Origin of the sequence: Polynucleobacter hirudinilacicola, from assembly GCF_002192535.1 — a bacterium.
Classification (GTDB): domain Bacteria; phylum Pseudomonadota; class Gammaproteobacteria; order Burkholderiales; family Burkholderiaceae; genus Polynucleobacter; species Polynucleobacter hirudinilacicola.
Map to the genome: position 1 here is coordinate 1 of NZ_NAIA01000002.1, position 112,345 is coordinate 112,345.

At 44.6% G+C, this 112,345-nt stretch carries 122 protein-coding genes and 3 pseudogenes (1 of these 125 cut by a window edge); 84 read left to right on the top strand and 41 right to left on the bottom strand.

All coding sequences use genetic code 11. The features are described 5' to 3' along the window. Positions 1–347: 347 nt before the first annotated feature. The 3 genes and pseudogenes from B6A14_RS02625 to B6A14_RS02635 form a co-directional block, all read left to right on the top strand. Positions 348–3,275 carry a ribonucleoside-diphosphate reductase subunit alpha gene (locus B6A14_RS02625; RefSeq protein ID WP_407947031.1) on the top strand — a complete coding sequence of 976 codons (2,928 nt, stop codon included), beginning with the start codon at positions 348–350 and terminating at the stop codon, positions 3,273–3,275. Positions 3,276–3,320: 45 nt separating this feature from the next. Continuing rightward, entirely contained in the window at positions 3,321–4,493 is a 1,173-nt protein-coding gene (locus tag B6A14_RS02630) for a ribonucleotide-diphosphate reductase subunit beta (RefSeq protein WP_087908916.1), read from the top strand. Between the two features lie 335 nt (positions 4,494–4,828). Next, positions 4,829–5,231 (top strand): annotated as a pseudogene (locus B6A14_RS02635) (histone); the annotation flags it as partial. Between the two features lie 71 nt (positions 5,232–5,302). Here the strand turns inward: B6A14_RS02635 and B6A14_RS02640 are convergent. From B6A14_RS02640 to B6A14_RS02670, 7 genes and pseudogenes are all read right to left on the bottom strand, one after another. Next, positions 5,303–6,262 (bottom strand): carbohydrate kinase family protein, encoded by a 960-nt coding sequence (locus B6A14_RS02640; protein WP_087908918.1) that lies wholly within the window; start codon positions 6,260–6,262, stop codon positions 5,303–5,305. A 64-nt stretch (positions 6,263–6,326) separates the two neighbouring features. Beyond that, positions 6,327–6,947 (bottom strand): DUF3426 domain-containing protein, encoded by a 621-nt coding sequence (locus B6A14_RS10365; RefSeq protein WP_236635654.1) that lies wholly within the window; start codon positions 6,945–6,947, stop codon positions 6,327–6,329. Further along, a pseudogene (gene prmA, locus B6A14_RS10370) lies at positions 6,936–7,856 on the bottom strand (50S ribosomal protein L11 methyltransferase); the annotation flags it as partial. The pseudogene prmA and the gene B6A14_RS10365, both read right to left, overlap by 12 nt. A 16-nt stretch (positions 7,857–7,872) precedes the next feature. Beyond that, positions 7,873–9,237 (bottom strand): acetyl-CoA carboxylase biotin carboxylase subunit, encoded by a 1,365-nt coding sequence (gene accC, locus B6A14_RS02650; RefSeq protein ID WP_087908920.1) that lies wholly within the window; start codon positions 9,235–9,237, stop codon positions 7,873–7,875. Between the two features lie 44 nt (positions 9,238–9,281). After that, the gene (gene accB / locus B6A14_RS02655; RefSeq protein WP_087908921.1) at positions 9,282–9,746 is read right to left on the bottom strand and encodes an acetyl-CoA carboxylase biotin carboxyl carrier protein; all 465 of its coding nucleotides are present in this window, start codon (positions 9,744–9,746) and stop codon (positions 9,282–9,284) included. 36 nt (positions 9,747–9,782) lie between these two features. After that, entirely contained in the window at positions 9,783–10,232 is a 450-nt protein-coding gene (gene aroQ, locus B6A14_RS02660; protein ID WP_087908922.1) for a type II 3-dehydroquinate dehydratase, read from the bottom strand. A 192-nt stretch (positions 10,233–10,424) separates the two neighbouring features. Further along, complete coding sequence (locus B6A14_RS02670; RefSeq protein ID WP_087908924.1) at positions 10,425–10,952, bottom strand: TlpA family protein disulfide reductase; 528 nt, start codon at positions 10,950–10,952, stop codon at positions 10,425–10,427. 26 nt (positions 10,953–10,978) lie between these two features. On the opposite strand from B6A14_RS02670, the gene mpl reads away from it, so the two are divergent. The 6 genes from mpl to mtgA are packed head-to-tail and all read left to right on the top strand — an operon-like array spanning position 10,979 to position 17,717. Further along, positions 10,979–12,376, top strand: coding sequence for a UDP-N-acetylmuramate:L-alanyl-gamma-D-glutamyl-meso-diaminopimelate ligase (mpl, locus tag B6A14_RS02675; protein WP_087908925.1), 1,398 nt, complete (start codon positions 10,979–10,981; stop codon positions 12,374–12,376). A 40-nt stretch (positions 12,377–12,416) separates the two neighbouring features. Further along, on the top strand, positions 12,417–13,151 hold the full coding sequence (gene fabG, locus B6A14_RS02680; protein ID WP_087908926.1) for a 3-oxoacyl-ACP reductase FabG: 735 nt from the start codon (positions 12,417–12,419) through the stop codon (positions 13,149–13,151). Between the two features lie 2 nt (positions 13,152–13,153). Next, positions 13,154–15,157 (top strand): ribonuclease catalytic domain-containing protein, encoded by a 2,004-nt coding sequence (locus B6A14_RS02685; protein WP_087908927.1) that lies wholly within the window; start codon positions 13,154–13,156, stop codon positions 15,155–15,157. Next, the gene (locus B6A14_RS02690; protein WP_201721458.1) at positions 15,135–16,001 is read left to right on the top strand and encodes an energy transducer TonB family protein; all 867 of its coding nucleotides are present in this window, start codon (positions 15,135–15,137) and stop codon (positions 15,999–16,001) included. The genes B6A14_RS02685 and B6A14_RS02690 overlap by 23 nt, the downstream gene beginning before the upstream one ends. 42 nt (positions 16,002–16,043) lie before the next feature. Continuing rightward, positions 16,044–16,949, top strand: coding sequence for a shikimate dehydrogenase (gene aroE, locus B6A14_RS02695; RefSeq protein WP_087908928.1), 906 nt, complete (start codon positions 16,044–16,046; stop codon positions 16,947–16,949). 24 nt (positions 16,950–16,973) lie between these two features. Further along, a complete protein-coding gene (gene mtgA / locus B6A14_RS02700) occupies positions 16,974–17,717 on the top strand; it encodes a monofunctional biosynthetic peptidoglycan transglycosylase (protein WP_087908929.1) in 744 nt (247 codons plus the stop codon). Between the two features lie 26 nt (positions 17,718–17,743). Here mtgA and pyrF read toward each other — a convergent pair whose 3' ends face one another. Then, complete coding sequence (gene pyrF, locus B6A14_RS02705; protein ID WP_087908930.1) at positions 17,744–18,586, bottom strand: orotidine-5'-phosphate decarboxylase; 843 nt, start codon at positions 18,584–18,586, stop codon at positions 17,744–17,746. A 73-nt stretch (positions 18,587–18,659) separates the two neighbouring features. Here pyrF and corA point away from each other — a divergent pair, with 73 nt between their 5' ends. Beyond that, positions 18,660–19,625 carry a magnesium/cobalt transporter CorA gene (gene corA / locus B6A14_RS02710; protein WP_087908931.1) on the top strand — a complete coding sequence of 322 codons (966 nt, stop codon included), beginning with the start codon at positions 18,660–18,662 and terminating at the stop codon, positions 19,623–19,625. On the opposite strand, the gene B6A14_RS02715 is transcribed toward corA, so the two are convergent. From B6A14_RS02715 to thiL, 4 genes are read right to left on the bottom strand one after another with little or no spacing between them, the layout of a single operon-like run. Further along, positions 19,626–20,120, bottom strand: coding sequence for a CinA family protein (locus B6A14_RS02715; RefSeq protein WP_087908932.1), 495 nt, complete (start codon positions 20,118–20,120; stop codon positions 19,626–19,628). Next, entirely contained in the window at positions 20,117–20,278 is a 162-nt protein-coding gene (locus tag B6A14_RS10500; protein ID WP_330831787.1) for a hypothetical protein, read from the bottom strand. The genes B6A14_RS02715 and B6A14_RS10500 overlap by 4 nt, the downstream gene beginning before the upstream one ends. Further along, positions 20,271–20,681: a phosphatidylglycerophosphatase A family protein gene (locus B6A14_RS02720; protein ID WP_330831788.1), complete on the bottom strand. Its 411-nt coding sequence runs from the start codon at positions 20,679–20,681 to the stop codon at positions 20,271–20,273. Before B6A14_RS02720 ends, B6A14_RS10500 begins: the two co-directional genes overlap by 8 nt. Then, a complete protein-coding gene (thiL, locus tag B6A14_RS02725) occupies positions 20,678–21,700 on the bottom strand; it encodes a thiamine-phosphate kinase (protein ID WP_087908933.1) in 1,023 nt (340 codons plus the stop codon). The genes B6A14_RS02720 and thiL overlap by 4 nt, the downstream gene beginning before the upstream one ends. An 84-nt stretch (positions 21,701–21,784) precedes the next feature. Between thiL and B6A14_RS02730 the strand changes: the two genes are divergently transcribed. Then, on the top strand, positions 21,785–24,106 hold the full coding sequence (locus B6A14_RS02730) for an NADP-dependent malic enzyme (RefSeq protein WP_087908934.1): 2,322 nt from the start codon (positions 21,785–21,787) through the stop codon (positions 24,104–24,106). 128 nt (positions 24,107–24,234) lie between these two features. Continuing rightward, positions 24,235–24,855 carry a barstar family protein gene (locus tag B6A14_RS02735; protein ID WP_087908935.1) on the top strand — a complete coding sequence of 207 codons (621 nt, stop codon included), beginning with the start codon at positions 24,235–24,237 and terminating at the stop codon, positions 24,853–24,855. Between the two features lie 32 nt (positions 24,856–24,887). Here the strand turns inward: B6A14_RS02735 and B6A14_RS02740 are convergent, their stop codons facing one another. After that, entirely contained in the window at positions 24,888–25,649 is a 762-nt protein-coding gene (locus B6A14_RS02740; RefSeq protein WP_087908936.1) for a 16S rRNA (uracil(1498)-N(3))-methyltransferase, read from the bottom strand. A gap of 44 nt (positions 25,650–25,693) precedes the next feature. Between B6A14_RS02740 and tkt the strand changes: the two genes are divergently transcribed. Beyond that, positions 25,694–27,688, top strand: coding sequence for a transketolase (gene tkt / locus B6A14_RS02745; protein WP_087908937.1), 1,995 nt, complete (start codon positions 25,694–25,696; stop codon positions 27,686–27,688). Between the two features lie 39 nt (positions 27,689–27,727). Next, the gene (gap, locus tag B6A14_RS02750; RefSeq protein ID WP_087908938.1) at positions 27,728–28,756 is read left to right on the top strand and encodes a type I glyceraldehyde-3-phosphate dehydrogenase; all 1,029 of its coding nucleotides are present in this window, start codon (positions 27,728–27,730) and stop codon (positions 28,754–28,756) included. 92 nt (positions 28,757–28,848) lie between these two features. Here the strand turns inward: gap and fur are convergent, their stop codons facing one another. Beyond that, a complete protein-coding gene (gene fur, locus B6A14_RS02755; RefSeq protein WP_087909190.1) occupies positions 28,849–29,304 on the bottom strand; it encodes a ferric iron uptake transcriptional regulator in 456 nt (151 codons plus the stop codon). 136 nt (positions 29,305–29,440) lie between these two features. On the opposite strand from fur, the gene B6A14_RS02760 reads away from it, so the two are divergent. The 10 genes from B6A14_RS02760 (at position 29,441) to hemL (ending at position 40,084) form a co-directional block, all read left to right on the top strand. Continuing rightward, complete coding sequence (locus B6A14_RS02760; protein ID WP_236635637.1) at positions 29,441–30,082, top strand: outer membrane protein assembly factor BamE; 642 nt, start codon at positions 29,441–29,443, stop codon at positions 30,080–30,082. 68 nt (positions 30,083–30,150) lie between these two features. Next, positions 30,151–30,951 carry a 4-hydroxy-tetrahydrodipicolinate reductase gene (gene dapB, locus B6A14_RS02765; RefSeq protein WP_087909191.1) on the top strand — a complete coding sequence of 267 codons (801 nt, stop codon included), beginning with the start codon at positions 30,151–30,153 and terminating at the stop codon, positions 30,949–30,951. Between the two features lie 49 nt (positions 30,952–31,000). Then, positions 31,001–33,673: a leucine--tRNA ligase gene (gene leuS, locus B6A14_RS02770; RefSeq protein WP_087908940.1), complete on the top strand. Its 2,673-nt coding sequence runs from the start codon at positions 31,001–31,003 to the stop codon at positions 33,671–33,673. Between the two features lie 15 nt (positions 33,674–33,688). Further along, positions 33,689–34,216, top strand: a complete 528-nt coding sequence (locus tag B6A14_RS02775) for an LPS-assembly lipoprotein LptE (protein ID WP_087908941.1) — start codon at positions 33,689–33,691, stop codon at positions 34,214–34,216. Between the two features lie 19 nt (positions 34,217–34,235). After that, the gene (gene holA, locus B6A14_RS02780; RefSeq protein WP_087908942.1) at positions 34,236–35,297 is read left to right on the top strand and encodes a DNA polymerase III subunit delta; all 1,062 of its coding nucleotides are present in this window, start codon (positions 34,236–34,238) and stop codon (positions 35,295–35,297) included. A 32-nt stretch (positions 35,298–35,329) separates the two neighbouring features. Then, positions 35,330–36,607 carry a glutamate-5-semialdehyde dehydrogenase gene (locus B6A14_RS02785; protein ID WP_087908943.1) on the top strand — a complete coding sequence of 426 codons (1,278 nt, stop codon included), beginning with the start codon at positions 35,330–35,332 and terminating at the stop codon, positions 36,605–36,607. A 5-nt stretch (positions 36,608–36,612) separates the two neighbouring features. Then, a complete protein-coding gene (locus tag B6A14_RS02790) occupies positions 36,613–37,038 on the top strand; it encodes a CopD family protein (protein WP_087908944.1) in 426 nt (141 codons plus the stop codon). 47 nt (positions 37,039–37,085) lie between these two features. Continuing rightward, positions 37,086–38,537: a THUMP domain-containing class I SAM-dependent RNA methyltransferase gene (locus tag B6A14_RS02795; protein ID WP_087908945.1), complete on the top strand. Its 1,452-nt coding sequence runs from the start codon at positions 37,086–37,088 to the stop codon at positions 38,535–38,537. Positions 38,538–38,598: 61 nt separating this feature from the next. Then, on the top strand, positions 38,599–38,769 hold the full coding sequence (locus B6A14_RS02800) for a rubredoxin (protein ID WP_068947854.1): 171 nt from the start codon (positions 38,599–38,601) through the stop codon (positions 38,767–38,769). Positions 38,770–38,782: 13 nt separating this feature from the next. Continuing rightward, positions 38,783–40,084 carry a glutamate-1-semialdehyde 2,1-aminomutase gene (hemL, locus tag B6A14_RS02805; RefSeq protein ID WP_087908946.1) on the top strand — a complete coding sequence of 434 codons (1,302 nt, stop codon included), beginning with the start codon at positions 38,783–38,785 and terminating at the stop codon, positions 40,082–40,084. Positions 40,085–40,091: 7 nt separating this feature from the next. On the opposite strand, the gene B6A14_RS02810 is transcribed toward hemL, so the two are convergent. Beyond that, entirely contained in the window at positions 40,092–40,931 is an 840-nt protein-coding gene (locus B6A14_RS02810; protein ID WP_087908947.1) for a symmetrical bis(5'-nucleosyl)-tetraphosphatase, read from the bottom strand. A gap of 34 nt (positions 40,932–40,965) precedes the next feature. Then, positions 40,966–42,441 carry a cryptochrome/photolyase family protein gene (locus tag B6A14_RS02815; RefSeq protein ID WP_087908948.1) on the bottom strand — a complete coding sequence of 492 codons (1,476 nt, stop codon included), beginning with the start codon at positions 42,439–42,441 and terminating at the stop codon, positions 40,966–40,968. A gap of 75 nt (positions 42,442–42,516) precedes the next feature. Between B6A14_RS02815 and B6A14_RS02820 the strand changes: the two genes are divergently transcribed. The 8 genes from B6A14_RS02820 to B6A14_RS02855 all read left to right on the top strand — a co-directional run bounded on the left by B6A14_RS02820 (position 42,517) and on the right by B6A14_RS02855 (position 49,058). Further along, positions 42,517–43,317: a YdcF family protein gene (locus tag B6A14_RS02820; protein ID WP_087908949.1), complete on the top strand. Its 801-nt coding sequence runs from the start codon at positions 42,517–42,519 to the stop codon at positions 43,315–43,317. A 127-nt stretch (positions 43,318–43,444) separates the two neighbouring features. Further along, positions 43,445–43,984: a YqgE/AlgH family protein gene (locus tag B6A14_RS02825; protein WP_236635655.1), complete on the top strand. Its 540-nt coding sequence runs from the start codon at positions 43,445–43,447 to the stop codon at positions 43,982–43,984. Further along, a complete protein-coding gene (gene ruvX / locus B6A14_RS02830; protein WP_201721459.1) occupies positions 43,977–44,387 on the top strand; it encodes a Holliday junction resolvase RuvX in 411 nt (136 codons plus the stop codon). Before B6A14_RS02825 ends, ruvX begins: the two co-directional genes overlap by 8 nt. A gap of 15 nt (positions 44,388–44,402) precedes the next feature. Continuing rightward, complete coding sequence (gene pyrR, locus B6A14_RS02835; RefSeq protein WP_087908951.1) at positions 44,403–44,903, top strand: bifunctional pyr operon transcriptional regulator/uracil phosphoribosyltransferase PyrR; 501 nt, start codon at positions 44,403–44,405, stop codon at positions 44,901–44,903. Then, entirely contained in the window at positions 44,903–45,859 is a 957-nt protein-coding gene (locus B6A14_RS02840) for an aspartate carbamoyltransferase catalytic subunit (protein WP_087908952.1), read from the top strand. The genes pyrR and B6A14_RS02840 overlap by 1 nt, the downstream gene beginning before the upstream one ends. A gap of 21 nt (positions 45,860–45,880) precedes the next feature. Next, complete coding sequence (locus B6A14_RS02845) at positions 45,881–47,242, top strand: glycosyltransferase family protein (RefSeq protein ID WP_236635638.1); 1,362 nt, start codon at positions 45,881–45,883, stop codon at positions 47,240–47,242. Next, entirely contained in the window at positions 47,239–48,138 is a 900-nt protein-coding gene (locus B6A14_RS02850; RefSeq protein ID WP_087908953.1) for a DUF6492 family protein, read from the top strand. The genes B6A14_RS02845 and B6A14_RS02850 overlap by 4 nt, the downstream gene beginning before the upstream one ends. A 29-nt stretch (positions 48,139–48,167) precedes the next feature. Then, a complete protein-coding gene (locus tag B6A14_RS02855; RefSeq protein WP_161491101.1) occupies positions 48,168–49,058 on the top strand; it encodes a glycosyltransferase family 2 protein in 891 nt (296 codons plus the stop codon). Here B6A14_RS02855 and B6A14_RS02860 read toward each other — a convergent pair. The 3 genes from B6A14_RS02860 to B6A14_RS02870 all read right to left on the bottom strand — a co-directional run bounded on the left by B6A14_RS02860 (position 49,055) and on the right by B6A14_RS02870 (position 52,082). Next, positions 49,055–49,918 (bottom strand): hypothetical protein, encoded by an 864-nt coding sequence (locus tag B6A14_RS02860; protein WP_145954949.1) that lies wholly within the window; start codon positions 49,916–49,918, stop codon positions 49,055–49,057. The genes B6A14_RS02855 and B6A14_RS02860 overlap by 4 nt on opposite strands. Before the next feature lie 154 nt (positions 49,919–50,072). Further along, on the bottom strand, positions 50,073–51,101 hold the full coding sequence (locus tag B6A14_RS02865) for a glycosyltransferase family 10 domain-containing protein (protein ID WP_087908956.1): 1,029 nt from the start codon (positions 51,099–51,101) through the stop codon (positions 50,073–50,075). A gap of 75 nt (positions 51,102–51,176) precedes the next feature. Then, positions 51,177–52,082, bottom strand: a complete 906-nt coding sequence (locus B6A14_RS02870) for a DUF5672 family protein (RefSeq protein ID WP_087908957.1) — start codon at positions 52,080–52,082, stop codon at positions 51,177–51,179. Here B6A14_RS02870 and rfbB point away from each other — a divergent pair. Genes rfbB through waaC form a run of 5 tightly spaced genes read left to right on the top strand, consistent with a single transcriptional unit; the run spans position 52,081 to position 56,648 of the window. Beyond that, the gene (gene rfbB / locus B6A14_RS02875; RefSeq protein ID WP_087908958.1) at positions 52,081–53,139 is read left to right on the top strand and encodes a dTDP-glucose 4,6-dehydratase; all 1,059 of its coding nucleotides are present in this window, start codon (positions 52,081–52,083) and stop codon (positions 53,137–53,139) included. The genes B6A14_RS02870 and rfbB overlap by 2 nt on opposite strands. A gap of 17 nt (positions 53,140–53,156) precedes the next feature. Next, positions 53,157–54,110 carry a dTDP-4-dehydrorhamnose reductase gene (rfbD, locus tag B6A14_RS02880; RefSeq protein ID WP_087908959.1) on the top strand — a complete coding sequence of 318 codons (954 nt, stop codon included), beginning with the start codon at positions 53,157–53,159 and terminating at the stop codon, positions 54,108–54,110. An 11-nt stretch (positions 54,111–54,121) separates the two neighbouring features. Beyond that, on the top strand, positions 54,122–55,051 hold the full coding sequence (rfbA, locus tag B6A14_RS02885; RefSeq protein ID WP_087908960.1) for a glucose-1-phosphate thymidylyltransferase RfbA: 930 nt from the start codon (positions 54,122–54,124) through the stop codon (positions 55,049–55,051). Continuing rightward, a complete protein-coding gene (rfbC, locus tag B6A14_RS02890) occupies positions 55,048–55,614 on the top strand; it encodes a dTDP-4-dehydrorhamnose 3,5-epimerase (protein WP_201721460.1) in 567 nt (188 codons plus the stop codon). The genes rfbA and rfbC overlap by 4 nt, the downstream gene beginning before the upstream one ends. A 32-nt stretch (positions 55,615–55,646) precedes the next feature. Next, complete coding sequence (gene waaC / locus B6A14_RS02895) at positions 55,647–56,648, top strand: lipopolysaccharide heptosyltransferase I (protein ID WP_236635639.1); 1,002 nt, start codon at positions 55,647–55,649, stop codon at positions 56,646–56,648. On the opposite strand, the gene B6A14_RS02900 is transcribed toward waaC, so the two are convergent. Beyond that, positions 56,640–58,265 carry a TolC family protein gene (locus B6A14_RS02900; RefSeq protein ID WP_087908962.1) on the bottom strand — a complete coding sequence of 542 codons (1,626 nt, stop codon included), beginning with the start codon at positions 58,263–58,265 and terminating at the stop codon, positions 56,640–56,642. The two genes, waaC and B6A14_RS02900, sit on opposite strands and share 9 nt — an antisense overlap. A 119-nt stretch (positions 58,266–58,384) precedes the next feature. Here B6A14_RS02900 and B6A14_RS02905 point away from each other — a divergent pair, with 119 nt between their 5' ends. The 4 genes from B6A14_RS02905 to trmB are packed head-to-tail and all read left to right on the top strand — an operon-like array spanning position 58,385 to position 61,502. Further along, positions 58,385–59,230 carry an undecaprenyl-diphosphate phosphatase gene (locus B6A14_RS02905; RefSeq protein WP_087908963.1) on the top strand — a complete coding sequence of 282 codons (846 nt, stop codon included), beginning with the start codon at positions 58,385–58,387 and terminating at the stop codon, positions 59,228–59,230. Between the two features lie 34 nt (positions 59,231–59,264). Beyond that, positions 59,265–59,723 (top strand): DUF2721 domain-containing protein, encoded by a 459-nt coding sequence (locus B6A14_RS02910; protein WP_087908964.1) that lies wholly within the window; start codon positions 59,265–59,267, stop codon positions 59,721–59,723. 35 nt (positions 59,724–59,758) lie between these two features. Further along, entirely contained in the window at positions 59,759–60,694 is a 936-nt protein-coding gene (locus B6A14_RS02915; protein WP_087908965.1) for a UDP-glucuronic acid decarboxylase family protein, read from the top strand. Between the two features lies 1 nt (position 60,695). Further along, a complete protein-coding gene (trmB, locus tag B6A14_RS02920; protein ID WP_087908966.1) occupies positions 60,696–61,502 on the top strand; it encodes a tRNA (guanosine(46)-N7)-methyltransferase TrmB in 807 nt (268 codons plus the stop codon). Positions 61,503–61,531: 29 nt separating this feature from the next. Here trmB and nusB read toward each other — a convergent pair whose 3' ends face one another. From nusB to ribBA, 3 genes are read right to left on the bottom strand one after another with little or no spacing between them, the layout of a single operon-like run. Further along, positions 61,532–62,044: a transcription antitermination factor NusB gene (gene nusB, locus B6A14_RS02925; RefSeq protein WP_087908967.1), complete on the bottom strand. Its 513-nt coding sequence runs from the start codon at positions 62,042–62,044 to the stop codon at positions 61,532–61,534. Between the two features lie 8 nt (positions 62,045–62,052). Then, entirely contained in the window at positions 62,053–62,568 is a 516-nt protein-coding gene (gene ribH / locus B6A14_RS02930) for a 6,7-dimethyl-8-ribityllumazine synthase (RefSeq protein ID WP_087908968.1), read from the bottom strand. 30 nt (positions 62,569–62,598) lie between these two features. Next, on the bottom strand, positions 62,599–63,738 hold the full coding sequence (gene ribBA, locus B6A14_RS02935; protein ID WP_087908969.1) for a bifunctional 3,4-dihydroxy-2-butanone-4-phosphate synthase/GTP cyclohydrolase II: 1,140 nt from the start codon (positions 63,736–63,738) through the stop codon (positions 62,599–62,601). Positions 63,739–63,861: 123 nt separating this feature from the next. Here ribBA and B6A14_RS10190 point away from each other — a divergent pair, with 123 nt between their 5' ends. Genes B6A14_RS10190 through B6A14_RS02960 form a run of 6 tightly spaced genes read left to right on the top strand, consistent with a single transcriptional unit; the run spans position 63,862 to position 67,414 of the window. Continuing rightward, a complete protein-coding gene (locus B6A14_RS10190) occupies positions 63,862–64,203 on the top strand; it encodes a type IV pilus modification PilV family protein (RefSeq protein WP_129560402.1) in 342 nt (113 codons plus the stop codon). Further along, positions 64,166–64,753, top strand: coding sequence for a hypothetical protein (locus B6A14_RS02940; protein ID WP_201721461.1), 588 nt, complete (start codon positions 64,166–64,168; stop codon positions 64,751–64,753). The genes B6A14_RS10190 and B6A14_RS02940 overlap by 38 nt, the downstream gene beginning before the upstream one ends. Beyond that, positions 64,750–65,082, top strand: coding sequence for a hypothetical protein (locus B6A14_RS02945; RefSeq protein WP_087908971.1), 333 nt, complete (start codon positions 64,750–64,752; stop codon positions 65,080–65,082). Before B6A14_RS02940 ends, B6A14_RS02945 begins: the two co-directional genes overlap by 4 nt. Then, complete coding sequence (locus B6A14_RS02950; RefSeq protein WP_236635640.1) at positions 65,075–65,629, top strand: pilus assembly FimT family protein; 555 nt, start codon at positions 65,075–65,077, stop codon at positions 65,627–65,629. The genes B6A14_RS02945 and B6A14_RS02950 overlap by 8 nt, the downstream gene beginning before the upstream one ends. A 25-nt stretch (positions 65,630–65,654) precedes the next feature. Continuing rightward, on the top strand, positions 65,655–66,770 hold the full coding sequence (ribD, locus tag B6A14_RS02955; protein WP_087909196.1) for a bifunctional diaminohydroxyphosphoribosylaminopyrimidine deaminase/5-amino-6-(5-phosphoribosylamino)uracil reductase RibD: 1,116 nt from the start codon (positions 65,655–65,657) through the stop codon (positions 66,768–66,770). A 32-nt stretch (positions 66,771–66,802) separates the two neighbouring features. Beyond that, positions 66,803–67,414 carry a riboflavin synthase gene (locus B6A14_RS02960; RefSeq protein WP_087908972.1) on the top strand — a complete coding sequence of 204 codons (612 nt, stop codon included), beginning with the start codon at positions 66,803–66,805 and terminating at the stop codon, positions 67,412–67,414. 2 nt (positions 67,415–67,416) lie between these two features. Here B6A14_RS02960 and B6A14_RS02965 read toward each other — a convergent pair whose 3' ends face one another. From B6A14_RS02965 to tolQ, 9 genes are all read right to left on the bottom strand, one after another. After that, on the bottom strand, positions 67,417–67,707 hold the full coding sequence (locus B6A14_RS02965) for a type II toxin-antitoxin system RelE family toxin (RefSeq protein WP_087908973.1): 291 nt from the start codon (positions 67,705–67,707) through the stop codon (positions 67,417–67,419). After that, a complete protein-coding gene (locus B6A14_RS02970) occupies positions 67,694–67,948 on the bottom strand; it encodes a type II toxin-antitoxin system prevent-host-death family antitoxin (protein ID WP_087908974.1) in 255 nt (84 codons plus the stop codon). The genes B6A14_RS02965 and B6A14_RS02970 overlap by 14 nt, the downstream gene beginning before the upstream one ends. 109 nt (positions 67,949–68,057) lie before the next feature. Continuing rightward, on the bottom strand, positions 68,058–68,801 hold the full coding sequence (queC, locus tag B6A14_RS02975; RefSeq protein ID WP_087908975.1) for a 7-cyano-7-deazaguanine synthase QueC: 744 nt from the start codon (positions 68,799–68,801) through the stop codon (positions 68,058–68,060). A gap of 3 nt (positions 68,802–68,804) precedes the next feature. Then, positions 68,805–69,536, bottom strand: coding sequence for a tol-pal system protein YbgF (gene ybgF / locus B6A14_RS02980; RefSeq protein ID WP_087908976.1), 732 nt, complete (start codon positions 69,534–69,536; stop codon positions 68,805–68,807). Then, positions 69,537–70,046, bottom strand: coding sequence for a peptidoglycan-associated lipoprotein Pal (gene pal, locus B6A14_RS02985; RefSeq protein WP_087908977.1), 510 nt, complete (start codon positions 70,044–70,046; stop codon positions 69,537–69,539). Between the two features lie 157 nt (positions 70,047–70,203). Next, positions 70,204–71,514: a Tol-Pal system beta propeller repeat protein TolB gene (gene tolB / locus B6A14_RS02990; protein WP_201721462.1), complete on the bottom strand. Its 1,311-nt coding sequence runs from the start codon at positions 71,512–71,514 to the stop codon at positions 70,204–70,206. Positions 71,515–71,517: 3 nt separating this feature from the next. Continuing rightward, complete coding sequence (locus B6A14_RS02995) at positions 71,518–72,321, bottom strand: energy transducer TonB (RefSeq protein WP_087908978.1); 804 nt, start codon at positions 72,319–72,321, stop codon at positions 71,518–71,520. Between the two features lie 29 nt (positions 72,322–72,350). Then, positions 72,351–72,773 (bottom strand): ExbD/TolR family protein, encoded by a 423-nt coding sequence (locus tag B6A14_RS03000; RefSeq protein ID WP_087908979.1) that lies wholly within the window; start codon positions 72,771–72,773, stop codon positions 72,351–72,353. Positions 72,774–72,775: 2 nt separating this feature from the next. Next, on the bottom strand, positions 72,776–73,432 hold the full coding sequence (tolQ, locus tag B6A14_RS03005) for a protein TolQ (RefSeq protein WP_087908980.1): 657 nt from the start codon (positions 73,430–73,432) through the stop codon (positions 72,776–72,778). Positions 73,433–73,508: 76 nt separating this feature from the next. On the opposite strand from tolQ, the gene glyA reads away from it, so the two are divergent. The 4 genes from glyA to B6A14_RS03025 all read left to right on the top strand — a co-directional run bounded on the left by glyA (position 73,509) and on the right by B6A14_RS03025 (position 75,942). Next, positions 73,509–74,753 (top strand): serine hydroxymethyltransferase, encoded by a 1,245-nt coding sequence (gene glyA, locus B6A14_RS03010; protein WP_087908981.1) that lies wholly within the window; start codon positions 73,509–73,511, stop codon positions 74,751–74,753. Between the two features lie 28 nt (positions 74,754–74,781). Beyond that, entirely contained in the window at positions 74,782–75,228 is a 447-nt protein-coding gene (gene nrdR, locus B6A14_RS03015; protein ID WP_087908982.1) for a transcriptional regulator NrdR, read from the top strand. A gap of 114 nt (positions 75,229–75,342) precedes the next feature. After that, positions 75,343–75,639 carry a type II toxin-antitoxin system RelE/ParE family toxin gene (locus tag B6A14_RS03020; RefSeq protein ID WP_087908983.1) on the top strand — a complete coding sequence of 99 codons (297 nt, stop codon included), beginning with the start codon at positions 75,343–75,345 and terminating at the stop codon, positions 75,637–75,639. Next, positions 75,640–75,942, top strand: coding sequence for an addiction module antidote protein (locus B6A14_RS03025; RefSeq protein ID WP_087908984.1), 303 nt, complete (start codon positions 75,640–75,642; stop codon positions 75,940–75,942). It abuts the gene before it with no gap. On the opposite strand, the gene B6A14_RS03030 is transcribed toward B6A14_RS03025, so the two are convergent. The 7 genes from B6A14_RS03030 to B6A14_RS03060 all read right to left on the bottom strand — a co-directional run bounded on the left by B6A14_RS03030 (position 75,943) and on the right by B6A14_RS03060 (position 80,918). Further along, on the bottom strand, positions 75,943–76,914 hold the full coding sequence (locus tag B6A14_RS03030; RefSeq protein WP_087908985.1) for a GDP-mannose 4,6-dehydratase: 972 nt from the start codon (positions 76,912–76,914) through the stop codon (positions 75,943–75,945). 10 nt (positions 76,915–76,924) lie between these two features. After that, positions 76,925–77,590 carry an adenylate kinase gene (gene adk / locus B6A14_RS03035; protein WP_087908986.1) on the bottom strand — a complete coding sequence of 222 codons (666 nt, stop codon included), beginning with the start codon at positions 77,588–77,590 and terminating at the stop codon, positions 76,925–76,927. Between the two features lie 113 nt (positions 77,591–77,703). Then, the gene (kdsB, locus tag B6A14_RS03040) at positions 77,704–78,465 is read right to left on the bottom strand and encodes a 3-deoxy-manno-octulosonate cytidylyltransferase (RefSeq protein WP_087908987.1); all 762 of its coding nucleotides are present in this window, start codon (positions 78,463–78,465) and stop codon (positions 77,704–77,706) included. 23 nt (positions 78,466–78,488) lie between these two features. Beyond that, positions 78,489–78,668: a Trm112 family protein gene (locus B6A14_RS03045; RefSeq protein ID WP_087908988.1), complete on the bottom strand. Its 180-nt coding sequence runs from the start codon at positions 78,666–78,668 to the stop codon at positions 78,489–78,491. A 47-nt stretch (positions 78,669–78,715) separates the two neighbouring features. Further along, on the bottom strand, positions 78,716–79,801 hold the full coding sequence (lpxK, locus tag B6A14_RS03050; protein ID WP_087908989.1) for a tetraacyldisaccharide 4'-kinase: 1,086 nt from the start codon (positions 79,799–79,801) through the stop codon (positions 78,716–78,718). Positions 79,802–79,824: 23 nt separating this feature from the next. Beyond that, positions 79,825–80,292 carry an ExbD/TolR family protein gene (locus B6A14_RS03055; protein ID WP_087908990.1) on the bottom strand — a complete coding sequence of 156 codons (468 nt, stop codon included), beginning with the start codon at positions 80,290–80,292 and terminating at the stop codon, positions 79,825–79,827. Continuing rightward, positions 80,292–80,918 carry a MotA/TolQ/ExbB proton channel family protein gene (locus B6A14_RS03060; RefSeq protein WP_087908991.1) on the bottom strand — a complete coding sequence of 209 codons (627 nt, stop codon included), beginning with the start codon at positions 80,916–80,918 and terminating at the stop codon, positions 80,292–80,294. The genes B6A14_RS03055 and B6A14_RS03060 overlap by 1 nt, the downstream gene beginning before the upstream one ends. Positions 80,919–81,232: 314 nt before the next feature. Between B6A14_RS03060 and xseA the strand changes: the two genes are divergently transcribed. Both xseA and B6A14_RS03070 read left to right on the top strand, forming a co-directional pair. Further along, complete coding sequence (gene xseA, locus B6A14_RS03065) at positions 81,233–82,447, top strand: exodeoxyribonuclease VII large subunit (RefSeq protein WP_087908992.1); 1,215 nt, start codon at positions 81,233–81,235, stop codon at positions 82,445–82,447. Position 82,448: 1 nt separating this feature from the next. Next, on the top strand, positions 82,449–82,667 hold the full coding sequence (locus B6A14_RS03070; protein ID WP_087908993.1) for a type II toxin-antitoxin system Phd/YefM family antitoxin: 219 nt from the start codon (positions 82,449–82,451) through the stop codon (positions 82,665–82,667). Positions 82,668–82,712: 45 nt separating this feature from the next. Here B6A14_RS03070 and murB read toward each other — a convergent pair whose 3' ends face one another. After that, a complete protein-coding gene (murB, locus tag B6A14_RS03075) occupies positions 82,713–83,750 on the bottom strand; it encodes a UDP-N-acetylmuramate dehydrogenase (RefSeq protein WP_087908994.1) in 1,038 nt (345 codons plus the stop codon). A 98-nt stretch (positions 83,751–83,848) separates the two neighbouring features. Here murB and B6A14_RS03080 point away from each other — a divergent pair, with 98 nt between their 5' ends. The 9 genes from B6A14_RS03080 (at position 83,849) to B6A14_RS03120 (ending at position 88,517) form a co-directional block, all read left to right on the top strand. Then, a complete protein-coding gene (locus tag B6A14_RS03080; RefSeq protein ID WP_087908995.1) occupies positions 83,849–84,334 on the top strand; it encodes a YajQ family cyclic di-GMP-binding protein in 486 nt (161 codons plus the stop codon). Positions 84,335–84,401: 67 nt separating this feature from the next. Continuing rightward, positions 84,402–84,704: a BrnT family toxin gene (locus B6A14_RS03085; RefSeq protein ID WP_087908996.1), complete on the top strand. Its 303-nt coding sequence runs from the start codon at positions 84,402–84,404 to the stop codon at positions 84,702–84,704. After that, entirely contained in the window at positions 84,688–84,960 is a 273-nt protein-coding gene (locus B6A14_RS03090; RefSeq protein ID WP_087908997.1) for a BrnA antitoxin family protein, read from the top strand. Before B6A14_RS03085 ends, B6A14_RS03090 begins: the two co-directional genes overlap by 17 nt. 30 nt (positions 84,961–84,990) lie before the next feature. Then, on the top strand, positions 84,991–85,923 hold the full coding sequence (gene xerD, locus B6A14_RS03095; protein WP_087908998.1) for a site-specific tyrosine recombinase XerD: 933 nt from the start codon (positions 84,991–84,993) through the stop codon (positions 85,921–85,923). A 17-nt stretch (positions 85,924–85,940) separates the two neighbouring features. Next, complete coding sequence (gene plsY, locus B6A14_RS03100; RefSeq protein ID WP_087908999.1) at positions 85,941–86,570, top strand: glycerol-3-phosphate 1-O-acyltransferase PlsY; 630 nt, start codon at positions 85,941–85,943, stop codon at positions 86,568–86,570. Between the two features lie 9 nt (positions 86,571–86,579). Further along, positions 86,580–86,951 carry an MAPEG family protein gene (locus B6A14_RS03105; protein ID WP_087909000.1) on the top strand — a complete coding sequence of 124 codons (372 nt, stop codon included), beginning with the start codon at positions 86,580–86,582 and terminating at the stop codon, positions 86,949–86,951. A 49-nt stretch (positions 86,952–87,000) separates the two neighbouring features. Further along, complete coding sequence (gene folE / locus B6A14_RS03110; RefSeq protein ID WP_087909001.1) at positions 87,001–87,798, top strand: GTP cyclohydrolase I; 798 nt, start codon at positions 87,001–87,003, stop codon at positions 87,796–87,798. A gap of 19 nt (positions 87,799–87,817) precedes the next feature. Further along, positions 87,818–88,048 carry a hypothetical protein gene (locus tag B6A14_RS03115; protein ID WP_087909002.1) on the top strand — a complete coding sequence of 77 codons (231 nt, stop codon included), beginning with the start codon at positions 87,818–87,820 and terminating at the stop codon, positions 88,046–88,048. A 160-nt stretch (positions 88,049–88,208) separates the two neighbouring features. Further along, the gene (locus tag B6A14_RS03120; RefSeq protein WP_087909003.1) at positions 88,209–88,517 is read left to right on the top strand and encodes a high-potential iron-sulfur protein; all 309 of its coding nucleotides are present in this window, start codon (positions 88,209–88,211) and stop codon (positions 88,515–88,517) included. Positions 88,518–88,671: 154 nt separating this feature from the next. Here B6A14_RS03120 and B6A14_RS10375 read toward each other — a convergent pair. Further along, a pseudogene (locus B6A14_RS10375) lies at positions 88,672–89,610 on the bottom strand (DUF5672 family protein). Between the two features lie 100 nt (positions 89,611–89,710). Here B6A14_RS10375 and B6A14_RS03135 point away from each other — a divergent pair. The 22 genes from B6A14_RS03135 to wbjC all read left to right on the top strand — a co-directional run. Beyond that, positions 89,711–91,249, top strand: coding sequence for a mannose-1-phosphate guanylyltransferase/mannose-6-phosphate isomerase (locus B6A14_RS03135; protein WP_087909006.1), 1,539 nt, complete (start codon positions 89,711–89,713; stop codon positions 91,247–91,249). Between the two features lie 62 nt (positions 91,250–91,311). Then, positions 91,312–92,439 carry a GDP-mannose 4,6-dehydratase gene (gmd, locus tag B6A14_RS03140; protein ID WP_087909007.1) on the top strand — a complete coding sequence of 376 codons (1,128 nt, stop codon included), beginning with the start codon at positions 91,312–91,314 and terminating at the stop codon, positions 92,437–92,439. 29 nt (positions 92,440–92,468) lie between these two features. Continuing rightward, entirely contained in the window at positions 92,469–93,458 is a 990-nt protein-coding gene (gene fcl, locus B6A14_RS03145) for a GDP-L-fucose synthase (RefSeq protein ID WP_087909008.1), read from the top strand. 402 nt (positions 93,459–93,860) lie between these two features. After that, the gene (locus tag B6A14_RS03150) at positions 93,861–94,952 is read left to right on the top strand and encodes a hypothetical protein (protein ID WP_129560403.1); all 1,092 of its coding nucleotides are present in this window, start codon (positions 93,861–93,863) and stop codon (positions 94,950–94,952) included. 235 nt (positions 94,953–95,187) lie between these two features. Then, the gene (locus B6A14_RS03155; RefSeq protein ID WP_087909010.1) at positions 95,188–96,051 is read left to right on the top strand and encodes a Wzz/FepE/Etk N-terminal domain-containing protein; all 864 of its coding nucleotides are present in this window, start codon (positions 95,188–95,190) and stop codon (positions 96,049–96,051) included. 85 nt (positions 96,052–96,136) lie between these two features. Then, complete coding sequence (locus B6A14_RS03160; RefSeq protein WP_087909011.1) at positions 96,137–96,700, top strand: GNAT family N-acetyltransferase; 564 nt, start codon at positions 96,137–96,139, stop codon at positions 96,698–96,700. A gap of 22 nt (positions 96,701–96,722) precedes the next feature. Then, positions 96,723–97,025 carry a hypothetical protein gene (locus tag B6A14_RS03165; protein ID WP_087909012.1) on the top strand — a complete coding sequence of 101 codons (303 nt, stop codon included), beginning with the start codon at positions 96,723–96,725 and terminating at the stop codon, positions 97,023–97,025. After that, the gene (locus B6A14_RS03170) at positions 97,022–97,741 is read left to right on the top strand and encodes an SDR family NAD(P)-dependent oxidoreductase (protein ID WP_236635642.1); all 720 of its coding nucleotides are present in this window, start codon (positions 97,022–97,024) and stop codon (positions 97,739–97,741) included. Before B6A14_RS03165 ends, B6A14_RS03170 begins: the two co-directional genes overlap by 4 nt. Then, positions 97,742–98,413 carry an MBL fold metallo-hydrolase gene (locus B6A14_RS03175; RefSeq protein WP_087909013.1) on the top strand — a complete coding sequence of 224 codons (672 nt, stop codon included), beginning with the start codon at positions 97,742–97,744 and terminating at the stop codon, positions 98,411–98,413. Beyond that, the gene (locus tag B6A14_RS03180; protein ID WP_087909014.1) at positions 98,410–99,447 is read left to right on the top strand and encodes a 3-oxoacyl-ACP synthase III family protein; all 1,038 of its coding nucleotides are present in this window, start codon (positions 98,410–98,412) and stop codon (positions 99,445–99,447) included. Before B6A14_RS03175 ends, B6A14_RS03180 begins: the two co-directional genes overlap by 4 nt. Then, positions 99,440–100,630, top strand: a complete 1,191-nt coding sequence (locus B6A14_RS03185) for an SDR family oxidoreductase (RefSeq protein WP_087909015.1) — start codon at positions 99,440–99,442, stop codon at positions 100,628–100,630. Before B6A14_RS03180 ends, B6A14_RS03185 begins: the two co-directional genes overlap by 8 nt. Beyond that, complete coding sequence (locus B6A14_RS03190; protein WP_087909016.1) at positions 100,627–102,408, top strand: HAD-IIIC family phosphatase; 1,782 nt, start codon at positions 100,627–100,629, stop codon at positions 102,406–102,408. Before B6A14_RS03185 ends, B6A14_RS03190 begins: the two co-directional genes overlap by 4 nt. After that, positions 102,398–102,640, top strand: coding sequence for a phosphopantetheine-binding protein (locus B6A14_RS03195; RefSeq protein WP_087909017.1), 243 nt, complete (start codon positions 102,398–102,400; stop codon positions 102,638–102,640). Before B6A14_RS03190 ends, B6A14_RS03195 begins: the two co-directional genes overlap by 11 nt. 3 nt (positions 102,641–102,643) lie before the next feature. Beyond that, complete coding sequence (locus B6A14_RS03200; RefSeq protein ID WP_087909018.1) at positions 102,644–103,978, top strand: class I adenylate-forming enzyme family protein; 1,335 nt, start codon at positions 102,644–102,646, stop codon at positions 103,976–103,978. Between the two features lie 36 nt (positions 103,979–104,014). Beyond that, positions 104,015–104,443, top strand: coding sequence for a sugar 3,4-ketoisomerase (locus tag B6A14_RS03205; RefSeq protein ID WP_087909019.1), 429 nt, complete (start codon positions 104,015–104,017; stop codon positions 104,441–104,443). A 1-nt stretch (position 104,444) separates the two neighbouring features. Next, positions 104,445–105,563, top strand: a complete 1,119-nt coding sequence (locus tag B6A14_RS03210) for a DegT/DnrJ/EryC1/StrS family aminotransferase (RefSeq protein WP_087909020.1) — start codon at positions 104,445–104,447, stop codon at positions 105,561–105,563. A 21-nt stretch (positions 105,564–105,584) separates the two neighbouring features. Continuing rightward, positions 105,585–106,433 carry a hypothetical protein gene (locus tag B6A14_RS03215; protein ID WP_087909021.1) on the top strand — a complete coding sequence of 283 codons (849 nt, stop codon included), beginning with the start codon at positions 105,585–105,587 and terminating at the stop codon, positions 106,431–106,433. Next, positions 106,420–107,442 carry a glycosyltransferase family A protein gene (locus B6A14_RS03220; protein WP_087909022.1) on the top strand — a complete coding sequence of 341 codons (1,023 nt, stop codon included), beginning with the start codon at positions 106,420–106,422 and terminating at the stop codon, positions 107,440–107,442. Before B6A14_RS03215 ends, B6A14_RS03220 begins: the two co-directional genes overlap by 14 nt. Before the next feature lie 186 nt (positions 107,443–107,628). Beyond that, positions 107,629–108,900: a lipopolysaccharide biosynthesis protein gene (locus B6A14_RS03225; RefSeq protein ID WP_087909023.1), complete on the top strand. Its 1,272-nt coding sequence runs from the start codon at positions 107,629–107,631 to the stop codon at positions 108,898–108,900. 317 nt (positions 108,901–109,217) lie between these two features. Beyond that, complete coding sequence (locus tag B6A14_RS03230; RefSeq protein ID WP_087909024.1) at positions 109,218–110,537, top strand: hypothetical protein; 1,320 nt, start codon at positions 109,218–109,220, stop codon at positions 110,535–110,537. Between the two features lie 365 nt (positions 110,538–110,902). Next, positions 110,903–111,925, top strand: coding sequence for a polysaccharide biosynthesis protein (locus tag B6A14_RS03235; protein ID WP_087909025.1), 1,023 nt, complete (start codon positions 110,903–110,905; stop codon positions 111,923–111,925). 2 nt (positions 111,926–111,927) lie between these two features. Next, positions 111,928–112,345, top strand: partial view of a UDP-2-acetamido-2,6-beta-L-arabino-hexul-4-ose reductase gene (gene wbjC, locus B6A14_RS03240; RefSeq protein WP_087909026.1) — the 5' end (the start) only. It continues 689 nt past the right edge of the window; only the first 418 of its 1,107 coding nucleotides appear in the window; it begins with the start codon at positions 111,928–111,930; its stop codon lies beyond the right edge, outside the window.

Sequence of the window (112,345 nt, forward strand, 5' to 3'; positions counted from 1 at the left end):
ATTGATTTCTCGTTAGTTGAATCTTTGTATGTGAGCATACGCTCACTTTTTTAGTCCTTTAGTTAAAAAGGACTAAAAATTACCGCACCAAAATCACCCCTAAATTACTGGAAAACTTAGTAAAAATACTAATAAGTAATTGCCAGAAAAAGCTTACCAAATACTAAATATTTCCCTATACTTAGTGCCTAATGCGCTTCGAGACACTAGATGTAGTGTTTGAATACAGCAATACCCCATTGTTTTTTAACGATATTTTATCCAAATAACTATATATAAGCAGGAGCAACATGACATACGCTAATCCTCAGACAGCAGGCCAGCCAAGTGGTGCCAATAACCCAGGAATGAGTCCTGTTGGAGGGATTAATCAAGCTCCTTCTGCTGGTTTTGTGGCCGGTGGCGTTGGTGGTGGCCAAGCAACTCAGTTGTCTGATTACAAAATTATTCGCCGTAATGGCTCTGTTGTTGCATTTGAGCCATCCAAGATTGCAATTGCGGTAACCAAAGCATTTTTGGCAGTCAATGGTGGCCAAGGCGCAGCATCTGCACGCGTCCGTGAACAAGTTGAGCAATTGACACATTCTGTAGTGCGCGCTTTATTGCGTAGCCGCCCAAATGGTGGCACTTTCCATATTGAAGATATTCAAGATCAAGTTGAACTGGCTTTGATGCGTAGCGGAGAGCACAACGTTGCTCGCGCCTATGTTCTGTATCGTGAAAAACGTAATCAAGAACGTGCAGCTCAGCAAGAAGCTTCCCAAGATACGCAAGTAGCAAACCAGGCTAGTGAGACTGGCATCAAGGTAACTGATGATGGTGTTGAGAAGTGGCTTGATATGGCTGCTTTACGCACTGTGATTGAGGCGGCTTGCGAAGGTTTGGGTAATCATATTGATGCCACACCAATCATCACCGAAACCATTAAGAATTTGTATGACGGCGTACCAATGGCGCAGGTTTATGACTCTGCTATCTTGGCTTCCCGTACCTTGATTGAAAAGGATCCAGCTTACAGCCAAGTAACTGCTCGCATTTTGATGCACACAATCCGTAAAGAGATTTTTGGCAAAGAAGTATTGCAAGGCGATACTCAGGCTGAGTACAGCACTTATTTTGCTAAGTACATCAACGAAGGTATTTCTGCAGAATTGTTAGATCCACGCATGCGTGAATTTGACTTGCCACGTTTGGCATCAGCCTTGAATGCAAGCCGTGACTTGCAGTTCAACTACCTTGGCTTACAAACTTTGTATGACCGTTATTTCTTGCATATTGAAGAGCGTCGTATTGAAATGCCACAAGCATTCTTTATGCGTGTAGCAATGGGCTTGGCCTTGAATGAGATGGATCGGGAGCGTCGTGCGATTGAGTTCTATGAAATCCTCTCTACATTCGATTTCATGTCCAGTACACCAACCCTCTTTAATTCAGCAACAACCCGTCCGCAGCTCTCCAGTTGCTACTTGACTACAGTTGATGATGATCTTGATGGCATCTACGAAGCTTTGAAAGAAAACGCATTGCTGTCTAAGTTTGCAGGCGGCTTGGGTAATGACTGGACAAACGTTCGTGCTCTAGGTAGTCATATCAAAGGAACTAACGGTAAATCACAAGGTGTAGTGCCATTCTTAAAAGTGGTGAATGACACTGCAGTTGCTGTGAACCAAGGTGGTAAGCGTAAGGGTGCAGTTTGCGCCTACTTGGAAACTTGGCACTTAGATATCGAAGAGTTCTTGGAGCTGCGTAAGAACACAGGTGACGACCGTCGTCGTACCCATGATATGAACACCTCGAACTGGATTCCTGACTTGTTCATGAAGCGCGTTATGGAAAACGGCGATTGGACTTTATTCTCCCCATCTAATACTCCTGACTTGCATGACAAGTTTGGTAAAGCGTTTGAAGAAGCTTATGTTGCTTATGAGCAAAAAGCGGATCGCGGCGAATTGAAGCCATTCCGCAGAATTCCTGCCCAACAGTTATGGCGCAAGATGCTTGGCATGTTGTTTGAAACCGGTCACCCATGGATTACTTTCAAAGATCCTTGCAATATCCGTAGCCCACAACAGCATGTTGGTGTGGTCCACTCCTCTAATTTGTGCACAGAGATCACTTTGAACACAAACGAGACCGAGATTGCTGTTTGTAACTTGGGCTCTGTGAACTTAACTGCTCACATGACTACCGATGCCAATGGCAAGATGATTTTGGATCACGAGAAGCTTCAAAAGACTGTCCGTACTGCTATGCGTATGCTTGATAACGTTATCGATATCAACTACTACGCTGTTGCTAAAGCTCGTAATTCCAATTTGAAGCACCGTCCAGTTGGTATGGGCATTATGGGCTTCCAGGATTGCCTACATATGCAGCGTATTCCTTACGCTAGTGATGAGGCTGTGAAGTTTGCTGACTCTTCGATGGAAGCAGTCTGCTATTACGCCTACCAAGCTTCATGCGAATTGGCTGAAGAGCGTGGTGTGTACAGCACTTATAAGGGGTCTTTATGGGATCGCGGCATCCTCCCTCAAGATTCAGTGGCACTTTTGGCCCAAGAGCGTGGCGGTTATGTAGAGGTAGATAACTCCTCTACTATGGATTGGAGTGGTTTGCGTGCTCGTATTAAGCAGCACGGCATGCGTAACTCTAATTGCGTCGCTATTGCACCAACAGCAACGATTTCCAACATCATTGGGGTTTCGGCCTGTATCGAGCCGACATTCCAGAACTTATTCGTGAAATCCAACCTTTCAGGTGAATTCACAGTGGTTAATGAGTACTTGGTGCGTGACTTGAAGGATCGCGGCCTCTGGGATGAAGTCATGATTGCGGATTTGAAGTACTTTGACGGTACTTTGTCTAAGATCGATCGTATTCCACAAGACTTGCGCGATTTATACGCAACTGCCTTTGAAGTTGAGCCAACCTGGTTGGTTGAAGCAGCTTCTCGTCGTCAGAAGTGGATTGACCAAGCTCAGTCATTGAATATTTACATGGGCGGCGCATCTGGTAAGAAATTGGATGATACCTATAAGTTGGCATGGTTACGTGGCTTGAAGACCACTTATTACCTCCGCACTATGGCTGCAACGCACGTTGAGAAATCAACAGTTACTAGTGGCCAATTGAACTCAGTTTCTAGTGGTGGTGGCGTAAATGGTACAGATGCTGCCGCTGCTGCGGGTGCTGGTGGTGCAGTTGAAGCTGACGGCCCAGTTTGCACAATGCGCCCAGGCGATGCTGGCTTTGAAGAATGTGAAGCATGCCAATAAGCGATTTGCTTATTGGTCAGAACTAGAAGAATTTAGGAGAAAGTTATGTTGAATTGGGAAGAGGAAGTTGCTCCAGCACTAGCGAAAGCTGGTCTTGCACCGCAGCCGGTTGCAGTGGAGCCACAACGTCCGCAGCCAGATCAAGTCGCAATGGCGCCACAAGCCGCCGCGCCTGCTGCAAATTTGTCTGGCGGCGCAGCCTTGCGTGTAAATGCTGCTGATAAGCGTGTGATTAATGCCAAGACTGACGTAAATCAGCTAGTACCTTTCAAGTACAAATGGGCTTGGGAGAAGTATTTAGCTGGTTGCGCTAACCATTGGATGCCGCAAGAGATCAATATGAACCGCGATATTGCCCTTTGGAAAGATCCAAATGGTCTGACAGAAGATGAGCGTCGCATTATTAAGCGCAATCTTGGTTTCTTTACGACCGCCGACTCTTTAGCTGCCAACAATATTGTTTTGGGTACTTATCGCCACATTACCGCTCCAGAATGCCGCCAGTACCTATTGCGCCAGGCTTTTGAAGAGGCAATTCATACCCACGCCTACCAATATATTGTGGAATCTTTGGGTCTAGACCAGTCTGAAATCTTCAACGCGTATAACGAGATTGAGTCGATTCGCGCTAAAGATGAGTTCTTGATTCCCTATATTGATGTACTTACCAATCCAAATTTCAAGACTGGCACATTAGAAGCTGATCAAACTTTGCTCCGTTCACTCATTGTTTTTGCTTGTGTGATGGAAGGTTTATTCTTTTATGTTGGTTTTACGCAAATACTTGCGATGGGTCGTCAAAACAAAATGACGGGCGCCGCAGAGCAGTATCAATACATCCTTCGTGACGAGTCAATGCACTGCAATTTTGGTATCGATTTGATTAACCAAATCAAGCTGGAGAACCCGCAGTTATGGACTTCCGCGTTCAAAGATGAGATTAAATCTATCTTCGAAAAAGCAGTCGAATTGGAGTACCGTTATGCCGAAGATACGATGCCTCGAGGAGTGCTCGGATTGAACGCTCCGATGTTCAAAGGCTACCTAAGATACATTTGTAATCGCAGATGTTTGCAAATAGGACTTGACGCGATGTTCCCAAATGAAGAGAATCCATTTCCATGGATGTCAGAAATGATTGATCTTAAGAAAGAACGAAACTTTTTTGAGACACGCGTTATTGAGTATCAAACTGGTGGTGCGCTAAGTTGGGAGTAGTTGGCAGTTAGTAAGCGCACAGCCGGTTAAATTGGAGATTAGACGGTTGGATAGTTTAAGAAGTCAGCAAAAACAGACTCAAATCCGAAAACCCTTGCTCAAGGGTGCTAGGGCTATTCTCTCTATTTTTTCCAGCACATTTAAGAAGCCGTTGTCCTTCGGGGCCACGGCTTTTTTTCCAGGATTCATTAGCGTGCAGCACTTAGCATCAAGCCGCGCGCCGATGAATGGCTCGCTCGTCAGCTCCAAAAGGTTGCAAAACCAGGCGGAATTAGATGGTCGGGTCTTCTTAATGTAGTTTGTACTAATCCTCACGTGAAGGAGTAACACACATGGCAACAAAGAAAAAACCTGCTGCAAAGAAACCAGCTGCTAAGAAAAAAGTAGCTGCTAAGAAACCAGCTGCTAAAAAAGTAGCTAAGAAGAAGCCAGCTGCTAAGAAGCGTCCAGCTGCTAAAAAAGCTGCTGCTAAGAAGCCTGCTGCTAAGAAGCGTCCAGCTGCTAAGAAGCGTCCAGCTGCTAAGAAGAAGCCAGCCGCTAAAAAAGCTGCTGCTAAGAAGCCTGCTGCTAAGAAGCGTCCAGCTGCAAAAAAGCGCGTAGCAAAAAAAAGTAAGTAAGCCTGCTGCGAAGAAAGCGGGCTCTGCTGTAAAAAAGCCCGCGGCTAAGAAAGCTGCATCAGCGACTAGTGCGTTGAATCCTGCCGCTGCTTGGCCCTTCCCAACTGGCACACGTCCTTAATCAGACGGGTGTTATTAGAAGGGGTCTCTAACGAGACCCCTTTTTTATTGCCTAGAATTTATCGATAGCGCTTAGTAGCTAAAGCCGAATGCTGCTTTAAATTGCTCCGCAATCTGAGCTTGGCTTAATTGGTGATTTTGTGGTCCCTGATGGGTAATTTTGATTGAGCCCATCAAACTTGCTAGGCGACCAGTAGTTTCCCAGTCCATACCGCTTTCTAGTCCAAAAAGTAATCCGCCGCGGAATGCGTCCCCGCATCCGGTTGGATCTATTACTTTTGCCGCAGGTACTGGCGGAATAGAAATACATTTACCTGCGGAGTAAATATCTGCACCTTCAGCACCCTTGGTGACAATCAACGCTTTTACCCGTTCGGCCACTTTTGTCAGACTCATTCCGGTTCTTTGGGAAAGCATTTCGCCTTCATAGTCATTAACCGCGAGGTAGCTGGCAATATCAACCAACTCAAGAAGTTCTGGCCCGTTAAACATGGGTAAGCCTTGGCCTGGATCAAAAATAAAAGGGACACTGGCTTCTGCTAGTTGATGGCAGTGCTCCCACATCCCTTGACGACCATCTGGGGCAACGATTCCAAATTTAGCTGCACCTTTAGTATTTTTGCTGCGCTCAGCTATTACTGCGGATACTTGGTTTAAGTGGGATTCACCCATGGCGCCCGGATGAAAGGCGGTAATTTGATTATTGGCTTGATCGGTTGTGATCATCGCTTGGGCTGTGAAAGACTGGTCAATTTGACGAATGTGGCTAGCATCAATCTGCAGCTGCTCAAGACGCTTCATGTAGGGCGCAGCATCGCCGCCAACAGTTGCCATGATGATGGGATCGCCACCTAAAAGCTTCAGGTTGTATGCGATATTTCCTGCGCAACCACCAAATTCTCGGCGCATCGTTGGGACCAAGAAGGCTACATTCAAGATGTGAATCTGTTCCGGCAGGATTTGGTCGGCAAATTTGCCTTCAAAGTTCATGATGGTGTCGTAGGCAATAGAGCCACAGATCAAGCTAGCCATAAGTTACTTTCTGTAAGGGGTAAATATGAATCAGGATCAAGATTAAAGAAAAATGAGAGAGGCATTAGGGGTAAACCACTCTTACTCGATAGCCTGCAGCATTCTGCGGCAATTGAATTGCTAATGAAGTTTGTATTTGCTCCCCTGAGGCAATACCTGTGCGCAACAAATCAGGATGAGAATCTTGCCAAGCAGAGGGTAGCCATTCTTTTGGTGAGAATTGGATTGATTTGATCTCTGCCTCTTCTGCATCGGTGAGAGAAATTTCTAAATTTGGGGCTAAAACAGAGAGTGCAAGACGATTTTGTATTTCAACTTGCAGTATTGATTGATTTGCACCGCTTTTAAGGCCCTCTCGCGCGTTTTCAGGCGATAAGGTGGCAGAAGTTATTTTCCACGCAGCAAAATCGCTTACAGGGCGGTTTACGCATCCTAGTGCGCGACAAATTTTTTCATCAAAGTATTGCAAAACAGAAAATGAATTTACTAAAACAGAATTTGATGTGCCGTCAACGCGCGGCGCCAATGCGGGAAGCAAAGCATTTCTTGAAAGATGCTCACCAAATACCAGCAGCAGAACAAAAAAGCAGATTAGTAGAGTTAACTTAACTCTTTTTTTTTGCGCAGGTGCAGCAAAAATAGTGGTTTTGCTAACACCCTGATCTTTCGATAGGGTCCCGTGCAAGCAAACCCATCCATCATTTTCTTTCCAGACAGAGAGTTTTAGCCATTGACTGTAGGTGGCAATCACTTCGTCTGCTTGGCGTGCAAGTACTCCAGACAGAACAATTTCTCCGCCTGGACGCATTTTGTTGACCAATGCTGGAGCAAGTACTTGAAGCGGGTTGGCCAAGATATTAGCCATTACGATGTCATATTTAGTCTCTGCAGCTAGCTCTGACGCATCTTCATTAGGCAAAACAAACTGAATAACGGTGTTATTAATTTGTGCATTGCTGCGCGCTGCAACCATCGCCTGAGGATCAATATCAGTACCTACAACTGGGTTACAGCCAAGTTTGGCAGCCGCAATAGCAAGAATGCCCGAGCCGCAACCGTAGTCGAGCAAGCTTTGCTTGTTTAGATTGCTATGTTCTTCGAGCCATAACAAGCACAAATGGGTAGTGGGGTGGCTACCAGTACCAAAAGCTAAACCTGGATCAACAGCCAAGCAGATTGCATTTGGATCGGTGGGGGCGTCATGCCAAGAGGGTACGACCCAAATTCGTTTACCAATGGGAATAGGAGCAAATTGGCTTTGGGTAAGTCTTACCCAATCCTGCTCTTCAACGATTTTTTCTTGGGGAGCTGATAACTTAAAGCCAGCCTCTTTTAGGGAGGCAAGCAATTCAGGAATAAAGTTTGCACTAGCTGAAGCATCAATATCGGGATTAAAAAGAGCAGTTACCGAGGATCTATCCCAGGCTTGCACTTCAGGGGATAGGCCGGGCTCTCCGTAAAGCGGGTTCTCATCGTACCCACCAGCAGCATCATCTTCTACCGTAACAGATAGTGCGCCTAATTCCAGTAGCGCATCGCCCAATGGTTCAGCTGTTTCAGCAACTACCGTGAAGACCAGTTCACGATAAGACATAAGGCACTCGCATTAATTAAGGTTTTCCGCGGCTTGCGGCTTGCTCTTCTAAGCGATGCTCCAGATAGTGAATGCTGGTGCCACCTTCCATGAAGTTGGGATCAAGCATTAATTCACGGTGCAAGGGTACGTTAGTTGTAATGCCATCAATCACCATCTCCGATAGGGCAATTTGCATACGGCGGATCGCTTGTTCGCGAGTATTGCCATAAGAAATTAATTTGCCAATCATCGAGTCATAGTTAGAAGGAACCACATAACCGCTATAGGCATGAGAGTCGACACGAATTCCGGGGCCGCCTGGCATATGGAAAGAGCCAATTTTGCCTGGGCTTGGTGTGAACTTGAACGGGTCTTCAGCATTCAGACGGCATTCAATTGCATGACCACGGAACACAATATCTTTTTGGCGGTAGGCTAATTTGAGGCCGGATGCAATGCGAATCTGCTCTTGAACAATATCCACACCAGTAATCATTTCAGTCACTGGGTGCTCAACTTGCACGCGAGTATTCATCTCAATGAAGAAGAATTCATTGTTTTCGTAGAGGAACTCAAACGTACCTGCACCGCGGTAACCAATTTTTCGGCAGGCTTCTGCGCAGCGCTCACCAATTTTAGCGATCAAGCGACGATCAATGCCTGGTGCTGGAGCTTCCTCAATCACTTTTTGGTGGCGACGTTGCATAGAGCAATCACGTTCGCCAAGCCAAATCGCATTGCCATGCGTATCAGCCAGAATTTGAATCTCTACATGGCGAGGTTTTTCTAAAAACTTCTCCATGTACACCTCTGGATTACCAAATGCACGACCAGCCTCTTCTTTTGTCATATTGACAGCATTAATCAGTGCCGCCTCAGTATGAACAACCCGCATGCCTCGTCCACCACCACCGCCAGCAGCTTTAATAATGACTGGGTAACCTACTTTTTTTGCAGTAGCAATAATTTCTTTTGGGTTATCGGGTAAGGCGCCTTCAGATCCAGGGACACATGGAACACCCGCTTTAATCATGGCGCGTTTTGCAGACACTTTGTCACCCATGAGGCGAATCGATGCTGCAGTTGGCCCTATGAAAGCAAAGCCAGATTTCTCAACGCGTTCGGCAAAGTCAGCGTTTTCAGAGAGAAAGCCGTAACCAGGATGAATTGCTTCGGCATCAGTTACTTCAGCCGCAGAGATAATCGCAGGCATATTGAGATAGCTTAGCGGGGAAGGTGCTGGCCCAATACAGACGGCTTCATCAGCTAGCTTCACATACTTTGCTTCTTTGTCTGCAGTGGAATACACCACAACAGTTTTAATTCCCAACTCGCGGCATGCGCGTTGGATGCGGAGAGCAATTTCTCCCCGATTGGCGATCAGAATCTTATCGAACATGTCGGCTTTAAGTTAGGTGGTAATGGATTAGAGGGCTTAATAAATTAAGTGATGATGAACAGCGGCTGATCAAATTCAACACCTTGACCGTTTTCACAAAGAATCTCTTTCACTACACCAGCATGCTCCGACTCAATCTCATTGAGCAATTTCATCGCTTCGATGATGCAAAGTGTTTGACCTACTTTGACAGTGTCACCAATGTTGACGAAGTTTGGAGACTCTGGATTGGGAGCACGGTAGAAGGTACCAACCATTGGGGAGCGAGCAACAAAACCAGCTTCGGCAGCAGGAACTTCAGCTACTGGTGCTACTGGTGCAGGGGCAGTTGCGGGGGCGGCTTGCGCGGCAGAAGCAGGTGCAGGATTTGCATAAACTATTTGTCCAGTAGGGGTCGCAGAGCCAGAGTTAACGATACGAACACGGTCTTCACCTTCGTTAACCTCTAACTCTGAAATGCCTGATTCAGAAACTAGGTCGATCAAGGTTTTTAGTTTTCTCAGATCCATGTGAGTGATTCCTCTCTTGTAATTCTTTAAATAGATTTATTTGTTTAAGCGGGCAACTGCTGCCTGCAGGGCTAATTCATAACCAATCGCACCTAGGCCGCAAATAACCCCGGTTGCAATATCAGATAGGTATGAGTGCTTGCGAAATTCTTCGCGCTGATGAATATTGGATAAATGGATTTCCACAAAAGGGATGGCAACCCCAGCCAAAACGTCACGCAAGGCTACGCTAGTGTGGGTAAACGCACCTGGATTAATGATGATGAAATCAACCCCATCTTGCTTGGCCTTTTGAATGCGGTCGATTAGCTCGCCCTCATGATTACTTTGGTAAGTGTTCAGGTCGACCGATTGGGCTTTAGCTAGATCTTCTAGCTTCTGATGGATGTCTGCCAGGGTGGTTTTCCCATAAACCTCTGGTTCACGTGTACCTAGTAGGTTGAGATTTGGGCCCTGAATTACGAGAATTGAAGCTTTTTTCGACATAGATCCCTGTTTTTAAAGGCAGTTAGATGTTAATTGCTTCACATGCTATGTCAGCAGTATACCCGCTCAAAATAGTGAAAAAGGGAATTTTGGGGATTCTTGAGCCAAGTTTTTTGGAAGAAATGAGGCTTATTACCTCATTTTTATGCATTGAGGGGGTATGTCAGCAGCTTCAAAAATCAATAAAATTACTTATAAAGCAGCTTTAATGGCCTTTCTGAGCTCATCTTCACTTATCTTTCCTAATTTTGTGTAAGTTGATTTACCTTTGGCATCAATAATGACCGTATAAGGCAGGGCACCTTGGGTATTGCCCATTTGCTTGGATAGATTACTGCCTTCAAGTCCGCCAATGAGGATTGGATATGAAACAGGGGTGCTTTTCAGAAATTCACGAATATTAGATGGTGAATCGATGCCGATACCGACAAATAAGACATTTTGCTGCAAGTACTCTTGTGAAAGCAGGTCTAAAGTCGGCATTTCTTCAACGCATGGGGGGCACCAAGAGGCCCAAAAGTTCACTATCAGGACTTTTCCTTGCCATTCGGCTGAATTGGCAGGTTTTCCATCTGGAGTTTGCCAAGGATTAGCAAAAAAGGCTTTTACTGAAGGATCGCTAGCCAGACCGGTTTTAGAAATCCATTGCGAAGTAAAGACGCCACCGAGCAAGGCCATGAGGCTAATTCCGCAGATGGTGAGTAATTGTCTTCGGTTCATTGCAACTCCTTCGCTAAAATTCGTAGATGCATATACATATCTTGGGCATCTGCGGTACTTTCATGGGCGGCATTGCCGCAATTGCTCGGCAAGCCGGGCATCGTGTAACTGGTTGTGATGCTAACGTGTATCCACCAATGAGTACTCAACTCGAGGCTCAAGGCATCGAATTGATTGAAGGATTTTCACCGGATCAATTATTGCAGTTTGAGACAATGCCTGATTTATTTGTAATCGGCAATGTAGTTTCTCGCGGTAATCCACTAATGGAAGCCATCCTTAACCAAGGACTCCCTTATATCTCTGGTCCGCAGTGGCTCGGTGAACAAGTTTTATATGGCAGACATGTTTTGGCGGTGGCCGGCACGCATGGCAAGACAACAACATCTGCCATGCTTACTTGGATTCTGGAATTTAATGATTACAAGCCAGGGTATTTAATTGGCGGAGTGCCGCTCAATTTCACGGTGTCTGCACGTTTGGGCGAGAGCAAATACTTTGTGATCGAGGCTGATGAATATGACACAGCTTTCTTTGATAAGCGGAGTAAGTTTGTCCACTACAGGCCACGCACTGCTTTATTAAATAATTTGGAGTTTGATCATGCCGATATCTTTGCTAATCTGGCGGCCATTGAAACCCAGTTTCACCATTTGGTTCGTACCGTTCCTGGCGATGGGCTACTGGTGGTGAATGGCGAAGAGCCTGCACTCGCAAATGTAATTACCAGGGGCGCTTGGGCACCAGTAGAGCATTTTGGCCATGAGTCTACCAACGAGTGGTCATTCATTTCTCAAGATGGTGATGGATTTATTGTGTGTCAGTCCGGCAAAGAAGTCGCCAAAGTAACTTGGGCGATAGACTCTGGGGTGATGGGTCGACACAATCAACTTAATGCATTAGCAGCCATTGCATCAGCAAATCACATCGGCATTTCACCAGCAGACTCTGCGCGCGCTTTAGCCGAATTTAAAAATGTCAAACGACGTCTTGAAACAATTGGTGTTGCAAATGACATTACTGTCTATGACGATTTTGCACATCATCCAACGGCTATTACAACCACGGTAGATGGTTTACGCCGTCGCGTTGGCAAAGCGCGCATTCTGGCAGTATTGGAGCCTCGTTCCAATACGATGAAACTGGGTGTCATGAAGGCTCAGCTTCCCGGTAGCTTAAGTCAAGCCGATGTTGTTTTTGCTTATAGTGCTAATACGGGCAATGAGTCTCTAGGCTGGGATTTGGCAGAGGTTTTATCTCCACTTAATGCAAAAGAGCCGGCTAAGGCACAAGCTTTTGATGATCTGGATGCTTTAGTCAATGCAGTTACAAAAGAAGCAAGACCTGGCGATCATATTTTGGTTATGAGTAACGGTGGATTTGGTGGCGTGCATCAAAAAATATTAAAAGCGATTGCTGTTTAACAGGCGCGATCAGGATCAATCTAAATACAGAGAGTAAATCATGGGTAATAGATTAAAAGATAAGGTAGCAATCATCACGGGTGCCGCAAAAGGAATTGGCTTTGCTACTGCCCAACGCTTTGCCCAGGAGGGCGCAATTGTGATCATTGCAGATATGAATCTAGAGTCCGCAAAAGGCGCTGCTGCACAAATTCCGAATGCAGAAGCGTATGCCATGAATGTGACCGATCGCGCTAGTATTCGGGCGGTTGTGGATCAAGTGATGCAAAAGCATGGCCATATCGATATCTTGATTAATAACGCCGGTATTACGCAAGATGCTCGTCTAGTGAAGATGACAGAGGCTCAGTTTGATACGGTAATTGATGTCAATTTGAAGGGCGTATTTAACTGCACTCAGTTAGTCGTTCCGCATATGTTAGAAGCTAAGTCTGGTGCAATTGTGAACGCCTCCAGTGTTGTTGGTCTGTATGGCAACTTTGGCCAGACCAATTACTCTGCGACTAAGTTCGGTGTCATTGGCTTTACCAAGACTTGGGCGCGTGAGCTTGGCCCTAAAGGCATTCGTGTAAATGCGGTATGTCCTGGATTTATTGCAACCGAGATGGTGAAAGCAATGCCCGAAAATATTTTACAAGACATTAAAAGGCGCAGCTGGCTTGGGCGTCTTGGTACTCCAGAAGAAATGGCTAATGTGTATCTATTCTTAGCTAGTGATGAGGCCAGCTATGTCAATGGCGTTGCTTTAGAGGCTAGCGGCGGAATCTCTCTCTAAGCATGAATCTTTTATATGAAGAAGGTGGCGATATCAAGATTGCCACAGTGCAGTCTGCATCAGGCGCGGGCGATGCTGAGTCTTGGCAGGCCACTAGCCTTTCTGGAAAAAAAATTAAGCTCAAAGCTAAAGAAGTTTGGTTGCGCTTTGACAAGCCGCAAGCTCAGGCTGTAATGGATGAGGCTACTGTTTTATCGAAAGACATCGACTTACAGTTGCTTTGGGATTGCGCTCCAGAAGAAGAGTTTGGTTTAGTCGATGTTTCTCATGAATACTTTGGCGCGCAAGCGACTATTCCACAGCAAGTTTCTCTGGGGATTGCTTTGCAAGGAGCCCCAGTGTTTTTCCGTCGTAAGGGGCGCGGCCGTTTTCAGCGGGCACCACTTGAACAATTACAGGCTGGTTTAGCTGCGCTTGAGCGTAAACAAAAAGAGCTGGAGCAGCAGTCTGCATGGCAACAAGAATTAGTCGCTGGTAGATTCCCAGAAACACTCAAATCATCTGCTCAGCAGTTATTGTTTTCTCCAGATAAAAATACTACCGCCTATAAAGCATTGACGGCTGCGTGCTCTGAGACTGGGGAGTCTCCTGCGCAGTTAATGATTCGGTGTGGCGCAGTTGATTCACCCCTAGCCTATCACCAAGGAATGTTTCTTAAGACATATTTCCCGAATGGAGCTGCACACAGTCAAAGTGTTGGGGTTGATCAAGCTGCCTATACGGCTGCCATTGCAGAGTTACCGCTTGCGGACGTAAAAGCCTTCTCAATTGATGACTCAGGCACCACCGAGATAGATGATGCGCTCTCGGTGACGGAGTTAGAGGATGGTGGTTATCGCATTGGTATTCATATTGCTGCTCCTGGTTTAGCGATCGCTAAAGATGATCCCTTAGACCAAGTGGCACGGGCTCGTATGTCCACTGTATATTTTCCTGGTGACAAAATCACCATGTTGCCGGACTCAGTGATTGAGCAATTTTCTTTAGATGAGGGCGCGTCAAGACCAGCCCTGTCGATCTATGTGGATATTGATGCCGAAGGACTTGCTAATAGAGATTCTTTGCAAATGCGTGCTGAGATGGTGCCCATGGCGGCCAATTTGCGCTTAGAGGATATCGAGCATCTCGTCAGCGAAGAGAGTTTGCGGGATGAGGGTGCTACCTATCCGTATCGTAAAGAGCTCGCTATTTTATGGATGGCTGCTAAGCATCTGCATGCCGCGCGTCAAGAAAAAAGAGTTACTAATGGCCTTCGCGCCGAACAGTTAGGCCTAATTGATCCTAATGCTTTAGCGAGGGATTTTCATTTCCAGATTCAGGATATCAATGGAGTGCAGCGTGTTGAGATTGTTCCGCGTCAGCGTGGCTCCATTCTCGATACTATTGTTGCTGAGTGGATGATTTTCTGTAATAGCGCTTCGGGTCAGCTCTTGGCCGATCATGGTTTGCCTGGTTTATTTAGAACGCAGAAGGGTTGGGGTCCATTGCGTACTCGGATGCAAACAACCCCAGGACCGCATGAGGGTTTGGGATTAGATTACTACGCATGGTGTACCTCACCATTACGCCGCTACTCTGATTTAGTAAACCAATGGCAACTCATTGCCCTGGCTAAGCACGGTGTGACCGCAAAGATGGTGGCGCCGTTTCCGCCGCGTGATGCCGCTTTAATGGGCATTGCGGCCGACTTTGAATCTTCCTATCAAACCTATGGTGAATACCAGGACAGATTAGAAAAATACTGGTGTCTGCGTTGGGCTACTCAAGATGGTGAGTCAAAGAATGTACATGTGCGTCATTTAAAAGAAGGTATGTCTCGACTGGAGTTGGTGCCGCTGCATCTCCCGATTCCAGAATTGGCAGGTCATCCACGCCTAGCTCGTGCCGAAGTGGTTTTAACGGATGTCGATTTGTTGCAATTAAGTGCCGCTGTCAGGGTATTAGAAATTGAGACCAAGCTTGAGATGCCTGAAGTAAGTGCTGATGAAGATGGTAGTGCTGCCTAAATTGAACAAAGCGGTGTTTTATCTTCAGACTACTTGGCGTCACCACCCTTTTCGTTTGGCACTATGCGTTTCGCTGTTAATTCATATTATTTTTTTATCGGTACGCTGGGGTTTTGGGGGGATTGAGAGTCGTCGCTTGAATACCCCCTTAAGTATTATCTTGGTAAATGCCAGCAATAAAACACCACCTAAAGAGGCTAATAAATTAGCGCAAGCAGATTTACAGGGCGGTGGCAAAACAAGCAATCAAGATGCAACTGCATTACACCGTGCTCGCTTAGGAGCAGAGGCTCGCCTAGAAGTTTTAGAGAAGCAGCAAAAGCAAATGTTGGCAAAGTTAGATGAGCAGCGGAGTCGTTCAGGTGGGCGCAAGAGTGGGGATGATCAGAAAATGACGCCACAACTCAATTCACTTGAAGCTGAGTTAGCCAAGCGTTTGCAGGCTGATGGTCGTGAACCACGCCGTAAAGTCTTAACCGGTACCAGTGCCAAAGCGGTGACATTTGCACATTACTACGATGCGATGCGCCAAAAAATTGAGTCTTATGGGAGCGCATTTTTTCCTCGCGCCAATGGCCGTCCTTTGTATGGCAGTCTAGTGATTGTGGTCAGCGTGGATGCCCAAGGGCGAATTACTACCAATGCTCAGGGTAAGGATGGCTTATCGATCGGTCGTAGCTCAGGCAATCCTGAATTGGATCGGCAGGCGATCGCAATCGTGCGCGCTTCAGCACCCTTTGGGCCATTCCCCTCGGAAATGCGCAATCAGATCGATGTACTGGATTGGATTTCTACCTTTGAGTTCACGCGGGATGGCGCTGATCGCCTAGAGTTGCGCCAGTAATTTTCAAAAATAGTTCTTAAATTCGCTTATTCTGTAGCCATTATGAATTCATCTCACTCAGTCGATCTACACACCGATCCTAGTCTATTTTCTGGGGTGGATGTGTACGCTGTCGCTGGTAATCCAATAGCCCACAGTAAGTCGCCTGTCATTCATCAACGCTTTGCAGAGCAGGCTAAGCAACAAATGCACTATGGCCGCTTACAGCCTGAGATCAATGCATTTTCAATAGCGGTAAAAGCTTTCTTCGCTGCTGGTGGCAAAGGGATGAATGTTACCGTTCCGTTTAAATTGGATGCACAAGCATTTGCTGATGTATTGAGTTCACGCGCTCAGTTGGCTGGAGCCGTTAATACCTTATGGATAAAAGACGGCAAGGTTTATGGTGACAATACTGATGGTGCGGGCCTGGTACGTGATTTATTGGCCCAAGGAATTTCGATTGCGCAATCTAGAATTTTGCTCTTAGGAGCAGGCGGTGCAGCCCGCGGCGTGATTGGGCCTTTATTGGAGCAATCTCCCAAGTGTTTGGTGATTGCTAATCGATCTAGCTCAAAAGCGGAAGAGTTGGTGAAGTTATTTGCCGACCTTGCGGCTGCAAAAGAAGTGGCGCTGGAGTCTAGAGCTTTGGCTCAGCTCGAAGATGCCGCAAGAACTCCATATCCATTTGATTTAGTGATTAATGCAACGGCTGCTGGGTTAGTTGATGAATCCCCATTGACTCTTGCTGCGGCAGCTAATATTTTTGTGCCGAGTTCATTTGCATACGATATGGTTTACGGAAAATCTACCGCCTTTATGCAGCAAGCCTTGCAAAAGGGCGCGCGTGTTAGTGATGGCTTAGGCATGTTGGTTGAGCAGGCTGCCGATGCTTTTTTATTGTGGCGAGGTCAAGCCTTAGCCACGGCTATTGATCCCCGCGCAGTATTGGCTAAGCTTCGTAGCTAACTTACCCGCTGAGCATAATTTTTGATGCGTTGGCTCACTTATTTAGTCAAATGCATGCTCGCTGGTTTTTTGGCTATGCAGATTTACTTTGCGCTTCAGATCGCCGTATGGATTGTGTTTAATCCTTCTAGCACTTCGTTTCAAAGGGCTGAGCGTTGGCGTTTGTGCTCATGGCATTGGTCATGTCCGGTTTATTCAGAGTGGACGCCTTATGAGCAAATTTCTATCAATCTCAAGCGTGCGGTATTGGTTAGCGAGGACGATATCTTTTTTCAGCATAAAGGCTTTCGGATTGAGGATATGAAAAAAGCCTGGGAAAAGAATCAGCAAAAGGCTCAGGCAGGCGCTGGCTCTAAGACTGCATTGCGTGGCGGTTCAACCATTACCCAGCAGTTAGCTAAAAACCTATTTCTTTCTTCTGAACAAAATTATTTGCGCAAAGGACAAGAGTTCATTATTGCCGGACTTCTAGAGCTTACGCTTTCTAAAGAGCGCTTATTTGAGATCTACCTCAATTCAGTAGAGTGGGGCGAGGGTATCTTTGGTATTGGCGCTGCAGCTCATTACTATTACGCAACGACTCCAGCAGCATTGGGGCGAGATCAGGCTGCTGCCTTAGGTTCCGCATTACCTTCACCGAAGTGTTTTGATAAACCTCAGTATTGTCGTAAGTCTAATATTCACTTTCCAACTCGCCAAGACTTCATCTTGGAAAATATGGATCGAGTTGCTTTAGCGCCTTATCCGGCGCCTAAAAATAGCAAATAATGAAATAAATAAATTAAGGTACTAGCTTATTTAGCAGCTGCAGCTCTGAGCGCATCACGCGTGCTTTGTGCTACTACTCTTGCGGCCTGAGCGAAATCATTACCAGTGCTTGCGTACAAAATAGCTCTAGATGAGTTGATGATCATCCCGGTACCAGGAGCGCCCGTAATGCGACCTGCATTCACTGTCGCATCGATATCACCACCTTGAGCACCAATGCCTGGAATCAGCAAGGGCATATCCCCAACGATAGCGCGCACTTTGGCAATTTCTTCAGGGTATGTAGCCCCTACAACGAGACTAATTTGACCCGAGGTATTCCACTTCTGTGCAGCTAGTTTGGCCACATGTAAATAAAGGGGTTCTCCAGAGGCAGTATTCAGAAATTGCAAATCTGAGCCACCAGGATTCGAGGTGCGGCACAACACAATTACGCCTTTGCCTGCATGCTTCAGATAAGGCTCGATGGTGTCAAAGCCCATATAAGGGTTAACGGTGACCGCATCTGCTCCATAGCGCTCAAAGGCCTCAAGAGCATAGTGATCTGCTGTGCTACCAATATCACCGCGCTTGGAATCCAAGATTACTGGGATATGGGGGTATTTATCTTTGAGATGCCTAATGAGCTTTTCTAATTGCGCCTCGGCTCTTTGGGAGGCAAAGTAAGCAAACTGGGGTTTAAATGCGCAGACTAAATCTGCAGTGGCATCGGCAATGTCACGGCAGAACTCAAAGACCCCCTCGGGTTTGCCTTGGAGGGCTAAGGGCAAGCGCTTTGGGTCTGGGTCAAAACCAACACACAGCATGCTGCCTTGCGAAGCCCATGCAGACTGGAGTTGCTGGTTAAAGGTATTTGAGCAAGCGTTCATTGGATTTGGCTTATTTTAGTGAAACTGTCATGTTGTATAGGATAAACTAGCGCACATTCCTTAGGAGTTCACCATGATCAACTTGTTCGTCCTGCAAAATGGCCGCCTCTCTCAAGAGCAAGTCGAAGATCGCAATGAATTGTTGCAATACGCTAATCCTATCTGGATCGACGTCGTTGATCCAGAGGAAGAGGAGCTTATTTGGATTAAAGAGGCATTTGGCGTACTTTTGCCTGAGTTGGATGACTTGGGCGACTTAGAAGCCTCTGCTCGTTATTTTGAGGCCGATGATGGCCATCTCCATATTCGTACTGATTTCTTATTGGATGAAGAAGAAACTTCTCGTAACGTACGAGTCGCGTTTGTCCTGACCAAGCAAGTATTGTTTTCCATTCATGATGAAGATTTACCAGTGTTCCGTTTGGTACGACTGCGTGCCCGTTTGCGCCCTGGTTCAGTGAGTAATGCAAAAGATGTCTTGCTTGATCTGTACTCTACCGATGCTGAGTACTCTGCTGATGCCTTGGAAGAGGTTTATGAAAACCTCGAACAAGCGGGTAAGCGAGTGTTATCTGACAGTATTAATGATGCCGATGCTGCAGAGGTTTTAGAGACAATTGCGAAGGAAGAGGATACCAACGGACGTATTCGCCGTAATGTGATGGATACCCGCAGAGCCTTATCTTTTCTGATGCGCAGCAAGTTGCTATCCGATGAGCAGCAAGAAGAAGCGCGTCAAATTTTGCGCGATATTGATTCTCTTGAGAACCACACTGCATTCTTATTCGATAAGATTAACTTCTTAATGGATGCTACTGTTGGTTTCATTAACTTGAACCAATCTAAGATTATCAAGATCTTCTCGGTGGTATCTGTTGCCTTAATGCCACCTACTTTATTGGCAAGCATTTGGGGCATGAACTACAAATATATGCCGGAATTAGATGCTACTTGGGGCTATCCAATGGCAATTGCTGCAATGATTATTTCAGCTGTTATTCCGCTAGGTTATTTCTATAGCAAAGGCTGGATGAAGTAATCAGTTGTTGAGTAATTGAATTAGGCCGGCTAAAGCATGTTCAGTGGCTTGTTGCCTTATTGATTGCCTATCTCCACTAAATAATTTCGTTTGACAGGTAGTGACATGCTCACCCGAAGCGCTTGGCATGGTCCACCCAAAGCAAACTGTGCCCACGGGCTTTTCTGCTGTACCTCCTGTTGGCCCAGCAATCCCAGTAATGGAAACGCCTACGTTTACGCCGGCATTGCGCTGAGCGCCCTGAGCCATAGCCTTGGCTACCAACTCACTGACTGCCCCGTGTGCCTGTATTAGTGCATCCGGAACTCCTAGACATTCGGTTTTAGCTCGGTTGCTATAAGTAATGTAGCCGCGCTCGAACCACTCGCTTGAGCCAGATACTTCTGTCAAAGTGGCACAAACTAGGCCTCCCGTACAAGATTCAGCAAGCGCTATTTTCCAGCCTCTCGCCAGTAAAAGTGCGGCAAGTATTTTGGCGTGATCAATCAATTTCATAAGGGAATAATTTTTTGGATCAAAGCAACTGCTAATAGTGTGAAGAAAGCTGCAGCAAGATCATCGACCATGATGCCAAACCCACGCCAAATGATTTGTAGCATGGCGGATGTTGTCCCACTATTGCTTTCTAGATTTTTAAAGTGACGATCAATCATGCCGATGGGGCCCGGTTTGACTGCATACAAAAAAACGGAAGAGTCCAAAAGCAATTGCCTGCATCCAAATAGAAGTAGGCATGATCAAAATCAGAATAATCCAAAAGGCAATGATTTCATCCCAAACAATGCCCCCGAAATCTTTCTTGCCTAATTCTTCACTGACATGACCACAGACCCAGCAACCCAGAAGAATGCCGCCGCCAATAATCCAAAGAAAGTCCTCGGTAGATAAAAAGTACTCGCCTATTAGGAAAGCCGCCCAGGCACAGAGGGTGCCCGCAGTCCCAGGTGCAATGGGGCTTAGGCCGCTTCCAAAGCCAAAGGCGATAGTGCGACTAGCGGTTTGTCGTACCCATTTAAATGTGGGGTTAACCTGATGGAGATCTTTAGCAATATTCATTTTGCAAAGTGATCGAAAGACTTGAGCAGTTTGGCCGTTTCGATATCACTCAGCAAGTTTCCATTGTTTAGTAATTGCAATATTTCAGTTGGTCTAGTGTTTGCTGTAATGCGTCCAATTCTAGTAATGGGCAAATGCAATTCTTTGCTGATTACATTGATAGCATTTCTATGCTCAGTGGGGGCGGTGAAACAGATTTCATAATCATCGCCACCACGAGCAGCAAATTGATTTTGAATGACTTCACCTTGTTTTTGTAAGCTTGCAGATTTTGGAAGTTGATCTAAAAATACTTCTGCCCCAACTTGCGATTGATGGAGGATGTGTTTGAGATCACCAAGCAGGCCATCCGATACATCCAGGGCAGCACTCGCAATGCTGCGCAGTTTGATGCCGAGCTCTATACGAGGAACTGGAGCATGCATGCGATGCTCTATTTCTTCTAGCTCGATAGCAGATAAGTTGATTTCATGACGCAGTGCAGCAAGCGTGAGTCTTGCATCACCAACAGTGCCTGATACCCAAATGTCATCACCAGCTTTTGCCCCTGATCTACGAATGGCCTTTCCAGATGGAGTGCTACCAAATGCCGTAATGGAGATGGTGAGGGGCCCAGCAGTGGTATCACCACCAATCAGTGGACAGGAATACTGATTTGCAATCGCAAACATCCCTTTGGAAAAGGCTTCAAGCCATTCTGTGTCTGCCTTCGGTAGAGCAATTGCTAAGGTAAATCCAAGCGGCTTAGCCCCCATTGCTGCAAGGTCAGAAAGGTTGACTGCTAGGGCTTTGCGACCCAATAAGCCAGGATGGGCATCAGCAAAAAAATGTCTGCCTTCAATTAGCATGTCAGTGGTAATGGCAATTTCTTCTCCTGGGTTGGGCTTTAAAAGAGCGCAATCATCACCAATACCCAGGGCAATGGTTTCACCGCTATTTGCACGCATCTCATCCCCACCCGTTTTAAAAAAACGCTGGATCAGATCAAATTCACCGAGAGGGCTGGATTCGGAATTCATACCTCATTTTATGGCTCTTGGGAGGCAAGCGCTCGAGAGGAATAGAATTAGATACTTAAATCCGCCTTACCAAAGAGCACGCTGATGAGCAAAGAAAACAGTAAAGAGCAACAAATTGCAGCCCTAAGAGAGGCTGCCCTCCAGTATCACGAGTTTCCGACTCCGGGAAAGATTGAGATTGCTCCCACTAAGCAACTCACCAACCAGCGCGATTTAGCGCTTGCTTACACCCCAGGTGTTGCTGCACCGTGCGAAGAGATTGTTAAAGATCCAGCTAATGCATTCAAGTACACCGCCCGCGGAAATTTAGTTGGCGTGATTACGAACGGTACTGCTGTTCTAGGTTTGGGCAATATTGGACCATTGGCAAGTAAGCCAGTGATGGAAGGTAAAGCAGTTCTGTTTAAGAAATTTGCTGGCATTGATGTCTTTGATATTGAAGTCAATGAAAATGATCCGGACAAGTTAGTTGAAATCATTGCAGCATTAGAGCCAACCTTTGGCGGCATCAACTTAGAGGATATCAAAGCGCCTGATTGTTTTGTGGTCGAGCGTAAATTACAAGCACGGATGAAGATTCCAGTCTTTCATGATGATCAGCACGGTACTGCGATTGTGGTTGCAGCGGCCATCCTGAATGGCTTGAAGGTTGTTGGTAAGGATGTGAGCAATGTGAAGCTTGTCACATCCGGTGCAGGCGCAGCGGCATTGGCTTGCTTGGATCTCCTGGTTGACCTTGGTATCCCACGTAAAAATATTTGGGTAACTGATTTAGCTGGAGTTGCTTACAAGGGTCGTAAAGAGTTAATGGATCCAGAGAAGGAGCCGTTCTGCCAAGAAACAGAATTGCGTACTTTAGATCAGGCCATTGAAGGCGCCGATATTTTCTTGGGTCTGTCAGCTGGTGGCGTATTAAAGCAAGACATGGTGAAAAAGATGGCACCTAAGCCATTGGTTTATGCCTTAGCAAACCCCACCCCAGAGATCTTGCCCGAAGAAGTGAAAGCGGTTCGTCCAGATGCGGTGATGGCTACCGGCCGAACTGACTACCCAAACCAGGTTAATAACGTACTGTGTTTCCCATTTATCTTCCGTGGTGCCCTAGACGTTGGTGCAACCACGATTACACGCGGCATGGAAGTGGCTGCCGTGAAAGCAGTTGCTGAGCTGGCGCAAGCTGAACAGAGCGAGGTAGTTGCGTCTGTTTATGGCATTGAGAACCTTTCCTTTGGTCCAGAGTATTTGATTCCGAAGCCTTTTGATCCACGTTTGATCACGGTGATTGCTCCCGCAGTAGCAAAGGCTGCTATGGATGATGGCGTTGCCTTGCGTCCGATTAAAGATTTCGATGCTTATCGCAATCAGTTGCAACAGTTTGTGTACCACTCTGGTACTTTGATGAAGCCGCTCTTTAGTATTGCGAAGCGTGTACCGCCAAATCAAAAACGGATCGTATTTGCTGAGGGTGAAGATGAGCGCGTATTGCGTGCAGTTCAAATTATCATTGATGAGCACCTTGCTACTCCGATTTTGATTGGCCGTCCAGCAGTGATCGAGCACCGTATTGATAAGTTTGGTCTGCGCATGAAGATGGGCGACGACTTTGAAGTTGTTAATCCAGAAAATGACGCTCGTTTTCGTGATTTCTGGCAAACCTACCTAGATCTGACCGAGCGCAAAGGCGTTACAGAGTCTTTTGCCAAACTGGAGATGCGTCGTCGTAATACTTTGATTGGCTCAATCATGATCATTAAAGGCATGGCTGATGGCATGATTTGCGGAACGATTGGTAACTCTGCAACACACCTGAAATATGTTGATGAGGTAGTAGGTCGTGAGTCTGGCGCAAATGTCTATGGCGCTATGTCTGGATTAATCCTGCCGGGGCGCCAAGTATTTTTGGTAGACACACACATCAATATCGATCCAACTGCTGAAGAGTTGGCTGAGCTGACTTTGATGGCCGCTAGTGAAATGCGCAAACTGGGCATCGTACCAAAAGTAGCATTGCTATCCCACTCGAACTTTGGCTCTAGTAATGCGCCTTCTGCGGTCAAAATGCGCGAAGTGTTGGCATTGATTCAAAAAGCAGCGCCTGATTTAGAAGTTGATGGTGAAATGCATGGCGATAGCGCTTTAGACGAAACGATTCGCGCTGGTGCTGTAACCTCCTCGCCGCTGAAGGGGGATGCAAATCTTCTCGTTCTGCCAAATATTGACGCTGCCAATATTTCTTACAATTTGTTAAAAACAGCTGCGGGTAACGGTATTGCTATCGGACCATTATTGTTGGGTGTGGCTAAACCAATCCATATTCTGACTCCAGCAGCTACGGTTCGCCGGATCGTCAATGTGACAACTTTGGCAGTAGTAAAGGCTGCCGGCAACGCAAGAGGCATCTCCTAAGTCATTTGGATATATGTAAGTTAGTAATAGCTTACATATATTTATCCTATATAAATCAATGGTTTATATAAAATGCACTGTATTTGGGCTTGATTTGATGGCGTGTTACGGGTAACCTAACAACCATCATGAATAATCGCATTGAAAACACCGATTTAGCCAGCTTCGAAGAACATAGCCGCGCTGAAAGTTGGGACAGTAATGATCGACTAGAAACAGAATCATCTGCTGCCAATGTTTATGCCCAAGGCGGTTTATCTCGTTTACAAACCTATGCAGCAAATCAAGTTTCGGGGAAAAAAGTGACAGCTTCTTGGCGTGCCGCTTTGGCCGTTCGCGATGCCGGACCGCCGGCAATGTTGCGCAGTGTGCGCACTAACATCGTGCAATCAATTCGCGCTTTTCGTACTCCAGATTTACAGGAAGCCGCAACAGAACTCGGTCAACATTTCATCTATGCTAATTGCACAAATGCAATGACTAAGGGTGAGGTTCTCGAGGCAATTGCAATTGCTTACACCTTTACAAAGCAACAAGCAAAAAACTTTGATCCTTTATTGGATGCATTGACTACAACTACAGATAAAGCAGGTCAACAGCCTGGATTTGTAGTGGTTCTCGAAGGCTTGCCATGCACTCAGAAGTTTGACAAAGAAGCGCGCGAAACTCTCTTAGATGTTTTCCGTGATGCTGTTGATTTTTGGGCTGAGCGCCGTACACCATATCGGGTTTTCTACTCTTTTGCTTAATCGCTAAAAGACCGAAAACCCCCGAATCGCCTCTATCTGAGGCGATTTTGCATTTCAGGGTTCCAGATACTGTGGACAGTTGTAATAGCAACGATTCCCGCAGTTTCTGTTCTAAGCACACGCTCTCCAAGAGAAACAATTTGGTAGCCCGCAGCTTGAGCTTGAGCCTCTTCTTCCGGTGAGTGACCACCTTCTGGTCCGATCATCAGAACAATATCTTGAGGAGTGTTTGCCATGAGAACGGAATACATGCTTTTCGTGGCATCAGGACTTAAGAGCAGTTTTAATACCGGTGTTGAATTAGACTTTAAGTAGGCATCAAAAGTTTGAATGGGTTCTATTGAGGCAAATACGGTTCGATCGCATTGTTCGCACGCTGCTTGAACAATTCCTTCCCAATGAGCAAGGCGTTTTTGGGCGCGCTCCTGATCGCTTGAGCGTGTGAGCTTTAAGACAGAGCGCTCACACTGCATGGGGGCAATGATTTGAGCTCCAGTTTCAACAGCCTTCTCGACAATCCAGTCCATTTTGTCGCCGCCAGCAAGTCCTTGGGCCAATGTAATCGCATAAGTAGTTTCGCGATGGGTGTCGGCGTGGATATTGCTGAGTTGAACTTGGCCTGTTTTTCCGGTTAAAGAGAGGAGTTCGGCCTGAGCCACCTGCCCCTTGCCATCAAATACGGGAAAGGATTCCCCGGCTTGGATGCGCCGAACTCGCAAGTGATGGGCGACCTCAGGAGTGAGGGTAGTTGGCTTTTGGGATTCCCAGGGCCCGGGAAGATAAAATTGAGGCATTACTGAAATATAGCCAATTTATTTTCCTCGAGAGCACTTTTACGATGTCAAACCTTCAAATTCGCATGGCCAATGCCATACGTGCTTTATCCATGGATGCTGTTCAACAGGCAAATTCTGGTCACCCTGGCATGCCAATGGGGATGGCTGATATTGCTGTTGGGCTTTGGAATGAACATCTAAAGCACAATCCAACTGATCCACATTGGATTGATCGTGATCGTTTTGTTTTATCCAATGGTCATGGCTCGATGTTGCTTTATTCCTTATTACATCTTTCGGGATATGACTTACCGATTGAAGAGTTAAAAAATTTCCGCCAACTACATAGCAAAACTCCAGGACATCCTGAGTATGGAATTACGCCTGGTGTTGAAACAACTACTGGCCCACTTGGTCAGGGGATTTCCAATGCAGTAGGTATGGCGCTTGCTGAAAAATTATTAGCAGAAGAATTTAATCGTCCCGGTCTCAATATCATTGATCACTACACCTATGTATTTTTAGGTGATGGTTGTTTGATGGAAGGTATTAGCCATGAAGTGTGTTCTTTGGCTGGTACATTAAAACTGAACAAGTTGATTGCACTTTGGGATGACAACGGTATCTCAATTGATGGCAAGGTAGTTTCTTGGTTTAACGAAGATACTCCTAAGCGTTTTGAGGCTTACAACTGGAATGTCATTCGTAATGTTGATGGCCATGATGCAGAAGCAGTTTCTGCTGCAATTATGAAGGCTAAAAAGAGTGACAAACCAACGCTGATTTGCTGCAAGACAGCCATTGGCCAAGGCTCGCCGAATATGGCTGGTAGCGATAAGGTGCATGGTTCACCATTGGGCGCAACAGAAATTGCTGCAACTCGTGTTGCATTGAATTGGCCTTATGCACCGTTTGAAGTTCCAAAAGATATTTATGCTGCTTGGGATTTTAAAAAGCGTGGCCAAGCTGCTGAGCATGAGTGGAATAAAGAATTTCAGAAATATAAAAATAAATTCCCAGAGCTTGCTTCTGAATTACAGCGTCGCATGCAAGGTGATTTATCAAAAGACTTTTCAGCCACGCTAAATGCTTACTTAAAAACTTGTCAATCCAAAGCAGAAACTGTTGCTACTCGTAAGGCCAGTCAAAATGCGATTGAAGCATTATCAGTAGCTTTACCAGAGTTTATGGGAGGCTCTGCCGATTTAACCGGTTCAAACTTAACTAACTGGTCTTCATGCAAACCTGTGCGTGGTGATCAATGGGGTAACCATATTAATTATGGTGTGCGCGAATTTGGTATGAGCGCCATCATGAATGGTATTGCTCTACATGGTGGCTACATTCCGTTCGGTGGCACTTTCTTAACCTTCTCAGATTACAGCCGTAATGCTTTACGGATGGCTGCCCTAATGAAGTTACGGAGTATTTTTGTTTTCACCCATGACTCCATTGGTCTTGGTGAGGACGGCCCAACCCACCAATCTGTGGAGCATGTTGCTAGCTTGCGACTAATCCCGAACCTGATGGTTTGGCGCCCCTGTGACACCACCGAGAGCGCTGTAGCTTGGGGTTCTGCTATTGAACGTAAGAATGGCCCGAGCGCTTTGATTTTCAGTCGTCAGAACTGCCCGTTTGTTTCTCGCAATAGCCAGCAAATCAAGGATATTGCACGTGGTGGGTATGTGTTGCGTGATCCTCAATCTGGAAAGATTGATGCAGTCATCATCGCCACTGGTTCTGAAATCGCACTCGCCTTGCAAACAGCGGAGCTCTTAGCAAAAGACGGTCTAGGTATTCGGGTGGTTTCTATGCCATCAACGACGGTATTTGATCAGCAAGATGCTGCATACAAATCTAAAGTATTGCCAGCCAATATTTCACGCATTGCTGTTGAGGCGGGCGTGACCGACTTCTGGTGGAAGTATGGATGTGCAGCAGTGCACGGCGTAGATACTTTTGGCGAGTCTGCACCTGCAGGTCAGTTGTATGAATACTTTGGCCTGACGGCGGATCAAATTGCCAAAACGGTTAAGCAATGTATCTCGAAGAAGTAAATCGAAATAAATAAATTCAATATTAGTAAGGGGAAATAAATGACAATTCGTGTCGCAATTAATGGTTATGGACGTATTGGGCGCATGGTATTGCGGGCCTTATACGAAGATCAAGTCAACGGCAAGCCACGTCGTGATATCAAGATTGTCGCGATTAACGCCATGGGCGATATCGCTATCAATGCCCACCTTACCCAGTATGACTCTGCGCACGGTCGCTTCCCTGCAGAGGTGAGCGTAGACGGCGATTACATGGTGGTGAATGGTGATCGCATCAAAATGTTCTGTACGCGCAATCCAGCTGAAACTCCATGGGGTGAGTTAGGGGTAGATTTAGTTTTAGAGTGCACTGGTAAGTTCACCTCTAAAGAAAAAGCCATGATTCATATTCAACAGGGTGCGAAAAAGGTATTGATTTCTGCTCCTGGTGAAAAAGATGTGGATGCAACGATTGTTTATGGCGTCAATCAAAATGTATTAAAGCCAAATGATGTAGTGGTTTCTAACGCAAGCTGTACAACCAACTGTCTCGCACCTTTGGTCAAACCATTGTTAGAAAAAATTGGTATTGAATCTGGTTTGATGACAACTATTCATGCGTTTACAAATGATCAAGTGTTGACTGATGTCTATCACAAGGATATGCGTCGAGCACGTTCTGCTGTTACCAGCATGATTCCAACGAAAACTGGCGCTGCCAAAGCAGTTGGTTTGGTATTGCCGGCATTGGCAGGCCGTTTTGATGGTTTTGCAATGCGTGTGCCAGTGATCAACGTATCCGTGGTTGATTTAACCTTTGCGGCAAGTCGCGCTACTAGCGTAGATGAAGTGAATTCCATCTTGAAAGCTGCCAGCGAGGGTGAGCTCAAAGGAATCTTGGGCTTTAATACCTTACCCCTAGTTTCGATCGACTTTAACCATGATCCACGCCCAAGTATTTATGATGCATCCCAGACACGCGTTTCCGCAGATGGAAAGTTAGTGAAAGTATTGGCCTGGTATGACAACGAATGGGGTTATTCAGTGCAGATGCTCAATGCGGCCGAGGCATTAATGGCTGTAAAGTGATTAAAAGAGCTTAAAATTCATTAAAAGTAGTCAAAAAGTAGAAAAGACCTCAATTTGAGGTCTTTTTTCATTAGCAGGCTGCAGAAAAGTGCTTATTTTTGCTTATTTCGGCAGTTTTTCTTCTGACAATGCCCGTACATTGCTAAGGAGTGTTCCTGGAGCTTAAATCCCAGGTTTTTAGCAATATCTCTCTGTCTTTTCTCAATGGCCTCATCCACAAACTCCTCCACATGGCCACAATCAAGGCAAACCAGATGGTCGTGGTGTTGGCCCTCATTAAGCTCATAGATTGCTCTGCTATCACCCTTGCTAGACTCAAAATGGCTACGAAGAAGTAGCCCAGCCTGCTCAAATTGGGTTAAAACCCGATAAACCGTAGCGAGACCAATTTCTTGATCCTCTTTTGCTAGGGCCAAAAAGACGTCTTCAGCGCTAAAGTGGGTGCCACCATTTTGATGAAAAAAATCCAGAATTTTCATGCGTGGACCAGTGGCCTTTAGGCCAATGTCGCGCAAATCTGCAGGAGTAGGGTTTTGGTTCGTATTCATGGCTTTGGGAGCTAAAATCAATGTCTTAATGATACGGCCAGCCATGCAAAATTGCCTTGAACTTTTTAGTCGTTTTTTGAACCCACTTTTTTTTGGGGTTTCCAGCTTTACCCGGTTCGGGTTCGTCGCTTTTGCAATGACTGCTCTTTTAGGGCTGACTGCTTGCACTTCAGCTGTTGATAACACCCAGCGCGACTTTATGAATAAAGTATTTAGACCTTATGTTCCGGACATTGTTCAGGGAAACTTTATTTCAAGCGAGCAATACTCAAAGTTGCAATTAGGGATGAGTCGCGAGCAGGTTCGTCAAATTCTCGGCACACCTTTATTAGCTAGCTATTTCCATGCGAATCGCTGGGATTATGTTTTTGAATTTAAACGTTCTGGACAGCGCATTGCTAAAGAGCGTCGTGTCACTGTCTTTTTTGATGGTGACAAAGTAGTGAGGTTTGAAGGTGATGCCCTTCCAACAGAGATCGAATTGGTTGCTGAGATTGATAACTACGCTAAAACAAAACGCTCTTTCTGGGATGTGATGACTGGCTCTAATAAGCCCCCAGTAACGCCCCCATTACAGCAACCAGAGTTGTTAGTTACAAGTCCAACAAATAATTTACCTAAGGGTGCGGTTGTACCAGCAGCTCCGACTGCAAGTCAGGGTTCATTTTGGGATTTATTTGGTTCCTCGAAGTCATCAGATGGTCAAGCTGTGTCACAACCTGAAACTTTGGGGCCCGGCACGCTGAATGTTCCGCCTGCTACAGAGGTGAAGAAGTAAAAATGATTGCTGTATTAGCACCCAAGTCAAACTGTACTTACCTTTAATTTGAAGTGATGAAATCAATGATGAAGATCGCAATTGCTGGAGCAACTGGTCGCATGGGAAAGATGTTGATTGAGAGCGTGCTAAATACCCCTGATGCCCAATTGGTTGGCGCACTTGAGCACACGTCTTCTCCTCAGTTAGGTGAGGATGCTGGCGCATTCTTAGGTAAAAAAACCGGCGTCATGATTTCAGCTGATGTTGCCCAGGCTTTAGCTGGCGCCCAATTTTTAATTGACTTCACCAGGCCTGAGGGGACGATGGCCCACTTAGCTGTTGCAGAGAAAACTGGTACCAAAATGATTATTGGTACAACGGGTTTGAGTACTGAACAAATTGCTGGCCTCAAAAAGGTGTCTACCAAGTTGGCGATTGTGTTTGCTCCCAATATGAGTGTTGGCGTTAATGCCACATTCAAGTTGCTTGAGATTGCAGCAAAGATGCTTAATCAAGGTTATGACATCGAAATTATTGAAGCTCACCATCGCCATAAAGTTGATGCCCCTTCGGGAACTGCTCTGAAGATGGGTGAGGTTATTGCTGAGGCTTTGGGAGAAAAGTTAGACGATGTCGCTGTCTATGCTCGCGAAGGTCACACTGGTGAGCGTAAAGAAGGATCTATTGGATTTGCAACCATTCGTGGTGGCGATATTGTTGGGGATCACACAGTCCTCTTTGCAGGTGATGGTGAGCGCATTGAAATTAGCCATAAATCCTCTAGCCGTCAATCCTATGCACAAGGCTCCTTGCGTGCCGCACGCTTCTTGCAAACCCAAAATACGGGCCTGTATGACATGCAAGACGTTCTAGGTTTGCGTAAATAGTATCCAGCATTAACGAATAACTAAAAATAGAAGAAAAGAGTTGTCTTGAATGAGTAAGGATTACGACTACCGCAGTATTGAAGCCGCAGCACAGGCTGATTGGGAAGGTGCGCAAGTCTATCAAGTATCTGAAAACGCTGTAGATTTGGCTGGCAAGAAAAAGCCAAAGTATTACGCTTGTTCTATGTTGCCTTACCCATCTGGCAAGTTGCACATGGGACATGTGCGCAACTACACCATCAATGACGTGATGGCTCGTCAGCTCCGTATGCAGGGTTACAACGTTTTAATGCCGATGGGCTGGGATGCTTTTGGTATGCCTGCTGAAAATGCAGCGATTCAGAATAAGGTTCCTCCTGCCAAGTGGACCTACGACAACATTGCTTATATGAAAAAGCAAATGGCTGCGATGGGCCTAGCTATTGATTGGTCACGTGAAGTGGCTACTTGTAGTCCGGATTACTATCGCTGGAACCAATGGCTTTTTCTGAAGATGTTAGAAAAAGGAATTGCGTACCGTAAGACACAGGTAGTGAATTGGGATCCGATTGATCAAACTGTTTTAGCAAATGAACAAGTAATCGATGGTCGCGGCTGGCGCTCTGGCGCTTTAGTTGAAAAACGCGAAATTCCGGGCTATTACTTCAACATTACAGCCTACGCAGAGCAATTGCTTTCTGGTTTAGATGGTTTGGGTTGGCCTGAGCGTGTCAAAACCATGCAGCAAAATTGGATTGGTAAAAGTCGTGGTGTTCGTTTTGCGTTTAAGCATGAGGTTGCTGATGACCATGGCAACTTTATTCAGGATGGCCTGCTATACGTCTTCACAACTCGCGCCGATACCATCATGGGTGTTACTTTTTGTGCGGTTGCTGCAGAGCATCCATTGGCAACAAAAGCGGCTGTTAATAATCCAGCGCTCGCTGCTTTCATTGAGAAATGCAAAACCGGTAGCGTGATTGAGGCTGACCTAGCCACTCAAGAAAAAGAGGGGATGTTTACAGGCCTCTATGTCACCCATCCCTTAACAAATGAGCCGGTGCCTGTTTGGGTCGGCAATTATGTATTGATGTCTTATGGTGATGGCGCCGTAATGGGTGTACCTGCTCACGACGAGCGTGATTTTGCCTTTGCACTCAAGTACGATTTACCGATCAAGCAAGTGATTGCGCTAAAGGGTGAGTCACCAATCTTTAATGCAAGCCACTGGCATGATTGGTATGCCCAAAAAGAAGGGGTCATTTGTTTCAATAGCGGTAAATACGATGGTCTTTCATATGAAGAGGCAGTTAGCACAGTTGCTAAAGATTTAGAAAAGATGGGCATTGGTGAAATCAAGACCACCTATCGTTTGCGTGATTGGGGAATTTCTCGTCAGCGCTATTGGGGCACTCCAATTCCGATTATTCATTGTGGCGATGATGCAAATCCCGGTTGCGGCGCGGTGCCTGTTCCGGAATCGGATCTACCGGTGGTATTGCCGGAAGACTGCGTGCCAGATGGTAGCGGCAATCCACTCAATAAGCGTGAAGATTTTCTCAATGTGAAGTGTCCGAAGTGTGGCAAGCCTGCACGTCGTGAGACTGACACGATGGATACATTTGTAGATTCTTCTTGGTATTTCATGCGCTATACCGGTCCCGATGCAAAAACGATGGTGGATGAGCGCAATGAGTATTGGATGCCGATGGATCAATACATTGGCGGCATTGAGCATGCCATCTTGCACTTACTCTATGCGCGTTTCTGGACCAAGGTCATGCGCGACCTCAAGCTCATTACTTTTGATGAGCCTTTCCAGAACTTATTGACTCAAGGTATGGTGCTCAATGAAACGTATTACTCTGAAGATTTTTCTGGTAAAAAGACTTGGTTAAATCCTTTAGATGTTGAATTAGATCTCGATGAAAAAGGTCGACCTAAGGGCGCGAAACTAAAAGGCGACGCATCAAACACTCCGATCGTGGTTGGCGGTGTTGAAAAGATGTCTAAAAGTAAGAATAATGGCGTTGATCCTCAAGAACTGATTGATGGTTACGGTGCTGATACTGCACGTTTATTTGTGATGTTCGCAGCCCCGCCAGAGCAGCAGTTGGAGTGGTCTGGTGCCGGTGTTGATGGAGCCTCTCGCTTCTTACGTCGGGTTTGGATGTACTCGAGCAGTCAGGCTGAGGCTATTCGTAACGCACAAGATTCTTTACCCAATCATTTAAACGATGCTGAAAAAGAGCTGCGTCGTGAAGTGCACACCATTCTGAAGCAGGCTAACTTTGACTATCAACGTCGCCAATACAACACTGTAGTTTCTGCGGCAATGAAAATGCTGAACGTGCTTGAGCCAATGAAGTTAGGTCAAGATGCCGCTATTTCTGCTCCAGTGCTACGTGAGTGCTTAAGTATCTTGTTGAGAATTCTATATCCGGTAGTTCCACATTTAACCCATGTGCTTTGGAAAGAGATGGGCTACGCCAAGACCTTTGGGCCACTCCTAGATGCATCTTGGCCTGAGGTTGATGAAGCTGCATTGGTTCAAACTGAAATCACCTTGATGCTACAAATTAATGGCAAATTGCGTGGCGATATTCGCGTGCCGGCAGATGCTGGTAAGGAGCAGATCGAAATTTTGGCATTGCAAAGTGAGCCGGCAACGAAAGCGCTTAATGGTGGGTCGCCAAAGAAGGTGATTGTTGTTCCAGGACGTCTAGTCAATATAGTCGCCTAACTAGAAAATAAATACATGAGCGCAAATCATCTTCGACGTACCTTAATTGGCTTCATTGTTACGGCACCCTTAAGTGGCTTGATTGCTTGTGGTTATCGCCTGCGCGGAATGGTTGATGTGCCCTTTAAGGCAATTGCGATTACTGGCAATCCCTCGCCTCCCTTGCGTGCTGATTTGCAAACTGCTATTTTGACTGGGACCGATGTCAAGGTTGCGATTAATCCTAAAGATGCAGATTTAATTTTAGACATCAGCAATGAAATTAACGGCAGAGAAATATTAGCCTATAGCTCCAACGGTCAGGTTTCTGCATATCGCTTAACCATTCGGGTCATGTTTAGAGCCTATGACATTGCTGGTGGAGAAATTGTTCCTGAAAGCGAGATTTATATCACTAGGGATATGGACTTCTCAAATACCACTGTGTTGGCAACCGATGTTCAGCAGCAGCAGTTTTTGACATTAATGCGCAAAGATCTGGCTGTGCAGATTTTACGTCGTATTGCTGCTGCCGCCAAAAATCCACAAGCAAGATCTTTCTAGAGATAGATAGAGAACTGCCATGGTGAAAGTTGATGCCTTACAAACGCATCTCAAATCATTAGGTTCTGGCACTGATATCTTGCCACTTTATGTCTTTAGTGGTGACGAGCCATTGTTAATGATGGAGGCAATGGATCAGTTGCGCGCCGCTGCAAAAAAATTGGGCTTTACTGATCGTGAAGTTTTCGTGCAGGAGCGGGGGTTTGATTGGGGCGCTCTCATGAATGCCGGCCAAACGATGTCTTTGTTTGGTGATAAGCGCTGGGTAGAGCTCCGCATTCCGACTGGTAAGCCGGGTCGAGATGGGGCAGACGCTCTAAAACAATTTGCAGCACAAATCGCTTCACAACAAGATGGAGCCAATGGTCCTGATACGGTGGTTTGTATTGTGCTGCCTAGGTTGGATGGAAAAACGAAAACTTCTGGCTGGTTTAGTGCACTTGATGATGCTGGGATGGCTATTCAGGTGGATACCCTGGATCGCGGTCACTTACCATCATGGATTGCTGGACGACTCAAGAAGCAAAGTCAAGAAGTTGAGGCTGGACCTGAGGGTCAGCGTGCTCTGGAGTTTATTGCGGATCAGGTTGAGGGTAATCTGATTGCTGCCCATCAAGAAATTTTGAAATTAGGATTGCTGTATCCCGAAGGCAAGCTAACCGAAGAGCAAATTCGATCTTCTATTTTGAAGGTGGCGCGTTATAACGTTTTTGAATTAACCGAAGCCATGCTTGCTGGTGATTTGCCAAGATTAAATCGTATGTTAGACGGCTTAAAAGGTGAGGGCGAGCCTTTGGTACTAATTTTGTGGAGCGTAACTGAAGAGCTTAGGCTACTATCTAAATTAAAGGCTGCGAGTGATGCTGGGGAGTCAGTTCAACAGCTCATGCGGGCTAATCGGATTTGGGGCAATAAAGAGCGTTTATACCCGGCTGCTATTAGAAGGGTGCAACCGCTCAAGTTGCGCAGAGCAATGCAGCTTGTAGCAGGCCTAGATCGACAGTCTAAAGGCCTACATGCAGCAGAGTTGCCGGCAGACCCATGGGATGGTTTGCGCTTGCTGGGAAATTTATTGCGGTAATGGTTTAGGAAGCTAGAAATATGAGTACAGGGATGACTTTAAATATTCAAGAGATGATGCAAGACATCGGTAGGCGGGCACGTAGCGCATCGCGTGCGATGGCGCGAGCATCTTCTGAGCAAAAGAATCAGGCTCTACTACATATTGCAAAGCTTATCCGCCAAAAAGCGAGTGATATTGAGAAAGTCAATTTACAAGATGTAGAGCGTGCAAAAGCAAATGGTCAAGATGCCGCATTTGTAGATCGGCTCACGATGACTCTAAAGACTATTGAAACTATGGCTTTAGGTCTTGAGCAAATCGTTTCGCTAGATGATCCGATCGGTAAAATTTCTGCTTTTCAAAAGCAAGCCTCTGGTATTGAAATTGGTCAAATGCGTGTTCCATTGGGCGTTATTGGCATCATCTATGAGTCACGTCCAAACGTTACGATTGATGCAGCTGCACTTTGTTTGAAATCAGGTAATGCCGTGATCTTGCGAGGCGGCTCCGAGGCAATTGATTCTAATACTTTGTTGGCTCACATTATTCAGGAGGGTTTGGCAGCAGCCAATCTCCCTAAAGACGCTGTTCAGGTAGTCGCTACGACTGACCGAAGTGCTGTAGGTGAAATGATCACAATGACTCAATACATTGACGTGATCGTGCCACGGGGCGGTAAGAGTTTGATTGCACGCTTGATGGCTGAAGCACGTGTGCCAATGATCAAGCATTTAGATGGCATCTGCCATACCTATATTGATGCCGATGCAGACATTGCCATGGCAATTAAGGTGTGTGATAACGCTAAAACTCAGCGTTACGCACCATGCAATGCGATGGAAACGCTCCTGGTGAATCAGGCTGTTGGACAAAAAGTGCTACCTACGCTTTGTAAAATTTATCAAGATAAGGGTGTGGAGTTACGTGTTGATGATTTAACACGTAAAACACTTGAAGAAAATGGCTTTCAGAACTTAGTGGATGCCACTGAAGATGATTGGCAAACAGAATATTTAGCCCCTATTTTGTCAATCAAGACTGTGGCCGATATCGATGAAGCCATGAATCATATCGAACGTTATGGCAGCAAGCATACCGATGCAATTATTACCAATAACAAGGCGCAAGCAGATCGTTTCTTGCGCGAAGTCGATAGTGCTAGCGTGATGGTGAATGCCAGCACCCGTTTTGCGGATGGCTTTGAATATGGTTTGGGCGCCGAAATTGGTATCTCGAATGACAAGTTACATGCCCGTGGCCCGGTTGGCCTGGATGGCTTAACCTCAATGAAATATATCGTCATGGGTCATGGCGAGATTCGCACTTAAAAAATATGACGAACTCTTATCTCTGGATTAAAACTTTCCATATTGTCTTAATTACTTCATGGTTTGCCGGCCTGTTTTATCTGCCACGCATCTTTGTGAACTTGGCTGATGAGAAAAATGTAGATACTTATGCACGCCTTTTAGGTATGGCCAATCGCCTCTTTCGATTCATGACTATCTTGGCTGTGCCAGCTATCCTACTTGGCTTAATACTCTGGCTGTATTTTGGTATTGGTGCCGGTGATGTCTGGATGCATGCGAAGTTATTTTTCGTCTTGCTGATCATCGGCTACCACCATGCATGCTTTGGCTTGCTCAAGAAGTTTCGTGCTGGCGTGAATACAAAGTCTGGCATTTGGTATCGCTGGTTTAATGAAGTGCCAGTTATTTTGCTAGTGATTGTTGTTGCGCTGGTGCTATTTAAGCCCTAAGTACGATCCTATCTTTTCCTGATTACCCTTTTTAGATTGTTAGCCCCATGAGATTTTTTGTTGTTTGTCCAGGCGGTTTAGAAGTACCGCTGGCTCAGGAGCTTGCAGAGATTGCGGCGCGTCCGGATTCTAAAGCGTTGGGGGCTTGGGTGATTGATCCAACGCCAACCAGTCCAACCGGGGGGATTGGTCTTGCAGCGCCGATTTCTGGGGCGATGGCTTTGAATTTACATTCCAGAATTGCTAGTCGCGTTTTATTGCAGATGGCACAAGCGCCCTATAGACAAGAGGAAGATCTTTATAAATTGGCTAGCGGTTTAGCCTGGGAAGATTGGTTTACCTCTAAACAAACTTTGCGGGTTGATGTCACTGCCCATCGCTCTCCATTGAAGAGCTTGAACTTTGCGACGCTGAAAATTAAAGATGCCATCGTAGATCGCTTGCGTGATGTTACTGGGGATCGTCCTAGTATTGATACAGCGTTCCCAGATGTGCGTGTTCAGGCGCACTTAACTGCAACCCAAATCACCGTTTACTTAGATACTTCTGGCGAGGCTCTCTTTAAGCGCGGCTGGCGTGATGAGAAGGGCGATGCACCTCTCAAAGAAAACTTAGCTGCTGGCATCTTGTCGATCACGGCTTGGAAGCCTGGCCAGTCTTTATTTGATCCAATGTGCGGTAGTGGTACTTTCTTGATTGAAGCTGCTCAGACGGCGCTCTCTATTCCACCAGGAGCAATTCGGGCGGGGATGTATGGTGATGATGCCAAGCCCAGTAGATTGGCTTATCGCCCACTCGTAACATCTGCAAACGGCTTTGGCTTTCAGAGACTGAAGCCCTTTAATGAAGCTGCTGAGCAAAAGCGCTGGAGTAATTTGAAAGAAGCTGCGCTGGCACAAATGCTAGACAAGCGTCAGCAATATCCAAATGTAGATTCCTTAAAAATTAGTGGTGGAGATATCAATGAAAAATTAGTCTCCATGTTTAGGGGTAATTGGCAGAGAGCACAGTTGCCAGATCAACCGCTGGTACGTCAGGTTGATGCTCTAGCAAGCAAGCCCCCAACGAATGCTCAAGAGGGTGTGATGTTATTAAATCCACCTTATGGTGAACGTCTTGTGATTAAAGGTGGCAGAGGTGGTAGTGCACAGGATCGTGACTCAAGTGATGCAGAGTATGGTGAGCCAGAGAATCGTTTTGAGATGAATTTAGAGACGGGCCGTCAGAGCGCTAAGCGTTCTAGTCGCGAGTCTTTGAAAAAACTTCAGGCCCAAGAGGAGCAGGACCCTAAATTTGTGGAATTTTTACGCCAATTTGGCCAACACCTGAAAGATGCTTTTGGTGGGTGGAATGTTTTTGTATTGACTGCCGATATGGCTTTGCCTGGTCAGTTGCGTATTAAGGAGTCTAAGCGTACCCCATTATTTAATGGTCCACTAGAGTGCCGTTTATTTAAGTTTGAGATGCATTCAAAGCGGTCTTCTTCTAGTGAAGACTAAGCACTTTAAAATAAAGCTACTAGTGATTAAATCCTAAAGAAATAGAGCGGAGAGTAATTCAATGGAATTTAAAACCTATATGTGCCTGATCTGTGGCTGGGTCTATGATGAGGCTGCTGGCTTGCCTGATGAGGGCATTGCCCCAGGAACCCTCTGGAAAGATGTGCCAATGAATTGGACCTGTCCAGAATGTGGTGCCCGCAAGGATGATTTTGAAATGATGGCGATTTAATTAGGAACTCATGATGGCAATGGTAGATCAAAACGAGATTTTATTTGAGCGTGCTCAAAAGACGATACCGGGTGGCGTGAACTCACCGGTGAGGGCTTTTCGTCAGGTTGGTGGTACACCCCGTTTTGTTACTAAAGCCAAAGGCCCCTATTTTTGGGACGCCAACAATAAGCGTTACATCGATTTGATTATGTCTTGGGGCCCAATGATTGTTGGGCATGCAAACCCAGAAGTTATCGAGGCAGTACAAAAGGCTGCAGAAACCAGTTTTAGTTATGGCGCTCCAACCGAGGGCGAGATTGAATTAGCAGAACGTATTTGCGCCGTAATGCCGAGCGTTGAGCAAGTCCGCATGGTATCGAGTGGTACTGAGGCAACAATGAGCGCCCTCCGTCTTGCACGTGGCTATACCGGTCGAGACTTAATTATTAAATTTGAAGGCTGCTATCACGGTCATGCAGACAGCCTCCTGGTCAAGGCGGGCTCTGGTTTATTAACCTTTGCTGACTCTACTCAAAATGCGCCATCCTCTGGCGGTGTTCCGCAAGACTTGGTAAAGCACACCTTGGTATTGCCGTATAACGATGTGGCCGCGATTGAGGAAGTCTTTAAGAAGCAGGGCGACCAAATTGCAGCAGTGATCTTGGAGCCTATTGCGGGCAATATGAATTTAATTAAGCCCTCAAAAGAATTTTTATCTGCGATTCGTAATCTCACAAGCAAGCATGGCAGTGTATTGATTTACGACGAGGTGATGACAGGTTTTAGGGTTGCCTTAGGCGGCGCTCAGTCTTTGCAAGGCATTACCCCTGACCTGACTTGCTTAGGCAAAGTTATGGGTGGAGGTATGCCCATGGCAGCCTTTGGTGGAAAAAAAGAAATCATGTCTAAGCTTGCACCGTTAGGCAGCGTTTACCAAGCAGGTACCTTATCTGGTAATCCAGTGGCTGTGGCGGCAGGTCTGAAGAGTCTAGAGATTATCTCTAGAGATGGTTTTTATGAATGCCTAGGCGGACAAACTCAAAAGCTCATGACAGGTTTGAAGCAGGCGGCAGATAAGGCAAATATTCCGTTTTCAGTCGATAGCGAAGGCGGTATGTTTGGTTTCTATTTTACGAGTCAGATTCCAACTTCCTACGAAGCGGTGACTAAATCAGATGTCGAGGCATTCAAGAAATTTTTTCATCTGATGCTAGATGAGGGTGTGTATCTTGCGCCATCGGCGTATGAAGCTGGGTTCACCTCCATTGCGCATGACAATGAAGTGGTCAATGCCATCATTGCTGCAGCTGAGAACTCCTTTAAGAAGCTCTAAGTAGTAATTACATTCTGAGTGGATGGTCATATCCATCCACCTGAATAATCTCAAGTCTTTTTGAGTCTTTATGAGAGTCTGCAATTTCAAGAGCTGTTAATTTTCCGCCCCAAACACAGCCAGTATCTAAGCCAATCACATTATTGCGTCGTAATAATCCTAAAGTTGACCAATGACCAAAATAGATGAGGGTGTTAGCGGTTTTGCGTTTCGGTACCTTAAACCAGGGAATGTAACCCTTGGGACCATTCTCTAAGCCTTCTTTACTGTCAAACTCCATCTGACCGCTTGGGGTACAAAAACGCATACGGGTGAGTGCATTGGTTATGAGACGCAGACGCTCATAACCCTTTAGCGAGTTACTCCATTGATTGGGGGTGTTGCCATACATATTCGCTAAAAATTGTTTATAGGATTTGCTGCGCAGGGCTTTTTCAACCTCTTGAGCATATTCAATCGTTTGCTGTAAGTCCCATTGCGGGAGAACGCCAGCATGCACGGTAAGCACTTTGCCATTACTGAGCGCCATAGGCCGATTACGCACCCAATTGATGAGTTCTTTGCGATCAGGTGCCTTGAGAATGGCATCCACAGTATCCAAACCCTTGGCTTTGCGAACGCCAGCATCAATCGCCAATAGATGAAGATCGTGGTTGCCGAGAATACATTCAGCACGGCCAGATTCTTGTAAAGATTTGAGTTGCCTTAGGGCGCCAAGCGAGTTCGGCCCGCGATTAACTAAATCCCCTAAAAAAATCATTTTTGATTTTTTGGGAAGACTTTTTACTAGGGCTTTAAGTGAGGGGGCGCATCCTTGGACATCACCCACAGCATAAATTTTGCTCATCCCTTATCTTAGTGGAAAAGCATTCCTTAGACGGTTACGCACTTACTTTTTTTACTACGCTATAGCGCACTAAAGTTTTCTTGCGTGCCTCGTCGTGGTCAACAACGGGTAAAGGATAGTCCCTGCCTAAGATTACGCCCGCTGCCTCAAGTTCAATATGTCCCGCTTTCCAGGGCGCATGAATCGATTTCTTTGAGAGTTTTTCCAGTTGCGGCAAATAGCGTCGAATAAATTTGCCTTCGGGATCAAATTTCTCGGATTGGGTGATGGGATTAAAGATGCGGAAATAGGGTTGGGCATCGCAACCTGACGAAGAGGCCCATTGCCAGCCGCCATTATTGGATGAGAGCTCAAAGTCGTTGAGGTGTTCAGCGAAATAAGCTTCGCCCCAACGCCAGTCAATACCTAAATCTTTGGTCAGAAAGCTGGCCACCACCATACGTAGGCGATTGTGCATATAGCCACTCTGATTGAGTTGATGCATTGCTGCATCAACCAGCGGGTAACCTGTTTTGCCTTCACACCAAGCTGCAAAGAGTTTCTTAGCGTTGGCGCCACTTTCCCAAACAATATTGTCATAGTCTGGTTTAAATGAGGCGCCTTCAGCAAGCCTTGGATGGTTGGCCAAAATCATGAAATAAAAGTCACGCCATATGAGTTCGCTTAACCAAATCGTTGCGCCCATACTTCCGGCCAGCATGCGACGATGCGCTTCGCGCACAAGGCCTCTGATGGAGAGCATGCCAAAGCGTAAATGGGTTGATAAATAACTGACGCCTTTAATAGCGGGAAAGTCTCTACCAATTTGGTACTGATCAATGCGCGAGAGAAACTCTTCTAAAAAGGCTTGCCCACCCTCAGAGCCAGGCATCAAATAGGCTTCAATACCAGTGGGGCAAAAGCCCATCGATTCCAGGGATGGGAGTGGGTAGTCTAGCTTTTTAGGAATAGCGGCAAATTGGCCTGGCTTAGCATTACATTCATGGGCGGCTAAATCTTTTTCTTGCAGCGTCTTGAGCCAATTATTTTTATAAGGAGTAAAGATGGAGAAAACAGTATTAGAGTTGGTAAGAATTTCTTTTTTCTCAAAAATTACTTGATCTTTAAAATCTTCAAACTGAATATCGAGTTTCTGTAATGCAGATTTAACAGACTCATCCCTTGCAATTGCAGATGGCTCGTAGTCATGATTGGTAAAGACGGTATCAATGCCCAGCTCTTTAGCAATCTGCGGAATGCATTCAAGGGGTTTACCAAAGCGAACAATGAGACCCCCGCCCGTGGTGCGGAGCTCTTTATCAATTTGTTTTAGACCTTGCCAAATAAAGTCAACACGGCGCTCGTGTTTTAAACCATTGACATCTAGCTCGCCCTGAATCAGTGGCTTCAGAATGTCAGTATCAAAAATGAAGCCCACCCAGACCTGTTTGGCCTCTTTTAGGGCGCGGGAAAGTGCGGCATTGTCATATAAGCGAAGATCGCGACGGAGCCAAACCAGAGCTTTTTGCATAGCCCCTATATTAGGGCCAATTTGCGGGGGCTGCTGAAGGGTCAATATCTAGAAGGGTTAAGATCGATAGTAATTATGGATACGATCTTTTTTATTCTTTCGAAGGTGGTGCAATTTTGTATTGAGCCGCTGAACTGGGTCATTGTTTTCGTTTGCCTTGGCTTGGTCTTTTTAGGATTGAGAAAACCTCATCTTTGTAAGCGCTTTTTAGTATTTGCTCTTCTAGATCTGCTGGTTGTCGGATGGCTGCCTGCATCTGAGCTATTGCTAAGGCCTCTTGAGGATGCCGTTCCAAGGACGGAGATTGGAAAACTATCGCCAGATGATTTTGGTGGGATCATCATTTTGGGTGGTGCAATAGAAGGGGGGAATATTGCGACCGAGCGTGGCGAGATTTCTATTCATTCTTCTGCTGAGAGGGTAACTAAGGCTTTCGAGCTTATTCGAAAGTACCCAGACTTACCTTTTATCTTTAGTGGATTTTCTGGCCGCGTAACACCAAAAGGTGTATCTGAGGCCGAGGCATTTAAACAGCTCATCAAAGAACAAGGGTTAGCAGATAGACCTGCTTATTACGAAAACCAATCACGCAATACCTATGAAAATGTCATTTTTATGAAACCTATGATTAACGAGATTGGGCAAGGTAAAGCTCGAAAACCATGGCTTTTAATTACCTCAGCAAGTCATATGTATCGGTCTACATTAATTTTCCATCAACAGGGAATTGAGGTCTTTGCTGTTCCGGTCGATTACCAGACTGCCAGGAGTCCTCAGTGGACGGCATTTGATTTGGTGGATGGAGCTCAAAACTGGAATAAGCTCACTCATGAATATATCGGTCTTTTTGCGTATTGGGTTACTGGAAAAATCTAGATATTCTGTAAAATAGACTTATATGACTTCGGCTAAAAAAGCTCCCCCTGCTTCAGACCCAGCGTCTGTGCCAGAGTCATCAATTTCTTTTTCAGCTAGCCATTTGGCAAACCAATTTTTAGTTGCCATGCCTGGTATGGACGATCCTAATTTTGCAGGATCTGTTATCTATCTTTTTGAGCATACTGACAGGGGCGCAATGGGTCTGGTGGTTAATCGACCAACGGAATTAGATTTGGGAACCTTGTTTGACAAGATTGAGCTCAAATTAGAAATTACACCTCTATTAGATCAGCCAGTCTATTTTGGTGGTCCAGTGCAGGTAGAGCGCGGCTTTGTTTTGCATGAATCCATTCCGAGCCCATCTTATAGCTCTTCATTAATCATCCCTGGCGGCCTAACTATGACGACCTCTAAAGATGTTTTGGAGGCTGTTGCCATCGGAAATGGACCCCGCAAGTTTTTGATGACCTTAGGCTATGCCGGATGGAGTGCTGGACAGCTTGAAGAAGAGATCACTTTAAATGGGTGGATGAATGTACCGCTCTCACGCCAACAAATGGTCGATATTATTTTTGATACGCCCTCAAGTCAGCGCTATGAAAAGGCCATGAGTCATTTAGGTTTTGATCCCTCGCATTTATCTGGGGAGGCAGGGCATGCCTGACCCAATCAATAAGCCGATGACGATACTGGCTTTTGATTATGGAACGCGTCGGGTTGGCGTGGCAGTAGGTAATACAGAGACAAAGGCAAGTCAGGCATTGAAGACTATTTCTGCTACAAATGCAGATGGGATGTTTAGAGAAGTCGAAAGCCTTCTAAAAGAGTGGCAACCCGATCAGATCGTCGTGGGGCTTCCCGCCCATCCTGACGGTACTGAACATGAAATGACTGCTCGGGCTAAGCGCTTTGGCAATCAGCTACACGGGCGCTTCAATTTGCCAGTGATTTGGGTGGATGAGCGCTATACATCGGCAGTTTTGGAGGGCGATCCTCGGATGCACGACAATCTAGATGCGCATTCTGCTGCGCTCATTTTGGAGCAGTATTTTGCAGAATATCAATAGCACCGGAATTAAAGAATGAACGCTGAGTCCTTATATAAAAAACTACTAGAAAATCTGCAAAGCAGGATGCAATGCGGGCCTTTTGAGCTGGCTGGCTTAGCTATGGGTGGCGCATGGATTGCGGAGCGTCTAGCAAAAGATTTAAATCTGCCCCACTTTGGCGTGATTAATGTTACCTTTCATCGCGATGATTACGCAGAAAAAGGAATGACCGCTTTGAGAACGGCAGATTGCATGCCCACTCAACTACCTTTTGATGTGAACGGAGCAAATATCATTTTGATTGATGATGTCTTGCTCACGGGTAGAACTGTGAGGGCAGCTTTGAATGAGTTATTTGACTTTGGTCGGCCTGCACAGGTGGAGTTAATGGTCTTAGCTGATCGGGGCAAGCGTGAATTACCTATCACTGCAAATTTTGTAGGGGAAGTGATTGAGGTTCCCCATCAACAAATTTTAGTATTAGAAAAAGATGCGGCTGGCAAGTTCAGCTTTCAGCTTGAGGAGCGTGAATAATGAACGCGGTGAATCAATTTAATGCTGCCGGTGAGTTAACCCATCTTCTGACCTTGGAAGGTTTACCGAAAGAGCAAATTCTCCATATTCTGGATACCGCCAAGCAGTTTGTCAGCGTTACTGACCCCTCTAGAGAGGTTCGTAAAGTTCCTTTGCTGCGCGGTAAGAGCGTTTTCAATCTCTTTTTTGAAAATTCCACACGCACCAGAACCACTTTTGAGATTGCTGCTAAGCGCCTATCTGCTGATGTCATCAATTTAGATATTTCCACTTCATCAACCGCAAAAGGCGAAAGTCTTCTCGATACGATTGATAACTTAGTGGCGATGCAGGCAGATATTTTTGTGGTGCGACACAGCGTGTCTAAGGCGCCGATTGAAATTGGGAACCATGTACCACCGCATGTGCACGTGGTAAATGCAGGAGATGGTAGTAACCAACATCCCACCCAAGGTCTCTTGGATATGTATACGATGCGCCACTTTAAGCAGAATTTCAAAGGCTTAAAGGTAGCAATTGTTGGAGACATTGTCCATAGTCGTGTAGCCAAGTCGAATATTCATGCTCTGACTACATTGGGCTGTGAAGAAATTCGCGCTATTGGCCCTGAAAGCTTGCTGCCAAGGGATCTAGATATGTTAGGTGTCAAGATTTATCACAGCATGGAAGAGGGCCTGAAGGATGTCGATGTGGTGATGACATTGCGTATCCAGAAAGAGCGCATGGAAGCTGGGCAGGTACCCGAAGGAGAAGCCTTCTTTAAGCAATATGGTTTAACGCCTGCGCGCCTGGCCCTGGCTAAATCGGATGCGATAGTTATGCATCCAGGGCCAATGAATCGTGGGGTTGAAATTGATTCAGTTGTTGCAGATGGTCCTCAATCTGTTATTTTGAACCAAGTAACTTTTGGGATTGCTGTGCGTATGGCCGTGATGTCAATTGTTGCTGGTAATTAAAAAATTTAACTAGGATTGCTAGTGATTGTTGATATTCCTGCGGTAACCGAAAAAAAGCGTTGGTTGATTTTGTCCCATGCTTTCAATATGGATGGTCGCGCTGCTAGTCTGACTATTACCGATAAGATCCCCTATTTTTTAGAGGCTGGTATTGAGCCAATAGTATTAAGTGCGATTACCGGACTTAAGGATCAGCGTTTCCAGCATTATCAATATATCGCTTGGGGACCCTCTGGTTTTCGTTTTGACTTTCGCCATTGGGTTGCTAATAAGTATGGACGGGGTTGGTTTTATAAGCTGACGACAGGCATGGTTTCTATTTTGCTTGCGCCACTCATTGCGATTGAAAAGCTCTGCTTAGGTTATTCCAGTCAGTGGTCTTGGTCTATCCCGGCATTTATTCACGGTTATATTTTGATCCGTCGTGGCAAAGTTGATGTTATCTACTCCATCGGTAGCGCATGGTCAGCCCATTTAGCTGGAGTATGGTTAAAGAAGGCTACGGGCCTGCCACTGATATCCGAAGTGCATGATCCCTTGGTGATTCGTAAAGATCCCAATGACCAAGGTTTTGAAAAGCCTAAAAACCGAGATGCACGCTTTCGTCACTATCTAGAGGCTCAGCTTTGTAAGTACTCCGATTATGTATGGTGGTTTACTCAGGGTGCTTTGCATTACGCTAAGGTTCGCAATCCCAACTTAAATACTTCCGGTAGTGCCGTTGGATTTGTGGTGATGCCTGGCGCCAATCCTCCGGGAACGATTGATAAGGCAGATACTCATCAATACAGCGAGTATTTAAACCTCTGCCATTTTGGTTCTTTAGCGAATGACCGCTCACTGTCTATTATTTTGAAGGCAGCAAATAGCCTGTTTTCTAAATACCCAGAGGCCAGTAAGCATCTTCGTATTCATGCATATGGCGCACCATTAGATTCATTATCTCAAGCTGCGATTAAGCAATATGGCTACTCAGATATTTTGTTAGCTCATGGAAGGCTAGAGCGTGATCCCGTAACTGGAATGTCTGGTCGTGAACAGGTTGCACAAAAGATGCAGCAGGCCGACGTATTGATTCTCTTGCATGGCAATGATGAGTGGTGTGCCGAGTACATTCCGTCAAAATTCTATGACTACTTATGGTCTGGTCGTCCAATTTGGGGCATTACCCACCGTAACCCACAGCTTGATCAAATGCTTTTAGATCGCAAGTCTTATGTGAGTGCCGACGGTGATGAGCTTGGCATTGCAATGGCGCTAGAGCGGATTTGGTTGGATTGGCAGCAAAAGCAATTAATTAAGCCAGTCTGGAATCCAATTGGCGTGGACCAAGCAGTTAGCAGTATCCTGTCACATATTGCTTCATTGAAGGCCGTATCTTGAAAGACCTCGTTCTTTACTGCAAATCTTATCGCAAAGATTTTTTGCGCTTAAAGCGCTTGCTTAAATCTATCTCGCAGCACAACCTTGATCAAATTCCTTTTTACATTTCTACTCCATCTGCAGATCAAGAGTTATTGATCGAGCTTGTGGGTAGCCAAGGTTACGAATGGATATCCGATGAGTCGATTATTGGCGCCAATACACTGGCGCCTAGCGGTATTGAAAACACAAAATCTGGCGGTCTATCTCAACAAGTTATTAAGTCTGAATTTTGGCGCCTAGGCTTATGTGCCAATTATGTTTGCCTAGATTCGGATTGTATTTTTATAAAAGACTTTCAGCAGTCAGATTTCTTGGCTGCCGATGGGCATCCCTATACGGTGATTTACCAAAATAAAGAATACTTTCAGTTAGCAGTTGATCGTGGCTACACCAAAGCACCTGCCCACCTAAAGGCAGAGGGCAATCGGGTAAAGGCTCTATTTGGGCGTCAGGGACCAAACTACTATTGTCCTTGCCCTCCATTCATCTGGTCAGCTGCCGTATGGAACTCATTAGATGAGAATCACCTGAGGCCACGCGGAAAGACTTTCTGGGATCTATGTACTCCAGAGCATCCTGAAACCTTGCTGTACTTAGAGGCTCTATTAAACTTTAAGGCGATCCCTTTGCATCCGATTGAGCAGCTCTTCCGGATCTATTACTATGACTGGCACTACTATCTCTTGCGAAGAATAGGTGAAACACCTGCTAAGTTGAAAGAGAATTATTTGGGTTTGATTTACCAATCTAGTTGGGACTTGGGCTTGGACTACGGGGGAAGCCAGAAGTCGATCTTTTCAAGGGTATTGAAAAGAGTCAAGCGATTTGCTAGATATCTACAAAGCTTTATCTGATGAAAAATACACCGCTAGTTAGCGTGATCATGCCCGCCTATAATTCGGAGCTATACATTGCGGAAGCTATTCAGAGCATTCTGAACCAGACCTATGAAAATATTGAGTTAATTATCTTTGAGGATGGCTCCTCAGACAAAACAAGACAGGTGATTGAGGGCTTTGCAGATCTACGCATTATTAAAATACTCTCTGATCAGAATTGCGGAGTAGTGCGAGCTCGTAATGAGATGATTGAGAGGGCCGGCGGCAAGTACATTGCCTTAATGGATGCTGATGATATTGCAGACCCCACGCGCCTGGAGAAGCAGATCAATCTTCTTGAGAGCGGGCAGTATGATGTTTGCGGTAGTGCCCAATGGGTATTGGACGAGGGCACGGGCCTAATCAAAAAATCCAAAGACAAGTTTTCGGATCCAGATCTTCGCGCACTTTTATCTGTATATTGTGGTTTATGTAATTCTGCCATGACAGGTAAGGCAGAAATATTTAAACGCTTTAAATATGACACCTCAATTTTGACATCTGAAGATTATTACTTATGGGTGCAAATGGCTGCCGCGGGATTTTGCTTCTTAAATCTTCCTGAGCGTTTAATTACTTATCGTCGCTACCCTGCGCAAACAAGCGCTATTCATTTAGAAAAACTTAAGATTAATACTATTGAAGTGCAAAAAAAGTACTTAGAGCTATTGGGAATCTCTCAAAGCTACTATCCGCGCCATCTTCCCTTTAAGCAAAGGTTGGTGGATGGTCTTGGCTTGTTGCGTGAGCTCAATCGTAGATTTTCCGGAGTATCACTGAAAGCAAATGCTGAGATCTATGCAAGATTTCAGTATCGAAAAAATGGTATCTATACACCATTTACCCGTCTCGAGCGCCTTCTGGTTGCGCTATGGGCAACTTTCCTAGTTACTTAACCTAGGTGTAGCTTGATGTGATTGGCCAGTGCTTGCCGATCAATTTCAGTTTGTGAGCTCGGTAATTCTAGTAATTTGTTGGCGCCTCTATAAGAGTGCCACATCTCAGGCATGAGTTTTACTTGATTACCCAACATACCTGCAAGATGGCTCATACCACTTTTGGATCCTATCAAGAGATCCGCATGGAGCAGGTGATGAAAGGTACCCATGAAATCACCATCAATATACTCATGTATTTCGTGACCAGAATTCTGAAAGTATTCTTTCCATGAAAATGGTACCCCTGCTTCAGAACAGTACCGACCATCTTTACCTTCGCTGTAAATATGAATTGCTACTAAACCTGGCAAATTACTCAAAATAGTATTGAGTACTTCTAAATACCAGGCGTCGGGCAGCATTCTTGAAGATAGGTCAGAGAACTGTCTACCAGGAAGCAAGTCGCCCCTTCTGATATGCAAGGCAATATTCAATTTATTTGGACTAAACAAGAGCGGAATGGGGTAGGACTCTCTTGCTTTGGAGTAAGCATTCAAAAACCAAGCTTTTGTTGAGGCATATTCATAATCCCCTGATAGATTTTGGCTAATCTTGAAGGCAATATTTGAGTCAGGATTATTTTGGATAAACCGATCAATCTCTTGATAGACTTTATCGTCACATTGCTCGTTTGAGGGGATATCAATTTGAAGCCTAGGTAATTCTAGAACTTTTATTTTTCGTTGAGCAATTTTTTTTTCTAAATCCTCTCGACTTGGCAAAAGATTCTTTAAATCAAGCATTAGATTTAAGGCATTGCCGATATTATGAGTTTCGTATGCTTTTTTACCCCTCAGCCTTCTTAGAAATTGCTTCATATTCCATTTAAGAGATCCACTATGAGATTTATTGAGCTGAGATTCGGAGTAGACAAGTTGTAATTGGTTGCGCGATGCAATTTTGATGGCCCGGTTAATTATCCCCATAGAATGGCCAATGCCAGCATCAGGGTTGTCATAATCAATTAAGAATCTAATGGCCATCACTTAAGTCTTTGAGGATTTTATTGATAATAGTTGAGACATAGGTAGAGGTATCAAACTTCATCGCTTGTGGGCTGAGAAGAAATTGATGAATGTTATCTTGGTACTTTTTGTATTCGTTAGCATCAATGCTAAGTAAATAGCGATGAACTTCCTCAGTATTTTTAAAGTTCCTTCTATCAATGAAACAGGCACTTGGTACATGGTTGCAGATCGTATTTGAACCCCAATAGATAGGTATGCAGCCTCCAAAAAAACAATCAAAGATTTTCTCGCTTATGTAGTCGGGAAGATTGGCAACATTTTCGTAGCAATAAGCAAACTTTGTTTTTCGATAGATTACCTCTTTATCTGCTATCTCTCCTGCATAGCTTGGAAATGGCTTATACCCAAAAGCTTGTGTTGCCAGACGTTTTAGGCGCCTCTGAATCCTGGTAGCCTGCGTGAAGGCTGGACTAGGTTTTCCCCATCCAAGCCCATAAAGCGAAAAATGATCTCGAGCATTTTTTTCATACCAGCGAATAACTTCTATGCGCTCTTTATATAAATCATTCGTCAGGCCCGGCGGGAATGATTTATTTGCATTAATAATGCAAGAAAAGATTGGTCTATCGTCAAAAGATGGTGATTCTGGATTACGAATTTGATTGGGTATAAAAATATGATTTACATTAGGAAGTTGTGAGAAATTTGTATTCCAAGTAAAAATTCCATTAAATGTCTTAAGGTAGTCCTGATTCTGATTGAGCGGGCAGATGAGGGGATTTTCGGTTGCGATCAAATACTTTGGACCAGAAATATTATTATCTAGGGAAATGATTTGACCATCATGAAAAATACTAAATACAATATCAAAACCTTCATTGACATCAGGGTTGTTTAATTCAATTCCCCGTTTTAAAAATTCTGCCTTTAATAATCTATTGGTCCAAGTCGGATTGTAGGTGTGATGTCTATCAACCTCCTCAAACGAGGCGTTTTTTACTCTATCTGATTGATAGTAATTTGCATATAACATAGTTTATTGTCGTAACAGGAATCTTGAAGTGCGATTTTAATACTTATTATCGCAATTAGATCGTTGATAAATCTCCTATGCCGAATGGTAGGCATTGAGTATGATGCCAGACTCCATTAGCAGGGGCTCTAGGAATGTCAAATCATATTTAGGCCACGCATGTATGCCAAACGGCAATTTGCCATTGCAGATCGTTAGACATTTTTTGGGGCTCTGCTCCCAAGAAAAATAAATGGCTTGTTCGGGTGGCGCAATCCTAAGATGGGGTGCTACCTTGGGGGCTACATAACTCCAAAAAATATCACAATGGTCTTTATAAAGATGGTGGGCACCGGCGAGTCTTCCGGAAGACCCCATAGATTTTATTGCCCTACTAAAAGCACCCTTTTGGCCTCTAAGGCCTCTAAGGAGGTCACGAATAATCATACTTGTGCTAAACCAGCGAGGATTATCTGTAAAAAGTGTATTGGCAGTTTTAGTTTTAATCAGTGAGAGTCCAAAATTGCCGGTACCTTTTAATTGAAGATCTTCTGTTGCATCAGAGGTAAACCAAGGTGCGCCAATGTAATCAAAGTCTTGCTCACACCAATAATGCAGATCATTTTTTAAAACAATTGCGTCAGGCTCATGAATTAAGATATGTGAATATGAATTAAGTGCATCAAAGATGAACGGGGAAATCATTAACTTATTGTAGGCCGAGATGCTTGACATCGAATTTGGTGGCGCTGTTAACGTCTGTAGCGTGGGGAAGATTGCCTCATATATTTTGGTCGACATACCCTGTGGATGTAAAAGATAAGTTGGGTAGTCACCTAAAATTTTTTGACATTGAATTAAAGATAGTTTCTCGTGTGGCGATGGTTCCTGCTTATGCATTGGAATTAAAATCACAGGATTTATTTTAGGATTTATTTTTTTCATTAAGGAGAGAGTAAGTTTTAGTATAATCATTCTATAGGCAATAACCGAGGCATACATGATTTTAGTTACTGGTGGCGCTGGATTTATCGGGGCTAACTTTATATTGGATTGGCTGGGTAATCCAAGCGCTGAGGGTATTGTTAATTTAGATAAGTTAACCTATGCAGGTAATTTAGCCACCCTAGACTCTCTGAAAAATGATTCCCGTCATATTTTTGTCCATGGTGATATTGGCGATAAAGAGTTAATTGCTAAATTACTAAAAGAGCATCAACCCCGCGCCATCATCAATTTTGCTGCCGAAAGTCATGTGGACCGCTCTATTCATGGGCCAGCTGAGTTTATGCAAACCAATATTGTCGGTACATTCAATTTATTGGAGTGTGCTTGTAAATATTGGAATAGTCTTGAAGGCGACATAAAAGAAACATTTCGCTTTCATCATGTCTCAACTGATGAAGTTTATGGCTCTCTATCTGCAAGTGATCCCGCATTTACTGAGGCCAATTCATACGAGCCTAATAGCCCATACTCTGCCTCTAAGGCAGCCTCTGATCATCTGGTCCGCGCTTGGTTTCATACCTATCACTTTCCAGTAGTAACAACTAATTGTTCCAATAATTACGGCCCTTATCACTTTCCTGAGAAATTAATTCCCTTGGTGATTCTGAACGCCTTGAGTAGTAAGCCCTTACCTATTTATGGCGATGGTCAGCAGATTCGCGATTGGCTCTATGTGGGCGATCATTGCTCTGCGATTCGCGAGGTCTTGGCCAAAGGAAAATTGGGCGAGACCTATAACATCGGTGGCTGGAATGAAAAGACGAATTTGGATGTTGTGAAAACGATTTGCCGCATTTTGGATGAACTCAAGCCTCGCGCCGATGGAAAGTCTTATAAGGAGCAAATTACTTTTGTAAAAGATCGTCCTGGGCATGATCGCCGTTATGCGATTGATGCGGGCAAAGTAGAGCGTGAGCTTGGTTGGCGTCCTGCTGAAACATTTGATACTGGTATTCGTAAGACGGTGCAATGGTATCTAGATAATCCGGTTTGGATCGAGGGCGTAGTCAGTGGCTCCTATCGCGACTGGTTGCAAAAGCAGTACAACTAGACTTTACTAAAGCGCACATGAATATCCTCGCATTTGGTAAGGATGGACAACTGGGAAAGGCGTTTCAAAACCTTTTTCAGAAAGTGCCTCTAGCTTCAGAGAACAACATTCAATATATTGGCCGCAATCAATGTGACTTAAGTCATGCCATAGCCTTAAACAATCTTCTGAATACGTCCAAGCCAGATCTCATTATTAATGCTGCTGCCTATACGGCTGTGGATAAAGCAGAGACTGAGTATGAGTTAGCATTTGCAATCAACGCTAAGGCACCTGAGATAATGGCGCAATATGCCACAAAGCATGGCAGCACTCTGCTGCACTACTCAACAGATTATGTATTTGATGGCAGCAAAGATGGTCCCTATATTGAGGATGATCATCGCAAACCAATCAATATGTATGGCAAGAGTAAGGCTGCGGGTGAAGAGGCTATCGTAAATGTCTTTACTAATTGCTCTGCTGGTCAATACGCCATCTTTCGAACGAGCTGGGTATATGGTGATGGTGCCAACTTTATTCGGACCATATTACGTCTAGCCAAAGAGCGGGAAGAGCTGAAAGTGATTTGTGATCAATATGGCGTGCCAACGAATGCTGGCTGGCTAGCCCAAGTGAGCTTAGATTTAGTTTTGGATTTACAAGACAATCTCAGAAAATTCACCTCAGGGATTTATCATGCGGTTCCATCTGGTAAAACGAGCTGGCATGAGCTAGCCGCTCTAGTTGTGCAGACAGCACGCGATGCCAATATTGCTCTGAAGCTAAAACCGCATGACATTCAGTCGATTTTAGCCGCGCAATACCCGGTAGTCGCTCCTGGGTCGGCTAATTCATGCCTAGATAACTCTAAATTACGCTTGGCCCTAGAAGAGAGTGGTGATATGTCAAAATTACAGCATTGGAACAAGGCTTGGGAAAAAGAAGTTCAGTCTTATGTTGCTGGACTTTCAAGAGATGGACTTATTTAGGGGTTGAATGTATGGCGGTAAATCGTAAGGGCATTATTTTGGCTGGCGGCTCAGGCACACGTTTATATCCGGTTACCCAAGCCGTTTCTAAGCAGCTGATGCCGGTCTACGACAAGCCCATGATCTATTACCCATTGAGTACTTTGATGCTCGCTGGCATTCGCGATATTTTGCTCATTTCTACGCCTCATGACACGCCTCGTTTTTCTGAATTGCTAGGTGATGGGTCGCAATGGGGTCTAAATATTGAATACTGTGTGCAGCCTTCTCCGGATGGTTTGGCACAAGCATTTACCTTAGGTAAGCGCTTTGTTGGGAACAATCCGAGTGCTTTAGTGCTTGGCGATAATATTTTTTATGGTAATGATTTACTTGACCAACTAAATAGTGCAAACGACAGAAGTTCTGGCGCAACAGTATTTGCCTACCACGTGAATGATCCCGAGCGTTATGGTGTTGTGGAGTTTGATAAAAATTACAGAGTACTTTCGATTGAAGAGAAGCCTAAAAAGCCTAGAAGTAATTACGCAGTAACTGGCTTGTATTTTTATGATAATCAAGTGTGTGATATCGCAGCCTCTATAAAGCCAAGCGCTCGTGGTGAACTCGAAATTACTGATGTCAACCGGGCTTACTTGGATAAGAATGAACTCAGTGTAGAAATTATGGGGCGTGGTTTTGCTTGGCTAGATACCGGCACACATGATTCTTTATTGGATGCTGCTGGATTTATCGCTACACTACAAAAGCGCCAAGGCTTGATGGTGGCTTGTCCTGAGGAGATTGCTTATCGTCAGGGCTGGATTAGTGCTGAAGCAGTACAAAAAGTTGCCGCTCAATTAAGTAAGAATAGTTATGGTCAGTACTTGAAGAAAATTCTGAATGAGCTCAACAGTTCTGCCCAGCCAATATTCTTATCTACAAAGAGGATAATTAAATGAGTGTGCCCGCTAAGCTGCAGGCAACCCCTACGGTAATTCATGATGCATTGGTGATTGAGCCCAAAGTATTTGGTGATGAACGTGGTTGGTTTACAGAATCTTTTAATGCTGCCGATTTTGCAACTGTCACGGGTTTAAATGTAGAGTTTGTACAAGACAATCACTCATTCTCTTATCAATGGACTTTGCGTGGCTTACATTATCAGTTAGAGAAAATTCAGGGTAAGTTGGTGAGAGTAGTAGCAGGAAGTGTTTTTGATGTGGTCGTCGATATTCGTAAAGATTCACCTACGTATGGCAAGTGGGTAGGACTTGAGCTGAGCGCTGAAAATCATCGGCAAATATGGATTCCGCCAAAATTGGCTCATGGCTTTTTAGTACTTTCAGACACCGCTGAGTTTTTATATAAAACAACCAATTACTATCATCCGCAAAGTGAAGCCTGTCTTGCTTGGAATGATCCAAACGTAGCGATAGAGTGGCCCTTGCCAGTTGGTATTGCGCCTAATATGAATGCCAAAGATTTGGCCGGCCTCTCTTGGGAAAAAGCGCCAAAGTTTTAATGGCTATTCAGAGTTCATCCCCGAAAATATTATTGGTAAAGCTATCCTCGCTTGGGGATATTCTGCACAATTTACCGCTGGTTTGGGATTTGCGTGCTCGTTTACCAAATGCGCAAATTGATTGGGTGGTGGAAGAGGGTTATGTGCATCTTCTAGAGCCTCTATTGAGTAGAGAGGGTTTTAAAGGCATTGATCACATCATTCCTTTTGGTTTGCGCCGTTGGAAAAAAAAGATATTTAGCCTTAACTCCTGGAAAGAGTTGTTTTCTTTTAAGAAGAGGCTTCAAGAATCTTCATACGACATTGTGATTGAAACTCAGGGCTTACTAAAATCTGCCTTATTGTGCTTTCTTGCTAAGAAAAATTCTGATACTGTCATTGCAGGCTTAGCAAATGCTACCCAGTACTCCGGCTACGAGCCGCCCGCTAGATTCTTTTATAACCAGTGTGTTCGGGTTCCCATTGATTGCCATGCGGTTGATCGCTCTCGTCGAGTGATGTGCGCTGCATTAGATTGGTCTCTAGTTGAGCGCTCTACTGCCCCTCAGTTTTACCCTCAACAGTTTATTCAGAACTTATCTGAAAAGACTCTTCTAGAATTACAAAAGCCCTATGTGCTTTGCTTTCATTCAACCGCCAGAGAAGCGAAGCGCTGGGCCAATGAGAGCTGGGTTGCTTTAGGAAAAGAGCTTGCTCAGCGGGGATATCAGCCAGTTTTTCCGTGGGGTAGCCCATCTGAAAAATTGATTAGCTTTGAGCTAGCCAGTCAAATTCCTGGGGCAATAGTTCCCGCTGCATTTTCAATCGAAGAAGCATTCTCTGTAATTGCAGGTGCCGCACTTACTGTGGGTGTCGATACTGGCTTGACTCATCTGGCGGCGGTCTTAGGAAAGCCTACGGTAGAGATTTATTGCGATTCACCTCAGTGGAAGACCGAGGGCTATTGGTCAGAAAATATCCGCAATCTGGGGGACATTCAAGCGCCGCCTAGCGTAGCAGAGGTGATCAACGCCTCCTTCGAGTTATTAGCGTAGTAGGCTATTAATCGAAATCAGATCTTCATCCGTTAATGCAGCAGCATGTGCTTTTAGCTTAATTGCATTGAGAATAGTGTTGTAACGTGCTTGCTGAAGCTGTGATCTAGTGGTGATGAGAGTATCTAGTGCAATCAAAACATCAATATTGATTAAGGTGCCAACCTGAAATCCGAGTTTGCTAGATTCAAGAGCAGAACTCGATGAACGCTCAGCGGCTTCAAAAGCTTTAACACTAGCTAGGCCGCCATAAAAGCCTGTAAATGCAGCGCGCGTATTTTGAGCTGCTGTACGCCGGGCATTATCATAGTTTGCTTTTGCTTGATCTACTAGTGCAGCATTTTGACGAATGACTGAAGTGCTAAATCCACCTGATACCAGTGGAATAGTCATTTGCAAAGCGATAGTATTGTTGTAAACATTCGTATTAGTTGGTGTGTAGCTATTCGGCGTTCCATTGGAAGTGTTATAGCCACTTGTACCAACAAAGTTTACTGAGGGGTAATTTAGTCCCTGCGCTGCTCGATAAGTGCTCTCAGCTAAGCTGACAGTGAGCTGCCCAGCTAGCACGCTAAAGTTTGCGGCTTCTGCTTGATTAATCCAATCATCTAAAGTTTGCCCCGGTGGTAATTGCGGATTCACTGATTCGGCAATCGGAATGCCTTTAGCATCTTTATTTTTAGAACGAGGATCCTTCAGTACGCCATCAATTTTGGCTTCCTTCACCAAAGGCTTAAGAGGGCCTACGGGGTGCCCCACTAATTGCTCCAATACTCCGCGCTTCACGATCAAATCGGCTTGTGCAGCAATTTCTTGTGAGTTTGCAAGATCTAGTGCGGCTTGTGCTGTGTTGACATCAACAATAGTCGCCAGTCCTGCATCAAACTTGGCTTGGGCAATATCAAGCTGCTGTTTAATCAAGCCTTTTTTATTGCGATATAGCTCAACATTGTCTTGACTGGTGAGCGCGTCAAAATAGGCCTGAGAAACCCGAATGATTAAATCTTGCTGCGCTAAATAGAAGCGCATGTCTGCAATTTTGGTATTGAGATCACCTTGCTTGAAAGCCTCAAGAGCGCTCACGTTAAATACTGGTTGCGTTAAGGTGACGGTATAGCTCTTCTGATCAAATACGCGCGAGTTACCCGGTAAATTCGATACTGCCGTGTTGCTGGCTCCATGTTGGAAGTAGCGGGTGCCAGTTGGAGTAGCATTTGCTTGGGGAAGTAGCAGAGAAAGACCCTGCCAATAGAGCTCTTTGCTAGCCTGATAGTTAAAGCGTGCAGCATTTAATACTGGATCACTAAAAGCTGCCTCTTGATATAGCTGAATTAAGTCAGCCAACTGTCCTTTTGCATCGCCCGCTTTATTCCCTGTCAAGTTTGAGGGTGCTGAGGTGTTTGGAAGTGCCGCCTTTGTTGGAGGCATTACAAACTGAGGCGGTTGCTCTAAACCAATCAGTGAGGAGGCGCTCATAGGAGTTGGTAGCGCAGGCCTTGCCGCTTCGTTTGCGCTTTGGGCAAAAACGCTTGTAGGGCAAGAAACCAAGCCGAACGCCTGGCTCAGGATTAAACCAATTGTGGTTATCTGAGGGCGTTTAAAGCGGGCTTTGGTCATCTAATTCGGATACTGTTCAATATGCCATGCAGTTTAAGGCTAATTTATCAGGAATGCCTGTTTAGGGGCTATTTTGCCAAATACTCGGGGATTTATAGGGATGCCTATAAAATTTGCTGATGGATCTATATTTGTTACTCAAGGCAGTCATTCTGGGGGTAGTAGAGGGCTTAACAGAATTTTTGCCGATCTCTAGTACTGGCCACCTGATTTTGGTTGGCGACTTATTAAATTTCAATGATGAACGTGGCAAGGCCTTTGAAGTCATTATTCAGTTTGGCGCGATTTTGGCGGTCTGCTGGGAGTTTCGGGAAAAGCTTTTGAAGGTTGCCCTATCCTTTACCAGTAGCTCAAATTCTCGCCGCTTTGTTTTCAATCTTCTGATTGCTTCAATTCCTGCAATGGGCTTGGCATTCTTATTTGGAAAATATATTAAGGCTGTTCTTTTTTCCCCTATGCCGGTAGCGAGCGCCTTCATTGTTGGCGCTCTCATTATTTTTTGGGCAGAGCGTCGTCAAGAAAGAGCGAGCCTGGCAAAGAGTCATATTCATTCTGTGGATGATCTTTCGCCATTCGATGCATTTAAGGTTGGATTAGCGCAGTGCGCTGCATTAATTCCTGGAACTTCACGTTCAGGTGCAACCATTATTGGTGGAATGTTATTTGGTTTGCCACGTACGGTAGCCACCGAATTCTCTTTCTTCTTGGCTATCCCTGTTATTGGCGGTGCAACCGCTTACGAGTTATTTAAGCTTTGGAAAAATCCCGTGGCGATCTCTGGTGAATTTAGCTTAGCAATTGTCATTGGTTTTATAGCCGCATTCATCTCTGCATTTATATGCGTGCGCTGGTTAATTCATTATGTTGCTCACCATAATTTCATTCCATTTGCGTGGTACCGCATTGCCTTTGGACTTTTGGTCTTGTTTACTGCATACACCGGCTTGATTGCTTGGTCATATTAACAATAAAAATAATATCCAGAATACGGAGCTAAAGATGGACTCATCAATTGACGCAATTACCAATAATATTCAGTTAGCACTAGCCCCAGTCTTTTTGCTAACTGCAGTAGCTACCTTAGTAAATTCAATTTCAACACGGCTTGCTCGGTCTGTTGATCGCATGCGAGCCATAAAACAGGCAATTCATCGGGGCGATGTCAAGAATGAAGAAATCATTCAATATATGCACAAGGAGGCGAATGAAGCTAAGACCCGTGGCCGCTTATGCACGGCAGCTATTTTCTTCGTTGTTCTAAGTGGGGTCTTTATTTCCCTGACTGTGCTGGAACTCTTTTTCTTTCAGGCTGGCGCAGTCCACTCTCTACAAACAACGTATGTTATCTGGACCTTTGTATTGGGTCTGATATCCTTTATGACATCCTTATCGATTGTGCTCGCCGAAGTGGTTTATGCATACCGCTCGGCTGGCTGGAATTCTCCTAAACACTATTAATTTCAATACCAACTCTTCATCTAAAAAGATTTACTATGAACAAAATCCTCATCACTGGTGGCGCTGGTTTCTTAGGCTCTCACTTAACCGAGAAACTCTTAAAAGAGGGTAATGATGTTTTGGTGGTAGATAACTACTTCACTGGTACAAAAGAGAACTTAGCGCACTTATTGCCCAATCCAAAATTAGAGCTCATGCGTCATGATGTGACTTTCCCGCTCTATGTAGAGACTAATCAAATCTATAACTTGGCTTGCCCAGCATCACCAGTGCACTACCAATACGATCCTGTACAAACTACCAAGACCAGTGTGCATGGCGCAATTAATATGCTTGGTCTTGCTAAAAGAACGAGAGCCCGCATCTTGCAGGCCTCTACGAGCGAAGTGTATGGTGATCCAGAAGTGCACCCTCAGCCAGAGAGTTATTGGGGTAAGGTAAATCCCATTGGCATTCGCTCTTGCTATGACGAAGGTAAGCGCTGTGCTGAAACCCTTTTTTTTGATTACAACCGTCAGCATAATTTAGATATTAAAGTGGTTCGCATCTTTAATACCTATGGTCCTCGTATGCACCCTAATGATGGCCGTGTAGTGAGCAACTTTATTGTGCAGGCTTTGCAGGGTAAAGACATCACCATCTATGGCGATGGCCAGCAGACCCGCAGCTTTTGCTATGTCGATGACTTAATTGATGCCATGGTCAAAATGATGAACTCGGAGCAAGGTTTTACAGGACCAGTCAATATTGGCAATCCTGGTGAGTTCACCATGTTGCAGCTAGCCCAAACAGTGCTCAAGCTCTCTGGTAGCAAATCCAAAATTATTCATCAACCCTTGCCATCAGACGATCCAAAGCAGCGTCAACCGAATATCGAGCTAGCCAAGGCAAAGTTAGGTTGGCAGCCTAAGGTCAACCTAGAGGATGGCCTGAAAGAGACGATTGCGTACTTTAGGAAAGTCGTAGCTTAAGTTGACGCAATCAGAATCACAAAAATCAGAGAAACGTTTTGAGCACATTCGCTCATTTGTCCTTAGGGCTGGGCGAACAACCGGAGGGCAGCAGCGCGCTCTAGATGAGCTGGGCCCTCAATACCTGATCCCCTTTCAGGAGCAAGCCTTAGATTTAGTCTCAGCATTTCAAGGATCTACCAATCCCAAGATTTTGGAAATTGGATTTGGAATGGGTGAGACGACCGCCAAGATTGCAGCTCTTCGTAGTCAAGATGACTTTCTGGCAATTGAGGTTCATATACCAGGTGTAGGCGCACTCCTCAAGCTCATTGGTGAGAATAATCTCACTAATGTGCGTCTCATGCGTCACGATGCAGTTGAGGTCTTGGAAAAAATGATTGCACCAAACTCTTTGGATGGCATTCATATCTATTTTGCAGACCCTTGGCATAAGAAGCGCCATCACAAGCGTCGCCTGATTCAAGAACCATTCGTGAATTTATTAATTTCGAAATTAAAACCAGGCGCATATCTTCATCTGGCAACCGATTGGCATAACTATGCCGAGCAGATGCTACTGGTCTTGAATGCCCAGGCTGCCTTACAAAATACTTCGACTAATAGAGTCAAGGTAGAAACATTTTCCAGTGAAGACACTGCCAAGCCAGGTGAAACTGCAAATGAATTTAAGCCGTCTCTTGATCAACTGGGTTCAGAGCATCCGGGTTATGTGGAAAGACCGTCTTATCGCCCAATTACCAAGTTTGAAACCCGTGGCATCAAACTAGGCCATGGTGTTTGGGATTTGGTTTACCAAAAAAAGTAAGCCCCGGCAGCTAAATCACGCTACGCGTTTTAACTTGCTTGGATCTCAGCGCTACGTAATGTTTGGGCAAGTAGATCAAGCACACCGTTCACATACTTGTGGCCATCAGTACCGCCAAAAGTTTTGGCAAGCTCTACCGCTTCATTGATCGCAACTTTGTAGGGTACGGAAAGATCTGCGGCCAGTTCATAAGTACCAATTAAGAGTGCAGCATGCTCTACCGGGGAAAGTTCGTTAATTGGACGATCCAGTGCAGGAGTAATGAGCGCTTCTAATTCATCTGCGCGATCTAAGACGCCCTCAAAAATACCTTGAAATAAATCGAGCTGGCAGCGACGAAACGCTGGATCTTCAGCCAATTGTTTGGCAATCGCTGCGCTGTTAGGCAAGCTACCTGCGCGACGTACCACAAGACTTTGATAGACACCTTGCAAAGCATATTCCCGGGCGCGACGACGCGGAGTGAGTGAGCGCTTGGGAGCTACGGACTTAACTTCTTTTGTTGATGCTGGGCTTGAAGAGGTAAGACTGGATTTAGACATGAGAATAATTACTCTTCTTCGCTGGGGTTGATTTCGATATCAATATCGGGGGTGAGTGCTAAAGCCAGGTTAGCCATCTCTACTACTGCTCTAGCGCAATCAGCGCCTTTAACTTGCACGCGCACTTGCGCTTGCTCATCGGTATCGCAGGTCAACACGCCATTGGCGATTGGTAGACCTGAGTCAATCGAGATGCGAGTAATGCCTGCGGCAGATTCATTTGAGACAAGCTCAAAGTGATAGGTTTCACCACGGATCACAGCACCCAAAGCTACTAAGCCATCAAACTCACCAGTCTCAACCAGTTTTTGGAGTGCAAATGGAATCTCCAGTGCACCGGGTACGGTAACCAGCTTGATGTCAGCTTGTGCAACGCCTAAAGCAATGAGTTCTTCAATGCAGGCATTGGTGAGGGCTACACAATGCTCTTCATTAAAGCGTGCTTGCACAATGCCAATGCGAAGGTCTTGACCATTCAGGTCCGCTTCGAGTACGCCTACAAAGTCATTGTGAGAGCTAGTCATAATATTTTTCTAAATAAGTTACTGAAGAGTTTACGTGGTAGCTGGTTTATAAGGCTGGTAGCCTGTTACTTCTAGCTTGTAGCCAGACAAGCTTGGTACTGGGTTTGGATTGGCAAGCAAGCGCATTTTGCCAACACCAATGTCTTTGAGGATCTGAGCGCCGATGCCATAGCTTCTGAAATCCGTTTTACGTGACAAAGGTTTTTTCACTGCGTCTTTAGGTTGATTGAGTTTTTGAAACTGCGCCAACCAATCCTGATCATTCGGGGCTGCGATGCCTGCGGCATTGAGAAGTACTGCAACACCCGCTGGAGCGGCAGCAATTTGTTGCAGTGCTTGCACGAGTGGCCAGGAGTGATTGCTGACCTGCGAGTCTAAGAAATCTAATACTGTTACGGGTTCGTGAACTCGCACTAATGTCTCTTGAGTCTCAGATGGCTTGCCATGCACTAAGGCAATATGTACGCATGAGCTTGGAGTGTCGCGATAGATAATGCCCTCGAACTTGCCCCAGGGAGTAATAAATTCACGGGCACCTTCACGCACCACAATACTTTCGTGTTGGCTGCGGTACTTAATCAAATCAGCGATGCTGCCAATCTTGAGCTGATGCTCTTTAGCAAACTCAAGAAGGTCTGGCAGACGAGCCATGCTGCCATCATCTTTCATGATTTCGCAAATCACGGAAGTTGGTGAGCAGCCAGCCATTGCGGCAAGATCACAACCGGCTTCTGTATGACCAGAGCGAATAAGTACACCACCTGGTTGAGCCATCAAAGGAAAGATATGGCCAGGTTGTACTAAATCACTAGGCTTGGCGTTGGGAGCTACAGCAGTTTTAATCGTTAAAGCACGGTCTGCAGCAGAAATGCCAGTGGTCACTCCAGTGGCAGCTTCAATAGAGACTGTGAAATTAGTGCCCATCGAGGTACCGTTATCACGCACCATGAGTGGCAGGTTTAATTGCTGGCAACGCTCGCGGGTGAGGGTGAGGCAAATCAGGCCGCGGCCATGCTTAGCCATGAAATTGACTGCTTCAGCTGTTACGTGATCGGCTGCCAGAACAAGATCGCCCTCATTTTCACGATCTTCTTCGTCAACGAGAACGACCATCTTGCCGGCGCGCAGGTCGGCAATGATTTCTTCTGTAGAGGCGAGAGTATTTGGCATAGCCCTCTATTTTAAGCTGAGCAGGCAATTGCTGTGATGTCCTACAGGAATATGCCTGCTTTCGGACAGTAAGAGCTTTGGCAGTGCCTTTTAAGAGCCCATAGGGTCCCTGAAAATGGCTTAATGCGCCAGCCATACCAAGTTACCCATAAATACGCGTCAGATCATCAAATCGACAATTCTCAAGGCTTTGTTTTATTGGAGGTCATTGTGGCCATGAGTCTGATTTTGGGTTCGTGGATGGCTTTGCTTGGCTCTTATCAAAACTTAGCCTTACGCACTGCCCAAGTAGAAAGTAAAAGAGCTCAACTCAGAAGAGAGTTTGATGCTTTTGAAGTGAGTGAGCAACTCAGGCTAAGGGTCATCACAAACACCGAAGGCCAAATCCATGAATCTTCTCGAATGTCTCGTCGCCATCGCGCTCAGCATGCTGCTGCTCAACCCACTTCTCAAAACAAGCGCTGATTTAGTGGCCAAACAAATCGAATATGAAAAAAGACAATTACTCACCTCGGAAGCTGAGCGTGCATTTGAACTCATTGGGCGCGCCATCAGAATGGCTGGGTATCGCAAAATCGATTCTACCCAGCTACGCAAACAAAAAGATCAATGGATTTTAGTTCAGAAAAAATCCGGGTTTCGAGGATCTGATTCGGTCATGATTCAGCATGAGATCTCCGATGAAATCGATTTTGATTGCATCGGTAATACGCTCACGAAAGAGCGCACAAAACAAGGCATAGCACGCCAAGCATTTTTGGTCGATAGACAGGCTGGAATTCCAAAAGGTATGAAAGTGAATGGTGGATCCTTAATTTGCCAATCATTGGATCGGCAAGGCCGCTTGCAAAGTACTACCCTAATGAATGGTGTGAATTATTTAGTAATCGAAGAGATTGTGTCCTCAGAAAAATCACCTACACAAAAACTCTATCAGGTGAGTCTCCAAATGACCGATGGGGCCTTATTAAACCTAGACCTAATACGTACCTTTAGCACTAGAAATCTGCCATGATTTTGGCTTGGGTACTCTCATTATTGCTTCTCTGCGCCTCTTTGATAGTTCATCTGGAGCGCTTGACTGCATTGCGCATCATTGAAGTCAAAACAATTGCACTCGCACAGAAAAATTTTATAGCTGCAGAAAAAGCGCTACTAGATTGTGAGCAAAACCCCAGTACGCTTTCAGCATTAACCGAAAATAATTGTTTTATTCAGCCAATCTCGAAAAATATTTGGTTAATTACGAGTAAACAAAAACCAACGATACAGGTTCATATTCTTCTGGATGAAAAGTCTGGTACTACGAAACGATTGAATTGGCGACAGTCATTTGATGAATAATGATCATCAATCCTATGGTGGCAGCTTGCTCGAGTTAATGGTAGTGATCTTGATTGTGGCCATGATTGCTATGAGTACCATGCCAATTTTACAAAATCAAATTGCTGCCCGAGAAATCGATTCAGTTGCAAGGCGATTTATTGTGCACGCCCATTTTGCGAGACAGCAAGCTTTGTATCTAGGCGAACAAGTGTTGTTAGCGCCAGCAACTCAAAGTGGTTGGGATGATGGCTGGCTTATCCAAAGTGGCTGTATTGCTAAAAGAGTGCAATCAAGCTGTACCCCTCAGCATTGGTTTTCTCAGGGCGCAATAGATCCGATTTATTTCAAGGGTGGCGGCAAACAGTTTGTAGATCCCCATTCTCAAAAAAGAGGTATTTTGTTTAATGCTGCTGGGGCTGCTAAAACTGGCCAAGGCGGGTTTGTGGCTAACCGCCTGATCTTGGGTCACTACAGGGCTCCCAGTCTTGAGCGCCAGCTGATTTTGGGCAGCGGGGGCCGCTGGAGAATCTGTGACCCCGCTAGAGATGCAAGGCGATGTCAGTGATTGGATTGAATGGTTTAATAGATACATGTACAGCGCAGTTGACCACCAGTTTATGGGCGAGGCTTTGGCCGAGGCTCAAAAAGCACTTTATTTATCCAACCCAAATCCTCGGGTAGGTTGTGTCATTGTCAAAGATGGCGAAATCATTGGTCGTGGTTTTACCCAAAAAGTGGGCGCAGCCCATGCAGAGGTGCAAGCATTGGCCGATGCGCAATCTAAAGGCAAAGATCCTGCAGGCTCCACTATATATGTGACGCTCGAGCCTTGTAATCACACTGGTAAAACACCGCCCTGTGTTGATGCCTTAATTGCCGTCAAGCCTGCCAAAGTGATTGCTGCGATGAGTGATCCAAACCCTTTGGTAGCTGGTAAGGGATTAGAAAGATTAAAAGCGGCTGGCATTGAAGTGCATTGTGGTCTATTAGAAGCGCAAGCCCAGGAACTGAATCGCGGATTTGTTTCACGGATGACAAGAGGTCTTCCTTGGGTGCGTCTAAAAATCGCGGCTAGCCTCGATGGTAAGACTGCATTACCCAATGGCAAGAGTCAGTGGATTACTGGCCCGTTAGCAAGAGCAGATGGTCATCACTGGCGGGCACAAGCTTGCGCACTCATTACTGGTGTTGGCACTGTCAAAGAAGATGACCCTTCATTAAACGTGAGAGATGTCGTCACTCAGCGTCAACCGATGAGAATCATCATTGACTCTAAATTAGAGACGCCCTCGAACTCCAACATTCTCAATCAACTTGATCAATCGGGCGTTCTAATTGTGTGTGCTGAATTAGAATCGCCTGGTAATCGTGAGAAGGCCAAAGCTTTTACGGAGCGTGGTATTGAAGTGATTGCTATGCCTAATGCATTTGGTAAGGTAGATTTACCAAAACTCTTCTCGTATTTAGCCCAAGAGAGGCAGATGAATGAGATTCATATTGAAGCTGGCTTCAAGCTCAATGGATCAATGCTTCGCGAAGACTGTGTTGATGAGCTGTTGCTTTACTACGCACCATTTTTTATGGGTGAGGGTATTGGTATGGCAAGTGTACCAACCTTGCCCACATTAGATGCGCCCAAGAACTGGAAAGTCATTGATCAGTCCTTGTTTGGTCCTGATTTAAGACTGCGTCTCATTAAAAACTGATTTATCACTTTATTAAGAACTAAAATCATCCCATGTTTACTGGAATTATTACTGCCGTTGGTCACATTACAAGCGCTCAAGCTAAGGGCGATGGTTTGCAATTAGCAGTTGAGGTGCCAGAGGGCTATTTAGAGGATGTTGCCTTAGGCGATAGTATTGCTATTCAAGGTGCTTGCATGACTGCAACGCAATTTAAAGGTAATACGTTTACTTTAGATATCTCTCGCGAGTCACTCAATAAAACAGTTGGCTTAGATAAAGTAGGCCCTGTGAATCTTGAGAAGGCAATGCGTTTGAATGATCGTCTTGGCGGTCACTTGGTTAGTGGGCACGTAGATGGTGTGGGTAAAGTGGCGTATTTTTCACAAGTAGCTAATGATGCCTATGGCTCTTGGCTGTTACGCATTGAGGCGCCAAAAGAATTAGCTCCGTTCTTAGCTTATAAGGGATCGATTGTAGTGAATGGTGTTTCATTGACGGTCAATAAGACAGAAGACAGTTCAAACGCTTGTATTGTGGACATCAATTTGATTCCGCACACCTTACAAAGTACCACCTTGGGTAAGTTACAGCAGGGTGATGCTGTGAATCTTGAGATTGATCTTATTGCGCGTTATGTGGCGCGCATGCTAAATATAAATTAGTGTTACTTTCGACTAGCAGCTTTTTTATAAACTGCTTCTTGATTTCTTTTGCCTACTGCAATCACCATAACCACAAGCTTGTGGTCAATTACCTCATACACTAGTCTGTAACCAACACTTCTCAATTTGATTTTGTAAAAGTTGTCTAGATCTCCATGGAGCTTGGCTGATGCCACTCTTGGATTAGAGAGCCGTTTTTCTAGCTGCTTTTTGAATTGATCTTTTACAGACTGATCTAACTTTTGCCATTCCTTTAAGGCAAGTACATGAAACTCAAGATTAAAGATCGTCAAGCTTAACCTTTACCGTTTTTCCGCCTTTGCGGGATTGAATAGTTTTAATTAGTGAAACGTCATCAATTAATTCTAGTAGAGCCTCGTAGGCCTTAGCTGATAGAAGATAGGCTTCAGGTTTATTGTGGTTTAAAACCGCAACTGGTAGGTCCCCAGCTATCTGCATGATTTTGCTAGGATTTCTCCTTAAGTCTGTCATGCTAACAGTAGTTTTGGCGTGTATTGTTTGTGTAATAGTCATAATAAATTGCCCATAATTTAGTGCATTATTATGTACTTTTTAAAACAAGTCAACCATGACAAAATCAGGCCTCTAGGGCCTATGGATTTAGCGCTTTAGTTTTTTTGGATTATTTATTCTTACGGTAGCGAGTTGGATCGCTTACATTGGCTTGTTTAAAGCCCGCCTGTCTTAGACGACAAGATTCACATTCACCACAAGCTTCACCTAAATCATTCGCTTGATAGCAAGAAACTGTTTGTGAGTAATCCACACCCATAGTGCTACCAAGCTCAATGATTTGTGCTTTCGTCAGATCGATAATGGGCGCATGCACTCTGAAGCGATTCTGATCATTGATGGCTTCTACGCCGGCTTTAGTGGCTAAGTTAGCCATGTGCTCAAAAGAGGCGACATACTCAGGGCGGCAATCGGGATAGCCGGAGTAATCTACGGCATTAGCTCCGTAGAAGACATCTAGGCCTCCTAATGACTCAGCCCAGCCTAAAGCTAGCGATAAAAGAATCGTATTGCGTGCTGGCACATAAGTAATCGGAATCTCTTGATCTTTTCCTGGGGTAGTTGGAACAGCAATAGAGGAATCTGTTAATGCAGAGCCGCCAAAACGCGTGAGATCAAGATTGACTACTTCATGGCGAATGACACCAATTTGTTTTGCAATATGTTTAGCTGCAGCTAATTCAGAAGAGTGGCGCTGGCCATAACCCACTGAAAGTGCATAGGGTGAGTAGCCTAGGTCTTTGGCCAAAGCAAGAACGGTTGTGGAGTCTAGACCACCCGAAAATAAGATAACTGCAGGGGCGCCAGGCTTGCGTGGTGCTAGATTCTGAAATGCTGCCGACAACTTAGACATTGATTACTTGGTTGCAGTCAGAAGTTGTTGGGCATCTTTAGCTGCTTCAGTATCTGGGTACTTAGCTACGACTTCACTAAACGTTTTTTTAGCAGCAGCTTTATTGCTGCTCTCTAGTTGCGCATTGCCTAGGGTGACCATTGCTGCAGGAACGCGCGGGTGATCTGGATAATTTTTGATGAGGCTTTGGAGTTGATTAATGGCGCCAGCATAAGCTTTGTTCGCATATTTACTATTACCACTCCAGTAGAGTGCGAGAGGTATGTAAGGGCTCTTGGGGTACTTTGCTATGAAAGCGGTAAAGCTCTCATCGGCTTTTTTGAGGCTACCTGCCTGAAACGCTTTGAGAGCATCGTCATAGGCTTTTTTCTCATTTGGCTGAACTATGCCACTCACACCTTCAATCGTGGCGGTACGAGGTTCAAAATTACCGAGACGATTATCTAAATCTTGATAGTAGGTTTTCTGACTAGAGTTAATGTCTTCGCTTTGCTTTTCAAGGTTTTCAATTTTGCCACGTAGCTCAGCATTATCTGCTTTGAGCTTTTCAATCTGGCCTTGCAGCTCAAGCTGGGTCGTGGCGAGTGTCTTGCGTAGATCTAAGATGGCCTTACGAGCCTCATCATCAGAAAATAGTGCCCAGGCGCTGTTGGAGGCACCTAAGCAAACTAGAGTAGCACTTAAACAAAACGCTCGTGAGAGCGTTTGTTTTGCAGAAGAGAAAGGCATCTTCATTTAGTTTGTGATGTAAACAATATCAGCACGGCGATTCTCTGCCCAAGCTGCTTCGTTATCACCTTCTGCTTTTGGTTTTTCTTTACCAAAGCTGACAGCTTCCATTTGGTTATCGGATACACCCATTAAGTTCAATGATTTACGCACAGCATCAGAACGACGTTGACCTAGTGCCAAGTTGTATTCAGCAGTGCCGCGTTCGTCAGTGTTACCTTGAATAATAATTTTCTGAGTTGGGTTTGCTTTTAAATAACTTGCGTGGGCAGATAGCATTTTTTGATATTTAGTCTGCACGGTGTATTCGTCAAAACCAAAGTAAACGCTTTTCTCGAAGAGGGGACTCTTTGGGTCATTCCATGGTTGTGAGCCAAAGTTGCCACTACCACCGCTACCGCTGCCACCAGCGCCATTAACGTCATCCAATTTCACGCTAGAGCAAGCTGCCAGCAACAATGCAGTTGCGCTAATGAGGGTAAATGTGGCGGCACGGCGTGCTAAAGAGGTTTTCATGGTCTTTCCTTTTCTTACAAGCTAACTAAACAACCCAGTCAATATCTGAGCCTATTGCCAATATTATGCCTCTAAGAGTATGAAAAGTAACGATTTAGCCTAAAAATGGGATGCCAGAAAGGATTTGTGGATCAAGGCCGAGTAAACCTTAATCCACTTAATCCATAAACGGACCCCAGGAAGGCTGACGGACATCAGAACCTGGAATACTCAGAACCTGTTTGGAATTTCCATCAACAGAGACGGCAGCGAGTACGCGCTTACCATTGACTTTAGTTGAGTACAGCACATACCGACCGTTGGCAGCAAAGGAGGGTGACTCATCACTAGTTCCGTCAGTTAAGGCTTGCGCATCACCAGTCGCTAAATTCAGAATGTAGAGTCGATAGGCACCACCAATGTTGGCGATATAGGCCAAATATTTTCCATCCGGAGAGATGCGTGGTGAAGTTACAAAACCTTGTTTGAAAGTAACTCTCTTAACCCCTTCAGCCTGTTCACCTTCAGCACTCATACGATAAATTTGTGGATTGCCGCCACGATCACTCGTGAAGTAGATGTAGCGACCATCAGTGGAGTACTGTGGCTCGGTATCAATGGTGTAACCACGCGTTAAGCGCTGTAAGCCTGTGCCATCAGCATTAATACTATAGATTTGGGTATTGCCATCTTTAGAAAGTGAGATAGCTAGTTTTCTACCATCGGGTGACCAGGCTGGCGCACTGTTATTACCCTTTTGATTCGAGAGCGCAATGCGACGACCGGTCGCTAGCTCATGAACATAAATGACTGGCTTGCGATCTTCAAAAGAGACGTAAGCCACTTTCTTGCCATCAGGTGACCAGGATGGGGAGATGATGGGCTCGCCACTATTCATGGCATTGCGAATATTTTGACCATCCGCATCCGAAATCACTAAGCGATAGCGCTTACCATCCTTGATGACATAAGACAGGCGGGTCGAGAATATGCCGCGTTCACCTAGCAACTTGAGAATAATGTCGTCAGCAATTTTGTGGGCTACAGCACGTAAATTATCGGCACTTGAATTCAGCTTTAGGCCACCTAAGCTTTCAGACTTACGGATATCAAATAATTTGTATTGAATCTCAAATTGCGAGCCACCAGATTGCACAACAGAACCCACTACTAAAGCATCTGCTCCGCGTGCAGACCAGGATTTGTAATTCGGTGTACCTTCATCACTTTCAACAGCATTACCATTTTCAGTATTCTTAAAGTAACCACTGCGTGCTAAATCTTGGCGAATGATTTCAGTAATACTGATAGGTAATTTTTGTTCATCTTTAAAACGCATCACTGCAATTGGATAAAGCGATTGACCAACACCAGTGATTTCAATATTCATCTGAGCTAATGCTGGAGTCGATACGCCAATCAATACAGCACTGACAACTGCAATCAATAGTTGCGATTTCAAAACAATTCTTTTCATCAACTGCAACATGCATTAGTCCTTAGGTTTAAAGGTCAGCTTTACTTCCCGTTGTGGGATTTTGCCATTGTCATCTTTTGGCAAGCTTTCTGCACGAGACAGAGCTAGTAATACAGCGCGATCCCAGCCGGAATTGCCACTTGATGTCAGGACGCTAGTGCTCAAAATGGCCCCATCAGGAGCTAGGCTTACCTGAATGACTGTTGCAGGGTTGCCGCTTACCGATTCCGCATTAAACACAATCAGCGGCTTTACTTTCTTAATGACTTTATCGGTCCAGCCTGGGGGTGCGTTACCGCCACCACCCACACCGCTACCAACTGTGCCGCCACTGCCACCTTCGGCTCCTGCTGCTGCGCGAAGACGTGCCAATTGATCTGCACGTACTTTTTCAGCGGCAGCGTTTGCTTTTACTTCTGCCGCAGAGGGTTCTTTAGGAGCTTCAGCCTTTTTAGCTTGCTCTTTTTCCTTGGGTGGAGGAGGCTTAACTGTCTTCGGCGTTTCTTTCGCTACTTCTTTTTTAGGGGGCTCTTTTTCCACTTTCTTTTTCTTTACCGCAATGTCAGCAGCCTCTTCCTTAGCTACTGTTTTCATTTCCGGTTCTGGTGTACTTTGTACTTGCGGCACAGAATCCCATAGCTCCACCTCAACTCCAGAAGGCGTGCTGTTATTCCAGCTAATGCCGATTACTAAAAAAGCGACTAGACCTAAATGCGCAATCAATGAAAGACTAAATGCGCGTTTAGTACTTTCCTCTTTTGTAAACCGCTCCCGTTTAAATGGAGAAAGATTGGGTTGTAAGCTTTGGGCGCTATTCATAGGCAAATAAAAAGAGCTCTAGCCTTTCCTTATTGGCTCTTGACTGCAAGGCCAACACGTTTCACACCATTTTCTTTAAGCTTCGACATCACATCCATGACTACTTCGTACTTAATGGATTTATCAGCCGCCAGCACAACCGGTTGCTCTGCAGACTTTTCTGCTTGAGTTCTAGCAAATGCGCCAAGCTCAAAGCGGTTGAGAGTTTGAACAGGTTCACCATCTTTGCGTACGATGACATTTTCATTAGCATCAATCGTTAAAAAGACCGGTGGTAATGCTTGCACCTTGGCGCCACCAACAGTAGGTAAATTCACCACACCAGGATTGACCATTGGCGCTGTAACCATAAAGATCACAAGTAGCACCAACATCACATCGATGTATGGAACGACATTAATGTCAGCCATCACCCTACGTTTAGTACTTCTCCTGAGAGATGATCCAGCCATGCTTATTTTCCTAAGCCTTGACGTTGCAAGATGTTTGTAAATTCTTCAATAAAAGTTTCGAAGCGAATTGCGAGTCGATCGACATCGGTAGCAGCGCGGTTATAAGCAACTACTGCAGGAATCGCCGCAAACAAACCAATCGCTGTTGCGACTAGTGCTTCAGCAATACCAGGTGCCACTGCCGCCAAGGTGGCGTTTTGAACATTGGCCAAACCTCGGAAAGCATGCATGATTCCCCATACAGTCCCAAAGAGACCGATATACGGTGACACAGAGCCAACCGAAGCTAAGAAAGGTAGGTTGGCTTCAAGAGCATCCATTTCACGTTGATAGGTTGCTTTCATGGCGCGACGGGCAGCATCGATTTCACGCACTTTCATGAACTCTTGCATGCCCGCCTCGAAGATATGTTCTAGGACGGCATTACTGCGGGTATTGCGTTGGGCTGACTCTAAAAGGGTGGCAAGATCGCCTCCAGACCAAAAGTCGCGCTCAAAGCGCTCTGTATCGCGTCTAACCCCACGCAAAACCGCTGTTTTCTTAAAAATGATGGTCCAAGAGGCAATGGACATCCCTAGTAATAACAACATTACCAACTGGACTAATAGGCTGGCATTGAGGACTAGAGAGAGAAAGGAGAGGTCTTGTGTAGTGGTCATGATGGATTTTGTATGATGTAGGTTGATTTTACTAAGTTAATTAACTCAACAATCCAACTTCATCAGGATTATCACCATGTTTGACCGTCAGAACAATTTAGCCAAAACCGATCCCCAACTGTGGGAAGCCGTCCAAAAGGAAAATAAGCGCCAAGAAGATCATATTGAGCTTATTGCCTCTGAGAATTACGCCTCTCCAGCAGTGATGGAGGCACAGGGCTCACAATTGACCAATAAATACGCTGAAGGTTATCCAGGTAAGCGTTATTACGGTGGTTGTGAATTTGTCGACGTTGCTGAGCAATTGGCAATTGATCGCGTTAAAGCACTGTATGGTGCTGAAGCTGCTAACGTTCAGCCCCATTGCGGTGCATCTGCGAACCAAGCAGTTTTCTTGGCGTTCCTAAAACCTGGTGACACCTTTATGGGAATGAGTCTGGCAGAAGGTGGTCACTTGACTCACGGTATGGCACTCAATATGAGTGGTAAGTGGTTTAATCCGATTTCCTATGGCCTCGATAAAAACGAAGCGATTGATTATGAGCAAATGGAGCGTTTAGCGCGTGAGCATAAGCCTAAGTTGATTATTGCTGGTGCGTCTGCTTACTCCCTTGTAATTGATTGGGAGCGCATTGGTAAGTTGGCTAAAGAAGTCGGCGCTATTTTCATGGTAGACATGGCCCATTACTCTGGTCTGATTGCCGCTGGTGTGTATCCAAACCCAGTGCCACACGCAGATATCGTCACCTCGACAACACACAAGAGTTTGCGCGGTCCTCGTGGCGGCATCATCTTGATGAAGGCTGAGCATGAAAAAGCCATTAACTCTGCAGTCTTCCCAGGCTTACAGGGTGGTCCTTTGATGCACGTGATTGCTGCTAAAGCAGTGGCGTTCAAAGAAGCACAAGAACCGAGTTTCAAGGATTATCAAAAGCAAGTGATTGCTAATGCCAAAGCCTTGGCAGAGACATTGATCTCTCGTGGTCTGCGCATTGTGTCTGGCGGTACAGATTCACATGTGATGTTGGTAGATTTGCGTGCCAAGAAAATGACCGGCAAAGAAGCTGAGCGCGTTTTGGGTGATGCACACATTACTTGCAATAAGAATGGCATTCCAAATGATCCAGAAAAACCAATGGTGACTAGCGGTATTCGTTTGGGTTCACCAGCAATGACAACCCGTGGCTTTAAAGAAGCTGAAGCAAGACAGGTGGGTAACTTTATTGCCGATGTTTTGGATAACCCGAATGACGAAGCAAACATTGCTAAAGTGCGCGCTCAAGTCTCTGAGCTCACCAAGCGTTTCCCGGTGTACGGTTAATCTAACACTCTAAAGAAAAGAGCCCACATTGCGCTGCCCTTTTTGCCATAACGACGATACTCAGGTACTCGATACTCGGGTATCGGATGAGGGTGATACCATTCGCCGGCGCCGTCGTTGTGCTAAATGCGATAAACGCTTTACAACCTATGAGCGTGTCGAATTAGCCTTGCCGGCTATTGTGAAGAAGAATGGCAGCCGGGTAGAGTACAGCCACGATAAGCTGGCTGGCTCCATCAAACTTGCTCTGAGAAAGCGCCCAGTCTCATCAGACTCTGTAGATGAATCGATTGCTCGGATCGAAGAAAAACTGCTCAGTCTTGGTGAGAAGGAAATCCCTAGCGAGCGCGTAGGAGAGTTAGTTATGCGTGAACTTAAGCGCTTAGATAAAGTGGCCTATATTCGTTTTGCTTCGGTCTACAGAAGCTTTGCAGACATTGAGTCTTTTGAGAGCGCGCTCAAAGAGTTGAAGTAAGTCCAGGGTAGCCTTAATCTAGCGCCCACCACGCATCCACAGTTTTAAATAAAAAAGACTATTTGCATGAAGCGGTTTTTCTGTATACTGTAACCAATTGATTACAATTGATGTATGTATGAAATTAAAAAAACAAATGAATTTGAATCTTGGTTTGTCGCTATTCGCGATCCTTTAACGCGTGGTCGTTTGCTTTCAAGACTTCGTAAAGTATCGCTGGGTAGCATTGGGGATTTAGCTCCAATTGCTAACGGCGTTTGGGAAATGCGTGAGCATTTTGGTGCTGGGTGGAGAATGTATTACGTGCAGCGCAGAAAGACGATCATTTTAATGTTGGGTGGTGGTTGTAAGTCCACCCAAGCAGCTGATATTAAGAGGGTTAAGCAATTACTTTTGACCTTGGAGGATTAAATGAAAAGTACCAAAAAGATAAAAATAAAAGATTTGTCAAAATTTGATGTTGTTGATCATTTGAAAACAGAAAAAGATATTGCAGGATATCTTTCGGCTGTATTGGAGGACGGAGATCCCGCCTTATTTGTTGCAGCAATTGGCGATATTGCTAGAGCAAAAGGCATGACAGAAATCGCCAAAAAGAGCGGCGTTACTCGAGAGTCTTTATATAGAGCCCTCAAGATAGAGGCACAGCCTCGTTTTGAGACAGTAGCAAAAGTAATTCATGCGCTTGGTATGAAGCTAAGCGTGCATGCTTAGTTAAGCTTTAATGGACTTTGCCTTCTCAGCACACATCATCTGAATTACCCCATCAATATCGGTTGGTTTCTTCCAACCCAATACTTTGAGAGCTTTTTCGGGGTTGCCAACGCTTGAGACGATTTCGTTGGGACGAAAGAAGCTGGGTTCAATCTCAACATACTTTTGCCAATCTAAATCAAAGTATTCAAAAGACTTGGCAACAAAATATTTCAGTGATTCTTTTCTACCGGTAGCAATGACAAAGTCATCTGGCTTGTCCAGTTGCATCATGAGCCACATTGCCTCAACATATTCAGGGGCCCAACCCCAGTCACGTGAGATATCTAAATTACCTAATTGCAGCTTATCGAGTTGACCAGCTTTAATCTTGGCTGCACCAGCAATAATTTTTTGCGTTACAAAACGTTCAGGGCGCAAAGGCGACTCATGGTTAAACAGGATTCCAGTGCACGCAAAGAGACCATAAGATTCGCGATAGCTATTAATTAGCCACTTGGCAGTAGATTTAGCTACCGCATAAGGACTTCGTGGTGCAAATGGAGTTTGTTCATTGGCTGGAGTATCTCCGGTATCGCCAAAGCATTCGCTTGAGCCAGCGTTATAAAAACGTACTGGCTTATTGAGAAGGCGAATGACCTCCAAAATATTAAGCGTGCCAATGGCAATACTCTCAATGGCCTCAACCGGCTGATCAAAAGAGAGTCCTACCGAGGTTTGACCTGCTAGGTTATAGATCTCGTCTGGATCAGCTTGCTGAATTGCATTAAAGACGCTTCTAAAGTCATTAATCGAAACAGAAATTAACTTAACTTGATTGCGAATACCAACGGTATTGAGATTGTTAAAAGAAGAGGCCATCACATCGCGTGATGAGCCCGTTACTTCATATCCTTTGGATAAGAGATGCTTTGCTAAGTAAGCACCATCTTGCCCAGTAATGCCGATGATTAATGCTTTTTTGGCTGCCAATTGAGCGGACTTACTTTAAGACTGCAAAGATGGAGGCAGTAATGTCATCGACGTTACCGGTGCCGCTGACTTTACAATATGCAGGAGCTTTTACTTTGTCGCTTGCACTTGCTTGATTGGCCCAAGAGGAGTAATACTTAACCAGTGGGCGAGTCTGATCGTCATATACCTGTAGGCGTTTGCGAACAGTTTCTTCTTTATCGTCATCACGCTGAATCAAATCGTCACCCGTTACATCATCTTTACCTGCTAGTTTGGGTGGGTTGAATTTAATGTGATAAGTACGACCTGAGGCTGGGTGAACGCGACGTCCGCCCATGCGATCGATGATGGCATCAAATGGCACATCGATTTCTAAAACATAGTCGATGGGTACGCCAGCATCTTTCATAGCTTGCGCTTGTGGGATCGTTCTTGGGAAACCATCAAACAAATAACCCTTGCTGCAATCAGGCTGAGTTAAGCGATCTTTGACTAAACCAATGATGATGTCATCAGATACCAAGCCACCAGCATCCATAATTTTTTTGGCAGCAATGCCGAGCTCTGTTCCTGCTTTAACCGCAGCGCGCAACATGTCGCCAGTGGAAATTTGTGGAATAGCAAATTTTTCGCAAATAAACTGAGCTTGTGTGCCTTTACCAGCACCAGGTGCACCGAGCAGAATCAACCGCATGTTTTTCCCCTTAGAAGAGCTGTCATTGTCCCGTATTTTGCTGGGAGGCTTGATAGCTAATGACTAGGATTATCCCCGAGAAACCCTAGCTGCTTAACAAAAGTCTCTTGGGCCTAGATGCTGCCCAATAGTTTTCTGACCCGCTCTAGGTCCTCTGGTGTATCTACACCTGCTGGAGGCGCCTCTGAAGCCGTATGAACCGCAATTCGGTAGCCATTCCAGAGGGCGCGCAGTTGCTCTAAAGCCTCTGCTTGTTCTGGGGGTGCGGGCTCTAAGCGGGTATAGGCCTGTAAAAAGTCAGCTCGGTAGGCATAAATGCCTAAATGGCGAAGATGCTGGGCTGTTTGGGTGTTGTGTGCATCTCTGACAAATGGAATTGGCGCTCTTGAAAAATACAAGGCCTCTCCTAGGCGATTGAGCACCACTTTGACAACGTTAGGGTTCTCAATTTCAGATGTATCGCTAATGGGTACTGCAATAGTTGAGATGGCGCATTGAGCATTGTTGGCCAAAGTTTGGGCAACTTGATTAATCAGTTCTGCTGGAATCAGTGGCTCATCACCTTGTACATTCACAATCAAGGAATTGGCTGGAAGTTTAAGCAACTGCGCAACTTCAGCAAGACGATCGGTACCAGTAGGGTGATCGGGGCTAGTGAGCAAGCAATCAATACGATGCGCAGTGCAAGCTGCCTCAATCTCTGGCGAATCTGTTGCAACTACGACGCTCTGCGCAAGTGATTGCTTGGCACGCTCTGCAACCCTAACCACCATTGGCTTGCCGCCAATATCAGCTAGTGGTTTGCGTGGCAATCTAGTAGATCCCAGTCTTGCGGGTATGACAACCAAAAAGTCGGGAGATTGATGAGTGCTCATGCAAAAGATATTGAATGAATTATTTAGAGTGCTTCATCGGCGCTAAGAGCGCGCGCTTCATCTACCAACATGACAGGTACATCATCGCGAATGGGGTAAGCCAAGCGATCAGCCTTGCAAATGAGTTCATGCTTGGCAGTATCTAAATGCAAAGGGCTTTTGCACAAAGGACATACTAAAATTTCGAGTAAACGTTTATCCATGATTGTTCTCAGTTTAGCGCTTTCATAAATTGAACACCAAAGCGGCTTTACAGGTTATAGCGATGGGGATCAGGTCTTTGCAGGATTGACTGCACCCAGTCTATCAAGTCATTCGGCAGATGTAAGCTCATTGGCACTACCCAAATGCGCTCATCGTTAATGGCAGCACATTTCACGGCATCTTTTTCGGTGATCAGAATGCATTGCGACTGAATGCCATTAAAAAAGTCCTGGGTATAACTCGCATGATCTGGCAATGGGATCCATTTACCTGTGACACCTTGTTTTTGGAGGGCAGCAAAAAAACGCTGGGGGTTACCAAGCGCTGCCACAGCACTGATTTGATCCGGCAAGTACTGCTCAGAAATCTGCGCAAGTGTTTGAATATTTTCTGGGTGATGAAGCTGATAGGGTGTATCTAGAGTACCTACCAAGGCAAAAGTGCGTCGGCCTTCAAAATACTCTTCTGATAAACCACTTTTATTGCTGTTGGAGGACTCGGTCTGTAAGGTAGCATCACGGGCCCGATTGGCAGGTTCGCGCAAAGGTCCGGCTGGTAATAAAAAGCCGTTCCCTTCACCACGCCCATCGCGCACTACAAATTCAATATCGCGACCACCTTCTCGTGCAGGCCAACGGGATAGACTGCTATGTTGCAAGCCATCATCGCTGATGATGACATTCACTTCGGGTGATTGTTTGAGTAGCGCCTTAATACTTTGCTGACGTTTTGGAAATACCCAAATCGGAAATTGTTCATGCGTACGCTTTGCAATCAGCACTGGTTCATCACCCACCTGCATCGGATCTGAATCGCTGCGTACTTGTACAGGTTGAGTTTGTGCTGAAGATCCATAACCGCGACTGATAATGCCTGGCTGCCATCCTAGTTGCGCCAAGCGCTGTGCAAGTGCAATCACAATTGGCGTCTTGCCAGTACCGCCCACCCGAATATTGCCGACGATGATGATGGGAACTGGCACAGCTTGACGATTGATTAGCCCTAAATCTTGAATGAGTTTGCGAATCCGCAAGACCAAACCGTAAACCCAAGACAGCGGCCAAAGCAGGAGAGCAGTGGGTCCGCGCTTTTCCCAAAATTGAGGGGCTTTACGAAAAAAAGAGCGCGCCATGATGAGGATAATTTTTCCTGGACTTACTTTTTGGTTTGACTGCTAAATACAATGTTCGATAGATTGGCATCACGCGCAGCTTCTAGAGCGCTCATCACAGCTTGATGCGGTGCTCTGGCATCAGCATCAATATTGACTTGAATATTACTGACGCCATCTTTTGTGCTGGTACTTTGATTGCTTAGTTGCATTAAGGTTCCACTCAGTCCGCTACGATCAGTCACCTTGCCATTGATAGCAAAGCGACCATCACGACTTACGGCGATATGTACTTGTTTATTGTCTGTCTGGCTTTCGCTACCATTCGCAGTTGGTAAAGTAATCGCCAATTCTTGATAGCGTGTAAAAGTGGTAGAGATCATTAAAAAGATCAGCACTACTAACAAAACATCAATAAAGGGAATGAGGTTTATCTCTGGTTCAGCAGATGCTGGAGTGGTTCCAAGAGAAAAACTTCTCTTGGATGACGAGTGCAGACTTAACCAACTCATTACGATTGAGAATAGAGTTTTTTAAACAGCTGGCGCGTGAACTCTTCACATTCACGTTGACGCTCATTTGCAAGAGCGCGCAATCCTCGCCATGCCGCTAGTGCAGGAATGGCAATAAGCAATCCAAACGCAGTGTTATACAGTGCAACAGAAATTCCGTGAGCTAGTTGTTGCGGGCTGCCAGCGCCATTGATCGCTCCTTGGCTACCAAAGATTTCGATCATGCCAACGACAGTGCCAAATAAACCTAGCAAGGGGGCGATGGTGGCAATCGTTGCCAGAATCCCTAGGTAGCGATCCAATTTGAACCAAGTCATCTGGGCCACCGCTTGGAGCTCTTCAAGTGCTGCTTCAGAGTTGCTGCCATTAAGCTTTTCTTTTAAAACACAGGCTAGCAAGGGGCTTGCTGGGGATAATTGAGTGAGTGCGCTAATTTGAGCGTCTGAGGGCTTATTGTCTTTAAGCATTTGATTGCAAAGACTAAAAGCAGTCTCTAAACAGTCTTTTGGGAAAACATGAATTTGCCGCAAATACCAGCTACGCTCCAATACGATCGCTAAGCCAATAATCGAAATAAGCAAAAGAGGCCAGATGGGCCAGCCAGCGGATAGTAAGATTGAGTACATAAGCTCAGTACTTTAGCTGAATTAAAAAGCCCCTTTCAGAAAGCTAGCCTGTGGATAACTCTGTGCAAAACTTTTTTGGGAAGGTGCTCTAAGTCCTTGATTGATGGTAAAACGAGTAGGAATTGGCCTTAAAGTACTTGTAGGGCCTTGAAATAATACCCATATAAATCAATGACTTAATTTTTAGCTGTTGGATTTATGAGACGTTTTGGGTCAGTAATTACTTACTTTTAGATACTAGACCAAGAGCGAATAGGCTTCTGTGGATATTTATTGCCATCTAAGCCAGATGGTCCTGTGGATAAAGAGAAAAAATGTCGGAAATATCAAGGGAAATTCTCAGTGTTGGCGATCTAAACCGTGCCATTGCAGCGTCTTTGGAAGATCGCTTCGATACTGTTTGGGTTAGCGGGGAGATTTCAAACTTTAAGGCCTATGACAGCGGGCATTGGTATTTCTCGCTCAAAGACGAAGAGGGGCAGATTCGCTGCGTCATGTTTCGAGGCCGCAATGGCCAGGTGGGATTCATGCCCCAGTCCGGGGATTTGGTTGAAGTCAGTGCCAGCATAGGAATGTATGTCCCCAGAGGTGATATTCAACTCACCATTCAAACCTTGCGTCGTGCTGGCATGGGTGGTTTGTACGAGGCCTTCTTAAAGCTCAAAGCCAAATTAGCCAAAGAAGGTTTGTTTGATGAAGAGCGCAAACGCGAGATTCCAACTCACCCACGCTCGATTGGCATCATCACTTCGCCACAAGCTGCGGCATTAAAAGATGTACTCTCAACTTTAGCAAGACGTACGCCACATATTCCGATTGTGCTTTATCCAACCTTAGTACAAGGACCTGATGCACCTGCCGGAATTATTTCGGCACTGAAAGCAGCAGAAAAAGAAAACGCCGTTGATGTGATTTTGTTAGTCAGAGGTGGCGGCAGTATCGAAGATCTGTGGGCCTTTAACGATGAGCAACTTGCATATGCTATTGCTAACTCCAGTATTCCGGTAGTGAGCGGCGTGGGACATGAGACTGATTTCACGATTGCAGATTTTGTGGCAGACCTGCGCGCACCAACCCCAACGGGCGCGGCAGAGCTAGCGGCCCCACGCAAAGATCAACTCTTGCAAGAGTTAGATGCCATTCAGCAGGCATTACTACAGCGCATCAATCAACGCGTAGAGCGTGAAGCACAAACCCTAGATCAACTAGCTTTAAGACTGAACCATGCATTACCAAACCCCGATCGGATGCGTGAGCAAATCACCAGTTGGCAACTACGCTTAAATCAAGCGTGGTCAGTACGCATGGAAAACTGGAAGCGCAATCAATCCCACTACCAATCACAACTAGAAATGCTCAATCCGCAAAGAACGCTCGAGCGAGGCTATGCAGTCATCCTAAGCAAAGAGAGCGAGAAGCTGCATGCCGTTCGCAAGCCAAGTGAGCTCAATACAGAGCAGGGCTATCAGGTGCAATTAGCAGAAGGTCAGGCAGAGGTAAAGTTTTCCGAAGTAGTGCAAGGCCCATGAAATGCGCTTAGTAGACATAGGTAAAGATAAAGTTGACCTCAATCATTTGGTTGATTGGGTCACAAAATTACAACAACCCATCACAATTATTGGGGGAAGTGTTAACGCGGTATTGCTTAGTCTAGAGGATTGGAATGGAATCCAGGAGACCTTGCATTTAATAAAGATACCAAGTGTGCATAGGTCAATAAAACAAGCCATGGCAGAACCACTAGCTTAAAACAAAAAGTTATTGAAGTTTTAAGCAAGTATCTGCGCTAAATTATTAAAAAATATTCGGCTCAATTTCTAGGCTCACACCAAACTCTTTGCGTACTTTGTCCTGAATGCATTTAGCCAAGCCTAAGATATCTTGCGCAGTGCCATTGCCGTGATTAACTAAGACCAGAGCTTGGTTTTCATAAACACCTACTTCACCCATACGCTGTCCTTTAAAGCCACACTGGTCAATCAGCCAGCCTGCAGCGAGCTTACGCTTGCCAGGAGCATCTGGATAAGACACTAGACCCGCATATTTCTTTAGAAGTGTTTCGTACTGCTCATTAGGGATTACGGGGTTCTGAAAAAAGCTACCAGCATTACCAATCACTTTAGGGTCAGGCAATTTATGAGTGCGGATTTTGCAGACTGCCAGGAAAATTTCTTCAGCACTAGGCTTGGGGTTGGTCTCAAAATGTTTTGCTAGATCGGCGTAATGAATCTTAGCTTGCCATACTTTGGAAATTCTAAAAACGACCTTTGTCACGATAAAGCGGTGGGGATTTTGCTTGAAGTAGCTATCGCGATAAGCAAATCGGCATTCTGAATTACTCAGAGTGACAAAGGCTTGCTTTTCTACATCAAATGCTTCGATATGATCAATGTAGTTGGCAATTTCAACGCCATAGGCCCCAATGTTCTGAATCGGTGCAGCGCCAACTGTGCCCGGAATGAGTGCTAAGTTTTCTAGGCCCGGTAAATTATTTTCCAGGGTCCAGGTAACGAACTCATGCCAATTGACTCCAGCACCAACTGTAATCAGAGTGTCCTCATTTTCGGAGGCTGTAATTTCTTGTCCAGTGATATTGATGAGTAAGGTGGCTCCAGGTAAGACTTTGGGCAAAATGACGTTGCTGCCACCCCCTAAGATCCGCCATGGCAGATTCTTACTCGCAATTTGGCTCATTACTCCCGGAATTTGCTCAGCAGAGTCAATTTCGTAGGCAAGCTCAGCTCTTGCATCTAAGCCAAAGGTGTTCCGGTCCTTTAGCCCCAAATTGGTAGTCAATTTTGCTGGTGCAGGCGCATGTTGCGGGGAGTTCATGCCACAATCTTATTCGAATGTCTGCCAAATCCGCAGATAATTGCCAGAATATTAATGAAATTACCCCATAGTTCATAGAAATAGAGAAGGAGTAAAAGATGCCCTCATTTGATGTAGTTTGCGAACCCGATATGGTGGAGCTGAAAAATGCGATTGAGCAGTCCAATAAAGAAATTAGCAATCGTTTTGACTTTAAGGGCTCTGATAGCCGTGTGGAGCAAAAAGATGAAACACTCATTTTGTTCGGTGACGATGACTTTAAATTAGGTCAAGTACGCGATGTACTCTTTGGCAAGATGGCCAAGCGTAATGTGGACGTGCGTTATCTCAAGGATGATAAGAAAGAGACTATCGGTAGTGATAAGCGTAAGCAAACTATGAAGATCCAGAAAGGGATTACGCAAGAGCTTGCTAAAAAAGTAGTCCGTATCATCAAAGATAGTAAGGTCAAGGTGCAGGCCAGCATCCAAGGTGATGCGGTACGCGTCACAGGCGGCAAGCGCGATGATTTGCAAGAAACGATGGCCCTACTGAAAAAAGAAGTAACAGAAGCGCCATTGGGCTTTAATAATTTCCGTGACTAATACTCTAGCGAGTATTGCAATAACCACTTGCGCCTTAGGTGCATGTATATTATGATAATATACATGAATGATAGACTTTGACTATATTGCTGGATTTCAGTGGGACACAGGCAATGCTTATAAAAGTAATGAAAAGCATGCCGTATCTCAAGGCGAGGCTGAAGAGATTTTTTTTAATCAGCCTTTATTGATTGCTGGGGATGAAAAGCATAGTCTGGAAGAGAGACGTTACCTCGCATTAGGTATTACATCGGTTGGCAGACTCTTGTCAGTGGTGTTTACTTTACGCAAGCAAGTGACTCTGATTCGAGTGGTTTCTGCAAGACCAATGAGTAGAAAAGAAAGGGCATTTTATGAAAAAGCCTACTAAAGTGATACCAAAATTTAAGAATGAAAAGGAAGAGCGTTCCTTTTGGGAGGGGAATGACGCTGCCGATTACTTTGACCTATCAAAGGCAGTGCGCGTCACAATGCCAAATCTGAAGCCGACAACTGCCTCTATCTCCTTGCGTCTCTCACAGAGCTTCTTAGAAAATATTAAGTTGCAGGCTAATAAGTTGGATGTCCCTTACCAGTCATTGATGAAAATTTGGCTGGCCGAAAAGTTAGAAGAGGTTACGAAGTAAGTTGGGGAATACTTAGGCCTATAGCTTAATATGTCTGCTTTTAAAGGTGCTGTATTTTCAATAGCCCCAGCAAGCCAAGAAGCCATTGAGCGCTTTTGTGATGCTTGCTGGCTCGAGGATGGCTTGGCCCAGAACAGTCTGGCGGCATATCGCAGAGATTTATTGCTGCTAGCGCAGTGGCTCTATAAAAATTATTCTTCTGATCTGTATGGTGTGACAGAAAAAGAGCTCACCGCATACATTGCACATCGTCGCGCTGATAAAGCTACTACTGCGAATCGACGCCTAACAGTCTTCAAGCGTTTCTATCGTCACGCCTTGCGGATTAATTTGGTGAAGAGTGATCCATGCATTGGTTTGCGTGCTGCAAAACAGGCGCTGCGCTTTCCAAAAACATTAAGCGAAGATCAAATCACAGCACTTCTGAATGCGCCAGATATTGCAACGCCTTTGGGCTTGCGTGATCGCACAATGTTAGAACTGATGTACGCCAGTGGTCTGCGTGTTTCAGAAATTGTTTCTTTAAAAACAGTTGCCTTGGGGTTAAATGAAGGTGTTGTACGCGTAGTCAATGGTAAGGGTGGCAAAGAGCGTCTCGTCCCTTTTGGTGGTGAAGCGGGGCAGTGGCTGCGAAGATACCTTGCTGATGCTAGAACACCATTGCTAGAAGGCAAAACAACTGATGCCGTGTTTGTAGGGCGCCATACTGGTACGGGATTAACTAGACAGGCTTTCTGGGCCTTAATTAAGCGCTATGCAACCCTTGCCAACATCTCAGTAGCTTTATCACCTCATACATTACGCCATGCATTTGCTACCCATTTACTCAATCATGGGGCTGATTTAAGGGTAGTGCAGCTGCTTTTAGGACATGCTGATATCTCTACCACTCAGATCTACACCCATGTGGCTAGAGAGCGCCTCAAATCGATTCATCAGCAGCACCATCCTCGTGGCTCATAAGTGTTTAAGATAGCGTTATGAGCTTTCATCCCAATATCTTGTTAATCCCTATTGCCTATCTCATCGGCTCTATTTCGTTTGCCGTGGTTGTAAGTAAATGCATGCGCTTACCCGACCCCCATACTTATGGCTCTGGCAATCCCGGGGCAACGAATGTGCTGCGCACAGGTAATAAATTGGCAGCAGCGCTCACATTTATTGGTGATGCACTGAAGGGTTACTTTGCAGTGATGCTGGCGCGCATCATTTTAGGTGATCAATCTCTAACATCGACACTGAGCTCTTGGGTTTTATGCGGCGTTGTGCTCGCCGTATTTTTAGGGCACCTCTTTCCGATCTTTCATGGCTTCAAAGGCGGTAAAGGTGTCGCTACGGCCTGCGGAATTCTGTTTGGCGTGAATGTTATTTTAGGAATTGCCACGCTGAGTACTTGGATTATCGTTGCGGTATTTCTACGCTACTCTTCTTTGGCCGCCTTAGCTGCCGCGATCTTTGGTCCAATCTACTTTGTCTTTCTATTTGGCTTTCAGCCTATGGGCATTTCCCTTTTGGCGATTTGTTTATTGCTCATTTGGCGCCACCGCAGCAATATTCACAATCTGATGAATGGGACTGAGAGTCGCCTTGGGTCTAAAAAAAAATTCTAAGGAGTCATCATGACGATTGCTTATGCCTGCGTTCTTTTTATGGGCCTCTTTCCTTACGTAGCTGCTGGTATTGCCAAAAAAGGCTTTGAGAACTATGACAACAGCATGCCAAGACAATGGCTTGCTCAGCAAACAGGATTTAGAGCCAGAGCAAATGCAGCCCAAGCTAATCTTTTTGAATCACTCCCCCTCTTTTTTGCAGCTGTGATTATTGCCAGCATCAATAATGCACCTCAAGCAAGGGTTGATCTGCTTGCCTTAGGTTTTGTGGTGGCGCGTATTGCGTATTTGGTGTGCTATATCGCCAATTGGCCAACTACGAGATCGATTGTTTGGCTTATCGGAATTGCATGTGTAGTGAGTATCTTTTTACAGATTTAATTCATCTTTTAAAAAAAAGATTGAAACAATACGAGACAGTAGACACGATATGCCAAATAAAAAATTACCTATTAAAAAAGTAGCAGCTAAGTCCGTAACTAAGACTGCAGCAAAAACTGCAACTAAAGCAACAGCGGCAACTGCGAAAGTTACTAGCAAAAAAGCAGATACAGGAACCCCTCTATCTGTGATTATTCGTCGTCGTATTGAGGCCCAAAAAGCACGCTTTCATGCCAATGACAATATTGCGGCATTCATTCAGCCTGGTGAGCTAGAGGGCTTGGTTGATGAGGTTGCTGAAAAAATGCAGGGCGTGCTAGAGAGCTTAGTGATTGATACGCAGAGCGATCACAACACCAAAAATACGAGCCAGCGAGTAGCCAAGATGTTTGTAAGAGAGGTCTTTAATGGTCGCTATGTCGAGCAGCCTACGCTTACCAAATTTCCTAATGTCAGTCGCTTAAATGAGTTGATGATTGTTGGGCCCATCACCATTAGGAGCGCTTGTTCGCATCATCTTTGCCCAATCATGGGGCGCGTATGGATCGGTGTATTGCCCAGCAAAGAGTCTGCACTCATTGGGTTGTCGAAGTACGCTCGACTGACAGAGTGGGTGATGTGTAGGCCACAAATTCAGGAAGAGGCAGTCGTTGAGTTAGCTGACATGCTCGAGAAAAAAATTAAGCCTATCGGTGTGGCTATTGTGATGGATGCTGATCACTTCTGTATGCAGTGGCGCGGTGTTAAAGATCGTGATTCTAAAATGGTCAATAGCGTGATGCGCGGGGCATTTTTGAAAGACCCTAATCTACGTCGCGAGTTTTTATCGCTTCTAGAAAAACGTTAATTATTTTTTCGGGATACAAGTGCCCAATAAGTTCGGTGCTTCAGCAATTCAGGTTGGTTGTTCTCTATTACTTAGTGTGATGCTTTTCGCATGTGGTGGATTTCCGACCACTCATCCTGATCCCGCTAAAAATAATTCTACAAACTATAAGAATGACCTCAAGGATTGCGCACAAGCGTATCCCGAGACTCCAGATGGTGTTTATCTCAAGAGCCGCATTGCTTGTTTGCAATTAAAGGGTTGGCGTTAGATGCGAATCTGCATGAGAATAATTCTCAACAATATTTCTATATAAATCATTAGCTTACGCATTAGCTAGCAGCGTAAATTCTTCTCCACTATGATCTGTTTTAGTTTTATAGGTGCAGATTGCTTGCATATTATTCGCTGTTTTATTTTTTGGAGAATCCATGAAAAATAGTCGTCGCCAATTTATGATTTTGTCCGCTGCTGGTGCTTGCACCTTGGCATTGAACGGTAAAGTTCAAGCTCAAGCAATGGTTGCTGAAACCGATCCACAAGCCTCTGCGTTAGGCTACAAAGCAGATGCTTCTAAAGTGGATAAAGCAAAATTTGCTAAGTATGCTGCTGGTCAAAAGTGCGATAACTGTGCTTTGTACCAAGGTAAGCCTGGTTCTGCTGCTGGTGGTTGCTCATTGTTTGCTGGTAAGCAAGTTGCTGGTCCTGGCTGGTGCTCTGCTTACGCTAAGAAGGCTTAAGTTAAAGAAGCAAGTTTTTACTCGATTCATTTGGATTAATAAAAAAGACTGCTGCGGCAGTCTTTTTTATTGCAAGTAATAGTTATTTATCTTTAAATATAGATTAATTAGATCTATTCCCCTAGGTCTGTTGTTGGTGATTAATAAGTGCAGTTTATTTAACTTTGGTGGCCGCAATCGAGGCAATACAGTCTCTAATGCCGTAATTGTGATATCTGTCTGCATTTTCCTTTTTAAGGGATTGAGCGCATTCAATTACCGAATTACGAACATTGATTTTTGGGGTTTTGCCTGCTGTCATGACGTCTCCTGAGGTTTCGAGGTATTTTTGTAGTTGTGGATAAGTTTCCTGAAGCTTTAAATAGTCTTCTTGTAATAGCGAATTATAAAAATCTTTGTGCCAGACTTCAAAACCATGAAGTCCCATAGGTAATACCCCAGTTTGCTCCATCCAATAGGCGGGCTCCATTTCTAGGGCGAACTTCGCGGCTAAAAGGGGTGGGCAAGCCTGAAATTTGCTATCTATAGAGCCCCAATAGGCAAAAAAAGCATCTTCCATGAAATAGGCTTTACTAATGTGATCTTGTTTGCGCTCTGGTAAATCCATGGTCTTTGCAATATTTCGCAAAGAGAGACCGCCATTTCCTACATAAAAGCGCTTGGTATTGATCTGGATTGGCCAACGATTAAATAAAAAGTGATATTGCGGAAAGCCCTTGATCTATGGGGCGCCGAAGTAGTCATAACCTTGGTTGCAAAACCCCCTAATTTGGTTGCTGAGTAAAAAAGTGTCTAGCTGAGAAATCAGTAGATAGTCATATTGATCTACAAATGGGACATAAAAACTAGGGCTAATTGCTAGATCGTTGTAACTTTGGACGCTGACAAAGTGTTTGGATGCATAGCGTTGGATTTGGAGCTCTGGCCATAAATTGAAGTACTCACTAAGGTCCAGAACCTCAGGGCAGGCCAAAGTAACATTTTCAACCTCTAAAAGCCGCAACTGAAGCAGGGAGCGTGCTTCAGACAGAGAGGGTTGCCGTTTGTAAATCGGCACGGTAGTGACATAGCGCTGGTGGGAGGGGATGGGCATAGTCAAAAGCTTGTTAAGGGGTATAAAAACGCTTAAATTGGGTTATCCACATGGGCTTTGGGCCTTACAATGACAGTTATTTTGTTAAAAATCATAATCAGTGAGTAATATTAGGCCAGCCTCTTCATCGCCCCAAATAATTCCGGTTATTTTGTGCGGCGGTTCGGGCACCCGTCTTTGGCCACTCTCTAGAGCGGGCTTTCCTAAGCAATTTTTGGTCCTGTCTGCTGATGGCTCGAATCAAAGCCTTTTTCAGCAGGCGATTGGCCGGGTTCATGCTGTAGGTGGCAACAATGTCTCACTTGGTAAAACGATCATTGTCACCAATGAAGAGCATCGTTTTTTGGCGCTCGATCAATTACGTGAACTCAAAAGTCAATATCCAGCGCTCTCAGCCGCCTTGCTCTTAGAGCCTTCTGGCAGAAACACTGCTCCCGCACTAACCTTGGCCGCTTTGTATGCACAAGATCAATCAGTTGGTACAAACGGCGATTCTCTCGATTCCTCTGATACTTCCGATCCCATTTTGGTTGTGACACCTGCCGATCAAACAGTCACCAATCCAGCTGCATTTACTAAAGCGCTGGCGAAAAGTATTGAGATTGCGCAAACGGGCGCGATTGCGATATTGGGCATTACTCCTAGCGCACCAGAAACAGGTTACGGCTATATCAAGGTACAGAATCAAGCCAGTACTGACAATGACTATACCGTGGAGCGCTTTGTCGAAAAGCCTAATGAAGCCAATGCAAAGCAATATCTGGCAGACGGTGGCTACTTTTGGAATGGCGGCATGTTTGTGCTCAAAGCCAGCGTTTGGTTGGCTGCGCTTAAAGAGTTCCGCTCAGACATCCTATCTGCCACTGAAAGCGCTTGGAATGGTAAAGTAGTAGATACATCAGGTGATGCGCAGTTCATTCGTCCTGCAAAAGAATTATTTAACGCAATCCCCAGTGAATCGATTGACTATGCAGTGATTGAAAAGTGCCCAGGGAAATTACCTATCAAGATGGTTGAGCTCGATGCAGGCTGGAATGATCTAGGTGCTTGGGATGCTGTGTGGCAAGTGGGCAAGCAAGATGCACAAGGTAACGTCAGTTCTGGTGACACCTTAGTAAGTAATTCAAAGAATTCCTTAATCCACGCAAGCAGTCGTTTGGTGAGTGCTGTTGGTGTAGAGAATCTCATCATTGTTGAAACTGCGGATGCGGTTTTAGTGGCTGATCGAAAAAATAGTCAAGACGTCAAAAATATTGTGGCTCAGCTAGAAGCGCAAAAACGTGAGGAAAAGAGTCTGCATCGCAAAGTAGCCAGACCGTGGGGTTGGTATGACAGCGTAGATGAAGGTGAGCGCTTTAAGGTCAAGCGCATTCAGGTAAAACCTGGAGCCAGCTTGTCTTTACAAATGCATCACCACCGCGCAGAACACTGGATTGTGGTGAAGGGCACTGCGGAGATCACCAATGGCGATCAAGTTTTGTTGCTAAACGAAAATCAAAGTACGTACATACCGCAAGGGCAAACCCACCGCTTGGCTAATCCTGGAAAAACCCCCTTAGAAATTATTGAAGTTCAATCGGGTTCTTACCTGGGTGAAGACGATATTGTGCGCTTTGAAGATACCTACGGCAGAAGTTAATGAATAATTTCATATTCAATCATTGGATAATTAAAAAGTAAATAAACCAAGAAGAGTCAATTATGAGCAAGCAAAAAGTCGCCCTAATCACTGGAATCACTGGCCAAGATGGTTCTTATCTAGCTGAGTTCTTATTGGAAAAAGGTTATATCGTTCACGGCATCAAGCGCCGCTCATCTTCTTTTAATACAGACCGTATTGATCATATTTATCAAGATCCGCACATCAATCATCCGGATTTAATTCTTCATTATGGTGATTTAACTGATACCAGTAACTTAGTGCGCATCATTCAAGAGTGTCAACCAGATGAAATCTATAACCTCGGTGCACAGTCTCACGTAGCCGTCTCTTTCGAGTCTCCAGAGTACACCGCGGATGTAGATGCGATAGGTCCACTGCGCATGTTAGAGGCAATTCGTATTTTGGGTTTAGAGAAGAAAACCCGCTTTTACCAAGCTTCTACTTCTGAGCTCTATGGCTTAGTACAAGAGATTCCTCAAAAAGAAACTACTCCGTTTTATCCTCGTAGCCCATATGCAGTTGCCAAGATGTATGCCTACTGGATTACCGTGAACTACCGTGAGGCTTATGGAATTTATGCTTGCAATGGTATTTTGTTTAATCATGAATCTAAGCGTCGTGGTGAAACTTTTGTTACCCGTAAGGTGACTCGTGGCCTTGCTAATATTTCTCAAGGTCTAGAGAAATGTCTTTATATGGGCAATATTGATGCCTTGCGTGACTGGGGTCATGCAAAAGACTATGTGCGCATGCAATGGTTGATGCTCCAACAAGATAAGCCAGAAGATTTTGTAATTGCCACTGGTGTGCAGTTTACTGTTCGTGAATTTATTATCCGTAGCGCTAAGCAATTGGGCATTACCTTAAAATTTGAAGGTAGCGCTGAAAATGAAAAAGCGATCGTAGCAGCTATCGAGGGCGATAAGGCTCCCGCATTAAAAGTGGGCGATGTTGTTGTACAAATTGATCCTCGCTACTATCGCCCAACCGAAGTGGAGACACTCCTGGGTGATCCAACTAAGGCAAAAACAAAGCTAGGCTGGGTTCCAGAAATTACGCTTGATGAAATGATTGTTGAAATGGTGGCTAATGATCTTGACCAAGCCAAGCAACATGCTTTATTGCAAAAGCATGGTTACTCAGTAGCGGTTGGTAAAGAAAACTGAAGAGAATTAAAAATAAGAAGATTGAATACATGCCATCAGATTTAAACCAAAAGATATACGTAGCCGGCCATCGTGGCATGGTGGGTTCTGCCATTGCGCGCAACCTGCAGGCTAAAGGTTATAAAAACATCATTACTCGCACTCATGCTGAATTAGATCTCACCAATCAGCAGGCAGTAAAAACGTTTTTTGAAACAGAAATGCCGGATCAAGTGTATTTAGCTGCGGCTAAGGTTGGCGGTATTCATGCGAACAACACCTTTCCGGCTGAGTTTATTTATGACAACCTGATGGTGCAAAACAATGTGATCCATCAAGCTTTCGTGAATGGTGTGAGGAAACTCCTTTTCCTGGGATCAAGCTGTATTTACCCACGCTTAGCGCTTCAGCCTATGAGTGAGGATGCACTGCTCACTGGGAAGCTTGAGCCAACAAACGAGCCTTATGCCATTGCGAAGATAGCTGGCATCAAAATGTGCGAGAGCTACAACCGTCAATATGGTGCATCCCATGGCGTGGACTATCGCTCAGTAATGCCTACCAATTTATATGGTCCGGGTGATAACTACCATCCAGAAAATAGTCACGTGATTCCGGCTTTAATTAGACGCTTTCATGAGGCCAAACTGGCTAATGCACCTGAGGTAATCATATGGGGAACGGGTACACCAAGACGCGAATTTCTATATGTCGATGATATGGCGGCTGCCTCAATCTTTGTTATGGGTTTGGATAAAAAGACTTATGACAGCCAAACCCAGCCAATGCAAAGTCATGTTAATGTGGGTTTTGGTAGCGATGTCACGATTGAAGAGGTAGCGCAAGCCATCTCCAAAGCGGTAGGCTACCAAGGCAAGATTAGCTTTGATCCAACCAAACCTGATGGCGCGCCACGCAAATGGATGGACTCAGCCAGGTTGAATCAATTGGGCTGGAAAGCGCTAAAAGACCTAGAGGCAGGACTAGAATTAGCCTATGTTGACTTCTGCACCCACAATCAATCCTTGGTTAAGCTGTGAATATATAGACAGTGACTGTGCACCCAAGATGACTATCTCTCCATATTTTTTAAAACTCCGTTGAACTCAAGCAAAACAGCCGATCAATCCTGGGGTCTTTCGGGAAAATATCTTGAATGGATTATTGTCATACTAAGCAGTATGCTGCTGGGTATTTGGGCGGCTAAAAATACTATTGCCCTACGTAATATTTTATTAGTTAGTGGGGCACTGCTATCCATCTTTTATATCACTAAAGAAATAAAGAGTAGTTGCTTAAGAGATCATTGTGATTTATGGCGAATCCTACCACTTGCATTTTTAGCGCTCGCTTTTATTTGGGTGGTGAGTCACTATTTATTTTTTGCAATTGACCCAATCCAGCAGCTAAAAGAGCTAAAAAGCACCTGGCTTAGAGCATTTATGGCCAGTATTGTTGGGCTCGGTACGGGCCTCGCATTACGAAACCACCCAAATCGCCTAAATTTGCTCTGGCTTGGTGTCTTTATTGCGTTCATTGTGCTGTTTTCTCAGTATATCCCGCGTGCTTTAACTCAGCAAAAACTCCTAGTCCCGGACTACGACTATTATTTATTTCACCTTAAGATCAATACAGTCTTAATGGGAACAATTCTGTTGGCAGGAATTGATGGCGCCTTGATTGATCACTTGCGCGCCATCCAATTCCAGTGGCGCTATTTTCGTCTTTGGTATTTGTTCTACTGGCTGATTGGAACGGCAATGGCCTTATGGTCGTTTGTCTATATTGTGGATGCCCGAAATGGAATTGGACTTTCTACCATCTTGTATGGTTTTTGGTTTATTTGTGCGACTGTCATCTTGATTCAAAGTCAACTCAAGTTACCAAGCTTGAAAAACTGGCTCGTTTTTTTGTTTGCGACAGCTGGACTATTGCTTATCCTTTACTTTGCATTTTTACAAACAAAGGTCAATGCTGGATGGTCTAGTTTGATTGATGATGCAAAAATTGCGGTACAAATTGATCGCTACCCAAATTGGCAGAACTTAGCCCAGATGGGCTATCCAAAACGAGAAGATGGGCGTGTCGTCACCCCAAATACATACGAGCGAGTAGCATGGGCAACCGCTGGCTCAAGGGCTATTATTGAATATCCCCTCGGCGTTGGTGTTTTGAGCTACCCATTTGCTATCCATCCCAGCCGACCGCCAAACATCCAAACTGGGGAGGGCTTATCAGGTATTGCCACCCACAGCGGATGGGTTGAGTTGGGTCTTGCCTTTGGAGTTCCCGCTTTAGCCCTTATTTTTGGCGCCCTATTACTCTCATTTATGAATGCGATACGCGGCGCCTACCCTGCAAAAATGACGATTCTTGGGCTTAGCATTCTCATTCTTTGTTTGTATACAGTTGGGGAGGTCGCAATTAGTCATGGTCTGGAGATCCTATTCTTTTTGTTGGCCTTGCTACCGGGATTGATGCTTACTAGTGAAATATTGTCCCAGGAGCTAACAAGTACCTCATGTTTTAAATAGCTTGGTACGCTGCGTGCAACCTCGTCAGTACGTTTAACTGGTGGTATCTTGGCGCGAAAGTGGGCTAGGAGGTCCATAAAATGGGGCTCTAGCCTTACTTATGGGTGGCTTAGCTACAAATTTGGCGGACATGAAGGCATGAGCAGATATTGTGCAGTACAACAAAAACACTTGGCTCCAATTTTTATAATGAGATAATGGGTGATGGTCAAAAAACTTAGGGACTTAAATTGCTGTGAGAAGTATCCAAGAGCAAAATTTAAGAGGTGAGCAAGATTCGTCCAGAGACGATGAAAGCTCCCTGCTCGACATCCTGCGCTTTTTAAAGGACGCCTATAAAACGATCCTGGTTTTTGGTATCCTGGGAACTGTCGCAGCAATTGCCTATTTGGCGATTACCCCGAAGCAATATGAGGCGAGCGTCAAAGTCGCCATGGCGCAAATCAGTGCTAACAACAACATTGGTCCCCTAGGAATCAATATCGAGGAGCCGGCGCTCTTGATTTCGCGCTTGTCCTCCCCAACCAGCTATACACCAGAGACCTTGGTGGCCTGCGGTTTACAAGATCAGGCAAATGCTGCTCTAGCTCTCAGTAAGGTAATCAAGTTAATAATTCCTAACAGGGTAGCTAATGTGGTTGACCTCAAGACTTTTGGAAGATCACAGCAAGTAGCCCAAGATTGTGCTCTAGCGGTGTTTGAGCTGATTAAAACTAGTCAGGCACAAATTGTCGCCCCCTACATTGAGGAAGCCAAAATCAAGTTAGCACAAAACGAAGATCGCCTCCAAAAAGCAAAAGAGGTGGTTGCTAGGTCCGATAAGTCAGGCGCTGCGATGAGCGCAAGTTACCTATCAACGCGTGATGAGATCCGCTTCTTATTAGACGAGATCACGTCTTTAAATAATGTCGTCACCAGCAATCAAAGCAGGGCCACCCGCATGGTCGCCCCCATCTACGCCGGTGATGCGCATATCGCTCCTAAAAAATCCATAGTCCTTGCGGCCGGAGTATTCGGCGGGCTCTTTCTGGGATTGCTGATAGCCTTAGTCCGCCAGTTGGTGCTAAAGCTTAAAAGTCCAGCGGGTGGTGTGCTGTGATCTTGGGGTGCGCTCAAGCAAGTACCCGCAAAATAGCTCGAGATCGGGCATTAGCGGGCGTGAGTTAATTTAGGCGGAATTGAAAATGAAAGCTGAAAGAGTTGAAGGTCTCTATGTGAACCTACGGCCTATTGAGGCCAGCGATTCGGAGGTAACCTTTAAATGGCGTAGCGCATCGCGAGCAAGGCTACTTAATTCTGGAGCCCCTTCGGTAGAGGATCAAAGGAAGTGGATTCTTTCGCGCCCAGCATCTGAATTTAATTACATCATTGAGCTTAAGAGTGGTGAGCCCGTTGGCATGCTATCGCTAATTGATATCGACTCGAAGAACCTTCATGCAGAGACAGCGCGTTTCTTGATTGGTGAGGGGGACTTGGTTAAAGGTATTCCGGCCGCTGTTGAGGCCATGAAGCTTTTATATCAAATAGCTTTTGATGGGCTAAAGTTAAAGCGCTTATACGGAACTGTCGCTTCTAAAAATAAGTTAATGATTAAGTGGCAAAAATACTTAGGAATGAAAGAAGAGGGCGCGCTTCGTCAGCATTACTTTATTAATAATGAATGGCATGATGCCATAGTGCTGGGGCTCCTTGATAATGAATACTTCGAAGATGCCTTACCCAAAATGAACAGATTAATAAACACTTAAAAAATATTATTACGGATAAAAAATGATTCAAGAAACAGCAGTTTTAGAAGTGATCTTTAAAGCACTCAATAATTTGAATGATGAATTAGATGATGGTGATAAGTTTGAAGTCAACGAGAATACTTGTTTATTTGGAGCTGATGCAGAATTAGATTCTTTATCTTTGGTATCGGTCATTGTTGACGTTGAAGGGGATATTTCTGATTTGCTAGGCCACTCCATTAGCCTCACCGATGATCGTGCGATGAGTCAAGAAATTTCGCCATTCTCCAATGTTAAATCTTTGCTTGCCTACATTATGGTTTTGGCCACAGAGGGTGCATGATGAGTGCAAAAAAGTATCAAGATAAAGTTGTATTAGTTACCGGCAGTAGGCGCGGTGTAGGAAGGGCAATTGCAGAACATTTTTTAGTAAATGGTGCAACGGTTTTAGGATTTGCGCGCCAGGAAGCAACGATCGAGCATCCTCAATACCATCATTTTATGGTCGATGTTGGTGATCCAGATTCAGTTATACGTGGGTTTGCAGCCTTAAAAAAAGTTACGGATTCTATTCAAATTGTTGTGAACAATGCGGCAGTTTTAACTTCCCAGTACTCAATGATCATGCCGCCTGCGGCTGCCCAAGCCATGGTAAATGTAAATTTAATGGGCCCATTCATGGTTTCTAGGGAAGCAGCAAAACTCATGCGAAAACGTAAATGGGGTCGGATTATCAACATCGGTTCGATGGCTGCTAGTTTGGAGCCCATCGGAGATTCCATGTATGCAGCCTGTAAAGCGGGTTTAAGCACCTTAGCAAACGTGATGGCCAAAGAGTTTGCATCGATGAATGTAACTTGCAACACACTTGGAATTAATGCAATTGAAAGCGACATGCTCTCGCAATTGCCAAGAGACAAAATTGAAGAAATTATTTCCGGTCTACCTATCGCAAGATTTTCAGTCTCAGACGACATATTAAATGTCATTGATTTTTATGCCTCGGAGCGCAGTTCTTCAATTACTGCTCAAACAGTCTTTTTGGGCGGCGTAAATTAAATGGCTGAATTGGTGGGAGATTGGGGTGGTGGTGAGATATGGCGTATCACCAGCGGCTCCTTCCCATCTAATTCTTATATTTGTTTAAATCGAGCGGCTGGCGGAGCGCTGTTGATAGATGGTGGTCTAGATCCAGAGGCCATTGATGCTGTTGTTAATAAGTTGGGTGTAATTCCTTCATTAGTTTGCTGTACTCATGGGCATTTTGATCATGCCGGTAGTGCGGAATATTTTCAATCTAAGTATGGTTCTTCGGTTTTTATGCACAAGGCAGATGTGAAGACATACAAAATGTCCAATTTTCTTTTAATGGCCTTTGGATTTAGTGAGCGCATTAAATTTGCTTCAATTACGCAGGCTAGTGATGAGGAGCGGATATATATGAGTGGTTTTGATATTACATTCATCCCAACGCCTGGACACACTCCGGGCTCTTGCTTTCTGTCTATAGGGAATGCTTTTTTTACTGGTGATACTCTTTATGCTCAAGGGGTGGGATTGTCAGATCTACCTGGTGAGAAGCCTGAGTTGCTTAAAAAAAGCATTTTAAGTATTTGGGACACTTTAACGTCAAATCGATGGATTTTTCCAGGGCACGGCAAGGCGATTGAGGGGGATAGATTGAAGCGCGAAAATGTGGATCTTCTAAGATTTTTGGGTTTAATTACATGACGATATTAAATAATCAATTGGGTCAAGGGGTATGTGTTGCTGGAGTAGGACATCATTTACCGGATCGATTTGAAGATAATGAGGAGCTCTGTGAAAAATTGAAAGTTGATCCCTCATGGATTTTAGAAAAAACAGGCATTAAAAGGCGTTATTTAGCTGGACCTGAAGATACGGCTACTGGCTTTGCAACGTTGGCGGCGGAAAAGGCATTAAAAGCTGCCGCCATGATTCCGGATCAAATTGATTTGATTATTGTTTGCACTTTTTCGGGGGACTACGTATTCCCACCGGTTTCCGCTAAGGTTCAGTCAAATTTAGCTGCAAAAAATGCGCAAATATTTGATGTGCAGGCCAATTGCTGTGGTTTTGTGACTGGGCTTACGGTTGCATCCGACAGGATGAAGGTCGACTCTGAGGTGCGCAATGCCTTAGTTATTGGCGTGGAGATGAATTCTCGTTATATTGATCGCTCCGATGTGAATACATCTATTTATATGAGTGATGGGGCTAGCGCAGTTGTTTTAACAAAGGCCCCCAAGTCAGAGGGAATCTTAGCATCCTATTTTTTTACTGATAGCTCAAATTATGAGGCGGTCAGAATGCGCGGAGGGGGCTCCAGTTTTCGTTTGCAGAAAAGGCCATTTGACCCCGCTGTAGATTTTATGGAGATGAATGGAATTGCGACCTGGAAGCAGGCTATTACCCATTTGCCCAAAGTCATTCGAAAAGTATGTGAGAAAAGTCAAATTAGTTTGACTGATGTTGATTTTTTAATTTTTCATCAAGCAAATCTTAATATGATTGAATATGTTGTTCGTAAATTAGGTTTTGATATGAGTAAAACCTATACCAATGTTCAGGAAATTGGAAATACAGGTTCAGCTTCTGTTGGTATTGCTTTAAGCGAATGCGTTTCTAAATCCTTAATAAAGGATGGGCAAATTGTTGTGATGGCGGCTGTAGGTGCTGGATTTAATTTTGGGGCTTCCATATGGCGCTGGCATACCCCAAAAATTGGAGTAGAAAATGTTTAAAGACTTTTCTGAAATTCAGGTTGGCGACAGTGAATCAATAAGCAAAAAAATTACCGAATCCGATGTCCGTAGGTTTGTGGAAATGACTGGGGATGACAACCCACTTCATGTAGATGCAGCATATGCTGAATCTACAGCGTTTAAAGACATCGTAGTTCATGGAATGCTTGGTGCTTCCTATATTTCAACCGTAATTGGTACCAGGCTCCCGGGCACGGGCGCGCTTTGGGTTTCTCAAAATTTTGATTTTTTGCTTCCAGTAAGACTTGGGGATGAATTATCAATATCATGTACTGTCCTTAAGAAATTCGAGCGCGAGAGGTTGCTAGAATTAGAGACCAAAATTGTTAATCAACATCAGCAAACAGTTTTGACGGGCACTGGAAAGGTTAAGGTTCTTTCTCCCTCGCTACCCAAAGAAATTACGGAGGAAAAATCTGACCTTCGCGTGGCAGTGGTTACTGGTGGATCAGGTGGGATTGGTAAGGCTATTTCACTGCGTCTAGCTAAGGACGGATTTGCTGTGGTGATTGCGTATCGCGGTAGGGTCGATCGCGCCAATTCAGTGGTTAAAGAGATCCACTCGAATAAAGGCAAAGCCATTGCCGTATGCGCTGATATTTCCACAAAAGAAGGTGTGGAATTGCTGCACAAAGCAGCCGCTAAAGAATTCGGTGGTGTAAGTGTGCTGGTGAATAATGCATCTTCCGCCATTAATCCAAAGCCCTTCGAGTTGATGGACTGGGAAGATATTCAAAATCAATTAAACACTCAACTCAAAGGTAGCTTTCTGCTCTGCCAATCCTGCATTCCTAAAATGATCGATAGAGGGTGGGGAAGAATAGTCAACATTACCTCTCAGGTTGTTGAAGGTGAGCCAACCCCCAGCTGGACCTCTTACGCGATTGCAAAAGCAAGTTTAGCCAAATTTTCTAGTTATCTAGCAGCTGACTTAGGCTCCAATGGAATTACCGTTAACTGCGTATCCCCTGGAATGAGTGAGACTGGATTAATCGGAAGCATTTCTGAGAAAGTGCAATTAATGATTGCGCGTCAGACCCCGACCCGAAGATTAACAAAGCCTGAAGATGTGGCGGCAGCCGTTGCCTATCTTGTTTCAAGCGAGGCATCTCAAGTTACTGGGCAAACAATTTTAGTTAATGGTGGGATTGTGACCTCATGAATACTCAAGACAATAATGCTATTAAGCTTTTAGAAGACGCAAGCTCTTTAAGCGAGCTTATGAGCGCGGTTGATACGCTTGAAAAAAATGACACCTCAAGGGAGTTAAATTGGGGGATTTCATCATCGGTTACGATGAGTCAATTTGGATTGTATTTGCGTAAATACGGGCTTCTGTCAAATACCAAGATAAATGTTTTAAATGGTAATTACGATGACCCGCTCGGAGACATCGATTTATTTTTAAAAAATGATGTTGATCATACGATTCTTCTACCATTTTTTGATAATTTAATGCCTTCTTTTGAGGCTCAACTTGCATGTATGTCAGAGGATCTGATTGCATCCAAGGAGGCGGAATTGAGGGGTCGATATAGACTTGCCTTGCAAAAAGGTGAGTCGATGAAGGTGATATTTTTATGCACACTTCATTCAATGAGCCCCCTTATTGATTTTTCTGGCAACGATGTTTCTAGAGCCATATTAAATCGATTTAATATGGCCCTCAGGGAGGAGGCGAGACAATTTCCCAATGTTAGGGTTATTGATGCTGAAGATATTCTGGGTTTTATTGGCTATCAGCGAGCATTTGATAGTCGTTTTTACTTTCGTAGCAAAGCGCCTTACACATCGGTATTTTTTGATGAGTTGGCGAAAAGAATATCTCTTGCAACCCGTGGATTTGGGGCTCATTTTTATAAAGCACTAATTTTGGATTGTGATAACACCTTGTGGGCAGGCGTTATTGGCGAAGATTTAATGCCAGGGATTCGATTAGATAAGCATGATTACCCCGGGAATATCTTTTGGAAGATTCAAAATGAAATCCTAGCGCTAGAAAAAAGTGGCACTTTACTTTGCTTATGCTCTAAAAATAATCCCGCAGATGTGGATGAGGTCTTGGCAAAACATCCTAGCATGGTGATCCGAGAAGGTCATATAGCTGCAAAAAAAGTCAATTGGGAGGATAAAGCTTCGAATATTAGATCCTTGGCCCAAGAATTGAATATTGGGCTGGATAGTATGATTTTTCTGGATGATTCATCTTTTGAATGCGAGGCTGTTCGTCAGCAGCTGCCCATGGTAAAAACTTTTCAGGTTCCCAAAAACCTCTCAGACTATCCAGGTTTGTTCTCTGAAATCAAGAAATTATTCTTGGCTGGTGGTGTTACTGAGGAAAGTAAGTCGAAAACGCTACAGTATCGGCAACGCTCTGAAGCAGAGGCTCTCAAGGCTCAGTTTGAAAATCAAGATGAGTATTTGGCTTCTTTGGGTTTAAAGGTTGAATTGAGTCTCAATATGCGCTCTAGTATTCCGAGAATTAGCGAGCTTTCAATGAAGTCAAATCAATTTAATTTAACAACTACTCGTTACAGTGAGGCTGAAATTTTATCTATGATGGACCACGATAATTTTGCAGTTTACTCATTAGTTGTTTCAGATAAGTTTGGTAATGCTGGATTAACTGGGGTGGTCATTGTTAAATATGAGAGCAATAAAGCTGTAGTAGAAAATTTTTACATGAGTTGCCGAGTAATTGGCCGTGGAGTTGAAATGGTAATTTGGCATCAAATTATTGCTAATGCTATTAACAGGGGCTGTACACAGCTTCATGCTAAGTACCTAAACTCTGCTAAAAATTCACTTGTAAATGATTTTTATGACCGCCTCGGTCTTCAGGTCGTATATCAACTCGATGCTGGCCGAGAATATGGCGTTTCTCTGACAGATTTTTCCCCTCCACCAACTTCATGGATTACCACTGAATATGTTGAATGAAAATAAATTAAAGCAAGTAATGGCGGTAGTGTTAAAAGTCGATGCTTCATCGATCAATGAAGCCTCTAGCATGGATAATATAAAAACTTGGGATTCCTTGGGGCACATGAATCTCATCCTTGCCTTAGAGGATGAATTTAAAATTACCATTCCAGATGATGACGCCGGAAATATTAGCTCTTACAAGCTAATTAAGGTTGTGCTTGGAGAGTTATTGGACGGAGTAGCTTGATTTATGCAATGGCTAATAGAGCGCTTTAAAGAGGCCCCAGATAAAACTGCATTCATCCACGAAGGCAGGCATGTAAGCTATGGTCAAGTGGTCGAAAAAGTTAATAACTTTGAGAAAAATTTTTTAGAGCTTGGGGTGGAGCAAGGTCACACAGTGGTTTTGGTCGGGGATTACTCGCCAGAAGTTTTTTGCGCTATTTTAGCTCTGGCCCTTTGTGGTGGAATTGTTATTCCGTTAACTACAAATTCAGTTATAGAGGAATCAACTGTTTTAGAAATCTCCGGCTACGATTGGTATGTCAAATTTGATCATAATGGCGAAGCTTTTATTTCGGACAATAGGGGAGTAAAGAGTGGGAACCAGCTACTTGAGGAATTTATTCAAAAAAAATCTCCAGGTTTAGTACTTTTTTCATCAGGTTCTACTGGAAAGCCCAAGGGAATCTTGCATGATTTTGTCCGGATAGCGGAAAAATTTAGAGCTAAGCGTCCACCTGTTATCGCCATCCCATTTTTAATGATTGATCATTTTGGCGGAATTAACACCATTTTGGCTATTACTTCAGGGCTCGGTACAGTAGTTACGGTTTCTGATCGTTCAGTCGCTAAAATTTGCGAAGCAATATCAAAATATAAAGTTGAATTATTGCCTGCTACACCATCCTTCCTAAATCTTCTGATCGCATCAAAGATGTATGAGAATTTTGATCTTTCGTCTCTAAAGCGAATAACTTATGGGACCGAGGTGATGCCCCAATCAACGCTTGATCGAATGCATCAGACTTTCCCGCAAGTTAAGCTGCTCCAAACTTATGGACTCTCAGAGGTTGGCGTTCTGCATTCGCAATCTAGAGGCGATGGCTCTACTTGGGTGAGGGTGGGCGGAGATGGATTTCAGACGAGAGTAGTTGATGGGATTCTGTGGATTAAATCTTCCTATGCGATGATCGGTTATTTGAATGCCCCTTCTGATTTTGACGAGGATGGTTGGTTTAATACGCACGATCAAGTGGAGGTGGATGGAGACTATTTTAGGATATTGGGTCGTGAGACGGATTTAATTAATATTGGCGGTCAAAAAGTTTACCCCGCAGAAATCGAAAGCGTTATTCTTGAGTTAGATAATATTGAAGATGTTGCAATTTTTGGTGAAAAGCATGCGCTCCTAGGGCAGATTGTCGTTGCAAAAGTTTTATTGAAATCCACTGAGTCTGTAGAGAGTGTAAAGAAAAGAATCAGGGCGGCTTGCATCGCAAAGCTCAATTCATTTAAGGTTCCTTCTAAGGTCATTCTGGTGGATTCGCAGTTACACAATGTAAGGCAAAAAAAAAATTCGTAGATAGTAGTTAAATTGTAAATTCCTAATGAAAAAAATATGTCAATAGATAACTGTCGAATCATTGATTTACCAAAAATTGCAGACCAACGAGGTAATTTGTCTGTAATAGAGGGCGGAAATCAAATTCCATTCGATATTAAAAGAGTCTATTACTTATATGATGTTCCGGGAGGTTCTGCGCGCGCAGGTCATGGGCATAAAGAACTACAGCAATTAATAGTGGCCATGTCGGGTAGTTTTGACGTGATTGTAGATGATGGAAATGGAAGAAAAAAATTTCAGCTCAATAGATCTTATTTTGGTTTATATATTCCCAAGGGAATGTGGAGAGAGGTTGAAAATTTTTCATCAGGTGGGGTCTGTTTGGTGCTGGCCTCTACTGAATATGATCCATTGGATTATTTCCATGACTATGATGAATTCAAAAAATTTGTAAATGTAAAAAATAACTCTTTACAGCAATAACATGATCCCATTTCTTGATTTGAAAGCTATTAATCAACAATATCGTCAAGCCCTGATCCAAGCTGCGACGCGGGTCATTGATTCTGGGTGGTATGTACTTGGCCAGGAGGTTAAGGCTTTTGAGCAAGAGTTTGCAGCCTATTGTGGCACCTTGCACTGCGTGGGCACGGCGAACGGCCTAGATGCGTTGGTGCTTACTTTGCGTGCTTGGAAAGAGCTAGGCAAGCTCAAGGAGGGTGATGAGGTCATCGTACCCGCTAATACTTACATCGCCAGTGTGTTAGCTATCACTGAGAACCGACTAAAGCCGGTGTTGGTGGAGCCCGATAAGAGCACTTATAATCTATGCCCACAGAAGGTGCGCGATGCCATCACCCAAAAGACTAAAGCTATTATGGCGGTGCATCTCTATGGACAATTAGCTCCTATGGGAGCCATCATGGAAATTGCTGACGAACACCAGTTATTAGTTCTGGAAGATTCTGCTCAGGCGCACGGTGCCAGCATTGATGGTCGAAATGCGGGCAGCTGGGGTCATGCCTCTGGTTTTAGCTTTTACCCGGGAAAGAACTTGGGCGCACTGGGCGATGCTGGTGCCATAACCACCAATGACTTTGAGCTAGCTCAAACTGTACGTGCGCTCGGTAACTATGGCAGCCTCAATAAATACGAGAATCTGTACCAGGGCTTGAATAGCCGTTTGGATGAAATGCAGGCTGCTATGCTGCGCGTTAAACTGCAATACTTGGATGCTGACACTATGTTACGCAAACAGATAGCAGTGGCTTATGCTAAGGGAATCAATAATCCGCTCGTGATCAAACCCATTGCTAGTGACGCAACGGTAAGCAGCTTGCATAACCATGTGTTTCACCTGTTTGTACTGCGGGTGAAGCATCGCTCGGCATTTCAATCTTTTCTCAAGGCAGCGGGTATTGAGACTTTAATTCATTACCCCATTCCGCCACACAAACAGTATGCTTATTCATCTTATAGTGACCTAAATTTGCCCTTGGCGGAGTGCATACATCAGGAGGTGGTAAGTCTGCCAATTGGGCCGACCATGAGTATGCGCGATGTGTCAAATGTGATCGAATCTGTAAACGCGTTTGCGGTATAAACTCATGCATAACCAGACAATATGAATCAAAAGACTCAGCATCACGACCTCACTATTGTAGTCAACACCTGTGATGCTTATCACGATGTATTGAAGATTTTTTTTCATGCGCTACGCGACTATTGGTCTGATTGTTCCTATCCGGTAGTGATTAACACCGAGTCAAATACCCACACATACCCAGCCCGAGTACACACCTATCGCAGCGGCACGGGGGTTGATGACTGGGGTGATCGCCTGCGATTTACCCTTGAGAGCATTGACACTGAGTTTGTGTTGATGGTCTACGATGATTTTATCCTCGATGGGCCGGTAGACAGTCAAAGCGTGCAAGCCGCCCTATGCTTACTTAAGTCACAACCAAAGGCTGTGGTGACATATCTGACGGATACATCGTTGCCACTAGTTTCAAATAATGCGGAATCACTCTTCATTCCATTAAGAGATAAGATTGACTACCGTCTGAACTCCGCGCCGGCTATTTGGCGCAAACAGGCGTTGATGGGCTATACGGTAGCAGGTGACACGCCATGGGCCTGGGAGGTGTTCGGTACCTACAGAACTTGGGGTGATGGGTATGTTTTCTATGCACTGAACCCTTTGAAATCAAATATCTACTCCTATAACCACTCAAAAGGTGGCGCCATTTACCGTGGTAAATGGGTCCGGGAGGTAGTGGATCAAGTGGCCCATAAATATCCTTTGGAAATTGACTGGAGTCAAAGGGGTTTTTCATCAGATACTGACTTTGAAAAGCGATCGGTCATGTGGAAGGTTCGCTTCATGCTAAAGGGTTACAACATGGTTGGATATAAATTCACGTATTTTATTTTTCTTTATATCCGGAGCAAATTACATGCGGCAAAATAGTCGCCTGGCTTTTGCATTTGGTGTTGCAGCCTTTAATCACCAGGACTATATTCTAGAGCACTTAGAAAGTATTAAATATTTAGTGCTCGCATATGGTGCCGATATCGATGTTGATTTAATCATCAATGATGACTGCTCTGTGGATCAGACTCGCATCTTAATTGACGGATGGCTGGAGATTAACATGGACCTATTCAGGAATGTTAAGACCATCTACAACCCCAAAAATTTAGGGACATGCGCCAGTGTAAATAACATACTGATGCACTTGGTGGCCGATCGCTGTAAGCTCAGTGGTGGTGATGATGTGTACTCATTTGAAAATATATTTGAGTTGACGCAGCACAAATCGGATGTAGCAATTCTGTCAGGACGAGCACTGCATTTGTTAGGGCTTGAATTGAAGATCGACCACACATCGAATATTCTGGCTACAGCCACACAACTAATCTACCAACACGACAATTTGTTGCACCGTTTCAAACATTTTTCTATCAATAATGCGCCAAACATTCTGTACGCTAACGAATGTATTTTGCAGGCCAACGTGCGTGCCTACTTGCAGGCCTTCGATGTGATGGAGGACTGGCCTTTGCAGGTGGCGATTGCACGCCAATTCCCCGAGCGTCGGTTTGAGTTGATTGATGAGGTGCTAGTGTATTACCGCAGGACTGTAGGGTCAACGTACATAGTGGCTAACAAGAGATTTATCAAAGACAAGATCCAGATGTATGACGACCTGATTAAATATGAGAGCAGATGGATCGAGAGGATTAGACTGGCTAGCCGCAAGTTCTGCTTCAAATCGAAAAATAGTTTGGTCAATAGACTAATGAATTTGGATTTGTATTTCTTTATCTTGTCTTGCGCTCCTCGAGCATTTTGCATCATTAGTCAGAGCAAAGCGCTGAATATGCACTTGGAAAAACATCGGCAGCATTACGAACGCATTAGATCCTCTACTGTGGCGATTCGGGCGTATATGGGCTACTTATCAGTAGATGATTAGTCTTTATCATCAAATCACGAATGTAATCATCAATCGTAGCCGCATCTACAGGTATCAAGCTAATAATCCAAGCGCATTCAATAAAACAATAAGTCTATACGATCCGTTAGTACCGAAAAAGATTTATAGTTCTAAGTTGCTAATGTTGGTGCGCATTGATTTGCCCTCTTTGAACAGATATTTTTAATGGATAAAAAAAAATTTGGTGTGATTTGGATCGCATTAAGTCAACTTGCTTTACTGATAAGCAATTTTTTGTTATTGAAATTGTTGACAAGCAAAATAAGTATGGAGGATTTTGGCTACTACTCATTATGCATGTCGATCATATTATTTATGCGACAAATTATTTATGATCCGTTTTCAATGGTTGTTGCAAAAGAGTGTGCTACAACCTCTCCAAATCCACAAAAAATATCTAATGGATTGCGGGTTGTGCAGCATGCAAGTGATCTGATAGGAGTGTCGATTTTTCTGCTGGGATTGATGTATTTATTTTTCGAATATTTATTGAATAAAAAATATAATTTTAGTACCGCGTTGTTTTATTCTTTGATTTACTTAATTGCAAATGGAGCGCAAGGAATTTATTTTAATGTATTAAATTCAATAGCAGAAAGAAAACCTGCTGCCATATTTTCAATTGTCGACTCCCTATTTAAAATAGCCCTACCTTTTTTATTTTTACTAATACTTGGAAATAATCTTAATAATGCCTTGAAAGGAATTGCAATTGGGGGATTTACTGTTTTTTTGATTTTAAGATATTTTGTTGTTAATAGATTTTGTTCGGATAAATTACCAATTGGCGAAATAAAAGGTTCATTCAAGCGCTACTTCTTAATGAGCATGCCACTATATTTTCCAATATTTATTGGGGCATTTAAGAGTGTCGGAGACCGTTGGTTGCTCGCAGCTTATATTGGAGTAGAAGATCTTGCTGCGTATACCGTACTGCTGCAAATTGGCTATTTACCGGTAATATTAATTGTAGGGGTAGCGCAGACATATTTTGGGGCGACAATTTATAAAATGTGCACAGGCCATGGTAATAATGGTCTTGGCGATCTTAGAAAATTTATGTTGAAGCTTCTTTTTGCGATGTTTCTTGGCGGCTCTATTGCTATTGGTGCAGCATTGGGTTTGGCACAATTGATCTTTAAAGCGCTTGTTGGGCCGCAATATCAGATGTTCTCCACCTATCTTCCAATTTTTGTTTTTGCCGGCCTTCTTGCTGCTGCTTCGGGAATATTACAGGTAGCCGTATTTGGTATATATGAAACGAAAATTTCTGGAAAATTAATGACTTTCTCTGTGGTTCTGAGTGTTGTTGTTATTTCGGGCTTGATTATTGCGTTGGGGTTCAAAGGGGCTGTTGCTGGTCTAGTGCTTGCCGGGGTAGTTCCTTTACTAATTTGTTGGTTTGCTCTCGACCGAAAATTATGCATTCTTCAATAGATATACAATGAAAGCCATAGATCAAATTTTGAAAAAGCCTCGTTTCATTAAGTCTGATCTGCGAGCAGTTAGTATTTTGCGTCGTAATTAGAGGTGGCATGGCACTCGCAAGAATTATGGCGATCCAAATTAAAGTTTTATATATTGGGAGGAGGAGCTTGGAGGTCAAGTCCATTCGCTGAATAATATAGCTATCGGCTTTTTTGTCACGGGAGTATTGCTCATTTTTATTATTATGTTGGCTTAGTATTTATAAAGAGTTACCTTGTTGTCTATAGCAATCTATTTTTCTATAAAAATTACTGGGGAATCGTGCTTTGGCAGTGAAAAAATTAGCAATATACCTTCCGCTACTATTAGTCGAAACCTATTTGATAGGCACGATAATTGTTTTTCTGTTTGGGCCGATAAAATATTATCTAGAAAGTCCGTTCGAATTTTTTTGTTTTATTTTCTTTTATCATGCGTGTTCATTATTTGGATACGTTATGGGCGTGGCGCGAACTCAATGCAGGGTGATGCAAAGTGGCGCAAGATTCTTTTATAAGCCTTACTATGCATTATTAGTGGTTGGGCTATTTGCATTTTTGATAGGTCATAAGAACTTTATAGGCGTTGAATCAATAATCCCATATGATTTGCTTGATGGAATACAAGGTGGCCTTCGAAGTAGTTCGGAGCAGTATGTAATAAGGAATGAAAGTCAGGCTTTATATGGCGGAGATAAGGGGTTAAATGCACTATATTTTTTAATTGCGTTCTCCAAAATAATCATAATACCGATTGTTGTTTTTTATTGGGATAAGTTGACGATCTTAGCGCGAATAGTTGGGGTGGGTTTAAGTATTTTGCCGGTTCTTTCGGGAATATCTGTTGGGACTAATAACCCTATATTTCAATTCGTAATTTTTTATGGTGTATCGCTTTTTCTTTTTTTTGCGAGGAACAAAATTCTGACCGGAAGATGCGATTTTAAATCCCGCTCATTTTTTCTCTTCACAGTTTCTAGTCTTTTTGTATTTGCTTTATTTTTTTTTGGCAATGCGATGCTTGGGCGGGGTGGTGACCCGTCTTACCTGGAAAAAACTTCACCACTTGGGCATATTAAGATAGATCCAAGTTACATATATTCAGACGAAGATAGTTTCGCCTCATACCTTTACGTATGGCTTTCAAACTATTTGGTTCAAGGTTATTACGGACTATCTAGGGCGATGGAAGTGGACTTTACATCTACATTTGGTTTCGGTAGTTCGCAGTTTGTTGCTAGACAGGTGCAGTGGCTCTTTGGCATTGATGTTTTAAATTCAACATATCAGCATAAGGTGAATTCGTTCTGGGACGAAAATGCGCAATGGCACTCTATGTACAGTCACCTTGCAAATGATTTTTCTTTTTTTGGCGTTGGCATCGTAATGTTTATTATTTTTTACAATTTTGCACGTGTTTGGCTTAGTTTTATATGTCTCGATAGTTTTTATGCCAAACTGCTATTACCCTTGTTTGGCTTAATGTTTGTCTTCATGCCTGCAAACAATCAAGTTTTTGGGTTTTTAGAAACCTTCTCGGCATTCTGGATCGTTTATATATGTTGGTTGGCTAAGCTGCCCCGGTCCTTCACACGTCATTCGAAATGATAATGGATAGATTAATAATTCGTATTTGGTTGTGTAAATTTGAAGGTTATTTAGGACTCCTGTTTTGAAGCGTGTCGCCATACTTCAATCGAATTACATTCCTTGGAATGGGGTATTTCGACATAATTGCCGCAGTCGATGAGTTCATCCTGTATGACATTGCATTTGGTTTATATTTCCGAGAAGGGGAGTAGCCAAGATATAAAGGATAATTATTTTATTCCATTCTTGCATAGCATGAATAGTCCGGGAATTATTGGGCGATGCTCACTGTTTCCTAACTCTGTGCGTTCTATTGCTTCTGAAGTAGATGGAGTTTGTTGCCTTGGTTTTGCTCGATAATATTTTATTTATTTGGAGGATTTTTGAACGGTATTTTGTTAATAACTGGTGGCACAGGATCTTTTGGTAATGCTGTGCTCAGAAGATTTCTGAATGAAGGTTTTTCTGAAATTCGCATTTTCAGTCGGGATGAAAAAAAACAAGATGATATGCGCAAGAAATATGCTGATCCAAGATTAAAGTTTTATATTGGCGATGTGCGTGACTACACCTCAGTTCTGAATGCGGTTCGTGGGGTTGATTATATCTATCATGCTGCGGCGCTTAAGCAAGTTCCATCATGCGAGTTCCATCCCCTTGAGGCAGTAAAAACTAATGTCTTGGGCACAGAGAATGTCCTTGAGGCGGCTATAAATTGCGGGGTAAAGCGCGTTGTATGCTTAAGTACTGATAAGGCGGTCTACCCAATTAATGCGATGGGAATATCCAAGGCAATGATGGAAAAAGTGATGGTTGCAAAGTCTCGCGGTAGTTCTCAGACCGTGATTTGTGGCACTCGCTATGGCAATGTAATGGCTTCCCGTGGATCAGTTATTCCGCTGTTTATAGAGCAGATTCGAGCTGGTAAACCTATCACCATCACCGATCCGAATATGACGCGTTTTATGATGACATTGGATGATGCCGTAGATTTGGTACTTTATGCTTTTGAGCATGGTAATTCAGGCGATATTTTTGTGCAAAAAGCGCCAGCGTCTACGGTCCAAACTTTAGCTCAAGCCTTGACTTCTATGCTCGGCGTGCCTGATCACCCAATTCATATCATTGGTACCCGTCATGGCGAGAAGCTCTATGAGGCTTTGCTTAGCAGGGAAGAGCGAGTGGCTGCTGAGGATATGAGTGGGTACTATCGTATTCCGCCTGATTTGCGTGATTTAAATTACGGTAAATTTGTCGAGGACGGAGAGCTGAAGATATCGATTTCAGAGGACTATAACTCTCATAACACTGAGCGCCTTGATGTAGAAGGCATGAAGCTACTTCTGTTGCGTTTACATTTTATGCGGGCAATTGTACGCGGCGATAATGCGGCCCCTGAGGAGTGATCATGAAAGTTTTAGTTACTGGTTCTAATGGATTTATCGGAAAGAACTTAGTTGTCCGCTTGAGGGAGCTTAATGGCTACGATGTTATCTGCTTTGACCGCGGAGATTCTCTTGAAGATTTGGCGACACATATCAATCTTGTGGATGCGGTCATTCATCTGGCGGGCGTAAATCGACCTGAGCATGTTGCGGAATTCCTAGAAGGTAATGCCGATCTTACGCAGCAATTGTGCGATCTAATTGAGGCAACAGGTCGAAAGATTCCATTACTGATTTCATCCTCAATACAGGCTGGCTTTACTAATCCATATGGCCAAAGCAAGCTCATGGCAGAATCTGCTGGTATTGCATTGGCTGAAAATACTGAAAATCCAGTGGCTATTTATCGTTTGCCTGGTGTGTTTGGTAAATGGTGCCGCC

What these genes read in the sequence shown, in the direction of transcription:
- B6A14_RS02625 (WP_407947031.1), top strand. Translation starts at nt 348, where the DNA reads ATGAGTCCTGTTGGAGGGATTAATCAAGCTCCTTCTGCTGGTTTTGTG.
- B6A14_RS02630 (WP_087908916.1), top strand. Translation starts at nt 3,321, where the DNA reads ATGTTGAATTGGGAAGAGGAAGTTGCTCCAGCACTAGCGAAAGCTGGT.
- B6A14_RS02640 (WP_087908918.1), bottom strand. Translation starts at nt 6,262, where the DNA reads ATGGCTAGCTTGATCTGTGGCTCTATTGCCTACGACACCATCATGAAC.
- accC (WP_087908920.1), bottom strand. Translation starts at nt 9,237, where the DNA reads ATGTTCGATAAGATTCTGATCGCCAATCGGGGAGAAATTGCTCTCCGC.
- accB (WP_087908921.1), bottom strand. Translation starts at nt 9,746, where the DNA reads ATGGATCTGAGAAAACTAAAAACCTTGATCGACCTAGTTTCTGAATCA.
- aroQ (WP_087908922.1), bottom strand. Translation starts at nt 10,232, where the DNA reads ATGTCGAAAAAAGCTTCAATTCTCGTAATTCAGGGCCCAAATCTCAAC.
- B6A14_RS02670 (WP_087908924.1), bottom strand. Translation starts at nt 10,952, where the DNA reads ATGAACCGAAGACAATTACTCACCATCTGCGGAATTAGCCTCATGGCC.
- mpl (WP_087908925.1), top strand. Translation starts at nt 10,979, where the DNA reads ATGCATATACATATCTTGGGCATCTGCGGTACTTTCATGGGCGGCATT.
- fabG (WP_087908926.1), top strand. Translation starts at nt 12,417, where the DNA reads ATGGGTAATAGATTAAAAGATAAGGTAGCAATCATCACGGGTGCCGCA.
- B6A14_RS02685 (WP_087908927.1), top strand. Translation starts at nt 13,154, where the DNA reads ATGAATCTTTTATATGAAGAAGGTGGCGATATCAAGATTGCCACAGTG.
- B6A14_RS02690 (WP_201721458.1), top strand. Translation starts at nt 15,135, where the DNA reads ATGAAGATGGTAGTGCTGCCTAAATTGAACAAAGCGGTGTTTTATCTT.
- aroE (WP_087908928.1), top strand. Translation starts at nt 16,044, where the DNA reads ATGAATTCATCTCACTCAGTCGATCTACACACCGATCCTAGTCTATTT.
- mtgA (WP_087908929.1), top strand. Translation starts at nt 16,974, where the DNA reads ATGCGTTGGCTCACTTATTTAGTCAAATGCATGCTCGCTGGTTTTTTG.
- pyrF (WP_087908930.1), bottom strand. Translation starts at nt 18,586, where the DNA reads ATGAACGCTTGCTCAAATACCTTTAACCAGCAACTCCAGTCTGCATGG.
- corA (WP_087908931.1), top strand. Translation starts at nt 18,660, where the DNA reads ATGATCAACTTGTTCGTCCTGCAAAATGGCCGCCTCTCTCAAGAGCAA.
- B6A14_RS02715 (WP_087908932.1), bottom strand. Translation starts at nt 20,120, where the DNA reads ATGAAATTGATTGATCACGCCAAAATACTTGCCGCACTTTTACTGGCG.
- B6A14_RS10500 (WP_330831787.1), bottom strand. Translation starts at nt 20,278, where the DNA reads ATGATTGATCGTCACTTTAAAAATCTAGAAAGCAATAGTGGGACAACA.
- B6A14_RS02720 (WP_330831788.1), bottom strand. Translation starts at nt 20,681, where the DNA reads ATGAATATTGCTAAAGATCTCCATCAGGTTAACCCCACATTTAAATGG.
- thiL (WP_087908933.1), bottom strand. Translation starts at nt 21,700, where the DNA reads ATGAATTCCGAATCCAGCCCTCTCGGTGAATTTGATCTGATCCAGCGT.
- B6A14_RS02730 (WP_087908934.1), top strand. Translation starts at nt 21,785, where the DNA reads ATGAGCAAAGAAAACAGTAAAGAGCAACAAATTGCAGCCCTAAGAGAG.
- B6A14_RS02735 (WP_087908935.1), top strand. Translation starts at nt 24,235, where the DNA reads ATGAATAATCGCATTGAAAACACCGATTTAGCCAGCTTCGAAGAACAT.
- B6A14_RS02740 (WP_087908936.1), bottom strand. Translation starts at nt 25,649, where the DNA reads ATGCCTCAATTTTATCTTCCCGGGCCCTGGGAATCCCAAAAGCCAACT.
- tkt (WP_087908937.1), top strand. Translation starts at nt 25,694, where the DNA reads ATGTCAAACCTTCAAATTCGCATGGCCAATGCCATACGTGCTTTATCC.
- gap (WP_087908938.1), top strand. Translation starts at nt 27,728, where the DNA reads ATGACAATTCGTGTCGCAATTAATGGTTATGGACGTATTGGGCGCATG.
- fur (WP_087909190.1), bottom strand. Translation starts at nt 29,304, where the DNA reads ATGAATACGAACCAAAACCCTACTCCTGCAGATTTGCGCGACATTGGC.
- B6A14_RS02760 (WP_236635637.1), top strand. Translation starts at nt 29,441, where the DNA reads ATGACTGCTCTTTTAGGGCTGACTGCTTGCACTTCAGCTGTTGATAAC.
- dapB (WP_087909191.1), top strand. Translation starts at nt 30,151, where the DNA reads ATGAAGATCGCAATTGCTGGAGCAACTGGTCGCATGGGAAAGATGTTG.
- leuS (WP_087908940.1), top strand. Translation starts at nt 31,001, where the DNA reads ATGAGTAAGGATTACGACTACCGCAGTATTGAAGCCGCAGCACAGGCT.
- B6A14_RS02775 (WP_087908941.1), top strand. Translation starts at nt 33,689, where the DNA reads ATGAGCGCAAATCATCTTCGACGTACCTTAATTGGCTTCATTGTTACG.
- holA (WP_087908942.1), top strand. Translation starts at nt 34,236, where the DNA reads ATGGTGAAAGTTGATGCCTTACAAACGCATCTCAAATCATTAGGTTCT.
- B6A14_RS02785 (WP_087908943.1), top strand. Translation starts at nt 35,330, where the DNA reads ATGACTTTAAATATTCAAGAGATGATGCAAGACATCGGTAGGCGGGCA.
- B6A14_RS02790 (WP_087908944.1), top strand. Translation starts at nt 36,613, where the DNA reads ATGACGAACTCTTATCTCTGGATTAAAACTTTCCATATTGTCTTAATT.
- B6A14_RS02795 (WP_087908945.1), top strand. Translation starts at nt 37,086, where the DNA reads ATGAGATTTTTTGTTGTTTGTCCAGGCGGTTTAGAAGTACCGCTGGCT.
- B6A14_RS02800 (WP_068947854.1), top strand. Translation starts at nt 38,599, where the DNA reads ATGGAATTTAAAACCTATATGTGCCTGATCTGTGGCTGGGTCTATGAT.
- hemL (WP_087908946.1), top strand. Translation starts at nt 38,783, where the DNA reads ATGGCAATGGTAGATCAAAACGAGATTTTATTTGAGCGTGCTCAAAAG.
- B6A14_RS02810 (WP_087908947.1), bottom strand. Translation starts at nt 40,931, where the DNA reads ATGAGCAAAATTTATGCTGTGGGTGATGTCCAAGGATGCGCCCCCTCA.
- B6A14_RS02815 (WP_087908948.1), bottom strand. Translation starts at nt 42,441, where the DNA reads ATGCAAAAAGCTCTGGTTTGGCTCCGTCGCGATCTTCGCTTATATGAC.
- B6A14_RS02820 (WP_087908949.1), top strand. Translation starts at nt 42,517, where the DNA reads ATGGATACGATCTTTTTTATTCTTTCGAAGGTGGTGCAATTTTGTATT.
- B6A14_RS02825 (WP_236635655.1), top strand. Translation starts at nt 43,445, where the DNA reads ATGCCTGGTATGGACGATCCTAATTTTGCAGGATCTGTTATCTATCTT.
- ruvX (WP_201721459.1), top strand. Translation starts at nt 43,977, where the DNA reads ATGCCTGACCCAATCAATAAGCCGATGACGATACTGGCTTTTGATTAT.
- pyrR (WP_087908951.1), top strand. Translation starts at nt 44,403, where the DNA reads ATGAACGCTGAGTCCTTATATAAAAAACTACTAGAAAATCTGCAAAGC.
- B6A14_RS02840 (WP_087908952.1), top strand. Translation starts at nt 44,903, where the DNA reads ATGAACGCGGTGAATCAATTTAATGCTGCCGGTGAGTTAACCCATCTT.
- B6A14_RS02855 (WP_161491101.1), top strand. Translation starts at nt 48,168, where the DNA reads ATGCCCGCCTATAATTCGGAGCTATACATTGCGGAAGCTATTCAGAGC.
- B6A14_RS02860 (WP_145954949.1), bottom strand. Translation starts at nt 49,918, where the DNA reads ATGAAGCAATTTCTAAGAAGGCTGAGGGGTAAAAAAGCATACGAAACT.
- B6A14_RS02865 (WP_087908956.1), bottom strand. Translation starts at nt 51,101, where the DNA reads ATGTTATATGCAAATTACTATCAATCAGATAGAGTAAAAAACGCCTCG.
- rfbB (WP_087908958.1), top strand. Translation starts at nt 52,081, where the DNA reads ATGATTTTAGTTACTGGTGGCGCTGGATTTATCGGGGCTAACTTTATA.
- B6A14_RS02870 (WP_087908957.1), bottom strand. Translation starts at nt 52,082, where the DNA reads ATGTATGCCTCGGTTATTGCCTATAGAATGATTATACTAAAACTTACT.
- rfbD (WP_087908959.1), top strand. Translation starts at nt 53,157, where the DNA reads ATGAATATCCTCGCATTTGGTAAGGATGGACAACTGGGAAAGGCGTTT.
- rfbA (WP_087908960.1), top strand. Translation starts at nt 54,122, where the DNA reads ATGGCGGTAAATCGTAAGGGCATTATTTTGGCTGGCGGCTCAGGCACA.
- rfbC (WP_201721460.1), top strand. Translation starts at nt 55,048, where the DNA reads ATGAGTGTGCCCGCTAAGCTGCAGGCAACCCCTACGGTAATTCATGAT.
- B6A14_RS02900 (WP_087908962.1), bottom strand. Translation starts at nt 58,265, where the DNA reads ATGACCAAAGCCCGCTTTAAACGCCCTCAGATAACCACAATTGGTTTA.
- B6A14_RS02905 (WP_087908963.1), top strand. Translation starts at nt 58,385, where the DNA reads ATGGATCTATATTTGTTACTCAAGGCAGTCATTCTGGGGGTAGTAGAG.
- B6A14_RS02910 (WP_087908964.1), top strand. Translation starts at nt 59,265, where the DNA reads ATGGACTCATCAATTGACGCAATTACCAATAATATTCAGTTAGCACTA.
- B6A14_RS02915 (WP_087908965.1), top strand. Translation starts at nt 59,759, where the DNA reads ATGAACAAAATCCTCATCACTGGTGGCGCTGGTTTCTTAGGCTCTCAC.
- nusB (WP_087908967.1), bottom strand. Translation starts at nt 62,044, where the DNA reads ATGTCTAAATCCAGTCTTACCTCTTCAAGCCCAGCATCAACAAAAGAA.
- ribH (WP_087908968.1), bottom strand. Translation starts at nt 62,568, where the DNA reads ATGACTAGCTCTCACAATGACTTTGTAGGCGTACTCGAAGCGGACCTG.
- ribBA (WP_087908969.1), bottom strand. Translation starts at nt 63,738, where the DNA reads ATGCCAAATACTCTCGCCTCTACAGAAGAAATCATTGCCGACCTGCGC.
- B6A14_RS10190 (WP_129560402.1), top strand. Translation starts at nt 63,862, where the DNA reads ATGCGCCAGCCATACCAAGTTACCCATAAATACGCGTCAGATCATCAA.
- B6A14_RS02940 (WP_201721461.1), top strand. Translation starts at nt 64,166, where the DNA reads ATGCTGCTGCTCAACCCACTTCTCAAAACAAGCGCTGATTTAGTGGCC.
- B6A14_RS02945 (WP_087908971.1), top strand. Translation starts at nt 64,750, where the DNA reads ATGATTTTGGCTTGGGTACTCTCATTATTGCTTCTCTGCGCCTCTTTG.
- B6A14_RS02950 (WP_236635640.1), top strand. Translation starts at nt 65,075, where the DNA reads ATGAATAATGATCATCAATCCTATGGTGGCAGCTTGCTCGAGTTAATG.
- ribD (WP_087909196.1), top strand. Translation starts at nt 65,655, where the DNA reads ATGTACAGCGCAGTTGACCACCAGTTTATGGGCGAGGCTTTGGCCGAG.
- B6A14_RS02960 (WP_087908972.1), top strand. Translation starts at nt 66,803, where the DNA reads ATGTTTACTGGAATTATTACTGCCGTTGGTCACATTACAAGCGCTCAA.
- B6A14_RS02970 (WP_087908974.1), bottom strand. Translation starts at nt 67,948, where the DNA reads ATGACTATTACACAAACAATACACGCCAAAACTACTGTTAGCATGACA.
- queC (WP_087908975.1), bottom strand. Translation starts at nt 68,801, where the DNA reads ATGTCTAAGTTGTCGGCAGCATTTCAGAATCTAGCACCACGCAAGCCT.
- ybgF (WP_087908976.1), bottom strand. Translation starts at nt 69,536, where the DNA reads ATGAAGATGCCTTTCTCTTCTGCAAAACAAACGCTCTCACGAGCGTTT.
- pal (WP_087908977.1), bottom strand. Translation starts at nt 70,046, where the DNA reads ATGAAAACCTCTTTAGCACGCCGTGCCGCCACATTTACCCTCATTAGC.
- tolB (WP_201721462.1), bottom strand. Translation starts at nt 71,514, where the DNA reads ATGTTGCAGTTGATGAAAAGAATTGTTTTGAAATCGCAACTATTGATT.
- B6A14_RS02995 (WP_087908978.1), bottom strand. Translation starts at nt 72,321, where the DNA reads ATGAATAGCGCCCAAAGCTTACAACCCAATCTTTCTCCATTTAAACGG.
- B6A14_RS03000 (WP_087908979.1), bottom strand. Translation starts at nt 72,773, where the DNA reads ATGGCTGGATCATCTCTCAGGAGAAGTACTAAACGTAGGGTGATGGCT.
- tolQ (WP_087908980.1), bottom strand. Translation starts at nt 73,432, where the DNA reads ATGACCACTACACAAGACCTCTCCTTTCTCTCTCTAGTCCTCAATGCC.
- glyA (WP_087908981.1), top strand. Translation starts at nt 73,509, where the DNA reads ATGTTTGACCGTCAGAACAATTTAGCCAAAACCGATCCCCAACTGTGG.
- B6A14_RS03020 (WP_087908983.1), top strand. Translation starts at nt 75,343, where the DNA reads ATGTATGAAATTAAAAAAACAAATGAATTTGAATCTTGGTTTGTCGCT.
- B6A14_RS03025 (WP_087908984.1), top strand. Translation starts at nt 75,640, where the DNA reads ATGAAAAGTACCAAAAAGATAAAAATAAAAGATTTGTCAAAATTTGAT.
- adk (WP_087908986.1), bottom strand. Translation starts at nt 77,590, where the DNA reads ATGCGGTTGATTCTGCTCGGTGCACCTGGTGCTGGTAAAGGCACACAA.
- kdsB (WP_087908987.1), bottom strand. Translation starts at nt 78,465, where the DNA reads ATGAGCACTCATCAATCTCCCGACTTTTTGGTTGTCATACCCGCAAGA.
- B6A14_RS03045 (WP_087908988.1), bottom strand. Translation starts at nt 78,668, where the DNA reads ATGGATAAACGTTTACTCGAAATTTTAGTATGTCCTTTGTGCAAAAGC.
- lpxK (WP_087908989.1), bottom strand. Translation starts at nt 79,801, where the DNA reads ATGGCGCGCTCTTTTTTTCGTAAAGCCCCTCAATTTTGGGAAAAGCGC.
- B6A14_RS03055 (WP_087908990.1), bottom strand. Translation starts at nt 80,292, where the DNA reads ATGAGTTGGTTAAGTCTGCACTCGTCATCCAAGAGAAGTTTTTCTCTT.
- B6A14_RS03060 (WP_087908991.1), bottom strand. Translation starts at nt 80,918, where the DNA reads ATGTACTCAATCTTACTATCCGCTGGCTGGCCCATCTGGCCTCTTTTG.
- xseA (WP_087908992.1), top strand. Translation starts at nt 81,233, where the DNA reads ATGTCGGAAATATCAAGGGAAATTCTCAGTGTTGGCGATCTAAACCGT.
- B6A14_RS03070 (WP_087908993.1), top strand. Translation starts at nt 82,449, where the DNA reads ATGCGCTTAGTAGACATAGGTAAAGATAAAGTTGACCTCAATCATTTG.
- murB (WP_087908994.1), bottom strand. Translation starts at nt 83,750, where the DNA reads ATGAACTCCCCGCAACATGCGCCTGCACCAGCAAAATTGACTACCAAT.
- B6A14_RS03080 (WP_087908995.1), top strand. Translation starts at nt 83,849, where the DNA reads ATGCCCTCATTTGATGTAGTTTGCGAACCCGATATGGTGGAGCTGAAA.
- B6A14_RS03085 (WP_087908996.1), top strand. Translation starts at nt 84,402, where the DNA reads ATGATAGACTTTGACTATATTGCTGGATTTCAGTGGGACACAGGCAAT.
- B6A14_RS03090 (WP_087908997.1), top strand. Translation starts at nt 84,688, where the DNA reads ATGAAAAAGCCTACTAAAGTGATACCAAAATTTAAGAATGAAAAGGAA.
- xerD (WP_087908998.1), top strand. Translation starts at nt 84,991, where the DNA reads ATGTCTGCTTTTAAAGGTGCTGTATTTTCAATAGCCCCAGCAAGCCAA.
- plsY (WP_087908999.1), top strand. Translation starts at nt 85,941, where the DNA reads ATGAGCTTTCATCCCAATATCTTGTTAATCCCTATTGCCTATCTCATC.
- B6A14_RS03105 (WP_087909000.1), top strand. Translation starts at nt 86,580, where the DNA reads ATGACGATTGCTTATGCCTGCGTTCTTTTTATGGGCCTCTTTCCTTAC.
- folE (WP_087909001.1), top strand. Translation starts at nt 87,001, where the DNA reads ATGCCAAATAAAAAATTACCTATTAAAAAAGTAGCAGCTAAGTCCGTA.
- B6A14_RS03120 (WP_087909003.1), top strand. Translation starts at nt 88,209, where the DNA reads ATGAAAAATAGTCGTCGCCAATTTATGATTTTGTCCGCTGCTGGTGCT.
- gmd (WP_087909007.1), top strand. Translation starts at nt 91,312, where the DNA reads ATGAGCAAGCAAAAAGTCGCCCTAATCACTGGAATCACTGGCCAAGAT.
- fcl (WP_087909008.1), top strand. Translation starts at nt 92,469, where the DNA reads ATGCCATCAGATTTAAACCAAAAGATATACGTAGCCGGCCATCGTGGC.
- B6A14_RS03150 (WP_129560403.1), top strand. Translation starts at nt 93,861, where the DNA reads ATGGCCAGTATTGTTGGGCTCGGTACGGGCCTCGCATTACGAAACCAC.
- B6A14_RS03160 (WP_087909011.1), top strand. Translation starts at nt 96,137, where the DNA reads ATGAAAGCTGAAAGAGTTGAAGGTCTCTATGTGAACCTACGGCCTATT.
- B6A14_RS03165 (WP_087909012.1), top strand. Translation starts at nt 96,723, where the DNA reads ATGATTCAAGAAACAGCAGTTTTAGAAGTGATCTTTAAAGCACTCAAT.
- B6A14_RS03170 (WP_236635642.1), top strand. Translation starts at nt 97,022, where the DNA reads ATGATGAGTGCAAAAAAGTATCAAGATAAAGTTGTATTAGTTACCGGC.
- B6A14_RS03175 (WP_087909013.1), top strand. Translation starts at nt 97,742, where the DNA reads ATGGCTGAATTGGTGGGAGATTGGGGTGGTGGTGAGATATGGCGTATC.
- B6A14_RS03180 (WP_087909014.1), top strand. Translation starts at nt 98,410, where the DNA reads ATGACGATATTAAATAATCAATTGGGTCAAGGGGTATGTGTTGCTGGA.
- B6A14_RS03185 (WP_087909015.1), top strand. Translation starts at nt 99,440, where the DNA reads ATGTTTAAAGACTTTTCTGAAATTCAGGTTGGCGACAGTGAATCAATA.
- B6A14_RS03190 (WP_087909016.1), top strand. Translation starts at nt 100,627, where the DNA reads ATGAATACTCAAGACAATAATGCTATTAAGCTTTTAGAAGACGCAAGC.
- B6A14_RS03195 (WP_087909017.1), top strand. Translation starts at nt 102,398, where the DNA reads ATGTTGAATGAAAATAAATTAAAGCAAGTAATGGCGGTAGTGTTAAAA.
- B6A14_RS03200 (WP_087909018.1), top strand. Translation starts at nt 102,644, where the DNA reads ATGCAATGGCTAATAGAGCGCTTTAAAGAGGCCCCAGATAAAACTGCA.
- B6A14_RS03205 (WP_087909019.1), top strand. Translation starts at nt 104,015, where the DNA reads ATGTCAATAGATAACTGTCGAATCATTGATTTACCAAAAATTGCAGAC.
- B6A14_RS03210 (WP_087909020.1), top strand. Translation starts at nt 104,445, where the DNA reads ATGATCCCATTTCTTGATTTGAAAGCTATTAATCAACAATATCGTCAA.
- B6A14_RS03215 (WP_087909021.1), top strand. Translation starts at nt 105,585, where the DNA reads ATGAATCAAAAGACTCAGCATCACGACCTCACTATTGTAGTCAACACC.
- B6A14_RS03220 (WP_087909022.1), top strand. Translation starts at nt 106,420, where the DNA reads ATGCGGCAAAATAGTCGCCTGGCTTTTGCATTTGGTGTTGCAGCCTTT.
- B6A14_RS03225 (WP_087909023.1), top strand. Translation starts at nt 107,629, where the DNA reads ATGGATAAAAAAAAATTTGGTGTGATTTGGATCGCATTAAGTCAACTT.